At 60.2% G+C, this 113,317-nt stretch carries 112 protein-coding genes (2 of these 112 running past the window's edge); 66 read left to right on the forward strand and 46 right to left on the reverse strand.

What is annotated here, in order from left to right; genetic code table 11:
• Positions 1-57, reverse strand: the 5' end (the start) of a protein-coding gene (locus tag ACVDG9_RS18900) for an NAD-dependent epimerase/dehydratase family protein (protein ID WP_447238706.1). The gene continues 948 nt to the left of window position 1, outside the view; 57 of the gene's 1,005 nt are visible here — the first part of the coding sequence; its start codon is at positions 55-57; the stop codon falls past the left edge of the window.
• 283 nt (positions 58-340) lie between these two features.
• Positions 341-643, reverse strand: coding sequence for an ATP-dependent Clp protease adapter ClpS (clpS, locus tag ACVDG9_RS18905; RefSeq protein ID WP_022998009.1), 303 nt, complete (start codon positions 641-643; stop codon positions 341-343).
• Between the two features lie 430 nt (positions 644-1,073).
• Here clpS and ACVDG9_RS18910 point away from each other — a divergent pair, with 430 nt between their 5' ends.
• Together ACVDG9_RS18910 and ACVDG9_RS18915 are read left to right on the forward strand one after the other, a co-directional pair.
• The gene (locus ACVDG9_RS18910) at positions 1,074-1,637 is read left to right on the forward strand and encodes a chalcone isomerase family protein (protein ID WP_077292166.1); all 564 of its coding nucleotides are present in this window, start codon (positions 1,074-1,076) and stop codon (positions 1,635-1,637) included.
• Positions 1,634-2,959, forward strand: coding sequence for an MFS transporter (locus ACVDG9_RS18915; RefSeq protein WP_447238707.1), 1,326 nt, complete (start codon positions 1,634-1,636; stop codon positions 2,957-2,959). Before ACVDG9_RS18910 ends, ACVDG9_RS18915 begins: the two co-directional genes overlap by 4 nt.
• Before the next feature lie 59 nt (positions 2,960-3,018).
• On the opposite strand, the gene ACVDG9_RS18920 is transcribed toward ACVDG9_RS18915, so the two are convergent.
• The gene (locus tag ACVDG9_RS18920; RefSeq protein WP_447238708.1) at positions 3,019-5,166 is read right to left on the reverse strand and encodes a putative bifunctional diguanylate cyclase/phosphodiesterase; all 2,148 of its coding nucleotides are present in this window, start codon (positions 5,164-5,166) and stop codon (positions 3,019-3,021) included.
• 183 nt (positions 5,167-5,349) lie between these two features.
• Between ACVDG9_RS18920 and ACVDG9_RS18925 the strand changes: the two genes are divergently transcribed.
• Entirely contained in the window at positions 5,350-5,739 is a 390-nt protein-coding gene (locus ACVDG9_RS18925) for a DUF6665 family protein (protein WP_447238709.1), read from the forward strand.
• A 224-nt stretch (positions 5,740-5,963) separates the two neighbouring features.
• Positions 5,964-6,968, forward strand: coding sequence for a DUF1402 family protein (locus tag ACVDG9_RS18930; RefSeq protein ID WP_031268221.1), 1,005 nt, complete (start codon positions 5,964-5,966; stop codon positions 6,966-6,968).
• Positions 6,969-7,099: 131 nt separating this feature from the next.
• On the opposite strand, the gene ACVDG9_RS18935 is transcribed toward ACVDG9_RS18930, so the two are convergent.
• The gene (locus ACVDG9_RS18935; protein ID WP_447238710.1) at positions 7,100-7,789 is read right to left on the reverse strand and encodes an MBL fold metallo-hydrolase; all 690 of its coding nucleotides are present in this window, start codon (positions 7,787-7,789) and stop codon (positions 7,100-7,102) included.
• 169 nt (positions 7,790-7,958) lie between these two features.
• On the opposite strand from ACVDG9_RS18935, the gene ACVDG9_RS18940 reads away from it, so the two are divergent.
• The 8 genes from ACVDG9_RS18940 to ACVDG9_RS18975 all read left to right on the forward strand — a co-directional run bounded on the left by ACVDG9_RS18940 (position 7,959) and on the right by ACVDG9_RS18975 (position 14,256).
• Positions 7,959-9,056: a DUF1176 domain-containing protein gene (locus ACVDG9_RS18940; protein WP_022998016.1), complete on the forward strand. Its 1,098-nt coding sequence runs from the start codon at positions 7,959-7,961 to the stop codon at positions 9,054-9,056.
• 214 nt (positions 9,057-9,270) lie between these two features.
• Positions 9,271-10,110: a cold-shock protein gene (locus ACVDG9_RS18945; protein ID WP_022998017.1), complete on the forward strand. Its 840-nt coding sequence runs from the start codon at positions 9,271-9,273 to the stop codon at positions 10,108-10,110.
• A gap of 236 nt (positions 10,111-10,346) precedes the next feature.
• Positions 10,347-10,874 (forward strand): GNAT family N-acetyltransferase, encoded by a 528-nt coding sequence (locus ACVDG9_RS18950; protein WP_022998018.1) that lies wholly within the window; start codon positions 10,347-10,349, stop codon positions 10,872-10,874.
• Positions 10,871-11,719: a 23S rRNA (adenine(2030)-N(6))-methyltransferase RlmJ gene (locus tag ACVDG9_RS18955; RefSeq protein ID WP_062487725.1), complete on the forward strand. Its 849-nt coding sequence runs from the start codon at positions 10,871-10,873 to the stop codon at positions 11,717-11,719. The genes ACVDG9_RS18950 and ACVDG9_RS18955 overlap by 4 nt, the downstream gene beginning before the upstream one ends.
• 97 nt (positions 11,720-11,816) lie before the next feature.
• Positions 11,817-12,263, forward strand: a complete 447-nt coding sequence (locus ACVDG9_RS18960; protein ID WP_208984223.1) for a hypothetical protein — start codon at positions 11,817-11,819, stop codon at positions 12,261-12,263.
• 29 nt (positions 12,264-12,292) lie between these two features.
• A complete protein-coding gene (locus ACVDG9_RS18965; protein ID WP_055655794.1) occupies positions 12,293-12,949 on the forward strand; it encodes a ribonuclease T2 family protein in 657 nt (218 codons plus the stop codon).
• Between the two features lie 47 nt (positions 12,950-12,996).
• Positions 12,997-13,647, forward strand: coding sequence for a glutathione S-transferase family protein (locus tag ACVDG9_RS18970; protein ID WP_022998022.1), 651 nt, complete (start codon positions 12,997-12,999; stop codon positions 13,645-13,647).
• Positions 13,648-13,794: 147 nt separating this feature from the next.
• Entirely contained in the window at positions 13,795-14,256 is a 462-nt protein-coding gene (locus ACVDG9_RS18975) for a DUF6165 family protein (RefSeq protein WP_228871891.1), read from the forward strand.
• On the opposite strand, the gene ACVDG9_RS18980 is transcribed toward ACVDG9_RS18975, so the two are convergent.
• Positions 14,191-15,024 (reverse strand): FkbM family methyltransferase, encoded by an 834-nt coding sequence (locus ACVDG9_RS18980; protein ID WP_447238711.1) that lies wholly within the window; start codon positions 15,022-15,024, stop codon positions 14,191-14,193. The genes ACVDG9_RS18975 and ACVDG9_RS18980 overlap by 66 nt on opposite strands.
• Positions 15,025-15,197: 173 nt before the next feature.
• Between ACVDG9_RS18980 and ACVDG9_RS18985 the strand changes: the two genes are divergently transcribed.
• From ACVDG9_RS18985 to ACVDG9_RS19005, 5 genes are all read left to right on the forward strand, one after another.
• Positions 15,198-15,965: an FkbM family methyltransferase gene (locus ACVDG9_RS18985; protein WP_447238712.1), complete on the forward strand. Its 768-nt coding sequence runs from the start codon at positions 15,198-15,200 to the stop codon at positions 15,963-15,965.
• 22 nt (positions 15,966-15,987) lie between these two features.
• Complete coding sequence (locus ACVDG9_RS18990; protein ID WP_447238713.1) at positions 15,988-17,367, forward strand: tetratricopeptide repeat protein; 1,380 nt, start codon at positions 15,988-15,990, stop codon at positions 17,365-17,367.
• Between the two features lie 223 nt (positions 17,368-17,590).
• Positions 17,591-18,088: a hypothetical protein gene (locus ACVDG9_RS18995; protein ID WP_447238714.1), complete on the forward strand. Its 498-nt coding sequence runs from the start codon at positions 17,591-17,593 to the stop codon at positions 18,086-18,088.
• Positions 18,089-18,104: 16 nt separating this feature from the next.
• Complete coding sequence (locus ACVDG9_RS19000) at positions 18,105-18,905, forward strand: hypothetical protein (protein WP_447238715.1); 801 nt, start codon at positions 18,105-18,107, stop codon at positions 18,903-18,905.
• Between the two features lie 80 nt (positions 18,906-18,985).
• Entirely contained in the window at positions 18,986-19,807 is an 822-nt protein-coding gene (locus tag ACVDG9_RS19005) for a hypothetical protein (protein WP_447238716.1), read from the forward strand.
• 130 nt (positions 19,808-19,937) lie between these two features.
• On the opposite strand, the gene ACVDG9_RS19010 is transcribed toward ACVDG9_RS19005, so the two are convergent.
• Positions 19,938-20,162, reverse strand: a complete 225-nt coding sequence (locus ACVDG9_RS19010; protein WP_022998030.1) for a tautomerase family protein — start codon at positions 20,160-20,162, stop codon at positions 19,938-19,940.
• A 149-nt stretch (positions 20,163-20,311) separates the two neighbouring features.
• On the opposite strand from ACVDG9_RS19010, the gene ACVDG9_RS19015 reads away from it, so the two are divergent.
• From ACVDG9_RS19015 to ACVDG9_RS19025, 3 genes are all read left to right on the forward strand, one after another.
• Complete coding sequence (locus ACVDG9_RS19015; protein WP_447238717.1) at positions 20,312-21,919, forward strand: winged helix-turn-helix domain-containing tetratricopeptide repeat protein; 1,608 nt, start codon at positions 20,312-20,314, stop codon at positions 21,917-21,919.
• A gap of 372 nt (positions 21,920-22,291) precedes the next feature.
• Positions 22,292-23,725, forward strand: coding sequence for a glyceraldehyde-3-phosphate dehydrogenase (locus tag ACVDG9_RS19020; protein WP_055655809.1), 1,434 nt, complete (start codon positions 22,292-22,294; stop codon positions 23,723-23,725).
• A gap of 33 nt (positions 23,726-23,758) precedes the next feature.
• Entirely contained in the window at positions 23,759-24,055 is a 297-nt protein-coding gene (locus ACVDG9_RS19025) for a hypothetical protein (RefSeq protein ID WP_447238718.1), read from the forward strand.
• Between the two features lie 160 nt (positions 24,056-24,215).
• Here ACVDG9_RS19025 and ACVDG9_RS19030 read toward each other — a convergent pair whose 3' ends face one another.
• From ACVDG9_RS19030 to ACVDG9_RS19060, 7 genes are all read right to left on the reverse strand, one after another.
• A complete protein-coding gene (locus ACVDG9_RS19030; protein WP_062487708.1) occupies positions 24,216-24,437 on the reverse strand; it encodes a hypothetical protein in 222 nt (73 codons plus the stop codon).
• Between the two features lie 481 nt (positions 24,438-24,918).
• On the reverse strand, positions 24,919-25,635 hold the full coding sequence (locus ACVDG9_RS19035; protein ID WP_062487705.1) for a response regulator: 717 nt from the start codon (positions 25,633-25,635) through the stop codon (positions 24,919-24,921).
• The gene (locus ACVDG9_RS19040) at positions 25,632-28,673 is read right to left on the reverse strand and encodes a hybrid sensor histidine kinase/response regulator (protein WP_447238719.1); all 3,042 of its coding nucleotides are present in this window, start codon (positions 28,671-28,673) and stop codon (positions 25,632-25,634) included. The genes ACVDG9_RS19035 and ACVDG9_RS19040 overlap by 4 nt, the downstream gene beginning before the upstream one ends.
• Before the next feature lie 476 nt (positions 28,674-29,149).
• Positions 29,150-29,902, reverse strand: a complete 753-nt coding sequence (locus ACVDG9_RS19045) for a DeoR/GlpR family DNA-binding transcription regulator (RefSeq protein WP_075282524.1) — start codon at positions 29,900-29,902, stop codon at positions 29,150-29,152.
• Entirely contained in the window at positions 29,902-31,584 is a 1,683-nt protein-coding gene (locus ACVDG9_RS19050) for an ABC transporter permease subunit (RefSeq protein WP_022998040.1), read from the reverse strand. Before ACVDG9_RS19050 ends, ACVDG9_RS19045 begins: the two co-directional genes overlap by 1 nt.
• On the reverse strand, positions 31,581-32,621 hold the full coding sequence (locus tag ACVDG9_RS19055; RefSeq protein ID WP_206906868.1) for an ABC transporter ATP-binding protein: 1,041 nt from the start codon (positions 32,619-32,621) through the stop codon (positions 31,581-31,583). The genes ACVDG9_RS19050 and ACVDG9_RS19055 overlap by 4 nt, the downstream gene beginning before the upstream one ends.
• Before the next feature lie 87 nt (positions 32,622-32,708).
• Entirely contained in the window at positions 32,709-33,716 is a 1,008-nt protein-coding gene (locus ACVDG9_RS19060) for an ABC transporter substrate-binding protein (RefSeq protein ID WP_289808375.1), read from the reverse strand.
• A gap of 202 nt (positions 33,717-33,918) precedes the next feature.
• On the opposite strand from ACVDG9_RS19060, the gene hisN reads away from it, so the two are divergent.
• Complete coding sequence (gene hisN, locus ACVDG9_RS19065; RefSeq protein WP_062487694.1) at positions 33,919-34,707, forward strand: histidinol-phosphatase; 789 nt, start codon at positions 33,919-33,921, stop codon at positions 34,705-34,707.
• A 233-nt stretch (positions 34,708-34,940) separates the two neighbouring features.
• Here hisN and ACVDG9_RS19070 read toward each other — a convergent pair whose 3' ends face one another.
• The 8 genes from ACVDG9_RS19070 to ACVDG9_RS19105 form a co-directional block, all read right to left on the reverse strand.
• Positions 34,941-36,257 carry an SGNH/GDSL hydrolase family protein gene (locus ACVDG9_RS19070; protein WP_447238720.1) on the reverse strand — a complete coding sequence of 439 codons (1,317 nt, stop codon included), beginning with the start codon at positions 36,255-36,257 and terminating at the stop codon, positions 34,941-34,943.
• A gap of 12 nt (positions 36,258-36,269) precedes the next feature.
• Positions 36,270-38,105 carry a carbamoyltransferase family protein gene (locus ACVDG9_RS19075; RefSeq protein WP_447238721.1) on the reverse strand — a complete coding sequence of 612 codons (1,836 nt, stop codon included), beginning with the start codon at positions 38,103-38,105 and terminating at the stop codon, positions 36,270-36,272.
• A 4-nt stretch (positions 38,106-38,109) separates the two neighbouring features.
• The gene (locus ACVDG9_RS19080; RefSeq protein WP_447238722.1) at positions 38,110-38,259 is read right to left on the reverse strand and encodes a DUF5989 family protein; all 150 of its coding nucleotides are present in this window, start codon (positions 38,257-38,259) and stop codon (positions 38,110-38,112) included.
• Positions 38,260-38,306: 47 nt separating this feature from the next.
• On the reverse strand, positions 38,307-38,711 hold the full coding sequence (locus ACVDG9_RS19085; RefSeq protein WP_031268239.1) for an SxtJ family membrane protein: 405 nt from the start codon (positions 38,709-38,711) through the stop codon (positions 38,307-38,309).
• 518 nt (positions 38,712-39,229) lie between these two features.
• On the reverse strand, positions 39,230-40,234 hold the full coding sequence (locus ACVDG9_RS19090) for an aldo/keto reductase (protein WP_447238723.1): 1,005 nt from the start codon (positions 40,232-40,234) through the stop codon (positions 39,230-39,232).
• Positions 40,235-40,368: 134 nt separating this feature from the next.
• Positions 40,369-43,548, reverse strand: coding sequence for an efflux RND transporter permease subunit (locus ACVDG9_RS19095; protein ID WP_447238724.1), 3,180 nt, complete (start codon positions 43,546-43,548; stop codon positions 40,369-40,371).
• A gap of 56 nt (positions 43,549-43,604) precedes the next feature.
• Positions 43,605-45,116 carry an efflux RND transporter periplasmic adaptor subunit gene (locus ACVDG9_RS19100; RefSeq protein WP_022998051.1) on the reverse strand — a complete coding sequence of 504 codons (1,512 nt, stop codon included), beginning with the start codon at positions 45,114-45,116 and terminating at the stop codon, positions 43,605-43,607.
• Between the two features lie 269 nt (positions 45,117-45,385).
• Positions 45,386-46,057 (reverse strand): outer membrane protein, encoded by a 672-nt coding sequence (locus ACVDG9_RS19105; protein ID WP_168692372.1) that lies wholly within the window; start codon positions 46,055-46,057, stop codon positions 45,386-45,388.
• A gap of 370 nt (positions 46,058-46,427) precedes the next feature.
• Here ACVDG9_RS19105 and ACVDG9_RS19110 point away from each other — a divergent pair, with 370 nt between their 5' ends.
• The 7 genes from ACVDG9_RS19110 to mscL all read left to right on the forward strand — a co-directional run bounded on the left by ACVDG9_RS19110 (position 46,428) and on the right by mscL (position 55,358).
• Positions 46,428-47,441 (forward strand): calcium/sodium antiporter, encoded by a 1,014-nt coding sequence (locus ACVDG9_RS19110; RefSeq protein WP_022998053.1) that lies wholly within the window; start codon positions 46,428-46,430, stop codon positions 47,439-47,441.
• A gap of 89 nt (positions 47,442-47,530) precedes the next feature.
• Complete coding sequence (gene uvrC / locus ACVDG9_RS19115) at positions 47,531-49,510, forward strand: excinuclease ABC subunit UvrC (RefSeq protein ID WP_447238725.1); 1,980 nt, start codon at positions 47,531-47,533, stop codon at positions 49,508-49,510.
• Between the two features lie 60 nt (positions 49,511-49,570).
• The gene (locus tag ACVDG9_RS19120; RefSeq protein WP_447238726.1) at positions 49,571-51,127 is read left to right on the forward strand and encodes a tetratricopeptide repeat-containing sulfotransferase family protein; all 1,557 of its coding nucleotides are present in this window, start codon (positions 49,571-49,573) and stop codon (positions 51,125-51,127) included.
• 140 nt (positions 51,128-51,267) lie between these two features.
• Positions 51,268-52,827, forward strand: coding sequence for a tetratricopeptide repeat-containing sulfotransferase family protein (locus ACVDG9_RS19125; protein WP_447238727.1), 1,560 nt, complete (start codon positions 51,268-51,270; stop codon positions 52,825-52,827).
• Between the two features lie 82 nt (positions 52,828-52,909).
• Positions 52,910-54,013: an endonuclease/exonuclease/phosphatase family protein gene (locus ACVDG9_RS19130; protein WP_447238728.1), complete on the forward strand. Its 1,104-nt coding sequence runs from the start codon at positions 52,910-52,912 to the stop codon at positions 54,011-54,013.
• 129 nt (positions 54,014-54,142) lie between these two features.
• A complete protein-coding gene (locus tag ACVDG9_RS19135; RefSeq protein WP_022998058.1) occupies positions 54,143-54,721 on the forward strand; it encodes a thymidine kinase in 579 nt (192 codons plus the stop codon).
• A gap of 193 nt (positions 54,722-54,914) precedes the next feature.
• On the forward strand, positions 54,915-55,358 hold the full coding sequence (gene mscL / locus ACVDG9_RS19140; protein ID WP_031268245.1) for a large conductance mechanosensitive channel protein MscL: 444 nt from the start codon (positions 54,915-54,917) through the stop codon (positions 55,356-55,358).
• 29 nt (positions 55,359-55,387) lie between these two features.
• On the opposite strand, the gene ACVDG9_RS19145 is transcribed toward mscL, so the two are convergent.
• A complete protein-coding gene (locus tag ACVDG9_RS19145; RefSeq protein ID WP_447238729.1) occupies positions 55,388-56,341 on the reverse strand; it encodes an AraC-like ligand-binding domain-containing protein in 954 nt (317 codons plus the stop codon).
• Positions 56,342-56,465: 124 nt separating this feature from the next.
• On the opposite strand from ACVDG9_RS19145, the gene ACVDG9_RS19150 reads away from it, so the two are divergent.
• The 8 genes from ACVDG9_RS19150 (at position 56,466) to ACVDG9_RS19185 (ending at position 62,224) form a co-directional block, all read left to right on the forward strand.
• Positions 56,466-57,491, forward strand: coding sequence for a carbon-nitrogen hydrolase family protein (locus ACVDG9_RS19150; protein ID WP_447238730.1), 1,026 nt, complete (start codon positions 56,466-56,468; stop codon positions 57,489-57,491).
• A gap of 167 nt (positions 57,492-57,658) precedes the next feature.
• Positions 57,659-58,030, forward strand: a complete 372-nt coding sequence (locus tag ACVDG9_RS19155; RefSeq protein ID WP_022998062.1) for a winged helix-turn-helix domain-containing protein — start codon at positions 57,659-57,661, stop codon at positions 58,028-58,030.
• Between the two features lie 71 nt (positions 58,031-58,101).
• On the forward strand, positions 58,102-58,893 hold the full coding sequence (modA, locus tag ACVDG9_RS19160; protein ID WP_447238731.1) for a molybdate ABC transporter substrate-binding protein: 792 nt from the start codon (positions 58,102-58,104) through the stop codon (positions 58,891-58,893).
• A 185-nt stretch (positions 58,894-59,078) separates the two neighbouring features.
• Positions 59,079-59,369, forward strand: coding sequence for an HlyU family transcriptional regulator (locus tag ACVDG9_RS19165; RefSeq protein ID WP_022998064.1), 291 nt, complete (start codon positions 59,079-59,081; stop codon positions 59,367-59,369).
• A 102-nt stretch (positions 59,370-59,471) separates the two neighbouring features.
• On the forward strand, positions 59,472-60,044 hold the full coding sequence (pgsA, locus tag ACVDG9_RS19170; protein WP_022998065.1) for a CDP-diacylglycerol--glycerol-3-phosphate 3-phosphatidyltransferase: 573 nt from the start codon (positions 59,472-59,474) through the stop codon (positions 60,042-60,044).
• Between the two features lie 43 nt (positions 60,045-60,087).
• Positions 60,088-60,339 (forward strand): molybdopterin converting factor subunit 1, encoded by a 252-nt coding sequence (gene moaD, locus ACVDG9_RS19175; RefSeq protein ID WP_022998066.1) that lies wholly within the window; start codon positions 60,088-60,090, stop codon positions 60,337-60,339.
• A gap of 3 nt (positions 60,340-60,342) precedes the next feature.
• Positions 60,343-60,804 (forward strand): molybdenum cofactor biosynthesis protein MoaE, encoded by a 462-nt coding sequence (locus ACVDG9_RS19180; RefSeq protein ID WP_447238732.1) that lies wholly within the window; start codon positions 60,343-60,345, stop codon positions 60,802-60,804.
• Positions 60,805-61,000: 196 nt separating this feature from the next.
• On the forward strand, positions 61,001-62,224 hold the full coding sequence (locus ACVDG9_RS19185) for a multidrug effflux MFS transporter (RefSeq protein WP_228866656.1): 1,224 nt from the start codon (positions 61,001-61,003) through the stop codon (positions 62,222-62,224).
• A 24-nt stretch (positions 62,225-62,248) separates the two neighbouring features.
• On the opposite strand, the gene ACVDG9_RS19190 is transcribed toward ACVDG9_RS19185, so the two are convergent.
• Positions 62,249-63,325, reverse strand: a complete 1,077-nt coding sequence (locus tag ACVDG9_RS19190; protein ID WP_447238733.1) for an alcohol dehydrogenase family protein — start codon at positions 63,323-63,325, stop codon at positions 62,249-62,251.
• Between the two features lie 80 nt (positions 63,326-63,405).
• Between ACVDG9_RS19190 and ACVDG9_RS19195 the strand changes: the two genes are divergently transcribed.
• On the forward strand, positions 63,406-63,933 hold the full coding sequence (locus tag ACVDG9_RS19195) for a TetR/AcrR family transcriptional regulator (protein ID WP_447238734.1): 528 nt from the start codon (positions 63,406-63,408) through the stop codon (positions 63,931-63,933).
• Between the two features lie 49 nt (positions 63,934-63,982).
• On the opposite strand, the gene ACVDG9_RS19200 is transcribed toward ACVDG9_RS19195, so the two are convergent.
• Positions 63,983-64,885, reverse strand: a complete 903-nt coding sequence (locus ACVDG9_RS19200; RefSeq protein WP_228871837.1) for a branched-chain amino acid aminotransferase — start codon at positions 64,883-64,885, stop codon at positions 63,983-63,985.
• Positions 64,886-65,131: 246 nt separating this feature from the next.
• Here ACVDG9_RS19200 and ACVDG9_RS19205 point away from each other — a divergent pair, with 246 nt between their 5' ends.
• The 4 genes from ACVDG9_RS19205 (at position 65,132) to ACVDG9_RS19220 (ending at position 69,404) form a co-directional block, all read left to right on the forward strand.
• On the forward strand, positions 65,132-65,698 hold the full coding sequence (locus ACVDG9_RS19205) for a MarR family winged helix-turn-helix transcriptional regulator (protein ID WP_173017312.1): 567 nt from the start codon (positions 65,132-65,134) through the stop codon (positions 65,696-65,698).
• A gap of 34 nt (positions 65,699-65,732) precedes the next feature.
• A complete protein-coding gene (locus ACVDG9_RS19210) occupies positions 65,733-66,431 on the forward strand; it encodes a response regulator (RefSeq protein ID WP_289808358.1) in 699 nt (232 codons plus the stop codon).
• Between the two features lie 11 nt (positions 66,432-66,442).
• Positions 66,443-67,837, forward strand: coding sequence for an ATP-binding protein (locus ACVDG9_RS19215; protein ID WP_075282507.1), 1,395 nt, complete (start codon positions 66,443-66,445; stop codon positions 67,835-67,837).
• A 232-nt stretch (positions 67,838-68,069) separates the two neighbouring features.
• Positions 68,070-69,404 carry an 8-oxoguanine deaminase gene (locus ACVDG9_RS19220; RefSeq protein ID WP_447238735.1) on the forward strand — a complete coding sequence of 445 codons (1,335 nt, stop codon included), beginning with the start codon at positions 68,070-68,072 and terminating at the stop codon, positions 69,402-69,404.
• Between the two features lie 39 nt (positions 69,405-69,443).
• Here the strand turns inward: ACVDG9_RS19220 and ACVDG9_RS19225 are convergent, their stop codons facing one another.
• Positions 69,444-69,785, reverse strand: a complete 342-nt coding sequence (locus ACVDG9_RS19225) for a tRNA-binding protein (protein ID WP_022998077.1) — start codon at positions 69,783-69,785, stop codon at positions 69,444-69,446.
• Between the two features lie 70 nt (positions 69,786-69,855).
• Complete coding sequence (locus ACVDG9_RS19230; protein ID WP_055655868.1) at positions 69,856-70,554, reverse strand: TetR/AcrR family transcriptional regulator; 699 nt, start codon at positions 70,552-70,554, stop codon at positions 69,856-69,858.
• A 367-nt stretch (positions 70,555-70,921) separates the two neighbouring features.
• Here ACVDG9_RS19230 and ACVDG9_RS19235 point away from each other — a divergent pair, with 367 nt between their 5' ends.
• The gene (locus ACVDG9_RS19235; protein ID WP_055655871.1) at positions 70,922-71,395 is read left to right on the forward strand and encodes a YciE/YciF ferroxidase family protein; all 474 of its coding nucleotides are present in this window, start codon (positions 70,922-70,924) and stop codon (positions 71,393-71,395) included.
• 108 nt (positions 71,396-71,503) lie between these two features.
• Here ACVDG9_RS19235 and proC read toward each other — a convergent pair whose 3' ends face one another.
• The 3 genes from proC to ACVDG9_RS19250 form a co-directional block, all read right to left on the reverse strand.
• A complete protein-coding gene (gene proC, locus ACVDG9_RS19240) occupies positions 71,504-72,322 on the reverse strand; it encodes a pyrroline-5-carboxylate reductase (RefSeq protein ID WP_228871833.1) in 819 nt (272 codons plus the stop codon).
• A complete protein-coding gene (locus tag ACVDG9_RS19245; protein ID WP_022998082.1) occupies positions 72,319-72,819 on the reverse strand; it encodes a type III secretion system chaperone family protein in 501 nt (166 codons plus the stop codon). Before ACVDG9_RS19245 ends, proC begins: the two co-directional genes overlap by 4 nt.
• Before the next feature lie 348 nt (positions 72,820-73,167).
• Complete coding sequence (locus tag ACVDG9_RS19250) at positions 73,168-73,434, reverse strand: accessory factor UbiK family protein (protein WP_022998083.1); 267 nt, start codon at positions 73,432-73,434, stop codon at positions 73,168-73,170.
• Positions 73,435-73,687: 253 nt separating this feature from the next.
• Here ACVDG9_RS19250 and lgt point away from each other — a divergent pair, with 253 nt between their 5' ends.
• The 11 genes from lgt (at position 73,688) to ACVDG9_RS19305 (ending at position 85,725) form a co-directional block, all read left to right on the forward strand.
• On the forward strand, positions 73,688-74,503 hold the full coding sequence (lgt, locus tag ACVDG9_RS19255; RefSeq protein ID WP_022998084.1) for a prolipoprotein diacylglyceryl transferase: 816 nt from the start codon (positions 73,688-73,690) through the stop codon (positions 74,501-74,503).
• Complete coding sequence (locus ACVDG9_RS19260) at positions 74,500-75,588, forward strand: class I SAM-dependent methyltransferase (RefSeq protein ID WP_447238736.1); 1,089 nt, start codon at positions 74,500-74,502, stop codon at positions 75,586-75,588. The genes lgt and ACVDG9_RS19260 overlap by 4 nt, the downstream gene beginning before the upstream one ends.
• Before the next feature lie 56 nt (positions 75,589-75,644).
• Entirely contained in the window at positions 75,645-76,409 is a 765-nt protein-coding gene (gene pgeF / locus ACVDG9_RS19265) for a peptidoglycan editing factor PgeF (RefSeq protein WP_022998086.1), read from the forward strand.
• A gap of 9 nt (positions 76,410-76,418) precedes the next feature.
• Positions 76,419-77,576 carry a M24 family metallopeptidase gene (locus tag ACVDG9_RS19270; protein WP_022998087.1) on the forward strand — a complete coding sequence of 386 codons (1,158 nt, stop codon included), beginning with the start codon at positions 76,419-76,421 and terminating at the stop codon, positions 77,574-77,576.
• Between the two features lie 91 nt (positions 77,577-77,667).
• Positions 77,668-78,189: a hypothetical protein gene (locus ACVDG9_RS19275; protein ID WP_022998088.1), complete on the forward strand. Its 522-nt coding sequence runs from the start codon at positions 77,668-77,670 to the stop codon at positions 78,187-78,189.
• Between the two features lie 239 nt (positions 78,190-78,428).
• Complete coding sequence (locus ACVDG9_RS19280; RefSeq protein ID WP_031268253.1) at positions 78,429-79,361, forward strand: ribose-phosphate pyrophosphokinase; 933 nt, start codon at positions 78,429-78,431, stop codon at positions 79,359-79,361.
• Positions 79,362-79,751: 390 nt separating this feature from the next.
• Positions 79,752-80,759 (forward strand): BMP family protein, encoded by a 1,008-nt coding sequence (locus tag ACVDG9_RS19285; protein WP_031268255.1) that lies wholly within the window; start codon positions 79,752-79,754, stop codon positions 80,757-80,759.
• 96 nt (positions 80,760-80,855) lie between these two features.
• Positions 80,856-82,403 carry an ABC transporter ATP-binding protein gene (locus ACVDG9_RS19290; RefSeq protein WP_447238737.1) on the forward strand — a complete coding sequence of 516 codons (1,548 nt, stop codon included), beginning with the start codon at positions 80,856-80,858 and terminating at the stop codon, positions 82,401-82,403.
• Positions 82,400-83,482 carry an ABC transporter permease gene (locus ACVDG9_RS19295; protein WP_447238738.1) on the forward strand — a complete coding sequence of 361 codons (1,083 nt, stop codon included), beginning with the start codon at positions 82,400-82,402 and terminating at the stop codon, positions 83,480-83,482. Before ACVDG9_RS19290 ends, ACVDG9_RS19295 begins: the two co-directional genes overlap by 4 nt.
• A complete protein-coding gene (locus ACVDG9_RS19300; RefSeq protein ID WP_022998093.1) occupies positions 83,479-84,423 on the forward strand; it encodes an ABC transporter permease in 945 nt (314 codons plus the stop codon). The genes ACVDG9_RS19295 and ACVDG9_RS19300 overlap by 4 nt, the downstream gene beginning before the upstream one ends.
• Before the next feature lie 9 nt (positions 84,424-84,432).
• Positions 84,433-85,725, forward strand: a complete 1,293-nt coding sequence (locus ACVDG9_RS19305) for an amidohydrolase family protein (RefSeq protein ID WP_447238739.1) — start codon at positions 84,433-84,435, stop codon at positions 85,723-85,725.
• Positions 85,726-85,907: 182 nt separating this feature from the next.
• Here the strand turns inward: ACVDG9_RS19305 and ACVDG9_RS19310 are convergent, their stop codons facing one another.
• Entirely contained in the window at positions 85,908-86,639 is a 732-nt protein-coding gene (locus tag ACVDG9_RS19310) for a hypothetical protein (protein ID WP_447238740.1), read from the reverse strand.
• Positions 86,640-86,765: 126 nt separating this feature from the next.
• Here ACVDG9_RS19310 and ACVDG9_RS19315 point away from each other — a divergent pair, with 126 nt between their 5' ends.
• Entirely contained in the window at positions 86,766-87,332 is a 567-nt protein-coding gene (locus ACVDG9_RS19315; RefSeq protein ID WP_447238741.1) for a MarR family winged helix-turn-helix transcriptional regulator, read from the forward strand.
• Positions 87,329-88,015, forward strand: coding sequence for an MOSC domain-containing protein (locus ACVDG9_RS19320; RefSeq protein ID WP_447238742.1), 687 nt, complete (start codon positions 87,329-87,331; stop codon positions 88,013-88,015). The genes ACVDG9_RS19315 and ACVDG9_RS19320 overlap by 4 nt, the downstream gene beginning before the upstream one ends.
• 1 nt (position 88,016) lies before the next feature.
• On the opposite strand, the gene ACVDG9_RS19325 is transcribed toward ACVDG9_RS19320, so the two are convergent.
• Positions 88,017-88,364 (reverse strand): TfoX/Sxy family protein, encoded by a 348-nt coding sequence (locus tag ACVDG9_RS19325; RefSeq protein WP_370197661.1) that lies wholly within the window; start codon positions 88,362-88,364, stop codon positions 88,017-88,019.
• A gap of 344 nt (positions 88,365-88,708) precedes the next feature.
• Between ACVDG9_RS19325 and ACVDG9_RS19330 the strand changes: the two genes are divergently transcribed.
• Together ACVDG9_RS19330 and pth are read left to right on the forward strand one after the other, a co-directional pair.
• The gene (locus tag ACVDG9_RS19330) at positions 88,709-89,332 is read left to right on the forward strand and encodes a 50S ribosomal protein L25/general stress protein Ctc (protein WP_022998099.1); all 624 of its coding nucleotides are present in this window, start codon (positions 88,709-88,711) and stop codon (positions 89,330-89,332) included.
• 160 nt (positions 89,333-89,492) lie between these two features.
• Positions 89,493-90,281 carry an aminoacyl-tRNA hydrolase gene (gene pth, locus ACVDG9_RS19335; protein ID WP_370197662.1) on the forward strand — a complete coding sequence of 263 codons (789 nt, stop codon included), beginning with the start codon at positions 89,493-89,495 and terminating at the stop codon, positions 90,279-90,281.
• A gap of 51 nt (positions 90,282-90,332) precedes the next feature.
• On the opposite strand, the gene ACVDG9_RS19340 is transcribed toward pth, so the two are convergent.
• Positions 90,333-90,938 carry an OmpA family protein gene (locus ACVDG9_RS19340; RefSeq protein WP_055655899.1) on the reverse strand — a complete coding sequence of 202 codons (606 nt, stop codon included), beginning with the start codon at positions 90,936-90,938 and terminating at the stop codon, positions 90,333-90,335.
• The gene (locus ACVDG9_RS19345; protein WP_173013835.1) at positions 90,935-92,629 is read right to left on the reverse strand and encodes a C1 family peptidase; all 1,695 of its coding nucleotides are present in this window, start codon (positions 92,627-92,629) and stop codon (positions 90,935-90,937) included. Before ACVDG9_RS19345 ends, ACVDG9_RS19340 begins: the two co-directional genes overlap by 4 nt.
• A 232-nt stretch (positions 92,630-92,861) precedes the next feature.
• Between ACVDG9_RS19345 and ychF the strand changes: the two genes are divergently transcribed.
• From ychF to ACVDG9_RS19365, 4 genes are all read left to right on the forward strand, one after another.
• Positions 92,862-93,962: a redox-regulated ATPase YchF gene (gene ychF, locus ACVDG9_RS19350; protein ID WP_022998103.1), complete on the forward strand. Its 1,101-nt coding sequence runs from the start codon at positions 92,862-92,864 to the stop codon at positions 93,960-93,962.
• A 160-nt stretch (positions 93,963-94,122) separates the two neighbouring features.
• Entirely contained in the window at positions 94,123-95,421 is a 1,299-nt protein-coding gene (locus ACVDG9_RS19355; protein WP_022998104.1) for an MFS transporter, read from the forward strand.
• 165 nt (positions 95,422-95,586) lie between these two features.
• Positions 95,587-96,270: a fumarylacetoacetate hydrolase family protein gene (locus ACVDG9_RS19360; RefSeq protein WP_022998105.1), complete on the forward strand. Its 684-nt coding sequence runs from the start codon at positions 95,587-95,589 to the stop codon at positions 96,268-96,270.
• A gap of 309 nt (positions 96,271-96,579) precedes the next feature.
• Positions 96,580-98,355: an SLC13 family permease gene (locus tag ACVDG9_RS19365; RefSeq protein ID WP_022998106.1), complete on the forward strand. Its 1,776-nt coding sequence runs from the start codon at positions 96,580-96,582 to the stop codon at positions 98,353-98,355.
• 8 nt (positions 98,356-98,363) lie between these two features.
• Here ACVDG9_RS19365 and ACVDG9_RS19370 read toward each other — a convergent pair whose 3' ends face one another.
• Complete coding sequence (locus tag ACVDG9_RS19370; protein ID WP_447238743.1) at positions 98,364-99,263, reverse strand: AraC family transcriptional regulator; 900 nt, start codon at positions 99,261-99,263, stop codon at positions 98,364-98,366.
• A gap of 189 nt (positions 99,264-99,452) precedes the next feature.
• On the opposite strand from ACVDG9_RS19370, the gene ACVDG9_RS19375 reads away from it, so the two are divergent.
• From ACVDG9_RS19375 to ACVDG9_RS19390, 4 genes are all read left to right on the forward strand, one after another.
• On the forward strand, positions 99,453-100,352 hold the full coding sequence (locus ACVDG9_RS19375) for an NAD-dependent epimerase/dehydratase family protein (protein ID WP_447238744.1): 900 nt from the start codon (positions 99,453-99,455) through the stop codon (positions 100,350-100,352).
• Positions 100,353-100,470: 118 nt separating this feature from the next.
• Positions 100,471-100,833 (forward strand): hypothetical protein, encoded by a 363-nt coding sequence (locus tag ACVDG9_RS19380; protein WP_022998109.1) that lies wholly within the window; start codon positions 100,471-100,473, stop codon positions 100,831-100,833.
• A 72-nt stretch (positions 100,834-100,905) separates the two neighbouring features.
• Positions 100,906-101,364, forward strand: coding sequence for a MaoC family dehydratase (locus tag ACVDG9_RS19385; RefSeq protein ID WP_022998110.1), 459 nt, complete (start codon positions 100,906-100,908; stop codon positions 101,362-101,364).
• Positions 101,361-101,840 carry a MaoC family dehydratase gene (locus ACVDG9_RS19390; RefSeq protein ID WP_055655912.1) on the forward strand — a complete coding sequence of 160 codons (480 nt, stop codon included), beginning with the start codon at positions 101,361-101,363 and terminating at the stop codon, positions 101,838-101,840. Before ACVDG9_RS19385 ends, ACVDG9_RS19390 begins: the two co-directional genes overlap by 4 nt.
• A gap of 113 nt (positions 101,841-101,953) precedes the next feature.
• On the opposite strand, the gene ACVDG9_RS19395 is transcribed toward ACVDG9_RS19390, so the two are convergent.
• Together ACVDG9_RS19395 and ACVDG9_RS19400 are read right to left on the reverse strand one after the other, a co-directional pair.
• Entirely contained in the window at positions 101,954-102,196 is a 243-nt protein-coding gene (locus ACVDG9_RS19395) for a hypothetical protein (protein ID WP_075282487.1), read from the reverse strand.
• A gap of 114 nt (positions 102,197-102,310) precedes the next feature.
• Complete coding sequence (locus tag ACVDG9_RS19400) at positions 102,311-103,333, reverse strand: methyltransferase (protein WP_022998113.1); 1,023 nt, start codon at positions 103,331-103,333, stop codon at positions 102,311-102,313.
• A 288-nt stretch (positions 103,334-103,621) separates the two neighbouring features.
• On the opposite strand from ACVDG9_RS19400, the gene ACVDG9_RS19405 reads away from it, so the two are divergent.
• Positions 103,622-104,518 carry an agmatinase gene (locus ACVDG9_RS19405; protein ID WP_447238745.1) on the forward strand — a complete coding sequence of 299 codons (897 nt, stop codon included), beginning with the start codon at positions 103,622-103,624 and terminating at the stop codon, positions 104,516-104,518.
• Between the two features lie 78 nt (positions 104,519-104,596).
• Here ACVDG9_RS19405 and ACVDG9_RS19410 read toward each other — a convergent pair whose 3' ends face one another.
• The 10 genes from ACVDG9_RS19410 to ACVDG9_RS19455 form a co-directional block, all read right to left on the reverse strand.
• On the reverse strand, positions 104,597-105,076 hold the full coding sequence (locus ACVDG9_RS19410; RefSeq protein WP_022998115.1) for a GNAT family N-acetyltransferase: 480 nt from the start codon (positions 105,074-105,076) through the stop codon (positions 104,597-104,599).
• Between the two features lie 117 nt (positions 105,077-105,193).
• Entirely contained in the window at positions 105,194-105,856 is a 663-nt protein-coding gene (bluB, locus tag ACVDG9_RS19415) for a 5,6-dimethylbenzimidazole synthase (RefSeq protein WP_296601758.1), read from the reverse strand.
• A gap of 7 nt (positions 105,857-105,863) precedes the next feature.
• Positions 105,864-106,412 (reverse strand): adenine phosphoribosyltransferase, encoded by a 549-nt coding sequence (locus tag ACVDG9_RS19420; protein WP_022998117.1) that lies wholly within the window; start codon positions 106,410-106,412, stop codon positions 105,864-105,866.
• A gap of 135 nt (positions 106,413-106,547) precedes the next feature.
• Complete coding sequence (locus ACVDG9_RS19425; RefSeq protein WP_447238746.1) at positions 106,548-107,426, reverse strand: S-methyl-5'-thioadenosine phosphorylase; 879 nt, start codon at positions 107,424-107,426, stop codon at positions 106,548-106,550.
• Between the two features lie 61 nt (positions 107,427-107,487).
• The gene (locus tag ACVDG9_RS19430; RefSeq protein WP_022998119.1) at positions 107,488-107,979 is read right to left on the reverse strand and encodes a GlcG/HbpS family heme-binding protein; all 492 of its coding nucleotides are present in this window, start codon (positions 107,977-107,979) and stop codon (positions 107,488-107,490) included.
• 71 nt (positions 107,980-108,050) lie between these two features.
• Positions 108,051-108,935, reverse strand: coding sequence for a cytochrome c1 (locus tag ACVDG9_RS19435; RefSeq protein ID WP_022998120.1), 885 nt, complete (start codon positions 108,933-108,935; stop codon positions 108,051-108,053).
• A 30-nt stretch (positions 108,936-108,965) separates the two neighbouring features.
• On the reverse strand, positions 108,966-110,231 hold the full coding sequence (locus ACVDG9_RS19440; protein WP_022998121.1) for a cytochrome b: 1,266 nt from the start codon (positions 110,229-110,231) through the stop codon (positions 108,966-108,968).
• Positions 110,232-110,256: 25 nt separating this feature from the next.
• Entirely contained in the window at positions 110,257-110,817 is a 561-nt protein-coding gene (petA, locus tag ACVDG9_RS19445) for a ubiquinol-cytochrome c reductase iron-sulfur subunit (RefSeq protein WP_022998122.1), read from the reverse strand.
• Between the two features lie 306 nt (positions 110,818-111,123).
• Complete coding sequence (locus ACVDG9_RS19450) at positions 111,124-112,962, reverse strand: ABC transporter ATP-binding protein (protein WP_447238747.1); 1,839 nt, start codon at positions 112,960-112,962, stop codon at positions 111,124-111,126.
• 2 nt (positions 112,963-112,964) lie between these two features.
• Positions 112,965-113,317 carry the 3' portion of a hypothetical protein gene (locus tag ACVDG9_RS19455; protein ID WP_145903536.1) on the reverse strand. The gene runs 76 nt beyond the window's last position, so only the last 353 of its 429 coding nucleotides appear in the window; its start codon lies beyond the right edge, outside the window — the gene reads right to left on this strand; it ends in the stop codon at positions 112,965-112,967.

The following is a 113,317-nucleotide window of genomic DNA, read 5'->3' on the forward strand; positions in this document are numbered from 1 at the left end:
GATCTTGCGAAAGGAAATGTTCTGTTTCGGAGCAACTGTCTTTGCACAATGTTCCATATTGGCACAAATCCTGATATATGCAGCGTTTGATTGCATATTCAGCAGATTTCGTGCCAGTCACCTCCGGCATGAGGGTGTGCAAGGGTGAAACGCAGTCTCAGCAGCACAGCGTCCCGGGCCGGCATTTGCCGAGAACAAGTTGCCCCCGGCAGTCTCCCCAAGACAAATAGCTCTTTTTTGTCAGTTACCTGACACAAGAAGATCGTCTCTGCCAGCAGAGCACGCAGCTATGCCTGCATGGACGATGACAATTGACGAAGGAATTTAGCCGACCGTAGATTCACTCAGGCTCAACAGTGAACTGCAGCGGATAGCCAAGTTGAACCGCAGCATCGATAGCGCGCGTAGCCTTGGTTTCGGCGACGTCTCGCGGATAGACGGAGACGACACAGATCCCCTTCTGGTGCGCTGTCATCATCACGACCTCAGCCTGAGACTCGTCCAGGCGGAACTCCGCCTTCAGGATCAGGACGACGAATTCCCGCGGCGTATAGTCGTCGTTCAGCAGCATCACCTTGTAGAGCTTTGGCCGCTGCACCTTCGTCTTTTGCTTCAGTTTCGGTTTGAAATCGATCTCACTCATGACAATCGTCCAAGCTGACGCCTAAGGTTCCGCACGATGCGGTCTCACCTGAGAAATGGAAATTGTGCCGGAGAATTTCACCGGCTGCATGCTGCCAGACCCGATCCGCTGCCGATGCCGTCATCTTGAGTGACGCAGCGTCCGCAGCAGGCCCATGCTTTCCCTTACTATACTGCATCGCGAAATCGAAGAAAACATGACAGCTGGAAATCTTGCCACCGTTTCGAGAAAAAACGGCAGGCGAGACATGATGAGACCGTATCGCACATAGAGCCGTGGTTTTGACGCCAGACAGCCGCGAGATGAAAAGCAGGCCGTTTCCTCTGTGGCGGTTTTCCGAAAGAAGGTTGCTTTCACTAATCCGGCAACGCGGTTCCCCCGTAGATCCTTTCAGGCTGGGTACACGACAAGATCTGCGGAGGGTTGTTCGATGTTTCCTCATTTGAAGACACAAGGGTTCCGGTGGCGCAGGTTCGCTTTCGCGCTCGCCCTGGCATTCGCTGTTACAGCACCTGCCGGCGCGGCCTTCGCCGACCTGGGTTCAGCGGCCAGGCTGCTTCCGTCTGCCGAACTGGTTGGCAAGGGCCGGATGACCTTCCTCGGCTTCAAGGTGTTTGACGCGGAACTCTATGCCCCGCAAGGCACTTATAGCCCGTCCGCCCCTTTTGCCTTGAAGCTCACCTATCTGCGCACCTTCAAGGGCAAGCAGATCGCTGAAAGCTCGGTCAAGGAAATCCGCCGGCAGGGCGGCGTCTCGGATGCTCAGCTTGCCAAGTGGCAAACCCAGATGGAAGCCCTGTTTCCAAATGTCTCCCCTGGACAATCGATTACGGGTGTACGCACCAGCAGCGGCAAGGCCGAGTTCTATCTCGGCAACCAGAAGCTCGGCACGATCTCCGACCCGGCATTCACGAAAAAATTCTTCGCTATCTGGCTGGGCAACAACACGCGTGATCCTCAGTTGCGTGCGCAACTGGTCGGGTCCGGTTCGTGACGACACGATTGTCGGACGACGCTGCGGCTCTGCCAAAAAAGTCCGGTAATACTGGAAGCGTGACGCTTTCCGGCCTTGCGACCTATGGGGTCATGGCATTTCCCTTGGCATTTGCCGGTTTGCCGATCTACCTGCACGCCCCGGATTTTTATGCCGTTACATTGCAGCAACCCGTGGCGACGCTCGGCGCCATTCTTCTTGCCCTGCGCCTGTTCGACGCCATCCAGGATCCTTTTATTGGCAGCCTCAGCGACCGGTATCACCAGTGGCGCGGGACTGTTCTGGCACTTGGCGCAATCCTGCTTGGCGTGGGCTTCTGGATGCTGTTTCATCCCTGGAAGGAGGCACCGCTCGTCTGGTTTGCTGCCTCCGTGCTCATCTGCACCACGGGATATTCGGTCGTCACCATCAACTACCAGACACTGGGCGGTCTCTGGAAAACCAGAGCCTCCGACAGGACCCCGGTAACGGCAGCACGGGAAGGGTTCGGGCTTGCCGGCCTCCTCATTGCATCGGTCCTGCCCGCCGCACTGGCAACACGGACCGGCATCGAAACGGCATTTCTCTATGTGACGCTTGGCTATCTGCCACTTTTGGCGATCTCCTTGTGGCTGCTGCTACGATGGATGCGGTCGGCACCCCTTGAAAACCCGCAAACAGTTGGTCCGGTAATGGGTTGGTGGCCCCTGTTGCGGAGCCGCTGGAGGCGTCTGTTTTTCGGGCTGCTGTTTCTCAATATTTTCGCCAGCGCGATCCCCGCCGTCCTGGTGCTGTTCTTCATCCGCGACAGGCTGGGGGCCGAGAGCTACACAGGGCTGTTTCTGCTGGTCTATTTTCTGTCAGGCGTCATCTCGATGCCGCTCTGGACCCGGCTTGCCCGACATTTCGGCAAGGTGCGGGCGTGGCAAATGTCACTGGCCGGCGCCATCTTCACGTTCTGCTGGGCCGCTCTTCTGGGAGAGGGAGATCTGACAGCCTATGCGTTTGTCTGCGCCCTGTCCGGCCTGGCGCTAGGTGCTGACCTTGCCTTGCCACCCGCCATATTGGCCGACCATATCGACACGGACCGGCGACAGGGGGAAGCTTCCCGCCTTTTTGCGGTTATGGCGTTCTTGTCCAAGTCCGGTCTCGCCCTTGCCACCGGCCTCACGCTGCCTTTGTTGGGCCTGTTCGGGTATCAGCCGGGAACTGCCCTCACCGCACAACTCGGCTTTCTGCTCAGCCTCACTTATGCGGGCGTGCCCTGCCTCATCAAACTGTGCGCGCTCTTGTGCCTGATCGCGTTTGAAAAGGACCTGACACAGGAAAAAACCGCCAGGTAACCCGTCCCGGCATCTCGACACGCCGCTTGCAGCCCTGACGACAAGACCGCAGCCCTGCCTCAACTGCGTGCGGCAAGAGGCGAACGCAGGGAAGCCGGGCCACCATCTTTGTCGCCTCCAGTTTCACTCTTCGATGCTGCCATCTTGCGCGTTGGTTCCGCCGGTTTGCGCGCCTCGTTTTGCACGGGGCCGCCGTGCTGGATCAGGCGATCGACCTGCGATGGACGCCCCAGCAGAAAGCCCTGACCTTCGTCGCAGCCTTCCTGTTGCAGGATCTCCATCTGTTCTTCAGTCTCAATGCCCTCAGCCAGCACCGGAATGTCCAGGCTCTTTCCGAGAGCCAGAACGGCGCGCACGATCGCCTTGGACTGGCGGTCCTGCTCCATTTCGCCAACAAACGCCCTGTCGAGCTTGATCTTGTCGAAGGGAAAGGTCCGCAAGGTTTCAAGCGAAGAATAGCCTGTGCCGAAGTCATCCAGCGCAAGACCGACGCCCAGATCTTTGATCTGTCGCATGATGTGCAGCGAACGGGCCTTGTCTTTCACAAGGGCGGTTTCCGTCAGCTCCAGTTCCAGGCGGTGTGGTGAAAGTCCGGTCGTCACCAGGGCTTCATGCACCAGTCGTGGCAGGTTGGTGTCCATGAACTGTACGGCGGAAACGTTCACAGCAACCCGGTAGGCCGGTTCCCATCGCGAGGCGTCCTCGCAGGCCTTGTTGAGCACCCAAGCTCCAAGGGAAGCGATCAAACCGTTTTCCTCGGCAACGGGAATGAACTCGGACGGTGAAATCGGGCCGATTACGGGATGGGTCCAGCGAAGCAGGGCCTCATATCCCCGGATGCCCTGGCTGGAATTCAGCGACATCTGCACCTGATAATGGATCTCGAGCTCGCCGCGCTCCAGCGCCCGTCTCAAATCTTCTGCCAGTTGCCGCCTGTTTCGAACCGTTGCACCGATGTTGGCATCGTAAAAACAGATCGTTTCGAGAAACCCATGCTTGGCGTGATACATGGCAAGGTCGGCATTGTTGACCAGTTCGTCCGGCGTCTGGGCATCGTCAGGCCAGATCGCCGCCCCTAGGCTCGCGCCAACGATGCCGTCCATTGCCCCTATTTCGATCGGACGGGTGAAAACGCTCTCTATCCGTTTCGCAAAAGACAGGATTTCATCCTTGTCGCTGAAAGGCTTGATGGCTGCGAATTCGTCGCCGCCGAGGCGGGCGATGAATTCATCATCGCGCAGGATCTGCTCCATGCGCCGGGCCAGGATGCGCAGAACCTCGTCACCCGCAGCGTGGCCAAAGGTGTCGTTGATTTCCTTGAAGCGGTTCAGATCGATCCCGATCACCGCCAGCTTCTTGCCGGGGTTCAAATACCCATCGAGATTTCCGGCAAGCTGTCTCTGGAAGCTCGTGCGGTTCGGCAAGCCCGTGAGTGCGTCATGAGCGGCAACATGGTGCAGTTGCCGCCTGGATATAGCTCGTACATTGTTGTCGATCAGGAAGCTCGTCAGCCCGGTGCCGACAACCAGCAGGGCAACAACGGCAATTGCCAACGCAAGGGCAAGGGCAGCACCGTTATCGACCTCCGTGAAATTCTGCGACATCGGGATGATCCGCAACGCGGTCATGCCGGTGAAATGCAGGCTTACGATCCCGGTCACCATCAGGGCAACGGCAACCCAATACCGACGCGAGCCCAGGTAGGTGCGCCAGATCAAGGTGATCGCGGCAGCGGACAGGGCCACAGACAAAAGGACGGACGCGACGATGTAGCCGAAGTCCCACTCGACGAGCCCTGTGATCCGGTAGGCGAACATCCCGGTGTAATGCATGGCCGCAAATGAAATTCCGACGAGAGCCCCACCCATGCCGGTCAGGATCTTTCCGCTACCGAGGCCGCTGACCACGAAACTGACAAACAGCCCGACAATCGCGATCACCAGCGAAATGAGTGTCAGAGCCGGATCAAACGAGACCGGAGCGGTCGGCTCGTAGGCCAGCATTGCAACGAAATGCGTGGTCCAGACACCGCCTCCACCGGCAACGGCGGCCAGAAACTGCCACCCGAGACGCTGTGTGCCTTGCGCACGCACACAACGCCGCAACAGCCGCAGGGTAACGGCCGATCCAAACAGACAAACGAGAGCTGCGAGCCCCACAAGCGCGATGTTGTGCTGATAGAAGATGCAGCCAAGCACATTGAACATGGTCGGGAATGATCCGTATAAATGCGTAGATAATCGGGTAGGTAGCACCTAAAAGTTACGGTTGAATTGACTAATTCCCGAGAAACAGATCGACCTTCCGGCCCCTCCCGAGACCGAGCCTCACCGCGTTTCAATCGACGTCGGCTCTTGCGGAAAAAGGCTTGCCTTGAAAGGAGCCGTCGTGTGACCCTGCGTGAGATTGCCGCAACAGTTTCCGACGTCATGACCGTACGCCCACCTCAACTGACCAGACCTGCCGACAAGGATCCGCTCTCGGCAGCGCTCGAGAACGAGATTCTCAACGAGAAGGCATCCACGCTTTCGCGGCTTACCAAAAAGCTGGAGACGGCTCTCGCCGATCTGAAATCGGCGGAAGACGTTTCCGAAACAGATAGCGAAACCCTGCAAAACCGGCTTGCCGAAGCCGGTGAAGCGCTCTGGCATGTCACTATCCAGCGCGAGTTATGCGGCTTGCGTCAGCACCGGGCCTTTTACGATTTCCTGGACGTTCCAAAGGCTGTCCGCCTGCGCATGGGGCCTGCCGCGGCCTTTCGTTCGGCACCCGGCTCCTGACAATCCACCGGGCTGTGACCGGTATCACTTCTTTGTTGATGTCCCTGCCCTAGAGACAGGAACCGGTTGCATCTTCGCGGCTGCGGTGGTTTTTTCTGGGGGCTTTTTGCAAGATGAGTTATTTACAGTCGCATCCAGCGAGCTATGTGAACCAACTGGAGCTCGCCGGCACGACCGCATTTGGTCGGCGAGAAACACAAGATAAAGCCAGGCGCAGAAAAATTATGGTGTGCAGGAAGACCCGTCATCTCGGCCGAATTTCCAGACTGGTGACTGGATGTCTGGTTTTTGGCCTGCTCCTGGCTCCTTTGGCGCTGCCTCTCGCGACAAGTACGACCGTGCAAGCCCAATCCGTGCGGGTGGTGCCGGAAGGCAACCGATTCAAGAGCCAGCCGAAGATCCCCTTCGCCTCTTCGCGCCGTACCGCCGCCTCCAAATCATCCTACGATGCCAAGTTCGACAAGGTTCTGGCCGTATTGAAGCGTGATCGCCGCCTGATGGGGTCCATCAAGCGCGTGGCCGCCCGCTACGGCATCGACCCGATCCACATCATCGGCGCCATCGTCGGCGAACACACCTACAACTACGACACGCTCGACAGCGCCCAGTCCTACTACGTCAAGGCTCTCGCCTATGCCGGCATCCGCTTCGACTTCGAGCTGAACGGAGTGCACGTCGACAAGTTCGTCGAACGCCCGGAGTTCGAACGCTGCCGCAAGGACCATGTTCAGAAAAGCTCGGACCGCCGTTGGTCCTGTTACGAGAACGTCTGGAACGGCAAGTTTCGCGGCCGTTCGGTTGACGGCGTCCGTTACCCGAAAAAGAACTTCAACGAAGCGTTCTTCCAGCCGCTCTATTCCGGCCAGAGCTTCGGCCTTGGCCAGCTGAGCCCGCTCACGGTCCTCAAGATGACCGACCGGGTTGCCAAGCAAAGCAACTTCCGCAAGCTGACGGCAGCCGATTCAGAGGCGGTCTACAAGGCCACCATGGACCCGAACATCTCGCTGCACTACATGGCCGCGATCATCCAGGACTCCATTGCCGCCTATAAATCCGTCGGCAAGGTGGATATTTCGAAAAACCCTGGCCTGACCGCGACGCTCTACAATCTCGGCGATCCCTGGGGCCGGGCTGCGAAATACCGCCGCAGCGGCCAAAGCTGGCCGCAGGAAAACTACTACGGCTGGCTGGTCAATGATCGCATCGACGATCTGAGAGCCCTGCTCTGACAGGTAAAGTCACCAGCCTTCGCCCTACCGGCGCAGCAGGACCTCAGGCAGCATCAGATTTCTAGTCTTCCAACCCGCCGAGGGCTGCCCGAAGCGGGCAATCCCTCGCCGGATCAAGGCATCACCGCTCTTCAGGTCAGGAACGGATTGGTCTCACGCTCATGGCCGATCGTCGAGGCCTGGCCGTGACCTGGAAGAAAGGCGACATCGTCACCAAGCGGCAGCAGCTTTTCGCGGATCGACTTGATCAGGGTCGCATGATCGCCGCCCGGCAGATCCGTGCGGCCGATGGAGCCGGCGAACAGAACATCGCCGGAAATCGCGAAACGCAGTTCCTTGTCGAAGAACACCAGGTGGCCGGGTGAATGGCCCGGGCAATGCAGAACATCGAACATCCGCCCGGCGATTTCCACCTGGTCGCCTTCGACCATCCAGCGATCCGGCATCACGGGCTTGACGCCTTCCACGCCGAATTGCACCGCCTGGTCGGCCACCCTGTCGATCAGCATCTGATCGGCTTCGTGTGGCCCCTCCACCGGCACCTTCAGCGCTTCGGCCAGGTCAGCCGCACCACCAACGTGATCGATATGACCGTGCGTGAGAACGATCTTTTCGACATTCACGCCCTGCTTGGTCACCGCTGCCAGGATCTTGTCGACATCGCCGCCCGGATCAACCACCGTTCCGCGCATGGATGAAGGGTCCCAGATGAGCGAACAGTTCTGCTGAAACGGCGTAACGGCAATCACCATCACCTGGATTGGCGGCATGCCGTCTTCCGGATTTTCATCCCCACCGGAGTTCGTCGTGTCCTGCGCCATGGTAGCCTCCTTCAACAGCGGCCTCGCACGGCCCATTGTAACAAATACGGGACAACACCATCCGGTGTCGTGTTTCTGGTCAATCGCGGCTTCACCTGGCCGCGTGCATTTCGTACAAGATGTATGGACCTGTTGGAAGACGCCAAGCACATTCGGATAGCCGGAGCTGATGACGCCACGACTGTTGACATTGCTGATGACTGTTGCCGCAGCGCTTTTGGGCGCTTCGAGCACAATGGCGCAGCCTGGCCGGACGACGCCCAGCTTCGAAAGCTGGACGGTCGATTGCGGCAATACCGGCGTGTGCTTTGCCTCCTCTTTCACCCGCAGCCAGTCGGTCTGGGTCGATGTGCGCATCGTCCGCGACTGGCAGGCGGAGGCCCAGCCTCTTGTCCGTGTAACCACCAACACCGAGCTGCCCAAGGACGGCACCTTGAAGTTCGAGGTCGACGGCGCTCCGATCGAGGCGCTGCCGATCGAACAGCTGCGTGAGATGCAGCCGGCTGTCAATCCGCCAGCCGGCTTCCGTCCGCTCGGTGGAGAAGGCTTCTGGTATCCGACAGGCCCGGCGACAACGACGCTGCTTGACGCCATGCGCAAGGGCAAGGAACTCACCATCAGCGTACCTGCGACCACCGGAACCGACCCGGTCGCGGTACCCGTCCCCCTCCTCGGCCTCAAATCCAGTCTGTTGTGGCTCGACAATCGCCAGGACCGCACCGGCACCGTTGCAGCCATCGTCTCCCCCGGCACCGATCCTGCCAGGGACGCCCCGCACGCCATTCCGCTGATGAGCGCCGACCAGCTCCCGCCGGAAGTGGCTGCCGTCTGGTCTGCCAACCGCCTGTGCTCTGAAATCGACCCGACCATCTTCGCCAGCCTGAATGCCGTTCGGGTGCCGCTTGCCGACAGCGCCGCGCTCTACATCATCCCCTGCGGGGCTCCAACCGCTTACAACAGCCCCTATGTAGCTGTCCTTTCCGGCAAGGACGGTGCGGCCCGTCAGGTGCATGTCGCCCGCATGTCGGAAAAGGGTCCGGTCGCAACGGATCTCATCTACAACGCAAGATGGATTCCGGCCGATCAACAGCTCGTAAGTTACTTCAAGGGTTCAGGAGTTGGCGAATGCGGCCTGTGGAACCGATGGGTGTGGAACGGCACCGGCCTGGTGCTGCTGGAAGAAGCGGCCAGGAAAACATGTGACGGTACGGAACCTGACTTGTCCAATTGGTCAAGTACCTGGCCTCCGAAAAACGCTTCCAATTAGCGCCTGCACCAAGGATTTTCTTGCGATTTTCCCTGTCCCGCCCTTATGATGATAACGCAGCGGCTGGAGAGGGATGTGGCAAGATTGTTTCAACCCGATCCCAGAATGTTGATCAGACGCACGGAGTGCGCCTGAGTGTGGTGACTCGACTGTGAAGGCGGGTGAGGTTGGTCGTTATGTGCCGAAAGGGCGCAACAATTAAGGTGATTCGGTAATGCACGATGGTGATTCGGACCGGCGGTCGCGTGGTCGGCGCGGCGGCAAGCGCGAGTTTGGCGGTCCGCAAGACTTCGGCAGTGATTTTGGCGGAAGCGAGTTCGGTGGAGACTTCTATGGCGGCGGCCGGGATGGCGGCTACCGCGGCGGACGCGACAATGATTTTGGTGGCGGCTACGGCCGCGACGACAATAAAGAAGGCGGCTATGGCGGCGGCCGGGGCGGTTACGGCGGCGGTGGTGGCCGTGGTGGCTACGGCGGTGGCGGCGACCGCGAAGGCGGCGGCGGTTACGGCGGCGGCGGTGGCCGTGGTGGCTACGGCGGCGGCGGACGTGAAGGCGGCGGCTATGGCGGCGGCGGACGCGAAGGCGGCGGTTATGGCGGCGGTGGTCGCGATGGCGGCGGTTATGGCGGCGGCGGCGGTGGCCGTGGCGGATACGGTGGCGGCGGTGGCCGTGAAGGCGGTTACGGCGGTGGCGGACGCGGCGGATATGGCGGCGGCCCGCGCGAAGGCGGCGAAGGCGACGGCTTCCGTCAGCAGCGCCCGCGGCGCGACATGCCCCCGGTCGAGCGTGGCCCGCGTCAGTCTGGCACCGTGAAGTTCTTCAAGAACGACAAGGGTTTTGGCTTCATCACTCCGGACGAAGGCGATGCGGATGTGTTCGTGCACATTTCCGCGGTCGAGCGGTCCGGTTTTGCCGGCCTGGACAGCGGACAGCGGGTGTCCTTCGAGACCGAACCGGATCGTCGTGGCAAGGGCCCCAAAGCGGTCAACCTGCAGGCGCTTGAAGAAGGCGACGCACCGCAGGAAGACGACGGCGGACCTGCCGAAGAATAAGCTCCCCTAGCCCCTGCCACACAGAGGCTTGAGAGCATGAAGCAAGTGGGCGCAGCCTTGCTGCGCCCACATTCTTTTTACCGACAATGCCGGCACCGCCTCCCCCGACCTGACTTGGAGCCGTGCCGGTTTCCCTTGATCCCCTGCAGTAGCTGCAATCAACGGATCCAGCGGACATCTTTCCACTTCCTGCCGAAGCCCTTATAAGGCGGGTCCGAAATCCACCGTGGTGCCCCATGCTTGCCGTTTCATCCGATACCCTGACCATCCGACCGTTCCTGCCGGGCGACCTCGGCGCGTTGCTGCCGCTGAACAATGCTGCTGTTCCGGCCGTCAACGAACTGACGGCCGAAGAACTGCTTGATCTGGTCAATTCCGCCCTTGTCTGTCTTGTTGCAGTTGTGGACGACACGCCTGCCGGTTTCCTGCTGTGCCTGGGCGACGGCGCAGGCTATGACAGCCGCAATTATCAATGGCTGAGCGAACGCGTTTCAAATTTTGCCTACACCGACCGGATCTGCGTCGACGAGAGCCTTCGGGGCAAGAAGATCGGCGACGCCCTTTACGGCGCGCTGTTTGAACGTTTTGCCGGCAGTGGTCGTGTTTTCGTCTGCGAAGTCAACGAACGCCCCGCCAACCCGGGCTCGATACGGTTCCACAGCCGTCTCGGTTTCTCGGAAATCGGCAAGGCAGACCATGGCGACAAGGCAGTCATCTTCTTCAAGCGCGATGCTGAACCTGCCTCCGGGAACCAGTCCGAATGAACTACCGCCATGCCTATCATGCGGGAAACATCGGCGACGTCCTGAAGCACGTCGTCCTGGCCCGTCTGATCGCCTATTTCCAGCGCAAGGACAAAGCGTTCCGCATCCTCGACACCCACGCGGGCATCGGTCTGTACGATCTCAATTCGCAGGAGATGCAGAAGACAGGTGAATGGCAACTGGGCATCGGCAAGGTGCTTGAGGCCGATATTCCGCCTCAGATAGCCGAATTGCTTGCTCCGTGGCTTACGGCAGTGCGCGCGCTCAACGACGGCGACGCGCTGAAGGTTTATCCGGGCTCGCCCATGGTCGCACGGCAGTTGATGCGCAAGCAGGACCGCCTGACGCTGACGGAACTCCACCCGGCGGATTTCAAGACGCTCGCGGAGCGGTTCGCGGGAGACCATCAGGTCAAGACGATCCACCTGGACGGCTGGCTTGCCATGGGAAGCTTTCTGCCCCCCAAGGAGAAACGCGGTCTTGTGCTGATCGACCCCGCATTCGAGGTGACGGACGAATTCTCCCGTATGACCGATGCCGTGGTGAAGGCCTACAGAAAATGGCCAGGCGGCACCTATGCACTCTGGTATCCGATGAAGGATGTCAGAGCGATCCGGCGCATGCATGGCGACTTCGACGAAGCTGGCCTGCGCGACGTACTGAGCCTCGACCTCAACGTTGGCAAGAGCGGCCCGGACACCAGAATGCTCGGTTCGGGCATGACACTGATCAACGCCCCTTTCACGCTTGCGGAGGAAATGCGTCTGGTTCTGCCCTGGTTGTGCGACGTCCTGCACCAGGGACCCGGCACCAGCTGGAACGTAACGCAGCTGATCGGCGAATAAAGCCCCTACAGTGACACTTTTACCGGGATCGAACCTTGACCTTCCGACCCGGCTCCCCCATCGTCTCCTACACAGTTTGATTTCCGGAGTTTATGCCGTGAGTATTGCCCGATCCGTCTGCTTGACCCTGTCAGCCTTGGCCTTTTGCGCAAGCTTGGCTGCACCGGCTGCCGCGAATGACGACCGTGTCTACTTCTCGTTTGGCAGTGACAAGCGCTTGCCGGATTGCACGGCCGCATCCGTTCAAAGTGCCGTCGCAGGCACCGTCGCCCGGGCTCGCAAGGACTATTACGGCGGTCGCACGATCCTGAGCATCGACGGCATCAGTGAAGTCAACAACAGCGGCAATGACGTCAGCCCGATCGAGCGCCGCTACTGCAAGGGCACGGCCAGCCTGTCGGACGGCACCATTCAGTCCGTCCACTACATGGTGGAAGAGCACGCCGGTTTCGTCGGGCTCAGCTGGAATGTGGAGGCCTGCCTCGCTCCTCTGGACAAGTGGCGGGTCTACGGCGACCATTGCAGCACGGCGCGCCCGCACTAAGGCCACGGCTTCCCCAAGAAGGTTGATCCATGGCGCTGCTCGGCCATATCGGAAGACTATCCGCCTGCCTTCTGGCGGGACTTCTGAGCCTGCCAGCCTCAGCTGATCAGTCCGGAAAATTCGATTTCTATGTCCTCGCCCTGTCCTGGTCGCCGACCTACTGCAAGCAACAGGGCGCGGATGCCAATCCGCATCAATGTGATGTCTCCAAGCCATTTCGCTTCGTCGTGCATGGCCTGTGGCCCCAATACGAGCGTGGCTTCCCGGAAAGCTGCCCAGGCGCACCGAAGCGCATCGACCGGCAAATCGCCGTTTCGATGGAAGACATCATGCCGAGCCACAATCTCGTCTTCCACGAGTGGCGCAAGCATGGCACCTGCTCCGGCCTGACGCCGGAAGACTACTTCGATCTCACCCGCGAGGCTTTCGACAAGATCACAATCCCCGGGGCCTTCCGCACGCTCGACAAACGCGGCAAGGCCGCACCCGATACCGTTGAGAAAGCCTTCCGGCTTGCAAATCCGGGCCTCAAGGAGGACGGGCTTGCCGTCACCTGCGACCGGGGCGAACTTGAGGAAGTCCGCATCTGCCTCACGCGGGATCTGGAATTCCGTGCCTGCCGCGAGGTCGACAGATCCGGCTGCCGCGCCGGCAGCCTGTCCGTGCCTCCCCCCGGCGCACGCTAACCGTCTTATACACCCCAACCGCCTTCTTCTTTCAGGAGTTCGGACCCATGATGAAACTTCGCTCGTCTCCCCCGTCGCCTTTCGGCCGCAAGGTGAAGCTCGCCCTGTCCATTCTCGGCCTCAAGGGCAAGGTCGAGATCGAAGACGCCAATACCGCCGACCCCTCTGACAGCCTGCGCAGCCAGAACCCGCTCGGCAAGATCCCGGCGCTGGTCCTGGAAAACGGCGACGTTCTCTACGACAGCTCCGTCATTCTGGAATACCTCGACTTCCTGGCGGGCGGCGGCAAGCTGTTTCCGGAGGGCGAAGCCCGGTTTCCGGTCCTGCGCGACCAGACACTGGCGGACGGCATCATGGATGCGGCCATCCTTCGGGTCTACGAGAAGCGCTTCAAGGAACCGAAGTACCGCGACCCGGCCTGGGACGCCTATCAGGCAGCCAAGATGGATCGTGGCCTGAAGCACTTTGAAGACAACACGCCACCTGTTCCGGCAACCGCTGCAGACGTCAATGCCGGCTCCCTGACGCTCGCCTGCGCCCTCGGCTACCTGGATATCCGTTTTGCCGGCGAATGGCGGCAGACCCATCCGAAACTTGTGGCCTGGCTGGACGCCTTTGAAGCAGCCGTTCCCGCCTTCACCGACACCAAGGTGCCGCCTGCCCCCGTTCCGGACAACGCCCCGGCCCTGCTGCAGTAATCGCCTGCCTGCAGCAACATGCTATCAGCCGGCCCTGGTGATGCAGGGCCGGCTTTTTTTGTTCGACGGCTGGTTCTGTGCCCCTGCTCTGCAAGCACGCCAATTAACGGACCAGCGACTTGATGCTACAGTTCTGAAACCAGCGGGATGAACATAAAGGCATGTGTCTTGGTCGAGATGATCTACATACCAATTTCACCGGCTGAACTCCTCGACAAGATCACCATCCTTGAAATCAAGGCCGACCGCATATCCGCTCCGGAGAAACTGGAACACGTCCGCTTCGAATTGGCTTCGCTCAGCGAGATTTACGACCGGCACATGCCTGATACGGGCCAAGTCCACACCTGGAAGGCCCGGTTGAAAAGCCTCAATGAAAGTCTGTGGAGTTTCGAAGACGACATCCGCAACTACGACCGATCGCAGGATTGCAAGGACCGCTTCGTGGATCTGGCACGACGCATATACCAGACGAATGACAAACGCGCGGCACTGAAGCAGGAGATCAATACGGAACTCGGGTCTCGTATTGTCGAGATAAAATCATACGCCGCTGTCAGCAGTCTGCAGAAACTCCCCTTGTCCGTTCAAGACGAACACGAAGTTTGAAAACTGGTAGAAATTCGTCAATGGATCTCTCGGCTCCCGCCGCGTCCAACCGTTCGGCAGCAACTGATAGACGTCGTATTCTGGAAGCATTTCCGCGAAGTCGTTCAGCGTCCTGCTGCGGAACATCTGGTGCCAGTTGAACTCCATCTGGATGAACCGCGGCCTGATTTCGGAAAACACCCTGGCAGCCCCTTCGAACACTTCGGTCTCAAAGCCTTCCGTGTCGATCTTGATAAGATCTACCGATGTAATTCCGGCTACCCTGCAATAGGTATCAAGCGACGTCACCCGCGCCTTCACCGTTTGCCCGTTTGTGACATAACTCACCTTCTTCACCTCCTGCGAGAAGGAGGCAAGAACAGGGTTCGTTGCATCGAAATGCAGTATCCCCTCGCCGTCGAAGTTACCAACGCCGACGTTTTCGCAAACGATCCGGTCGCCGTACGCCTGCGTGTTTCGCACCAGCTCTCCATGCGTTGAGAGCAGCGGCTCAAAGGCAATGACGTCGGCGGACGTGTAGTTCAACAGATCAAGACTGTATCGGCCGACATTCGCACCGACGTCGATACAGAGCCTCGGTGCAGTGGCGGCCAGGATCTCTTTCACGAAGAAGGTCTCGCCGCTCTCCAGATTGTTGTAGCCCCGCGCCGACAAGGCGGCATTCAGCAGATAGTCATTCAGCTCGGCCAGATCCGGACTGTGCCGGTTGGCGATGTACCACTCCAGAAATGCCTCGGTCAGGCTGGATGCGGATGTCTGGTCTTTCATTCGCGGCGTCACCTTTCGCCATCTCCAGTGCGTGCTCCTTGCGAACCCTTACAGCGGGATCATCAAAGACTTTGAATTTGGGCAGTACCCTGAATTAACCTAAGGTAACTTTCGCATGGATTTGAACCATTCAATTCAAAGCAATTTCAAATCAGCCAGGACCTCACTGCCTCATGACCATGCCGGAATTCTACAGCGAGTATTCCCCGCAAGCCCTGACAGACCTCCGGGAAACGCTTGTCGATCAGCTGAAACATGTTTTCGGGCCGAGCCGGGGCGGCTTGCGGCACGAGATCTGGGTCGTGGAAAAGGCCCTGGGCATGCACCAGCAGTATTTCAGCCAATCCGGCCAGGACAAGTTCCTGAACGACGAGGTTCTGAAACACCGTACAGGCGGCGTTTTCCTGGAACTTGGCGGATATGACGGGCTCACTGGTTCAAATAGTCTTTTCTTCGAAAAGGAACTTGGCTGGACCGGGCTTTTGATTGAGCCGTCACCAGCAAACTTTGCAAAGGCGACGTCCGTTCGCGGCTGCAGCTGCCTCAACGCTGCGGTCGGCTCGCCGACACCTTTCGCGGAATTCCTGGAAATCCGAGCCGGCTACACCCAAAGCGGCGGTCTGCTCGCAAACATCGCTCCGGACCTTCTGGAGAGGATCCGGCAGCACCCCGAGCACGACGAGCGCATTGCAAAGATACCGGTCCGCTCGATCAGGGAGGTACTGGCAGACGCGGGAATTGAGCGTATCGATTATGTGTCTCTCGACGTTGAAGGCGGCGAGATGGCTGTCCTGGAAGAGTTTCCCTTCGAGACCATCCCGGTTGAAGTGTGGACCATCGAGAACATTACTGACAGTCCCGAGATCCCCTCCTTCATGGCCGGAAAGGGATACGAGGTGATCGAGTTTATCGGCATAGACGAAGTCTACAGAGCAACGTGAACGGGACAGCACAGCAGGCCAAATGACCAGAGACCCCGGCCCCCTGACGGCAGATGACTTGTACGAAATGGCGCTGCGAAGCTTCGGCCGGGAGCAATGTGCCACGGCGATTGCCTATGCCGATGCCTGCCTGAAGCTCGCTCCGGATCATTTGGACGCCTGGCTGTTGCAGGCGGAGGTTCATCTTCTGGAGGAACGGGATACGGCTGCACTCGCCTGTCTTACCCGGGCTGCTGCAATCACGCCGCAAAGCATCGTCGCCCTGCACCGCCTTGCTGCGCACTATCTGCGCCTCGGACGCCCGGAAAATGCCTTGGCCGTGGCAGAACAGCTGAAAAACCTGCAGCCCGACGATCCTGAGATAGACTATGTCCTGGCAGTCGCCCGCTCCAGATCAGGCAGGCACGGCGAGGCATTCAACATCTTTCAGAGGCTCTTGCGCGACGATCCGGACGATGCCGGTTCAGCTATCGAAGCCTCCTGGCTGGCTCTGGGGCAAAGGGACTATCGGCGTGGCTGGCCGCTTTGGGAGCATCGCTTCGGCGCCGGCATCACTCCGGCCGCCGTTCACCACCTGCCCTTCTGGGACGGATCTCCGCCAGCGGAGAGGAAATTCCTGGTTCTGCCCGAGGGTGGGCACGGCGACATCATCTGGGCAGCTCGGTTTCTGCCAGGTTTGAAGGCTGCCGGCGCAAGCGTCCATTTCCTGTGTCCCCCGGCCCTGTCGCACCTCTTGCAGAACCTTCAAGGTGTCGACATCTGGGTCGAGAATGCTGAAGAGCTCCCTGGGTATGGCTGCGAGTATCAGATCTCGCTTCTGTCACTGCCTTATCTGCTTGGTGTCGATGATCCGTCCCGTTACCCACCTCCGCGCCTGAAGTGCGATCCGGCGTTTGCAGGAAGGCGAGACGCCTTGCTTGCAAGGGCGAGAGCACCGCTTCGTGTCGGCATCCTCTGGTCGGGAAACGTGGACTACGGTGGCAACGCGGACCGGGCAGCGCAGCTCTCGGATTTTCTGCCACTTGCCGAACTGCCCTTCGTTCAACTCTACAGCCTGCAGAAAGGGCCGCCCCATCGCCAGCTTATCGAAGGCGGGTTGGGTGATCTTGTCATCGATTGCGACGATTTCGATTTTGCCGAAACCGCCGCCATGATCCAGTCGCTGGACGTCATCGTGATGACCGATAGTGCGGTGGGACATATTGCCGGGGCGATCGGCACACCGGTCTGGCTGCTGCTAGACACTTTTCCCCACTGGTATCACTGCTTTGAGGGAGATCGTTCGGACTGGTATCCGGGAATGCGTTTTTTCCGGCAACAGCATCCGCGTGACTGGAGCAATGTCGTCAGGAACGTAGGCGAAGCTCTGAAAGGAGTTGCGGAAAGCATAGGCATTTTGTAACTTTATGTCAGTTTAGCACTTAAATCTTTTATAGTATTTGGTTCTTGAGGGATAAGCTTTGGTTGACCGAAAGAAACCGGGGATCGATCAAGATCTCGTAAAACTGGGCGCAGGCAGAAGACCGTCAGCCGACAGCTCCATGGGCAGTCGGCCCGGACAGATGCATTCCGAAACCCTCACCGCCGGCCCTGCAGGATATACCCCGTTCAAAGGACGGCCTGCGATGGACACCATCTATGCAGGGCATCCGGGCGCGCGGCGACCGGTGATGGACACCATATATGCCGGTCATCCAGGCTATCGCCGACCGGTGATGGACACCATCTACGCTGGACATCCCGGCCATCGCCGACCTGCGATGAATACCATCTATGCCGGCCATCCCGGTTTCCGGCGGGCAGCTATGGAGACCGTCTATGCTGGTGGCGCAGGCTACCGCCGACCGGGAATGAACACCATTCACCCGGGACATCCCGGCTCACGGCGCGCGGTGATGAACACCGTCTACGGGGGGCGCGCGGGGTCACGGGTTCCAAACGCAAATACCGTCTTCTCACCGGGCTACGGCGTGTCTCAAATTCAGACGCGGCAAGTCACGGATCCCTTTACCCGCCAGCCCGTGACCGTTTCCTACAATACCGTCACCGGACTTTATCTCGACAAGAGCCTCAATCGCTGGCTCCCAGCTCCGCCCTGGATCAGTGCACAATTCCGGCGATAACAAGGGCGGTGCTCCCGTGCTGAGTTTCAACGTTACCGTCGATGCAAGCGGCGGAAACACTGAAGGTAGCGGGCCGGCAACGATCGGCTGGCTGCTGGCGGGCGACGAATCCCAACTGGTCTACAAGCCACCGCAAAGGCTGAAACAGCCCTCAGCCCCGCGCCAGCGAACCCATGCCAAATCCGTGACAGCCTGCCCTGCGGTCCTGGGGCTCGAAAGCCGGCTTTTCGAAGTACTATGCCCTTGCGACCTTTCCCTTCAGATGGCCGAAACCGACTTCGGTGAACCCGTGGTCGTGAACGCCGACGGGCCAATGTCCTCGGTTCGAGACGATGTCTTCGCTCACCTGATCATCCTTCATCCGCGCGAAGAATGGCGCTCGCCCGACCGCCCCATCCTGCAGATGCGCATGCCGTATATCTTCGTTGCGGACGAACCCACCTACATGTCGCAGTTGCCACCGTTTCAGCATGTCGGGAAATCTTCGCTTCCCGGCCTGATGATACCGGGAAGGTTCCCGATCAACGTCTGGCCGAGAACGCTGACATGGGCGTTCGAATGGCACGATATCTCCGCTCCCCTCATCCTGCGCCGCGGAGACCCGCTGTTTTATGTTCTTTTTGAAGTCTACCCCCAGTCCCGGGCCATCCAGCTGGTGGAAGCGGAACACACTCCGGAGCTGCAAGCCTATCTGCAGCAGATCAATGGCGTCGTCGGCTATGTGAACCAGACCTTTTCACTGTTCAAGGAAGCAGAAGAGCTGCGACCGGCGCAACTCGTAACTCCAAAGAAAGCAAGCACCATAGGAAACCGGTGAAACTCTGCCGAGGTCCTGACGCCTGACCCGAGACACCCGGAATCCATGCCCCGGCATCACCTTTAGAGAGGCAACAGGAAATGGCGAATGAGGCCGACGGAGCAACACCGCTCATCATCATGATTGCGATGCCGACCCGCGGCCAGGTCGAACTGCCGACGGTTCGCTCCCTCATCGCTTTGACGCAGGAGTTTCAGCACCACGGACTGCCGTTTGCGTTCGAAACCTATGGTGCTGCAAACCTCGTCATCAACCGCAACCACCTTATGAGCAAATTCCTCGCCCACAAGCAATTCAGCCACATGCTGATGCTCGACTCCGACATGGAGTTCACGCCTGAGGCCGTGTGGCGTCTGGTCGCCTTCGGCGGCGATTTCGTCAGCGCGTCCTACCCGCAGAAATATTACAACTGGGATCTGCTCCGGCAGCTGATTGAAGCGGAAACCGCCCTGCCGGAAGCCGAGCGCAGCCCGATGGAACAGCTCGTTTCCCGCAGCATGACCTACAATCACCAGCTTCGCGACTATGACAACACCGACTGGCACCCCGAGCACCAGGATGGTTTCATCTCCATTCCCGCTGGAGGTCAGGGCCTGACGCTCTTGAGCCGGAAGGTGCCGGAAACCATGGTGGAACGTGGTGTCGTCACCAACTACCCCGACATGTCGTTGATCCCCGCCCATGCCGACATGGAGTATTACGACTTCTTCGGCCACCTTCCGACGCCAAGCGGTCGGTTATTCCTGCATGAGGACCAGAGCTTCAGCCTGCGCTGGGTACGCGGTTGCGGCGGCACCATCTGGCTGGACTACCAAACCGAAATCCGTCACGCAGGCTTGCATACCTTCGAAGGCAGGTATTCCGACAAGCTGCAGGACGATTTTCCCTCGCTTAAGGTTTGACGGCAGGTGATGCGTTCAGCATGGAAGCAAGGGTCTCATTGCGCATGAGCGCCTACCGGCATCTTCCGTGCAAAACGCAAAAGGCCGCGCCACAAGGCACGGCCCTTCTTGCAACAGTCTTTTTGCAGCGTCAGGCGACTTTCTTGCCCGACATGGCATGAACGTCCGCTGCGCCCAGGCGCTGACCGCCAATGGCCCAATCACCCTGCTCGACTTCCATGATGCGGACCCAGGTGACCGGGCGCATGGCTTCGCCTTCCACGGCGACCATGGCTTCGGTCACCTTTTCGATCAGCTGGTGCTTCTGTTCGGGGGTGAAAACGTTCTTGATGACATCGATCGTAACCAGCGGCATTTCATATCTCCTAGTTCAAGTAACAGTGTTTCCAAGCAACATCGGACGTTCCCGATGAACAAGAGATACGCCTTACCCAGCGGCAATGCTTGACGGGGACATGAATATAACTGACCTTTTCATGAAGACTTTCGGGGAAAGGGGAACGTGTGCCGCAAGCCGACGCCCTGGTGTTTACCTTTGACGGATTTGAACTGGACGGTACACGTTTCGAATTGCGCCGTGATGGCGAACGCGTGGCGATCGAGCCGCAGGTCCTCTCCCTCCTCTTGCTGCTGGTCGAAAACCGCGACCGGATGGTCAGCAAGGACGAATTGATAGAGCATGTCTGGGATGGACGGATTGTCTCCGAAACCGCCGTGGCAGCGCGGATCAAGGCTGCGCGCAAGGCTGTCGGGGACAAGGGTAGCACACAGAAAGTCATTCGAACGATCCATGGCAAGGGGTTCCGGTTTGTCGCGGAAACCGAAGTTTCCAGTGTCCAGGCAAAGGCACCCCCGGCACATTCAGGCCTGATAACCGAGGAGCAAGCCGCCCCGGCAATTGAGGAAGCGCTGAAGACCGCGCGCGACGGGCGGCCCTCCATCGCCGTCCTGCCCTTCCAGTATTTTGGCGAACCGGGCCAGCACGAAATCGTGGCCGATGCCCTGCCTGCCGACATCATTGCGGATCTGTCGCGCCTGCACTGGCTGTTTGTTATCGCACGTGGATCGAGCTTCCGCTTTCGCGGACCCGATGTGGACCCGCTGTCCGCCGGTCGTCAACTCGGCGTTCGCTATGGGCTCACCGGCACGGTCGAACTTGCGGGTGAAAGCGTCACGATCGGCGTTTCGCTGATCGACATGACCAGCAGCGGCACGATCTGGGCGGAACACTATCGTGGCAGCCTGTCCGAATTGCAGCAGCTCAGACCGGAAATCGAAAGCCATGTCGTTGCCAGTCTGGCGGTTCAGATCCCGCAGAACGAAGTGCGCATCGCACGCAGACGCGCTCCGGGAGAACTGGATGCATGGGCCTGTTTTCACCTGGGGCTGGATCACATGTACCGGTTCAACCGGCAGGACAACGCCCGTGCGTCAGAACTGTTCACACGATCCCTGGAACGCGATCCCTATTTCTCCGGCGCCATGGGCGGGTTGTCCTTCACGCATTTTCAATCAGCCTTCATGCGCTTTGCGGAAGATCCCGAAGCCGAGGTCGAAAAGGCTCGCGCATTGGCGCAGCAGGCGGTGGAGACCGACAGGCTCGATCCTTTTGCTCACTTCAATGCCGGGCGGTGTTCCTGGCTCGATGGCCGGCTGGAAGATTCAATCGCCTGGTTTGACCGGGCAACCAGCCTCAGCCCCAGTTTCGCGCAGGGTGTCTATACACGCGGGCTGGTGAGCGTGATGGCAGGTCAGGCAGCGCAGGCCGATGCAGATCTTGCTCTGGCGCTGGACCTCAGCCCGCTCGACCCGCTCGCCTATGGCATGGTGTCGGCGCGTGCGCTGGTTCAATTGCAACTGGGCGACAGAGACAGGGCGGCGGAGCTTGCCGTGAAAGCAGCGCAGATGCCTGGTGCGCACAAGCATATCTCGCTGATCGCGGCCCTGACATCACACCTGGTCGGCAAGAATGCAGAAGCCCGGCAATGGCTGGCCCGGGCGAGACAGGCAGATCCTGAAATCAGTTCGGAAGTCTTCTTCGCGTCCTTCCCGTTTGCCGAAAACGGCGCTCGCGAAACGATAGAGAAAGGCCTGCGTGAACTCGGGGTGTGAAAAGGCTTCGGGACCCCATGACTTCGGGAAGCCGATACGTCATCAACACAGGACTTGCCTGACGCCCGATGTCTGCTTGAAACCGCAGTCCGAATTCAACAGCAAATGCCGTCGACGGGCGTGAATTACCAGGTTTTGCTCTGCACTTCTGCGTTCAAACCAAGTCTCTGCGAGTTGATTATCTGCACTTGCAAGGTTCCAGATGTAACGCTTCCAGCGGCCTGGATGCGACCAAAAGCACCCTCCCCAAATTTCAATCGATTAGTCTTCAAACTGCTTATGGACATTACGTTTCCACAAGAGCTAAAGACCGTGCGCAGGACAAAGACTTGCCACTCAGCGCGTTGGAAAGACCATAAGGGAGTTTTGTGTATGGCGGCCATGGATAACCACTTCGACAACTGGAAGGAACAACAGTCCGCTGCCGAGCAGATGATCCCGCTGGTTGGGCATCTCTACCGTGACTACGGCATCAACATCCGGATTTTCGGTCGGCGTCTTCTGAACAACTCCGCCATCGAGATCCTCAAGGCACACCGCTATGCCCTGCAGATCACCGGGCAGGAACTGGACGTCACCAAGAGCCTTGAAATCGTCAAGGCAATGCTGGAGATGGACCTGGCCGCCTCGCGCGTCGACCTCGGCAAGCTGTGCCACGGCTACATGGAAGAAGGCGGCGACGTTAAGAGCTTCCTCGAGAAGCAGCTCGCCAGCATCAACACCGGCAAGACATCAATCCTGCAGGAACCCCAGGATGTCGTTCTCTATGGCTTCGGGCGCATTGGACGCCTTCTTGCCCGCATGCTGATCGAACGCGTCGGTGCCGGCAACAAGATGCGCCTGCGCGCGATTGTCGTGCGCGGCGGCAAGGCCGGCGACCTGAAGAAACGCTCCAGCCTGCTGCGACGGGACTCCGTCCACGGCGCTTTCAGCGGATCCATCACCGTTGACGAAGAGCAGAATGCGATCATCGCCAACGGCAACTACATCCAGGTGATCTACGCCAACTCTCCTGCCGAGGTCGACTACACAAAATACGGCATCCGCAATGCGCTGGTGGTCGACAACACTGGCATCTGGCGCGACGAGGATGGTCTTGGCCAGCACCTGAAGTGCCCGGGCGCAGCGAAGGTGATCCTGACCGCGCCGGGCAAGGGAAGCATCAAGAATATCGTCTATGGCGTGAACCATGGCGACATCTCGGCGGACGACAGGATCCTGAGCGCCGCCTCCTGCACCACCAACGCCATCACGCCTGTGCTGAAGGTGATCAACGACGAGTTCGGGATCGAGAACGGCCACGTGGAAACCATCCACGCCTTCACCAACGACCAGAACCTGATCGACAACTACCACAGCGGGGATCGTCGTGGCCGGTCCGCGCCCCTGAACATGGTGTTGACGAGCACGGGTGCGGCCAGCGCGGTCGCAAAGTGCCTGCCGGAAATGAAGGGCAAGCTGACCGGCAACGCGGTGCGGGTGCCGATCCCCAACGTCTCCATGGCCATCCTCAACCTGAACCTCAAGCGCGAGACGACGGCCGAGGAAATGAACAATTACCTGCGCGGGATTTCGGTGCAGTCGCCGATGCAGGACCAGATCGACTACACAGCCTCGACCGAACTGGTTTCCTCCGACCTCGTCGGCTCCACCCATGCCGGTGTGGTCGACAGCCAGGCAACTATCGTCGACGGCGACCGGCTGGTCCTTTACGTCTGGTATGACAACGAGGCGGGCTACAGCACACAGGTGATCCGCCTGATGCAGGAAGTTGCGGGCATGAAGTACCCGTCTGTCCCTGCATAACACTACCGTTAAAGAACAGGAGGGGCCTAAGCCATGTCTTGGCCCCTTCCATTGACTTTTGCCGTGAAGCTGCGCGAAGCGCTTTTGCCCCATCAATGCTCAGGAAGAGGTGCCATTTCCTGGTTTGATGATCACTGCCGGCTGTTGCAGAGCGCCGGACCGAAAACCGAACAAGTCAGTCAGCGCCGCGCCTTGAAATCGGTTGCTCGACAGTTTGGGCTAGGTGGTAAAAGCAGGCATTCAAAAAAAGGCGTAGAAATTTCAAAACGCCTGGAGAAGAGAGCTTGCCTGAAGGGAGCCAACCGGCCGTTTCAGATGTCTTCTTCTTGAAAACCTGTCTGCGGGCAATTCAACGGATTGATGGGTAAAACCTGGCAAGCAAGCCAAAACACATCAATGCCAGTCGAATTGCACCGCAGGAGAGGTGACCCTTATGGCGTCTTGTTCACGCCGAGGGTTTCTGGTTGTCAGTTCCGGTCGAGGTTAGGCCTCAACGAGATTTCTGGCGGGAAGATTTCTTGATCTTCACTGTCTGCGTATCGGAATTGCTTTCGTGACCGATCTTGCCAAGTTCGTCGACAAGATTGTCGATGCAATCCTGAAGCGCCTGACCTTCAAGTCCCCAGCAGCTCTGGCCAGCGGAAGCAGGCGTTGCCTGGATCAGGAACGTGGACATGACAGCAGCCAGTGCGAAAGAAGTGGTTTTCATCATAGTAGTTCTCCATTTGGTTTTGGCGTCGGCGACCTTGCCGACACACCAAAGATGGGAACCTTTCTTTTCAGCCTCGTTTCACCGGGTGTTTCAATTGTATCCGGGCGTTCGCCCCACTGAAATATCCGACACATTGTTTCAAATGCGAGGTCTGAACGGGCATTGAGCTGGGCGACAACACCCCAGACAAGACCTGTGTAAACGACTGAAGAAAAACATCTTTTGAAAAAACTTGGAAAGCCGGACCACGCGCCGGGGAAAGCGTTTTCCCATATCCGCCCGGTATCAAAAATCCCGCCCCTGCACACACCAAAGGTACAATTGTTACCGTTCTCGAAGAGACAGCGCGGATCTGGGGCTGGACTGATGCGCCAAAAAGCCGGGATGCTGACCAACAGGACGCAAATTCCGGCTTCGACGAACTGGAATTTGCGGCAGGTATCACAGCTTAAGGGGTTTCCCGGGTCGCCGGGAAGAGCACTTAATCGAAGACGTAGCCCAACCCACGGACCGTTCTGATGGTCTCGGGTTTTGTGGGATTGAGTTCTATCTTGCGGCGCAGCCTTGAAATACGCAGATCGATCGAACGATCGAAAGGTTCCCAGCCCTTGTCGTGTGCCTGTTCCAGCAACTGGTCGCGGTTGAGCACGCGTCCACGGTTCTCAACGAACACCCTGAGCAGCTGATACTCCATGGACGTAATCGCAATTTCCTGACCGTCGCCACCGATCAGCCTCGCCCCGTCCAGATCCAGACGGCAGGTGCCAAAGGGAACTGTGCCTGCTTGCCGATCCTTCTGCTGCGCACTTGTCTCGTCAAAACTTCTGCGCCTCAGTGCGGCTTTGATCCGGGCCTCCAGTTCGCGCAGGTCGACAGGTTTGCCGACATAATCGTCGGCTCCCATTTCCAGCCCCACGACGCGGTCGATCACATCACTTGCTGCGGTCAGCATGATCACCGGCACGGTCGAGGTGGTTCGAAGGTCACGCAACGCGGTCAGACCATCCGTACCAGGCATGTTCACGTCCAGAATGATCAGCGCCGGTTCCAGGCTCTCCAGAAGCCGTTTCATGTCGTTGGCGTTCGGCGCTTCAACAACGTCATAGCCGCGCTCGGCGAGATACTCGGCAACCATTTCGCGAAGATGAGGTTCGTCGTCACAGACCAAAATTTGCTTCGCACCCGGAGCCCCGCTCATGATGTGTTTTTCCTGCTGTCCAGTTGATTTAACAAACAAGCCAGATCCTTCTTGGAAATGGGCTTTTCAATGTAGGGTCGCTCGCTTTCGATCAGAAATGTCTGAACGGACTTCCCCATGGCATCGCCCGTCATGAAGGCGATACGATCCTTGTAACCGGGCGATAACCCGATCAGGCTGTTGTAAAATGCGGCACCGTCCATGCCCGGCATCTTGTAGTCGCTGATAATCAGATCGACGGATGTGTGAGACAAGCGCGCAAGAGCCTTGCGTGCGCTGGTTTCCTGTATTGCCTGGCATCCGAGATCTGCAAGCAGGTCACAAACGAGTTCGCTGACCGCGACATCGTCATCAACGACCAACACCCGTTTGCGATGATGCGTTCCGCCTGGCTGGGCCTGCGAGGTGTCAGTTGAAGCCTCTGTTTCCATTGCGGGCAGCCGCACGAAGAAACTCGTCCCCTTGCCAACGGATGAACTGACTTCGAGAGTGCCTTCATGGGTGTCGACAACCCGGTGACAGAATGCCAGGCCGACACCCGTCCCCTCACCCACGTCTTTTGTCGTGAAAAACGGCTCGAAGATGCGGTCCCTGATTTCCTTCGTCATCCCCGGACCATTGTCCCGGACTTCAAGGACTGCCTGGCCGTCTCTTCCGTCGTGGAACGTCCGCAGCAGAAGCACCGCTTCCTCACCAAGCGGCGAAAGGGCGTGTTCCGCATTGATAATGAGGTTCGTAACGACCTGGACCAGCTGGTCCGTATCGCCGAGGATTGACGGAAGATCCTCATCAAACTCCGTCTCAATCCTGGCTCCGTTGGAGCGCAGCCCGTAGCCGGCAAGATCAAGGGCAACCGAGGCGATTTCGTTCAGCGTACACGGTTCCAGATTTGCCGGTCGCTGGCGCGCCATGGACAGGAAAGCCCTGACGATCCGCGCGCTTCTGTCGGCAGCCTCCGCGATGCGGTCGATGCGCTTTTCCAGAACCGGGTCCTTGAGCTTTCCCTGAAGCATCTGGGCGTAACCGGTAACGATGGAAAGGGGATTGTTGAGTTCGTGCGCGACACCGGCAAGCAGCTCACCCAGGGCGGACAGTTTTTCGTTCTGGTGGGCAATGTCACGCTGTTTCTGCAATTCCTCCTGCATGGCCAGAAGGTCCGAAATGTCCCTCGTGGAGGACACGATGACATTCTCGCCCTTGTAGTCGGTCACGCGGGCGGCGGTGATGCCTTCCATGATTGAGCCATCGGCCCTGCGGAACTGAACCCGGTAATCATCAAGTGTTCCCGTCGGCAAGAGCGCTTCCAGATACCGCTCCCGATCCTCCGGCTTCAAAAAGAAATTGAGGGTCGTGTCGATATCGCCGAACCGCTCTCGTGAAGCGGGCGGGCAGTAGATGATTTTTCCATCTTCGATGCGGGAGACGAGAAAGTTTGCCGGGCAGGCCTCCACGATCTTGTGCAGAAGCAGATCCGCCTCGCGCTGCTCCTCCTCGGCACGTCGCTGCTCGGTCACGTCGATAAAGGAGACGAGGTACCCGTCCAGTTCGGTTCTGTGGGCTGACGCCAGCAGAATACGTCCACCGGCAAGATGGATGGCCTGCTTCTTCTGGTAGGATTTCACCAGAAGCGTCAGCTCGCACATATAGGACGTCTTGTCTTCGCCCTCGGGAACAAGAACGATGCCGTTGTCGATCAACCGGCCCAGGATGGTGAGAATGTTCTCCCCGGCAACGGGCGGTGCCAGTTCACTGAAGTACATTTCGTACCAGAGCCGGTTTCCGAGCACGAAATTGAGGCTCTTGTCGAAGAGCACCAACCCCTCATCAAGAGATTGAATGGCATCATTCAGGGTGGCCAGGCTTCTGGCCTCGGTTTCTTTCAAGGCGGTGATGTCGGTGACCACGACAACGCGGCTGTTGTGTTCGGAGATGGCTCGCTCGACACGATAGTGCCGGCCATCCCAGAAGCGAACCTCCATGGGTTCCAGCGTCTCGCGCTGCTGCTTCACCGCAGCGGTGAATAGCTCAGCCGCGCGGTCACCTACTACCTGACCGGCAACCATCGATATCTGCGGTGCCAGCAAGTCGATCCGCTCAATATCCGACAGCTTTAGAATTTCGGCCGCGGTCAGGTGAAAGGGCGCTGCAAACGCATCATTGCAATGCGTGAACTGCCCGTCCGGCCCTTCAAAGGCGATGCCAACCGGCAACCGTTCAACCGCGGTCGTAAAGCGCCGCTCCGCCCTGACGCGATCCGTGACGTCTTCAATCGTGAGCAGCCGTCCTTTCAGATTTGTCTCGTAGGCGCTGCCGACCAGTTCCCTGTTCTGATTGTTGGGTATCGGATACCCCTTGATGGCAAGGCGTATAAGCCGATCCAGCTCATCGAGCATTTCGGCGGGTTTCATGCCCCCCGGAAGCGGGATCAGGCCACATGCTATGGCCTCGGCGTGGATGTCGCGCATCGCACGGCCAGGAACGAAAAGCGTCCCGTCCGGGTCGCCAATCTCCCGAAACTTCTTGTTGGCAAACACCAGCCGGTCATCATCATCGACGAGCGCGATACCAACGTCGACGGCATCAACCGCGCCGTAAAGGATCTCTCTTGCACGCGCCTCTGCGGTCCGCTGTTCCGTGATGTCGCGAACCTTCACGACAATGCTGCCGTCTTTCAGATGCTTGAGATAGATCTTGTGCTGGCTGCCGTCGGCAACCTTGATCTCGATCTTCAGTTTTCCCCTGGCCGCCAAGGTATCCAGGACACCAGGCAAACCGCCTTCAGGGCTGCGAACGAAGGAAATGTGCCCACTGCCGACAGCACTGCCGACGATGTCGTCGAGCCGCGCGCCGGGAACAAGCAGATCCTTGTGCGGACCCAGCATCTCCGCATAGCGTTTGTTTGCGAAAACGAGCCTTCTGTCACTGTCGTAGAGCACGAAGCCATCGCTCAGCGCCTCGACAGCTTCTTCCATGAGCAGCTGGATCCGGTTTCTATCGGCTTCACTTTCAGAAGCACTCGCTCCGTCTTGAAGCAACATTGGATCTCACTTTGTATCAACGCCTCGGCAAGAGCGGCAGGCCGGACCTCATTTCTACGTAAGCTTCTTTTCAGTTTGGCCTTGCCGTTTGTATCAATTGTATCATGTCGCAAGCGTCGAGGGCCCGCAAACCGGGATGGAACATTGCCCGTTGTCCGGCCTGGCCGACCCATTTGGAACTTTCCCCCCTCCATTGAGGGCCTGAAAACGGATGGAGCCGGAAAGCTGAAACCATGGGCTTTCGATATCAAGGCTGTCGATATCTGGTCGGGAGTAACGCAGGCTGGGGATGAATGGGGCGGAGCGGCAACGTGATGCGGGTGCCGATCCCCCATGTCGCTATGGCCGTTCCCTCCATCAGAGCTGAACAAAGACGACATTGAATAGACGCTTCAGTTTGCCCAACCAGGCGCGAGTGCAGAAAATCTGTACCGCGTTGTGCAATCGGGTCCTGTCTATCGAGCGGTTTTCGCGTCTCAAGCCATTACGTCTATGGCCGCTTGGCGGAAGGCCGCTACCTGCTCTTCAGTTGCTGCCCTGTTTGTCACAAGCCTGCCGATCTCTCCGGTCTCCAAGGCCTGAACCCTGCTGGTTTTTCCAAGCTTGCTCTGGTCGGCCAGAATAACCGTCTGCTGCGCCTGTGCCGCCATGGCTTTGGAGATTTCGGCCTCCTGCAGGTCGTAGAAGAACGCACCCTTGACCGGATGCACCCCAACCGGAGCCGAAAAGCACAGGTCGACACGGAAACGGCGGATTTCAGACAGGGTGAGTTCGCCGACCGTCGAAGGGACGTCGGCCGCCATCCGTCCACCGAGCAGCAGCACATCCTTGCCAGCCCCTTGCAGCGTGGTGGCAATATCAATCGAGTTGGTGATCACCGACAGATCCGACAGCTTGGCCAGTTCGCGGGCAAACAGGGCCGTAGTGGTGCCCGCGTCCACAAGGATCGTCTGTCCGGGCTGGATCAGTCCGGCAGCCTTGCGGGCAATCTCCGACTTTGCCCGGATCTGCGTCGTCATCCGTTGGCGGAAGGGCTCCTCGGAACGCGGCTCGGGCAAGACCGCGCCGCCATGGACGCGGCTGACCTGTCCAGACTCTTCGAGGTCCAGCAAATCGCGTCGCACCGTCTCGCGAGAGACGTTCAGCATCTGCGCAAGATCGTTGGCGCTCACCTGCTGGCTCGCACTCAGCATGGACAGAATGAGCCGGTGACGTTCTTTCGCCCACATCAGGTCCGCACCTTGCTCCGGTTGCCTCGTCCCATCAGCACCAGCGTTCCCTTCATGCTCAAAAGCGCAATACACACGACCGCCATCACGCAGGTGGAAAAGGCTGCCGCCTGCGAAGTCAGACCGGCATCGTCCAGCCGCATGATGGTGACAGCCGCCACGCTCAGGTCAGGAGTGGTGAGGAAGACGACTGCCGACAGGGTTACCATGGACCGCATGAACAGGAAAAAGAACACCGAAACGAGCATTGGGGCGATGAACGGCGCGACGATATCAACGGCCGTCCTTGCCATTCCAGCTCCAAGACTGTCTGCAGCTTCCTCGAGCGCCCGGGGCAACTGGCGAAAACCGGTCATCACCGTCAGAAAACCCTGCGTGTGGTAGTGGTAGAAGTTGATGATCGCGATGAGGGCCGCCGTCCCATAGAGAAGGTAGAGCGGCGTCGCGGTTGAATTGAAAGTCAGGATATAGGCAAGCCCCAGGACCATCCCGGGCACTGCGGCCGGCATGGCGGCCAGCATCTGGATGGGTTGGGCCACGCTGCGCGGAAGGCGGCGCAGCCCAAGGCACAGGAGGAAGACCGCAAGCGTGCCACCCGACGCCGCCATGAGCGATATCACGATGGTCATCCAGAGCGAGGAATACCCCCCGGCCAATGTGATGTCGTAGTGCTTGAACGACAGCGCCATGTTGTAGGGCCACAGGGTGACAAAGCTTGCGTAGACGACAATGCCGATAACCGCGACGATGCCGGTGCAGACCAGAAGCGACAGGAACGCCATGACCGGGTCGCGCACGGGTGCGAAGGAGGGCCGATACGGCACCTGGCCGGCCATCTGTCCGACCTGTTGCCGCTTCATTGCCTGACGCTCGATGGCATAGGAAACCACCGTCGGCAACAACAGCATGATGCCGACGACAGCTCCCATGTTGAAATTCCGCTGGCCGACCACTTGAGAGTAGATTTCGGTCGCCAGAACCGAGTAGTCCCCGCCGATCACCGCCGCGTTGCCGAAATCGGTGATCGTGATTGTGAAGCAGACGAAAGCCGCGTTGAGGATCCCGAAGCGCGCCGCGGGCAAGGTCAGGTCGCGAAACTGGCGTGACGGCGAAGCGCCCATGACTTCCGCAGCTTCGTAAACACGCGCGTCCAGCAGGACCAGGGCCGCGCCGATAATCATCACCGCCTGCGGCAAGGCATAAAGAGTGTTGGCGATCAACAGCCCCCAGAAGCCGTAGATTTCGATCTCGACACCCAGAGCACGGCTGATGACGCCGTTGCGTCCCAGAAGGAAGATCAGCCCGAGCGCCTGCACGAGCGAGGGGGCGAGCAGCGGCAGGACGATCACGCCGCGGATCAGCCACTTGCCCCGGAAAGCGCAGCGATAGAGCCCATGCGCGATGATGAAACCAAGGAAGACGCTGAGAACTGTGGTGGCAGCCCCCATGATCAGGGAATGTTCGGTCGCACGCCAGAACCCCGTCGACCCCAGAACCCTCGTGTAGTTGGCAAACCCGTAACCATCGTCAACCGTCAGGGAACGCAGGAACACGATCACCATCGGGTAGAGAAAGAAGAGGACGAGCCCAATCAGCGGCAGCCCAACGCAAACAAGTGTGAGCAGCCGGTCCGCATCCAGTTGTTTGCGCGCTGGCGTGGTCATCGTTTCCACACCGCTCATGCGGCGGTCTCGGCAGGCTGGTGGGCCATGTCGTCAGCCACCCAGGTGCAGGCTTCCGGTGGAATGCTCAGGTTCACGCGTTCGCCCTCGTGACAGGAATTATACCCATGGGTCTCGACAACCAGCGGGCCGATTGCGCTATCGACCTCAAGCCGTCTGAGATTGCCAAGGAAACTGATGCTGCGCACCGTGGCGTTGCCGTCCCGCGCCGGGGTCAGACTGATCTGTTCAGGGCGAATGCAGGCAACATGCTCCGTCCCCGATCCCCCCGGCCACTTTGCCATCAGATCCGGGTATTCACGCCGGATCGGGGCAGCAGAAACGAGATTGCTGATCCCCATGAAGTCCGCCACAAAGCGCGTCGCCGGTCGATGGTAGAGGTCTTCCGGCGTCCCGGCCTGCACCACGACACCATGGTTCATGCAGATGATCTTGTCCGCCAGCGCCAGCGCCTCTTCCTGGTCATGTGTCACCATCAGGGTTGGAATGCCGAGCGAACGCTGAACATGGCGGATTTCGTCTCGCAGTTCAGCCCGGACCTTCGCGTCAAGCGCCGAAAGCGGTTCGTCCAGCAGCAAGACGCGCGGGTCGACGGCGATTGCCCGTGCCAACGCGATCCTCTGCTGCTGTCCGCCGGACAGCTGACCGGGAAACTTGCCGGCGACCTGCGGCAGTTTCACCAGCTCCAGAAGTTCCGCCACACGCCGTGAAATCTCCGACCGCGGGGTGCCACGGATCTTCTGCCCGTAACCGATGTTTTCGGCCACTGTCATGTTGGGAAAGAGCGAGTAGGACTGGAAGACGATCCCGAAGCCTCGCTTGCGTGCGGGAAGGTTCGAAAGCGCAGTCCCCTCCAGAAGGATTTCGCCGCTGTTCAGCTCCGTCAGGCCGGCGATCAGCCGCAGGAGTGTCGTCTTGCCACAGCCGGACGGACCCAGCAGGCAAACGAATTCCCGTCGATCGATCTCGATCGAGACATTGTCGAGCGCTTTGAAGGCCCCGAAGGTCTTGGTGGCGTTACGGACGGTCAAGTACACGGCGGATCGGTCTCCTGTCAAAGGTGCGCGGGCCTCCAGTGAAGCCCCGCGCGCTTCTGGCGGCAGCCGGAGCTGCCGCGGGCACGATCAGCGGCCCAGCTTTTCTTTCCAGGTTTCCTTCACGGCCGTCTGGTTCTTGGCCGCGGTGACGAAATCGATTTTCGCCAGGACGGTCGAAATATCAGCCGGCAGGCCCGCTTTTTCAGCCGCTTGCGAAGCATCGACACCCGGAACCGTGATCAGCGCCTTGTACTGCTGGTAGAGACCGATTGCCTCGTCAGACATCGTCCAGTCGAGGAAGGCTTTTGCCGCATCCTTGTTGTCGGAGCTTTCCATCAGGCCGGATGCTTCCAGTTCATATCCAACGCCTTCCTCGGGGAAGACCATTGCCAGAGGATAACCTTCCTCGATGGACTGCATCGCGGTGAATGCCAGAGAGATACCAACGGTGTATTCGCCGACGCGTGCGGACTTGCAGGGTTTGGAACCGGATGAAGTATATTGTGCCATGTTCGGATCGACGGCTTCGAGCTGTGCCCAGCCGGCCTCGTCACCCATGGTTTGCAGAACCGCATTGACGTGCAGGTATCCGGTCCCGGAAGAATTCGGGTCCGGCATCAGGATCTCGCCCTTGAAGTCCGGGTTCTCGAGATCCTTCCAGCTCTTGGGCATCGGCAGGCCTTTTTCCTCCAGCCGTGCCGTGTTCACGCAAAACGCGCCCATGTAGCCGATCGGAGCAAACCATTTGCCATCTTCACCACGGAAGGAGGCAGGCAGAACATCGACGCCCTTGGCTGAGTAGGGTTCCAGCATCTCCAGGATCTGGGGATCCATCATGGCGCTGACGGCCCAGCCCCAGATCACGTCGGCCTGCGGGTTGCCCGCTTCTGCCAGAAGACGCGCGCCCAGCTTGCCCGTGGACAGGCGCAGCACATTGATCTCGGTATCGGGCATCGCCTTCTGGGCGGCCTCGATATAGGCCGCGATCTCTTCTTCCTCAAGCGCAGTGTAGACGGTGATTTCGTCGGCAGAGGCTGTTGCCGTCATGCCGACGGCAAACAGCGAAGCCAAGGTGAATTTCGTCCAGGTCTTCATTGTCGTCTCTCCTTGTTGATCCACGTGTTCGTGTGCCAGTGCCTGCCCCGGATCGGATCCTCCCGAGACCCTTTGTTATTGCCGCGTCCTCTGTTCGCGGTTCTGGGGATATTTGTGTAGTCTTGCATTTTTGTGGATTTTGTCTAGAGTTAATTTGCCGGCTGACCATCGTTGCCAGCTTCCCCGCAGACAAGGAAAACCCATGCAAAGCTCCACGACGCCGCCCGAAACGGAGATGCTGGCGCGTTTTGCCGACGGGCTCGCCAACGTGGCTGACGCCATGGCGATGACCTACTTCCGCAAGCCATTGGACGTGGAACAAAAGGCCGACCTTTCCCCGGTCACGCAGGCTGACCGCGCCATCGAGGCCGCGATGCGTGAAAGCATCCTCAAAGAGTTCCCGGCCCATGGCATTCTTGGCGAAGAGCACGAGGACGCACGTCTGGATGCCCAATACCTCTGGGTGCTCGACCCGATTGACGGGACGAAGAGTTTTGTTTCCGGGATGCCGACCTTCGGCACGCTCATTGCCTGCCTTTTCAACGGGACACCTGAACTCGGCATCATCTCGATACCGCCGACCGGCGAACGCTGGACGGGGCGGCGTGGTGAACCGTCAACATTCAATGGTGAACCTTGCCGCACCAGTGGCAGGCACCGACTGGCCGACGCGATCCTTTACACGACCACGCCCGACACGTTCGACACCGAGGGACGCGCGCAGTTCGAGGCACTCTCAAGCAAGGTCGCCATGCGCCGCTTCGGGGGCGACTGCTACGGATACGGACTGCTGGCTTCAGGCCACATTGATCTGGTGTTCGAAATGAATCTGCATCCCTACGATTACATGGCCCTCATTCCGGTTATCGAGGGTGCGGGAGGCGTGATCACCGACTGGAAAGGTGAAAGGCTGGGCCTGCACTCCGAAGGTCAGGTTCTCGCTGCGGCCAACGCCACACTGCACGCAGAAGCCCTCGCCGCCTTGTCCTGACCCGCCTTCGACAGTGCCCTGGGCTGTCGCCCCCGCGCCGCCCCAATTCAGATCCTGTGCCCGTGCCGGCGTCGTCAGCCCGGGAGACATGACGAGGCTGCCTGTCAACGCCGTTGCCAGAAACAGGGCATCCGACGCTGGCGGGATGGTGCACGGCCATGTGCAAAATTCGGCAAACAGAGCGTGGAAAACGACGGCATTGCGGCACCAAGCATCCACTCGGCAAGGCTGGGTCAGGGAAGGGTCATCAGCGGATCGGCCATGATCGTGCCGGCGGCAAGCGCCGCGCCTTCGGCATTCAGATGCGCATCCGGCGCGTAAAGGCCCAGCGGCGAGGGATAGTCGCGAAAGGTCGGGGTCAGGTCGATCATGCCCAGGCCTGCGCTCTCGGCTGCGCGCGCCACGTTCTCGCGTAGCGGAGCGCTGAGAAAGCCATGCGGAAACACCCCTCCGAACTGGTCGAGAGCGGGGATGTAGACCACCACCACCCGCCCCTGCCAGCCATCTGCGATCTGCTTCATGCGATGCAGGATCTGCTCGAAAACCGGGTTGTCGCTGGCCGCCTTGGGGTAGTGCAGCCCCAGGATGCTGGCGGTTTCCTGAAGGGCAAGGAAATTGCGCAAATAGGCCCGGCGGCTCAGATATTCCTCCAAAGTGGCAGCAGTGCCCTGCCACCAGCCGGCAATGATCCGGGACGCGTCCGCGCGCCGCGCCGCGTCCAACTCGATCGGGCCGAAATCGGCCTCCGGCGCCAGGGCCTCGTGCAGCCACGGCTGTTCTGTTTCAACGGACAGGTTTTCCCAGTCGTTCCCCTCGAAAAAGGCCAGAACGGTGATGCGGGGGCGAAAATGCGGGCCATAGCGGCCAAGGACCGCCAGTTCATACAAGGGGCCTGCGCCCCGACTGGCAGTGTTCAGGATCGAAGCCCCGCCCGCACGCATCTGGTCGACGAAATGCTGGCCATCGTCGAGGCAAATCCCCTCGGCAAAGGAATCGCCGAGGATCATCAGATCGACCGGTGCGGCGGTTTCCGGTTGCGGATTGCGAAAACCGTAACTGTCGATCCGTGTCGTGACCGGCACGCCCATACGGCTGCACAGCAGCATCTCGGCTCCGGGTGTCCCGGCCAGCACCGCATCGGCAAGAGTTTCGGTCTCCAACTTGGCATTCAGGGCCTTGATCGTATAGGCCGGAGGCATGGCGCCGCCATAGCGTTCCAGATCGGCTCCGCCATCGACGATCCCGGCCAGCCCCATCCGCTGCGGCAGGTTATGCCAGCGCATGTACCCCTCGAACATGAACATCCCGGCCAGGATCGAGCAGGCTGTAATCCCCACCGTCAGCGCATTGTTGGGCGACAGAAGCCAGGCGCAGCCAACCAGCAGCGCGGCAATCGCCAGCGGCCCCAGTACATAACGCAGCAGCCTGGGCAGGTCTGAGGCGAAATCGTCAAAATGCACCAGCGCAAAGATCGCGGTCAGCAGGAAGTAACCCGCCGGGATCAGGCACAAGATGGTAGCGATCCGGCGATGGCGGCCGAAGATGTGCAAGGGCTCCTCCGGTCAGTCCAGTTCGTACATGTTTTCGTAATTCTCGTGCAGCGAGGCGTCCTGCGCCTCCTTCTCCAGCAGGCAATTGCCGGCGACCAGCATCTCGATCCCGGTGCCCATGAAGCAGCGGAAGGCGTCGGTCGGAGTGCAGACGATCGGTTCTCCGCGCACGTTGAACGAGGTATTGACCAGCAGCGGGCAGCCGGTCAGGTCGTGAAAGGCGGAGATCAGCGCGTGATATTTCGGGTTGGTGTCGCGATGCACGGTCTGCACGCGGGCCGAATAATCGACATGGGTCACGGCGGGGATGTCCGAGCGGCGGATGTTCAGCTTGTCGATGCCGAAAAGAGCCTGCTCCTCGGACGTCATCTGGCGCCGGATACGTTCGGCAACATCGGCGACCAGCAGCATGTAAGGGCTGTCCCCGTCCAGATCGAACCACTCGCTGACATGCTCGCGCAGGACAGAGGGCGCGAAGGGCCGGAAGCTCTCGCGGTATTTCACCTTGAGGTTCAGCAACTTCTGCATGGAGCCCGACCGCGGGTCGCCAAGAATAGACCGGTTGCCAAGGGCGCGCGGCCCGAATTCCATCCGTCCCTGAAACCAGCCCACGGCCTTGCCATCCGCCAGCGCCTGTGCGCTGCGGGCCAGGATCTCACCCTCGTGCAGCCGGGTAAAGCTGGCCCCCGCCGCTGTCAGATCCGCCGCGATCCGGTCGTCGTCGAAGGCTGGACCCAGATAGGCACCCCGCATGGCATCGCCGGGCTGCGCCCGTCGGGGCTGGCCCAGTTCCATATGCCACGCGGCCTGCGCCGCCCCGAGCGCCCCCCCCGCATCGCCCGCCGCCGGCTGCACCCAGATGTCGCGAAAGGCGCCGTCGCGCAAGATCTTGCCATTGGCCACGCAGTTCAGCGCCACCCCGCCGGCAAGGCACAGCGAGGGAATACCGTATTCCTGCGCCAGCGCGCGGGTCATGCGCAGCAGGATCTCCTCGGTCACGGCCTGGACCGAGGCGGCGATATCCATGTGGAACTGTGTCAGCGGTTCCGTCTCGGGCTGGCGCACGGGGTGGCCGAACAGGTCCTCCATGGCCTTGCTGGTCATGGTCAGACCCGCCGCATAGTTGAAATAACGCTGATCCAGCCGGAACGAGCCGTCCGGCTTTACATCAACGATCCGATCCAGCATCAGGTCGCGAAATCGCGGTTGCCCATAGGGGGCCAGCCCCATCACCTTGTATTCGCCGGAATTCACCTTGAAGCCGGTGTAATAGGTGAAGGCGGAATAGAGCAGGCCCAGCGAATGTGGAAAATGCAGTTCGCGCTGAATTTCCAGATCCTTGCCGCGTCCGATCGCGACTGTGGTCGTCGCCCATTCCCCCACCCCGTCGATGGTCAGCACCACCGCTTCTTCGAAGGGTGACGAGTAGAAGGCACTGGCGGCATGGCTGATGTGATGTTCGGCGAACAGCAGCTTGTCCACGGAGAAACCCGGGTCGAAAAGGCTCAGTTCTCGCTTCAGCAGGTCCTTCAGGAACAGTTTCTCGCGCAGCCAGACCGGCATCGCCATCCGAAACGAATTGAAACCGCGCGGGGCATAGGCCAGATAGGACTCAAGCAAGCGCTCGAACTTCAGGAAGGGCTTGTCGTAGAACGCAACGTGATCGACGCTGGCAAGGTCCAGCCCGCCCTCGTCCAGCACATAGGCGATGGCATGGGCGGGAAAGCCCGCATCGTGCTTGCGCCGGGTAAAGCGCTCCTCCTGCGCGGCGGCCACGATCCGGCCATCGACCAGCAGTGCAGCGGCGCTGTCGTGATACAGCGCCGAGATCCCCAGGATCGCGGTCACTGGTCTAGAACAGCGCATAGATGAAGGGGGCGACCGCCGAGCCCTGGCTGAGCACGATCAGCGCTCCGAAAATCGCCAGTACAATGAAAACTGGCAAAAGCCAGAATTTCCGCCTTTCACGCAGAAAACCCCACAATTCGGCGATCATCGACATAGAGGCAATTCCTTGCTTTGTCTGGGAACCGTGCCGGTATTTTTGTCCTAATATTGCAGTTTCATGGACTTCGGCTGGTCGGTTCTGGGAATCCAATAAGATTTTTCATTCGGATCCACTTTCCTTGAAAGCGGATCCTTCCCGCTGGCTCGCATCGCAAGACCGATGGGAATGAAGATTAAAAGAAAGACAACCGCCATCGCCACCGGCGCCATCACGGCACCAAGCAGCAGACCCAGTTTGAACCACAACCTGTTGGGTAGGCGCAGGCTCTGCGGCGCAAACATGGCAAGGGCAATAAAAACAGCCGCAAGGGATAGCAAAATCCATCGCGGCGCGGCGCCACCAGTGACCGGCCACAGCCCGATCAGCAAAAAGACCACGGCGAAGACCAGCCCGAAATTCCGTTCGGAGCCCATCCTGACCGAGGTATTGAACTGATGATCACTCATTTGGAACCACACAGGTAAACAACCTGTACTATATATATCAAAATCGACGGGGTTAGTCCCCAGTTAATATTCGCGTAAAAATTAAGCACATGATGCGGTTTTGCACAAATCGAAAGAGGGATCCACTGCGTAAACCCGGATTGATAACCTGGGAGGCATGAGCCATAGGGCTCAAGCGAAGTACAAAGCCGCGAACCGGGCTGCTTGCAAGGAGACCTTGAAGCAACCTAGGCCGGGGACTGTGCGGGTCATTCCCGAGACGCTGTGGATGTTGCCGCCGACCAGTTTCCTGTTCTGAGTGTCGGGCATCAGATACCCCTTGATTGCAAGGTGCATAGACCGATCCAGCTCATCGAGCATCTCGGCAGGTTTCATGCCCTTGGCTGCGGGATCAGGCCGTATGGCATGGCCTCTGCATGCTCCCGCAAACAGGCATGTGACATTGGCCGCAATCTGACCCTTCTGATCCAGTTAGGACGTTACCTCCCCCGCCGTTTGGGCATGGGATGGAACGATGATCAGACCGGTTGCGGATTGCGTTCCGGGAATGCGCGTTGGTGCCAATACGGATAGGGAACGGGGGTGGTGCTGGCTTCGTCAAGCAAGCGCATATGTTCGGCATCCAGCTCCCAGCCGGTGGCCTCCATGTTGTTGCGCAACTGAGCTTCGCTGCTAACGCCGATGATGAGGCTTGCCACGGTCGGCCGCTGCAGAAGCCAGTTCAGTGCGACCTGGGCTTCGCTTTTGCCTGTGTCACGAGCCACCTCCCCCAATGCTGCAAGTACGCGCTCAAGAAGGGTCTCGTCGTAAAGAGGCGGTGCATAGTTCGGGGTTGCGTCCTTGTGTCGGCCTGCTGAAGCATGCTTCCCACCCCCCTTCAGGCGCCCCCACCCAAGCGGGCTCCACACCAGGGCTGAAACGCCCTGGTCCAGGCCCAGTGGCATCAATTCGAATTCGTAATCGCGGCCGATGAGCGAGTAATACACCTGGTGCGCCACCAGCGGCTGCCAACCATTGTATCGTGCCGCAGCCTGAGACTTCATCAACTGCCAGCCGGCATAGTTCGAGACACCCAGGTGCCGAACCTTCCCCGCTTTCACCAGGTCATCCAGCACCTCCATGGTCTCTTCGACCGGTGTCATTGCGTCAAACGCATGGAGCTGGAACAGGTCAATATAGTCGGTGCGCAGTCGGCTCAGCATTCCGTCGACAGCAGTCAGCAGGTGGCTGCGTGAACTGCCCACGTCATGTTCGCCCGGCCCGGTCCGCAAACCCGCCTTCGTGGAGATGATCACCTTGTCCCGGCGCCCGTTGATTGCCTGCCCGAGCACCATCTCTGCATTTCCGCCGGAATAGACGTCCGCGGTGTCGAACATGTTCAGCCCCTCGTCGAGACAGATGTCGACAAGACGCCGGGCTGCACCCGCATCATTGCCAGACCATGGCCCGGACGTGAAACTCGCCGTCCCCAAGCTGAGAACGGGCACAGACAGGGCACGATCGCCCAGCCAACGACGGTCCAATGCGTGTCTCCTTCCACGATTGATTGAACTGACCTTGATCAGATACTTTTCTGGTAAGACGTCGGGATTGGATCAGGTGTTCCGATCCGGTTTCAGGCTTTGCTCCAGTCCATCACTGCACCCTCCCCCTGCGGTCACGCCTGTCCGCCGGAAAGCGGTGCCCTGCCCCGAAGCTTGAGCAGGCGCCTGCCGCTGGTGATCGCCTGACCGAAATCCTTCTGCACCGCCAGCAGAGCCGGCACCAGAAGGATGACAAGGAACAGCCCGACGCCCAGCCCGTAGGCCAGCGTGATGACTGTCGGCAGCAGGAACTGGGCCTGGCGACTGGTCTCGAACAGCAGCGGCGCCAGGCCGAACACTGTCGTTGCAGTCGTCAGCACGACCGCCCGCAACCGGTCGCAAACACCGTTGACCACTGCCTGCCGGAAGGGGTGGTCCTTGGCGTATTCGTCGATAGTGGTCACCAGCACGATGCTGTCGTTGATGATGATGCCCGCCATGCCGATGAAACCGACCACGGAGAACATCGACAGCGGAATACCGTGCAGGTAGTGGCCCCAGATCATGCCGACGCAGCCGAAGGGAATGATGATCATGATCATCAGCGGCCGGGTCCAGGATTCGAAGATCCAGCACAGCACCAGGTAGATGCCGGCCAGACACATGGCAAAGCCGATCAGTGCATCGGAGAGGAACGAACGTTCCTGCTCCGCCAGCCCGCTCATCTCGCTTTCGACGTCATAGTCGGCGGCAAGCTGTGGCAGAAGCTCGTTCTGCAGCATGTCGGTCACACGGGCAGCGGCTGCCGGATTGTCCTCCGATACATCCCCGAAGACCCGCAGCGTGCGCAGCCCGTCGCTGCGGCGAACCGAGGCAAAGCCGTAGCTGCTGTCGATGCTCACAATCTCGCTCAGGGAAACATAGGTGCCGGCATCGGTACGCACCCGCGTTGAATAGAGAAACGCGGCATCCGTTTCCTCATCCGGCAACAGCACTTTCACCGTTGCCGTTCGCCTGCCGATCGGAAACTCGGCAACCTCGATGCCCTCCAGCCGGTTGCGCAGAATGCGGGCGATTTCCTCCGTGGTGAAGCCAAGGGCTTCGCCGCGCGGTGTCAGCGTCAGGTTCAGCTCCGGCTTGTCATAGGCCAGCGTATCCTCGAGCGCGCTGACGCCTTCCATAGGCGCCAGGGACTGCTTCAGGCTTTCGGCAGCAGCTTTCAGGTTTTCCGTGGAGTTGCCGTAGAGCTTGATGTCGATCGCGTCGCCCCCCGGGCCTGAGCGCTCGCCGCGCAGGGCCAGCGTTTCCAGAAGCGGCGGATTTATGATCTCCTCGCGCCAGTCGCCGATGAACTGAAAGGCCGAATAGGGCCGAAGGTCGGGGTCGAGCAGTTCTATGGAAATGCCGCCAAGCTGGTCGGCATCCTTGGTATCTGCCCCCATGAGGCCGCGCCCCGCCGTCGCACCGACGGTGGAGAGCGCGAAGACCACCGGTTCGGCACCATATTGCTCGCCGTACCGCTGGTTGACCACGTCAAGCGCGCGTTCCATCTCCGCAATCATCGCCTTGGTGTCATCGCGTTTTGCCCCGGGCATCATGGCAATGCTGGCGGAAACCACCGCCTGTTCCGGCGCATTGAAGAACCGCCAGCGAACCGACTTGTCGAAAACCAAGGTGAGCGACAGCGCCAGGACCATCAGCGCAAAGCCGATGGCCGGATACCGCACGGCGAGAACCCAGCCGACGAACCGGCGAAACAGCTTTTCCCGGAACCAGACGAAGCCCCGGTTGAACAGGCGGTTGGGCAGGTCGAACCAGTGTTTCTTCTTGCTGGCCTTCAGCGCATGGTTCATGTGGGCCGGCAGGATGAGGAAGGATTCCACCAGGCTGGCAATCAGCACCACCGACACCGTAAAGGGAATATCGGCGACAAGACTGCCGAAACGCCCACCGATGGCAACCAGCCCGACAAAGGCAATCAACGTGGTTATGGAGGCGCAGAAGACCGGTGCCGTCATGCGCCTTGCCGCAAGACTGGCGGCTTCCGCTGGCGAATAGCCGCGCCTGTGCAGGAAGTCGGCATGCTCGCCGACCACGATGGCGTCATCCACGACGATGCCGAGACAGATGATCAGCGCGAACACGGAGATCATGTTCAGCGTGATCCCGAAGACATACATCAGGCCGATCGTGGCGGCCATCGCCACCGGAATTCCGGCAGCCACCCAGAAGGCCGTTCTGGCTGAAAGAAACAGGAACAGGAACAACAGCACCAGGGCCAGCCCGAAGATGCCGTTTTCGACCAGGATGTCCAGCCGGTCGATGATCGCCTGCGAGCGGGTGTTGGTCAGTTGAACGACAACACCCTCTGGAAGGGTGTGCTGGAAGTCCGCCGTGATCCGCTCCACGGCCCGCTGGATCTCGATGGTGTCTCCCTGGGCGCTGCGGCTGACCCGCAGAACCACCGCCGGCATGCCCTTGTGATAATAGGCCCGGCCGCTTTCCACCCCTTCGGTGACAATGTCGGCAACGGACCGCAGCTCAAGCTTTTCCCCTTGCGAGGGCGCTTTCAGAACGATCTCTCCCAGCTCCTGCTCGCTGCGCCGGGTCTGGCCGGTACGCAGCCGGGCGGAACTGCCGGCGACATCGCCCGCGGGCGTCGTTTCCATCTCCGCCGAAACAACGTCAGCGATTTCGGCAAGCGTCAGACCATGCCGCACCAGCATGTTCTCGCCGACATTCACCCGGATGATCGGGTCTTCCAGTCCTCGAATGGTGACCCGCGTGACGCCCTGGCGGAAAAAGACGGTCTGGAGATCTTCGGCAAAGCGGGCAAGCTGGTCGATATCGACCGGCCCATACATGACGACATCTGTCACCCGGTCGGAATAGACGCTGCGGGTGACCACCGGTTCGTCGATGCCTTCGGGAAGACTGGAGCGGGCCTGATCGACGGCGGCCTTCACCTCGTCGGTTGCCTGGCCCATGTCCCAGCCGTCCTCGAACTCCAGTTCGATGCTGGCCCGGCCCTCGCGCGCAACGGATGTGGCTTCGTCGACACCGTTGATGGCAAGCAGCTGCGGCCCCAGGATTTCGACAACGGCCCGGTCGAGATCCTCGGGCCCCGCGCCCGACCAATTGACGACGACGTCCACTTCCTCGCGGACAAAATCGGGAAAGAACTGCGTCCGGATCTGCGTCGAGGCCGCGAACCCGCTGATCAGCATCATGGCCAACAGCAGGTTCGCCGCTGTGCGGTGCCGGACCATGTAGTCCAGCAGCGAGGCAAATTGCGATCCGCCAGGAGAACGCATGTGGGGACACTCCAATCAGAATATCAGGTCGGATGTGACAGGGTTTACAGCGGTGTTCAGCCGCTGTTACCGCCGCCATGCTCCAGCCGTTCGATCAGCTCTTTCGGCACCATCGGCTTGTTCAGAAGGGCAAGCAGTCTGGCCTTGCGATTTTCCGGCATGTCGGACCTGTTCAACTGATCGATCAGCGCCGCGCGCCGTTCAGGTTCCAGCGCCACCAGGTCGCCGGAGAGACGCGCTTCGCCCGCCTCCAGCGCCTGCGCCGTCGCTGGCTCGTCAGGTTGCGGGTCATCCTGCCCCCCGGTGTTGCGCCGGGGAGTAACCTTCAAACCGGTGCCAAGCTGCGGCAAGCGCTCACGCACGTAATCAGCGCCAAAGGGGACATTGGCCACGATGACTTCATTGCCCATCCGGCGCAGGATCGTCGCCTTGATTTCCTCGATCCGATCCCCTTCGCCAACGATCAGCATGCGACCGTCTTCCGTGAGCGCCGCCGAAGGCACCTTCGCGACACGGGTCAGCTCCGGTTCAAGCACATTCACCTTCACGAAGTCGCCCGGCCGCAGCACCGTCCCCGGCTCCAGATCCAGCGTCGCAAACAGCGTCCGCCCCGCTTCGCCTTCAGAGACAACGGCCGCGGCCCTGTCAATGGTACCTGGAACCTCGATCGACCGGCCTCCCAGCTGCAGAACTGCAGTGACGGGTGCCTTCACCAGACTTCCGCTGGTATCCAGCAGCCGGGAAAATTCGTCGGTCGACAGCGAGAAACGAACTTCCAGCGCCGCCGGATCGATCAACAGGGCCAGCGTCTCCGAAGAGCTGACGCGGCGGCCCAGCGTGGCGTTGACCTCAGACAGGTAGCCGGTGAAGGGGGCCGTCAGAGTGACTTCCTCCAGGGTACGCCTGGCATCGTCCAGAGCGAGCCGGGCTCGCTTGACCGTCAGATCCATCCGCTCGATGCGCTTGCGTGCAGTGATGACCGATTGCAGGCGATTGCTGAGCGATTGTTCGAGGGAGGCGACGGCCAGTTCTTCGGTCTCGACCTGTACGGCCGTGGAATAACCCTTGTCCCTCAGCTGCTGCTGACGCTCCAGCGCCTGCTTGCGCAAGTCCAGCTGGCGCCGGGCTGCTTCCAGTTCCTGCTCGGCACCGACAATGGCTTCCGCGGCTTCCGCCTTCTGGGCCTCGGCATCGGCAAGGGCCGCTTCCGCGTCCAGCACCTGGAATTCCGCATTGGCCGGATCGATCCTCAGCAGCAGTTCGCCCTTTGCGACGGCGGCACCGTCGCGAAACTTGGAGGCAACCTCCACAAGCCTGCCTTCCGAGCTGGCCCTGAGTTCCAGCGTCCGCCAGCTTTCCACCTGGCCGTAGGCGGTCGTGACAGGCGCAACGGTTTGCGATGTCAGCTCCGCGACATTGACCGAATAGCTGCGTTCGCGGGCAGGACGTCGCTGCGCGGTCTCTTCTGCCGTCATGGCAGTATACAGACGGTAGCCGCCAAAACCGGCAAACCCGATCATGATCGCCATCAATGCCAGACCGACAAGTCCGCGCATCAGAAACCGCATTCGCCTCTCCACCTGAAGGGCCGGACTAGCGGGTAGTAAGGAAGTCACCCGGGTACCAGCACTTAACGTCAGGTTCCTTAAGTAACATGGTACTGGGGCGAAATTCTGAAAAGCTTGTAACGACTTGTATCGTCTTGTATACGCCGGCCGCCTGCTCGCCCGTCAGCCGCTTCTCTTTGCCGCAGCCGGCCGAAGACACCCGGAAAGCGGACAAGAAAAAACCCGGCACCTTGCGGTACCGGGTTTTCCGTATCGGCCGGGAGGCTGGCTTAGAACTTGTAGCCAATACCCATGCGAACCTGCGAATTGTTGAAATCCGAGCTCACGCCGGTTCCGTTCAGGTTGAAATCCTGTTCGCCGAAATCCTGGTAGACGTATTCCAGCTTGGCGCTGATGTTGTTGGTGATGGCTGCTTCGCCACCCGCGCCAAGGGTCCAGCCCAGGGCGGTCTTGCTGTCCGTGTCGCCATTGCCGGAAACTTCCAGGTCGGCAATCGCCAGACCGCCGGCACCATAGACCATGTAACGGTCGAAGGCGTAACCGACACGGCCACGGAAGTTGGAATTCCAGTCAGACTTGGACCGCAGGGTCAGGCCACCGTTGGACTTGGACTTTTCCAGGTCGGTCAGGCTGAAGTCGGCTTCCGCGCCGACCACGATGTTCGGCGTCACCTGGTAATTGTAACCGGTGTAAAGACCGCCGGCGATGCCGTTGGCATCCACTCCAAGCCCGGTGTTGTTGCCGGCCTTGTTGTCGAACTGGCCGAAAGCCCATCCGAGATTGCCACCGACATAAAGGCCGGTCCAGTCGATGCTCTGTTGCGGAGCCGGAACCGCCTCATAGGCCGGTGCCGGCGACTGCGGCAAATCCGCAGCCAGGACAGGCGCCGATGCGACCGTCGCGGCTGTCAGGGCCATGCCAGCAAGTGCAAGACGTTTCATTTGAGTACTCCAGATCCACTTTATCCATTAGTGCGTTGGCCGGAAATTGCCGGCCAGTTGCGAGTTGGACGGGTATAAAGCCGCGTCCTCACTCTCCCCCATTGACAAGATATGGAGATCGTTTGTGGCGGATCAGGATTGAGAATGGGGAGTTTTGATGACAAATGGAGGCAACATTCTGACAGGATGAAAGACCCGTAAAGACAATTGCAATTTGCATTCAGGAACCCCATTTGGCCGGTAGAAAGATCCTTGTCCGCGGCTTTCCCCTCACCGATCTATTGCGTATAAGGCGCCAAGTTGAACTTTGGCGCTGCCACATTGAAGCCGCCTTCGAAGATTGAAACTGACCCGAACCGGAAATTCGTAAATGCTCTTTGACTACATCAGCCTCGCAGGCGGACTTGTTGTTCTGATTATCGCAGGCGATGTCTTGGTCAGGGGTTCGGTCGGTATTGCGCAGCGTCTGGGCATTCCCAATCTGGTCATCGGTCTGACCATCGTCGCCTTCGGCACTTCTGCCCCCGAGTTGGTCATTTCCCTTAAAGCCGCGCTGGAAGGCGCCGGCGGCATCGCCATCGGCAATGTGGTCGGTTCCAACATCGCCAACGTGCTTCTGGTCCTGGGCATGCCCGCGCTGATCGCGGCAACCCCGTGTGGTGAAACCGGCGCGACGCGCAACGCACTGTTCATGGTCGCAGTCACCATTGTTTTCATGGCGCTCTGTTTCTTCACGCCCATCGGCCTGACCGCCGGCCTCATTCTCCTGGCACTGCTCGGTGTCTTCCTTGCAGCCTCCACCATGATGGCGCAGAAGCACAGGAAAGAGCAGAAAGCCATCGCCGCGGCATCCGCAGGCGCCGCCGCTGCCGATATCCCGATGGAAGACGATGATGGCCTGGACGAGGTTGAGGACGTTCCCGATTCCGTCTGGATCGCGCTCGCCTATATTCTTCTCGGCCTGGTCGGCCTGCCGCTCGGTGCGCATTTCACCATCAGTGGAGCAACGTCGATCGCAACCTCCTGGGGCGTCAGCGAAGCCGTCATCGGCCTGACCGTCATCGCCCTCGGCACCTCCTTGCCGGAACTTGCCACAACGGTCATGGCCGCCATTCGCCAGCATGGTGCCGTCGCCATTGGCAACGTCATCGGCTCCAACGTCTTCAATCTGCTCGCCATCATCGGCATCACCGCCGTCATCGTGCCGATCGACGTGCCGCAGGAAGTCCTCAAGCTGGATATCTGGGTGATGCTGGCCTGTGCGATCCTGCTGACAATCCTGGCTGGAATGCGCATCTGTCTCGGCCGTATATCCGGCGCTGTCATGACGGCGGCCTATTGCGCCTATATCGCCACCGTCTATGTGCTGGGTCACACCTCCTGAAGACACTTTTGGCCACCGGTTGGCAGCAGAGCACCGCTTCGCCGCACCCGCCTCTTTCCCTATTGCCTTGCGCGGCTTAAATGTCTGGCATGCAGGACGATACTGATTCTGAAAAAAGCGCCGTATCCGCGCCGGAGACCGGCAATGCCCCCGCACGCAAGGGCGTCGAGGTCATTGCCGACGAGGTCAAGCGCCTGCCCAACGGGCCGGGCGTCTACCGGATGCTGGACGAAAACGGCGAGGTTCTCTACGTCGGCAAGGCCCGCAGCCTCAAGAAACGGGTCACCAGCTACACGCGCCTGCAGGGCCAGTCCAACCGGATCATGCGCATGATCCTGGCGACGGCGTCGATGGAATTCGTCGTCACCCAGACAGAGCCGGAAGCCCTGCTGCTGGAAGCCAACCTGATCAAGCGCCTTCGGCCACGGTTCAACGTGCTGCTGCGCGACGACAAGTCCTTTCCCTATATCCTGGTGACCGGTGACCATGAATCCCCCGCGATCGTCAAGCATCGCGGTGCCCGCAAGCGCAAGGGCGAGTACTTCGGCCCCTTTGCCTCGGCAGGCGCAGTCGACCGCACCATCAATGCGCTCCAGAAAGCCTTTCTGATCCGGACCTGTTCGGACAGCTATTACGAAAACCGCTCCCGTCCCTGCCTGCAGTATCAGATCAAGCGCTGTGCAGGCCCCTGCACCGGGGAAATCGATCCGGCGGATTATGCCGGCCTGGTATCGGAGGCCAAGGCCTTCCTCTCCGGCCGCAGCCAGTTGATCAAGACCCAGCTTGCTAAGCAGATGGAAGCCGCGTCCGCCGATCTGGAGTTCGAGCGCGCCGCCATCTACCGCGACCGCCTGTCGGCATTGTCGCACATTCAGGCGCATCAGGGCATCAATCCGCAGTCGGTCGAGGAAGCCGACGTTTTCGCCATCCACCAGGAAGGCGGCCAGACCTGCGTGCAGGTGTTCTTTTTCCGCACTGGACAGAACTGGGGCAACCGAGCCTACTTCCCCAAGGCCGACAAGTCCTTCGAGGAAGCCGATATTCTGGAAAGCTTCCTGGCACAGTTCTATGACGACAAACCCGCTCCACGTCAGATCCTGCTCTCCCACGAACTAAGCGAACAGGACCTTCTCGCGCAGGCGCTCTCCGAACGCACAGGCCGAAAAGTCGACGTCGCCTGCCCCAAACGCGGGGAAAAGAAGGAACTGGTCGACCACGCACTGACCAATGCACGCGAAGCGCTCGGCCGCAGACTTGCGGAAACCTCCAGCCAGGCCCGTTTGCTGAAAGGCGTCGCGGAAGCTTTCGACCTGCCCCAACCGCCGCGCCGGATCGAGGTCTACGACAACTCCCACATCATGGGCACCAATGCGGTGGGCGGCATGATCGTTGCCGGCCTGGAAGGCTTCGCCAAGGGTCAGTACCGCAAGTTCAACATCAAGTCGGAGGATCTCGTCCCCGGCGACGACTACGGCATGATGCGCGAAGTGCTGACGCGGCGCTTCTCCCGCTTGTTGAAGGAACACGCCCGCGAAGACAGCAAACCGGAGGCGGTCGACCCAGCCCTCCAGGATACCGATGAGGGCGAACTGGAAACGGCCCCTGCCGATACCGGCGTACCGGCCTGGCCGGAACTGGTGCTCATCGACGGTGGCCAGGGCCAGCTGACAGCGGCCCGCGAGACTCTGGAAAGCCTCGGCATCACCGGTGTCCCGCTCGTCGGCATCGCCAAGGGGCCCGACCGGGATGCCGGACGGGAGAAATTTTTCATCCCCGGCCGGCAGTCCTTCATGCTGCCCGAGCGCGACCCCGTCCTCTATTTCGTCCAGCGTCTGCGCGACGAAGCGCACCGCTTTGCCATCGGCAGCCACCGGGCTCGCCGCAAGAAGGACATTACCAGGAACCCGCTGGATGAGATCGCGGGTGTTGGTCCGACGCGGAAGAAGGCCCTGCTGCGCCACTTCGGCACGGCCAAGGCCGTCTCCAAGGCGGGGGTCGACGACCTGGCCGCCGTGCCCGGCATTTCCGAAGCGATTGCCAAACTGGTCTACGACCATTTTCATGAATAGGACGTCGAGCCGGCGTTTCCTCCCGGCCAATGATTTTGCCAAAGCCAAGGAATTCTGAGAGTGTCAAACCCGTTGGAAGCCGCGCTTCGGTGCATCGACGCAAAGGATTACGGCATGGCGCTGGAGATCCTGACCGATCTCAATGCAGCCAATCCGCGCGATCCTCAGGTCAATCACTGGCTTGGTGTCATCTATCTGACCCACGGTCACGCATCCCGGGCAATCGAACATCTACAAGCTGCCGCGAAGGTCGCGAAGAAGGAAGCCGTCATCTTCGCTACACTTGCGGATGCCCTCACCCTCGACAACCGTTTCGAGGAGGCCCTGCCATATGCGCGCAAGGCAGTCGCCCTCGACGCCAAGTCCGAATTCGCCCACCGCACCCTTGGCGAGATCTACGCAAGGCTGCGGCGGCCCGTCATGGCCGAACATGCCTTTCAAAACGCGCTTGCCATCAACGAGGCTTCGGCGATCGCACATCTGGCGCTCTCGCGGCTGAAAGTCTCGCTCGGCAAGATGGACGAGGCCGAAACCCATTTCCGGCGCGCGCTGGAACTGGCTCCCGAGGAACCCTCGGTTCTCATCAGTGCAAGGGACCTCTCCGACCTTTCACTGAAGAAAGAGGCGCTGGAAAAGATCGGGACCCTGCTGAACGATGCGGACCGGCCGATGGCAAAGGTCGAGCGGGCAAGGCTTGCCTTCACAGCCGGCAAGATCTGCGACGACACCGGCGACATTCCCAAGGCCTTCCATTACCTCGGCCTGCATCGAAACGACCTTTACGGCCACTATGATGCCGACCGGCAGGAACGCCGCGTCGAAACCTGCCGGGAAGTCTTCTCGAAACAGTTTTTCGAAGACCGCAAGGATTTTGCCCTCACCAGCGACAGACCCGTCTTCGTCTTCGGCATGCCGCGATCAGGCACCTCGCTGGTGGAGGCCATCCTGTCTGCCCACCCGAAAGCAACGGCTGCGGGCGAACTCAGCTTCTTTGACGAGCAGATCGACGGTCTGACGGCAGGCCACACCGGTGACAATGCCTTCTTCGACGCCGCCCTGGCCCTTGACCGCAAGAGCGCCCAGCGCATCGGCCGCAAGTACCTGACCCTGCTCGACGGTTTCAGCAAGAAAAGTGCCCGCGTGATCGACAAGATGCCGCAGAATTTCGAGCACCTCTGGCTGATCGCCCTCCTGTTCCCCAATGCACATTTCTGCCATGTCAGCCGCAACCCGGCCGACACCTGCGTCTCCATCTACATGACGCCCCTGCCCGGCAAGCACGGTTACTGTGAAAGCCAGCAATCGCTCGCCCATTATTATGGCCAGTACAGAAAGCTGATGACGCACTGGAGCACGGTGCTGCCGGTTGAGATCCGCAATCAGTCCTACGAGACCCTTGTAAGCGATCCGGATACGGAGCGCCCACTACTGATTAGTCATGCCGGGTTGGCCTGGGACGATGCTTGCCGCCATCACGAAAGCAATGAGGCGCAGGTCTTCACCTTCTCCATGGCCCAGGTCAGGCAGCCCATTCATACAGGGGCCATGAACCGCTTCGAAAAGTACCGGGATCACATTGGCCCGCTGCTCGAAGGACTTGCAGGGATCAAAACCTGACACCGGAGGGTTGCATCTTCAGGCTGGTTTATCACAAGCTGTAGCGACAAACCGGCACCCGGCGCGTCTTCCGCGCCTTTTTTGGAAACGGGTGTGTTCGCGAGACCAGCCGCTTGTGCGGTGCAGACCACCGGACAAAGATGCACCCAGATCCGACCGAACAAGCTTTTGCTCTTCTTCAAGCCGGGCAATTCGACCGCGCTCAGGCGCTTCTGGAGGCATTGCTCCAGAACGATCCGCGCAATGCCCGGGCACGGTATGGCATGGGCATCGCCTGCCTCTCCTTCGGCCGAACCGCGCAGGCGATCCCGCATCTGGAAGAGGCCGCAAAAGTCGCGAAAAAGGAGGCAGTGGTTCACACCACACTTGCAAGCGCGCTCAACATCGAGAGGCGCAGCGAAGACGCACTGCCTCATGCGCGCAAAGGAGCGTCGCTCGCCCCGGGGTCTGAATACGCGCAACGCGTCCTGGGTGAAGTCTACGCCGATCTCCGGCGCTCCGGACTTGCCCGGCAGGCCTTCGAGCAGGCTCTGAAGGCCGATCCGCGGTCGCCACGCGCTCATCTGGGTCTCTTCGAACTGGAAATGACGCTCGGCAATCGGGAGCTTGCTGAAAATCATATTCGCACCGCCTTCACCGAGGCGCCTTCCGATCCCGCAATCCTGACCGCGGCTGCCGAAGCTCAGGACGAAACTCTCAAGGCGAGTGTCCTTGACGGGATTGAACGGCATCTTGCGAAACTGCCTCAGGGTGCCGCGACCGCCGAAGTCACCCGTCTTGCGTTTGCCGCAGGCAAGATCTGCGACGCTGCAGGCGACACCGGCAAGGCATTTTCCTTTTTCGACGGATACCGGACGGGCCTTTACCCCGCCCACGACCCGGACGTCCAGAAAACCTTCGTGGAAACCTGCAAAGTCGTGTTTGACCGGGAGTTTTTCGAACAGCGGAAGGACTGGGCGCTTTCAAGTGACAGGCCGGTTTTCGTTTTCGGCATGCCTCGCTCCGGCACGACCCTGGTCGAGCGGATCATCGGCCGGCACCCCGCCGCACGGGCCGCGGGGGAGCTTCAGTTCATTCCCGATCGGATTCATAATCTGGCGTCCGGCCAGATACACGGCCCGCGCCTTTTCGAGGCAGCCCGTCAGATAACACGGCAGGACGCTCAGCGCATCGGCCGCCGCTATCTCTCCCATCTGGAGGATATCGACAAGAGAGCGCACCGTGTAATCGACAAGATGCCTCACAATTTCGAAAGCCTCTGGCTTCTCGCCCTTCTTTTTCCCAACGCCAGTTTCGTGCATGTGACGCGGAGCGCGGAAGACACCTGTCTTTCGATCTACATGACGCCGCTACCCCCGCATCATTCCTACAATGAGAGCCAGGCTTCACTCGGCCGTTATTTCAATCTCTACCGTGATCTGATGGCCCACTGGTCAGAGGTTCTGCCGGTTGCCTTGAGGCATCAGTCCTATGAAAGCCTTGTCAGCGACAATGAGACGGAAAGTCGGGCCCTGCTCGCCCACACCGGCCTGGACTGGGACGACGATTGTCTGAAGCCCCCTGATGAGACCACCCAGATCTTCACCTTCAGCCGCGAGCAGGCACGCCGACCTGTCTATGGCTCGTCCGTCGGGCGCTGGAAGGTTTATCAAGTGCATATTCAGCCGCTTCTGACAGCGCTCGAGGCAAAGGCGAACTGACTTTGCGGCAAAACAGGTCGCACCTTCCGCGCAGTCCGTGCTAAGCACAGCCGCCTTCTCATGAAATCGGACCCAGGCTGCCATGTTTCGAAAGCCCCAGGCTAAACCGCGTTCCCTGATCCATAGCGTAATATCCCTGATCGGCTGGTGTGGCAGCCTTGGTGCCATTGCAGTCAGTGTGCTCGGCCTGCTTGCCTTTCTGGCGCCGGACGTCTGGCTTGCGGACAACATGAGCTTCTTCCTGCGACAGTTTCTGGCCGCAGGCCTGGCAGGGTGTCTTGGCGGTGCGGCCGGTTTCCTCGTTCGCCACCGGCTTCGTCTGCTGTACCGGTTGACCTGGTTCGTGGCCGTGATCGCCTTTCTCAGCCTGGCCGGGTTCACCGGAGCTCGCACGCTTGCCAACACCAAGCCTCTCGGTCCCGCCGCGCCAGGAGATCGTCCGCTCAAGATCGTCTCCATCAACCTTGAACACCTGTTTCTGGGTGACAAGGTCTTGCAGGCCTTTCTGGAAAAGGAGCAGCCTGATGTCGTGGTGTTTCAGGAAGTGCTGTGGTGGCTTCAGGAACGCCGCTGGCAACGCTTGGGGCTGCCGACCGGCGGTGCCGGCAAGAACGGATTTCCCGAATACCTGAAGATCGGAGACCTGGGGGGCCTGGCGGTCTATTCCCGCTTTCCGCTGACGTCGGAAGAAACCCGTGTCATCTCTGGCGATGTCCCTCCCGGGGCAAATGTCTATTACGATGGCGACAGAGAACTGCTGTCTCTCTCCGTCGACACCGGTTCGGCTCCGCTGCATCTCCTGGTCATTCATCCCGACAGCCCGCGTTCGAAGATCCGCTGGGAGAACAAGCGCCGATATTTCGACGAGGCTGATAACGTCATCGATACCTTGAAGGCCGACAACGGCAGCAACATTCTGGCAATCGGCGACTGGAACAGTTCACCCTGGTCTGCCCGGTTCCAGCAGACACTCACACGAAACGGGTTGAAGACGGCCTATCCGGACGGATGGCCGCAGACGACGCGCTTCTTCTTCGATTACAGCCTGCACTGGATCCTCGGCGCGCCTGTCGACCAGTTCGCCGTCTCCAGGGACATCCAGATCGTCAACGTTTCGCTTGGCCCCGATATCGGTTCCGATCATTTGCCGCTGATCGTTGAGATCGCCCAGACGCCGACCAACTGACTTCGGCGATCTGCGCCCGGCACCTGAAAATTGCGACATTGGCTGTGACTTCAACCGGAAAGTGTTTGAGGCTTCGGGTGGTTTCCTGAAAACTGCCCGCAACTTCAAGACCGATTCCCAAAGTTCCGCATGGCCAAACTCTATTTCAACTACTCCTCGATGAACGCCGGCAAGTCGACTGTGCTGTTGCAGGCCGCCTATAACTACGAGGAGCGGGGGATGAACACGCTGCTCCTGATCGCCGCCTTCGACGACCGGGGCGGCAAGGGCCGGATCGCATCGCGTATCGGGTTGGGAGCGGATGCCGATGTCTTCAACTCGGCTGACAACGTCTTTGATCACATACTGCGCGCCGACGAAGCGAAGAAGGTCGACGCGGTCTTCGTCGACGAAGCCCAGTTTCTGACGGAAGACCAGGTCTGGCAGCTCGCCCGGGTGGCCGACACGCTGCGCATTCCTGTGATGTGCTTCGGCCTCAGAACGGATTTCCAGGGAAAGCTCTTCCCCGGCAGCGCCGCCTTGCTGGCGCTTGCGGATAATCTGAAGGAAATCAAGACCATCTGCTGGTGCGGACGCAAGGCAACCATGGTTGCCCGGTTGGATGCGGACGGCAAGATCGTCGAGGAAGGCGACCAGGTCGTAATTGGTGGCAATGACAAGTATGTCTCGCTCTGCCGCCGTCACTGGAGCGAGCGGAAGCTGGGCTGATCGCCGCTTTCCATTCGGAACCTTGCAGAACCGCAGCTCGGACTGGTCGCAGTTTCCTCACTTTGTGATGGACAAAGCCCCCCAGAGCAGGATTATCGGTTTTTCTGACAAGACGCCCTGCCGCAGCCCAATTCGATTAAGGTGCTACCGCGCGCACTCTGGTCAGCGATACGAAGACTTTTGGGGTATGCATATGATCAAGGAATTTCGCGACTTTATCGCCAAGGGCAACGTCATGGACCTTGCCGTCGGCATCATCATCGGCGCAGCATTCACCGCCATCGTCACCAGCCTGGTCAATGACCTGATCAACCCGATTATCGGGCTCATCATCGGCGGCATCGATTTCACCTCCATGTATGTCGTTCTGTCCGGGGAGGTTCCTGCCGGCACCGGTCTTGCCGCTGCTCGTGAGAGCGGGGCCGCCGTTTTCGCCTATGGCGCCTTTCTGACGTCCTGCATCAACTTCATGATCATCGCGTTTGTCGTCTTCATGCTTGTGAAGTCGGTCAACCGGATCAAGTCCATGGCTGAAAAACCGGACGACGTCGAGCCTGAGGTCAAGACCGGCCCGTCGGAAATCGACGTCCTGATCGAAATCCGCGACGAGCTTAAGTCAGCCAAGGCCTCTGCCTGATTTCACCCTCGCGGGACACTTTACCGCGATTACTCTTCCTCGCCCCGGTACTGCCGGGGCGAACGGCCCAAAGCCTTGCGAAACAGTGTCGAGAAATGCTGCAGATTGTTGTACCCGCAGCGCATCGCGATTTCACTGATCGACATCGCTGCAAATCTCGGGTCATGCAGTGCCGCTGCAACGACCTCCAGCCGTTTCTGCCGGATTTCGCCTGCGATCGAAGACCCTTCGCACTGGAAGATCGCGTTGAGACGCCGTACCGACAGTCCGGTGGCCGACGCCACCTGGTTCCGGTCCAGCTCCGGATCGTGAATGCGGCGCGCAATGCAGCTGCGTGCCCTGAGCAGGATCTGACGATCGAACGACGAAAGCGCCAGCTCGCTCTTGCGGCTGCCCGCCAGCCCGGTCGCCACAAGGTCCAGAAGCGTTTCCTGAAGCGTTGAGGCGAACGCCGGAGAGCCGCTGTTCAGGTGGGCTGAAAACGCCAGGATGCTCTCTCGCACAAGACGGCCGATGTCGCTTTGCCCGTCGATCCAGGTTCCGCCGAGCGTCTCGGCAAATGGCAGTCGGGAGAGCAGACTTGCCTTCGAAAACTGCAGGACCGTTTGCGAGAAGGGTTCCGTCAAATCCAGACAATAGGGCTGGGTGCTGTCATAGACCACCATGTCGCCGGGACGCAGCACCGATGTTTTTCCGAATTGGGTCAGACGCGAGGAGTTTGCGGTCTGCAGGCTGACGAGGAAATCGGCTTCCGACGCCGACCGGATGTCGCTGGGACGCCGCACCACCCTGTGGGCTGTCCCGGACACTCTGGAAACGGACAGGGCCGAATGGCGCTCGATATCCAGACTGCCGACGAAACCGGGGCCCTCGCCCGCTTCACAGCCCAGCTGGACATAAGAGTCACAAACCGCTTCCCGCCAATAGGCGAAGCGATCGCGCGGGGCGATGTCCACTGTGCTGTATGAGGCCTGGCCGCTCATATCCGTTTCCGTGTTCGACTGGTCGATTTTCGGCAGTCTGCCCAAAAACGCAAGTTTTTTGGCTCAGGGGCAAAAGTAATCTCTTCGTCACTCCGGCAGGCTGGGAGGCCTAGGAGGACATCACATGACCAAGCAATTCAAAGTCGCAGCCGTCCAGGCTGCCCCCTGTTTTCTCGATCTTGATGCCGGCATCGACAAGGCCGTCCGCCTGATCGAGGAAGCTGCATCAGCCGGAGCCAGACTGGTCGCCTTCAGCGAAACCTGGCTGCCCGGTTATCCAAACTACATCTGGCTCGGCCCCGTCGCCTGGCAGATGCAGTTTGCCGGACGCTATTTCGAAAATTCCATCGTCGCCGGTTCGGACCATGAAAAGCGCCTGGCCGACGCCTGCCGGAAAAACAACATCCAGCTTTCCATGGGCTGCTCGGAACGTGACGGCGGCTCGCTTTATATAGCCCAATGGCATTTCGACGAGACTGGCACGGTCGTGAACCGCCGGCGCAAGCTGAAACCCACCCACGTGGAACGCACGGTCTATGGCGAAGGCGACGGCTCTGATCTTGCCGTGGTCGAAACCTCCCTCGGCCGCATCGGCCAGTTGGCCTGCTGGGAACACCTGCAACCGCTGTCGAAATACGCCATGTATGCCCAGAACGAACAGATCCATTGTGCCGCCTGGCCCAATCTCCACCTCTACAAGGGCACGGCCTACGCCCTTGGCCACGAAGTCAACAACGCGGCGTCGATGATCTACGCGGTTGAAGGCGGTTGTTTCGTGCTTGCACCCTGCTCGCTGGTCACCAGGGACATCCAGGACGAGCTCTGCCAGGGCGATCCGGAAAAGGAAGCACTATGCCCGCTCGGCGGCGGCTATACCCGCATCTACGCCCCGGACGGACAGGAAATCGGCACTCAGATCGCTCAGGACGAAGAAGGCCTCGTCTTTGCGGACATCGACCTCGGCATGATCGCCTTCGCCAAGGCAGCTGCCGATCCGGCGGGTCATTATGCCAAGCGGGACGCCACCAGACTGCTGCTCAACCGGAAGAAACAGCGCCCCGTCGTCGCCTTCGACGATGCCCCCGGCTGGGAAGATGCAAGCGAGCTTGCCACAGCGCGGCAGAGCCCAATGGAAGAGGCTGCCGAGTAGACCAAACGAGCCGGTGCGCGGTACCTGCGCACCGGTCCGGGATTGCCCGGGTCTACCGTACGCTGTGCCAATCCGTTGGCGACGACCTCGCCGGCACACTTGGACAAACCCGCGGAACCGAAAATTGCGCCTTGTCCAGGCGTGGCCGACAAGGTCAATATCGGCGCATGAGAGACGAAGACAGCAGTCCCCGGTTCCGCATCCGCCTCGTGTTCGGCCCGGACGAAATGATGGGCCCCGGCAAGGCCGAGTTGCTGGAACGCATTCAGCGCACCGGATCGATAGCGGCCGCGGGCCGTGAGATGGGCATGAGCTACAAGCGGGCCTGGCAACTAGTGGAAACACTCAATGCCATGTTCCGCTCTCCCCTCGTGGAACGCAGCCGCGGCGGCGCAAAAGGCGGTGGGGCGCAGATTACCGAGACCGGCCTCGCCGTTCTCGAGGAGTATCGCGCGATTGAACTGAAGGCGCGTGCCGCCGGAGACCCGCACATCGAAAAACTGAAAACCCTGCTGAGCGATATTCCCGACGGAATATAACGCTTGCCTTTTGGCAGCTTCGCCTGCGATATTCCCGAAAAAACATATCGCAATTTTGAGGAACCAGCAGCATGTCCAATTCCAGTCTCTTCGCCTGCTTGCGCTCTCTGGCTGGTGCGGCCTTTCTTGCAGGCCTTGCGGCTCAACCAACCACTGCGGCAGCAGGGGAAGTCACCGTTTTTGCCGCAGCAAGCCTGGCGGACGCCCTGGAAGAGATCGAACAGCGTTTCGAAGCGGCGACCGGACATGATCTGGTGATATCACTTGCGGGCTCTTCGGCGCTGGCGCGGCAGATCCAGCAGGGAGCACCGGCGGACATCTTCATCTCGGCGAATCCGGACTGGATGGATGTTCTGGAAAAGGACGGGCTGCTGGAGGCCGGCACCCGGTTCGACCTGTTGAACAATTCCCTCGTCCTGATTGCACATGGCCGTGAAGCAAAGCCGCTCGATATTTCGGCGGATCTGAACCTCCCCGAAATCCTGGGCGACAACCGTCTTGCCATGGCTTTGGTCGACGCGGTTCCCGCAGGCATCTACGGCAAGGCAGCCCTGCAAAGCCTGGGGCTGTGGGACGATGCGGAACCACGTGTAGCGCAGTCGGACAATGTTCGTTCCGCGCTTGCGCTGGTGGCAACGGGTGAAGCGCCCTACGGCATTGTCTATGCCACGGACGCCGTGGCAGAGGACAATGTGACTGTCGTTGGAACCTTTCCGGCAGAAAGCCATCCGTCGATTGTGTATCCGGTGGCGGATCTGGCCAATCGGGACACACCCGCGGAAGAAGAGTTCCTAGCTTATCTCCAGGGCCCCGACGCGCGCGAAGCCTTCGAACGTCAGGGTTTCGTCGTGCTCGACCGCTAGGTCTTCAAGCCGGTCAACGCAGGAACCTCAAATCGCCGAACACGTGAGCAGGCCGGACGAAACGCCTCTGCGCCATCACCTTGCGCTGAAGAATGCAAATTCCCGCAAGCTTCTCCGGCCTCTCCCCTTGAAGCCCTTCCCCGCCCCTCGTAAAAGGGGGCAAATGAAACGGATTGAGGCCTCAGATGCTCGGCAAGATGTTCAAATCCCTTTTCGGCTCTTCCGGAGACGGCAACAAAGGCGCCTCGAAGGCAACGACGGTGGACTATGACGGTTACCTGATCGTCGCTCAGCCCCAGCTGTCGAACGGCCAATGGCAGGTCAGCGGCCGGATTGAAAAGCAGGTTGGCGAGACAACCAAGGTGCATACCTTCATTCGTGCAGACACGCTGCCGGACGAGGAAGCTGCGGCCAACGAGATGATCCGCAAGGCCAAATTGATGATTGACCAGGTCGGCGATAGCATATTCGATTGAGCAAGGACCGGATCTTCACCGGAAATGAATAGTCAGGGTGCTGCCGGGAACCCGTATCCCGGGCCGAAAGCGCCGGGTTCAGCCCGAAATCCGAAAGCCGACATGAAACGAAATATTGTCCTGAGCCTGCCCAATCTCCTCACCTATGGGCGCATTTTGGCGGTTCCTGCAGTTGCGGTCTGTTTTTATTTCGAAGGCAACACAGCCCGCTGGGTCGCGCTTGCGCTGTTCGTTCTGGCAGCGATCACCGATTTCTTCGATGGCTACCTGGCGCGTGCCTGGCAACAGCAGTCCGCGCTCGGGCGCATGCTCGACCCGATTGCCGACAAGCTGCTGGTGTCCGTCAGCCTGCTGATGCTGGCCGGTGACGGAACCATCTACGGCTGGACCATGATCGCGGCAATCATCATCCTGTGCCGGGAAATCCTGGTCTCGGGACTGCGCGAATTTCTGGCCGAACTGCAGGTCAGCGTTCCCGTTACCAAGCTTGCCAAGTGGAAGACCACCGTCCAGTTGATCGCTGTCGCCTTTCTGCTTGCTGGGCCGGCGGGCGACACCGTATTCGCCTATACGACGCAAACAGGCCTCGTGGCACTTTGGCTCGCCGCCCTGCTTACCCTATATACGGGGTACGATTATTTCCGGGCCGGCATCGGCCATCTGATAACGGAATAGGCGCCTTCAAACCGGCCCTGACCGCACACCACCTGGAGGTTTCATGAACATCCGCTATTTCGCTTGGGTCCGTGAACGGGTCGGCGTCGAAGAGGAAACCATCGAGGTTCCGGCATCGGTTGCGACAGTTGCTGATCTGATCTCGCATCTGAAGACACTCGACGACAATCACGCCGCCGCGTTCGAGGAAGAAGACGCCATTCGCGTTGCACTTGACCAGATGCATGTGGAAACCGACGCTGCTCTTGGCGATGCCCGGGAAGTTGCTTTCTTTCCGCCCATGACAGGCGGCTGAACGATGGCCACAACCCCGCTTGTCCGCGTCCAGGCAGAAGACTTCGACCTGCAGGCTGAAAGCCTTCGTCTTACAGAAGGACGCAAGGACGTCGGTGCGCTGGTTACCTTCACAGGTCTGTGCCGGGATGAAGCCGGAACCCTGGCGGCACTGGAACTGGAACACTATCCCGGCATGGCCGAAGCCCAATTGACCCGGATTGCCGGCGAAGCGGCAGAGCGCTGGCCGCTGACGGGCCTTACCGTGATCCACCGCTTCGGCAAGATCGCACCAGGGCATAACATCGTTCTGGTGATCGCTGCCTCTTCCCACCGCCGGGCCGCGTTCGAGGCTGCCGACTTCCTGATGGACTACCTGAAAACCCGCGCCCCCTTCTGGAAGAAGGAACACCCTGCGGAAGGCGGCAGCGGAGCCTGGGTGGAAGCGAAAACCGAAGACGACACGGACGCCGCACGCTGGACCTGAGCTGCACAAGCGAATAGTCTGCTATTGATTCAAGGCCGCTCTGCCGCTTCTTTCCCATTCTCAAGCTTTGCGGCTGCCCCGGCAGCCCACCCATTTGAATTGGTCCGACCCCGTGAAACACGACAGTGAACCCTCCGGCACAGCCGCCGCAACGCCGGCGGCAGAAAAGGGTGCTTCAGGCTCTTCTTCAGAAGTTCTGCGCGAGCCAGGCATTCCCTTTGCCGAGTTTGTCGCCATCATCGCCATGATCATGGCGCTGAATGCCATGGCCATCGACGTCATGCTGCCGGCCCTACCCGCGATTGGCGATGCACTCAACATCGTTGAGGAGAACAACCGCCAGCTTGTGCTCCTGTCCTATCTGGTGGGTTTTGGCGGCGCGCAGCTCTTCTTCGGCCCGGTAACAGATGCACTGGGGCGGCGCGGCATCCTGGTCGGCGGCCTTGCGCTTTACAGCCTTGCCAGTATCGGCGCCATCTTCGCGATGGATCTCGACACGCTTTTGATCGCGCGCGTCCTTCAGGGCATCGGCTGTGCGGCTGCCCGCGTCACGGCGCTTTCCGTCGTGCGCGATTGCTACACCGGCAGGCGCATGGGCAAGGTCATGTCACTGGTGATGATGGTCTTCATGGCCGTTCCCGTGGTCGCGCCGTCCATCGGCCAGGCAGTTCTCCTGATTGCCGGCTGGCACTGGATCTTCGCGCTTCTGCTCATTTACGGCGTCGCGATGATGATCTGGTCCGCCCTCAGGATGCCGGAAACCCTGGCGGTCGAAAACCGCCGCCCGATGGAAGTCTCCACCATCGTCAGCGCCTATATGACGGCTCTGACCACCCGCGTGAGCCTTGGATACACGGTCGGCACCGCATTCATTTTTGGCGGCCTGTTCTCGTTCCTGGCCATGTCGCAGCAGATCTTTGTCGACATTTTCGGCCTTGGGACGCTGTTCCCGATCGTCTTCGCTGCCATTGCCATCACCATGGCCGGTGCGTCCTTCACCAACGCGCAGCTGGTGGAAGCCATCGGCATGCGGCGGCTCTCCCATGGGGCTGCGGTCGTCTACACCGCGCTCGGATTTATCGTGTGGCTTCTGGCGTTTCTAGGTTTGGAGAACTTCTGGGCGTTCATGATACTGGCAACGCTGATCATGACCAGCTTTGGCTTCCTGGGCGCGAATTTCAATGCCATGGCCATGGAACCGCTCGGCGCCATCGCCGGAACCGCTTCCTCCGTCATCGGCACCATTTCGACGCTTGGCGGCGCGATCCTGGGGTACATCATGGGGCAGCTTTTCGATGGCACGACCCAGCCCCTTGGCCTCGCCTACACAGTCTATGGACTTTGCGCCATCGGCTGCATTCTCTACGCCGAGCGTGGCCGCATGTTCCACGCCATGCACGACAAGCAGTCCCAGGACTGAGAATGAGATGTTGATGTCGGCGCCTCACGCGCCGACATCAATCGCGATTTTTCCGATGAAGGCTTTTTCCAGGAACTTTTCCTGCGCGGCACGCAGCTCGCGCAAGGGATAGGTTTCAGCAACCACCGGCCGGATCTCGCCCGCTTCGATGTAGCTCACAAGGTCCTGAAAGACGTTGTCCGGCTGATAGGTGCTTCCAAGAAGCGCCAGATCACGCAGGTAGAGCGTCCTAAGATCCAGTTCGACAATCGGCCCGGCTATCGCACCCGACGTGACGTAGCGCCCTCTGTTGCAAAGCGCATCGATCAGCTTGCCCCAGGAAGGGCCGCCAACGAGATCCAGCACAACGTCAAAGGACTGTTCGGGCGGAACGGCGTCCCGATCCAGTGTGTCGTCGGCTCCAAGAAGCCGCAAGTCGGCTGCTTTTTCCCGGCTGGTAACCGCCGTGACATGCGCCCCCCGGCGCTTGGCAAGCTGGATCGCCGCAGAGCCGACCCCGCCGGACGCCCCTGTGATCAGCACACGCTCAGCCTTGACGCCAGCACGTTGCATCATTCCTTCAGCCGTCGAAAAGGCGCAGGGAAACGAAGCCAGTTCGACTTCGCTCAGACGGGAGTTTGTCGCAAGCGCATCGTGAGATCTTGCCGTTGCGTATTGTGCAAATCCACCGTTGCTCTCTGACCCGAAGGTCCAGATTGCAGGTTCCGGGCCATCTGCTTCGACGGATTGAAGCGCCCGCACCAGAACCCGTTCGCCAATCCGGCTCACCGGGACGCCGTCGCCAACCGCAACGATTTCACCACAACAATCAGCGCCCTGAATATGCGGGAAGGTCAAAGGCTTGCCGGACCAACTGCCATCCGCTCCGGTGTCGGCCAAATATCCGTCAGCCGCGCCGGAGGCGGTGTCGCCACGCACGGCCTTGGAGTACCACCCTGTTCGGGTGTTCACATCGGTATTGTTGACCGACGACGCACCGACACGGATCAGAACCTCGTTCTTTCCGGGCACGGGAACCGGCAGGTCTGTCCTCCAGACCAGCTTCTCAAGTCCGCCGTGCCCCGTCAGCACGACACCGCTCATCTTTTCGGGGACCGCCATACGCTTTCCTTTGGTAGAATGATCCTTCTACTTGCCACGTGTAGAACGATCATTCTACATAGTCAAGCATGACCGACACCATGACCAGGATCGCTTCGGGACTTGAGCGGGCATTTGCCGAAAACGGCTTTGCCTCACCAAGCGTGGGAGATTTGAGAGATGCGGCGGGCGTAAGCCTTCGCACGCTGTACAAATACGTGCCGTCGCGGGAAGACATGGTCTACGCGGCCCTGAAGCATCGGCACCGGCGCTACCTGAAACTGGTGTTTGGCGACTTGCCGGCCAACCCGGAACAAGCTCTTGGAGAAATCCTCGACCGGGTCGCCAGCTGGATGGAAACCGAAACCACGAGGGGCTGCCTGTTCCATGCCGCTGTGGCATCTGCTCCCCATGACGAGAAGCTGTTTGATCTCCTGAAGGAACACAAGACACAGGTGGCCGGCCTCGCCGCCAGCGCAACGGGACTTGCGGGCTGTGAAATCGAACTCTCGCTTCTTCTGGAAGGTCTGACGCAGACCTGGCCGCTTCATGGCGACCGGTCGGTGGAACGCGCCAAGTTACTTGGCAAGCTCCTTTTGACTGCGCATTCCGACATAGCCGCAAAATAAAAGGCGGGCCAATGCCCGCCTTTCTGGTCCTTGCCGTGCGGCTGTTCTATCAGCCTGCTGCGGCCTGCAGGGCCGGGGATTGCGGACGCACAGCGGCATCATAGTCCTGCATCAGGGTCTTGATGATATCGCCGACCTGATAGGTATTTCCGGCAATCTCGGAAACCGGCGTCACTTCAGCGGCCGTTCCGGTAACGAAGCACTGTTCGAATTCCGGCAGCTCTTCCGGCATGATCACACGCTCGACAACCTCGATACCGCGGTCGCGTGCCAGTCCGATCACCGTCTGGCGGGTAATGCCGTTCAGGAAGCAGTCGGGCGTCGGCGTATGGATCTTGCCGTCCTTGACGAAGAACACGTTGGCGCCGGTCGCCTCGGCCACCTGACCGCGCCAGTCCAGCATCAGCGCATCGGTGTAGCCCTTGGCTTCCGCGGCATGCTTGGAGATGGTGCAGATCATGTAGAGACCGGCGGCCTTCGCCTTGAACGGTGCCGTTGCAGGCGCCGGACGGCGATATTCGGCCATATCCAGGCGAATGCCCTTCAGGCGCTCTTCCGGCTTGAAATAGCTCGGCCATTCCCAGGTGGCGATCGCCAGGTGAATGGTGTTGTGCTGAGCCGAAATACCCATCATCTCGCTGCCGCGCCAGGCGACGGGGCGGATATAGGCATCGGTCAGGTTCATGCGCGCCAGGGTTTCTTCCTTGGCGGCGTTGATCTGTTCAGCAGTGTACGGGATCTCGAAACCGAGCATGCGCGCCGATGCAAGCAGGCGCTCCGTATGCTCTTCGGACTTGAAGATCCGGCCGCCATAAGCACGCTCACCTTCGAACACGCTGCTGCCGTAGTGCAGTCCGTGGCTGAGAACATGCAGTTTGGCTTCCGACCAAGGCACGAAAGTGCCGTCGTACCAGATATCACCACTGAGCTGATCAAAAGGCGTTCCAGCCATTTTTCATCTCCCGCTCGCTCTATGAGCGTTGTTTTGTTTTCTCTTTAACAGAGGCAAATGACGCCAAAGACTTGCGCCTTTTTTACCGCTGTATTTTTTGCACAGCACGCCAACTATCGGTATCCTGATGGCCGCGGCGACGATGATAGGATTCGTTTATCATCTGATGCGTGAAAATGCATCAAAAAGACCGATCATTTCGTTCGCGACCGGATAGAAGTAACAATCGACCAGAATTAAGTCAATATGACTGACGTAAATTTCAAACCGGACCAACCGCCCCTCAGACGGGAAACGGACGAGGTTCGGCCCAGGCAGCCCGAAGGGGACGATACGGATGGTGCCAACGCGCTGTCCTACGACCTTATCGAGCTTCTTTTTTTCGCATATCGCGACTTCACCGGTGACCCGGATGACGTACTGGCCAAGTACGAGTTCGGCCGCGCACACCACCGTGTTCTGCATTTTGTGGATCGCAATCCGGGGATCATGGTCACTGACCTGCTCGGCATTCTCCGGATCACGAAGCAGAGCCTTGGCCGGGTGCTCAAGCAACTGGTGGACGCCGGCATCATCGAGCAGCGCGAAGGCCATCACGACAGGCGGCAGAGACTGCTCTATACCACCGAACGCGGACACGCCCTTGCTGTGGACCTTACCAGCCTGCAGCAAAAGCGCCTTGAACGCGCCCTAATTGGATTGCCAGATGGCAGCGACGAAATTATCCGCAGGTTTCTGCTCCGAATGATCGACCCCGAAGCGCGGCCTCAGATCCTGCAGCTAATACGCAGTCTCTACGATCTGAAGGATTGACCGGCAGAGGTCACAAAAGGACGACAAAGCCGACATGAATGCCCAGGTGCCTGACGACAACGCCAACCACATTCTCCTGGTCGACGACGACAAGCGCATCAGGGACCTTCTGTCCAGGTTGCTCAAGGAGAACGGCTATCGTGTGACCGCCGCCGCCCATGCGGCCGAAGCCCGCACGTGCCTGTCCGGGCTGGAGTTCGACCTGATCATCCTCGATGTCATGATGCCGGGTGAGACCGGTCTGGAACTTGCCGTTTCCCTGCGCCAGGACTCTTCCGTCCCGATCCTGATGCTCACCGCGCGCTCCGAGGCCCCGGACCGGATCGCCGGACTGGAAGCCGGTGTCGATGATTACCTTTCCAAGCCGTTCGAACCGCGGGAACTGATGCTGCGCATTGCCGCGATCCTGCGCCGTGGCAACCAGCAGCCGGTCATTGTCAGCGAAGAGATCCGCTTCGGCCCGTTTTCGTTCAATTCTGCCCGGGGTGAGCTCAAGAATGGCGAGGCCATGGTGCGCCTGACGGACAGGGAAAAGCAGATCCTGTCGATTTTCGCCGAGCAACCGGGCGCGACCGTTCCTCGCCACAAGATCGTCGGTGATGATAGCGGCCTGGGCGAACGGACGGTCGACGTCCAGATCAACCGGCTGCGCCGCAAGATCGAAACGGATCCGGGAAACCCGATCTACCTGCAGACGGTGCGCGGCATCGGATACAGGCTCGCGTGCGACTGAGCCGGAAACAAATGGCGAGACTCGACAGCTTCTTCCGGCGCGTTCCCCTGACGGTTCCCCTGAAACCGCTGATGGCGGTCTATCGTCAGGTCGCCAGGCTCATGTACCGGGTCATGCCGAAGGGCCTGTTCACCCGGACCTTCCTGATTATTGTCGCCCCCATCGTGATCCTGCAGTCGGTGCTCGTCTTCGTGTTCATGGAGCGGCACTACCAGTTGGTTTCGCGCAGAATGTCGGAAGCCGTGGTGCGCGAAATTGCGGCCGTGGTCTATGTTCTGGAGAACTATCCGCAGGATCCGGACTACGCCAACATCGAGGAACTCGCCTCGCGGGCGCTCGGCATGTCCATGACGGTGACACCGCTTGAGCCTTTGCCCCCTCCGACGCCCAAACCGTTTTTCGACGTCATCGACCAGGAACTGAGCCAGGCGATCGGGCAGCGCATTGGCAAGCCGTTCTGGATCGATACGGTCGGCAGGTCCCGCTTCGTCGAAATCCGCATCCAGTTGAAGGATTCCATCCTGCGCGTCTTCACAAGGCGCAGCCAGACCTACGCCTCAAATTCGCACATCTTCCTGGTCTGGATGTTCTCCACGTCGCTGGTTCTGGTGATCATCGCCCTGTTGTTCCTGCGCAATCAGATCCGCCCGATCGTGCGCCTTGCCAATGCGGCGGAGGCCTTCGGCAGGGGCCGGCCGGTGGAAAACTTTCGGGCCAGCGGCGCACGCGAAGTTCGCCAGGCAAGCCTTGCCTTCATCGACATGCGACGACGCATCGAACGGCAGATCGAGCAGCGTACCACCATGCTTGCAGGCGTCAGCCACGATCTGAGGACCATTCTGACGCGTCTCAGACTGCAGCTCGCGTTCCTCGGCGGCTCGCCGGAAAGCGAGGCGATGCGCAAGGATGTCGACGAGATGAGCCACATGCTCGAGGATTATCTGGCCTTTGCCAGCGGCGATGGCGACGAGGACATCCAGAAGACCGACCTGTCGCTGCTTCTGGAGGAACTCGAAGAAGAAGCGGAGATCTCGGGCCACGATGTAAGGACCCGGTTCGAAGGCTCCCCGGAAGTCGAGATCCGGCGCCTGTCGATGAAGCGCTGCCTCTCCAACCTGGTCACCAACGGCTGCAAATACGGCAACCGGGTGGAAGTACTCGGCCGGGTCGACAGAGGCTGGATCACCATCACCGTCGACGACGACGGCCCGGGCATTCCCGAAGACCAGCGCGAGATTGCCTTCAGGGCCTTCCACCGGCTGGATCTTGCCCGCAACATGGATGAAACCGGTAGCGGTCTCGGCCTTGCCATCGCCCGTGATATTGCCCGTGCCCATGGCGGCGACCTCTATCTCGAAGACAGTCCAATGGGCGGCTTGCGGGCACGGCTGCGTATCCCGGCATAGGAAAACTTTACTTTCCAGGCAGGAATTCGCTGCATACTGGCCGAGAGACTTGCCTTTTCAGCCACCAGTTTGTTTCATTTGAAAGTCTTTCAAGGTGATTGAACACAATCGCCACCCAATTTCCGGTTGACTGGGCAAACATCAATTTTCTACCAAATGGCTTGCTGGTTCTTGCCCCCGTTTTCCACCAGCCGAGCGCATTCCGATGAGACGGGGACTTGAGGAATGCATCATGCCTGAAATTCTGCTGAAAAATGCCGATACCGTCCTCACGATGGATGATGACCGTCGGGAACTGTCGGCCGTCGACATTCGTCTGCGTGATGGCGTGATTGCGGAAATCGGTAAAGATCTGGAGACCACCGGCGAAACGCTGTCCGCTCGTGGCTGCGTCGTGACACCCGGCCTTGTGAACACGCACCATCATCTCTACCAGAGCTTGACCAGAGCCGTTCCCGGTGGCCAGGACGCCCTGCTTTTCGGCTGGCTGCAGACCCTTTACCCGATCTGGTCCCGCTTCGGCCCGGAGGAAATGTTCGTTTCCGCGCAGACCGGACTTGCCGAACTGGCACTTTCCGGATGCACGCTCAGCTCCGATCACCTCTACCTCTATCCCAACGGGTCGCGGCTTGATGACACCATCGCCGCCGCAAGAGAGATCGGCCTTCGCTTTCACCCGACCCGTGGCGCCATGAGTATTGGCGAAAGCGACGGCGGCCTTCCGCCCGACAGCCTTGTTGAACGGGAAGCCGGCATTCTGGAAGATTCCATTCGCGTCGTAGACGCCTTTCACGACCCGTCAGAAGGCGCGATGGTTCGTGTCGGCCTTGCCCCTTGCTCACCCTTCTCGGTCAGCCGGGACCTGATGCGCGATGCGGCTCTGTTAGCTCGCGACAAGAAGGTTATGCTTCATACCCATCTTGCGGAAAACGATGAGGACATTTCCTACTCGCAGGAAAAATTCGGCTGCCGACCGGGTCAATACGCCGAGGATCTCGGCTGGACCGGGCCGGATGTCTGGCACGCCCATTGCGTCAAACTGGATGATCGGGAAATCCGATTGTTCGCCGGCAGCGGCACCGGCGTTGCCCATTGCCCCTGCTCCAACTGCCGGCTTGGCAGCGGCATTGCCCCTGTTCGCGCAATGCGCGACGCCCGGGTGAAGGTTGGCCTTGGTGTTGACGGTTCGGCCAGCAACGATGCCGGCAACCTGGTCCTGGAAGCGCGCCAGTCGATGCTGCTGCAACGGGTGGCCAACGGTGCGGATGCCATGTCTGCCCGCGAAGCCCTGGAAATCGCGACGCGTGGCGGAGCCGATGTGCTCAACCGGCCGGATTGCGGCCGGCTCGCCCTCGGCAAACGTGCCGATATCGCACTGTGGGATGTTTCCGGCATAGAAAGCGCGGGCAGCTGGGATCCGGCGGCCCTGCTGCTCGCCGGTCCGACACGCGTCAAACACCTGTTCGTGGAGGGCCGTCAGGTCGTCAACGACGGTCAGATCACCACGATCGACCTGCCGAGGGTGATCGAACGCCAGAACCGGCTTGCGCGAAATCTGCAACCCTGAAACGGGCTTGTCCCTGGAGACGGGGCCAGGTGCGCAGGATCAGTAAAGCCGACCGCCGATCGGAACGTCCTTGGTCGGCGACAAAAGCACCACTTCGCCATCAGCATCCGGAACGCCGAGCGTCAGCACTTCGGACATGACGGGGCCAATCTGGCGCGGCGGGAAGTTGACCACCGCCATCACCAGCTTTCCGACCAGGGTTTCCGGCGTGTAGTGTTTGGTGATCTGTGCAGAGGTTTTCTTGATGCCGATTTCCGGACCGAAATCGATCTGCATCTTGTAGGCAGGCTTGCGTGCTTCGGGAAATTCCTCGGCCTTGATAACGCGGCCGACACGCACATCCACTTTCAGGAAATCGTCAAAACTGATCTGATCGCTCACGAAAACATTCCTTTTGTTCCGCGAGCGACCATGGACGGTCAGATGACTGTTCGCAAGGCCCGGGCAACGCTCAGGCGCCTGCCGGGGCCTCTCCGCCGAGGTCTGTGTCTTCCCGGCCACTTTCCGCCCTGTCACCGCGGCGGCCAGAGCGTTCAGATGCCTTGCGGAAGAACGACCGGATGCCTTTTGCGACGCCGTCCAGCTTGTTCAGCCGCTTCATGAAGGACGTGCCCTTGTCCAGTTCCTTGTCGAGGCGCGCCATGGTGCGCGGCATGCCTTCGTCTTCCTCGTCCAGCCAAACGCCGATGACACGGGCAAAGGCAACGGAGAGACCCTGGGCAACGACGGTTGCCTTGACCCCGGAAACATCGATCCCGGCAGCGATCAGCATCCATTTCTGCGAGCGCACTTCAAGGGCGTTGAAGTCAAGCGCAAGGGCGGGATCCTTTCGCGCCGCCTTGTGGAGCGCACGCACGGCTTCCTTGTGTTCGGCCATGGCGTCTATGCGGCTCATCAGGATGTCGAACAGGCGATCGCGCGGGGGTTGGTCGCCCATATCCTCGTCGCGTTCGTCCAGAACAGCGGTGTCGATCTGTTCCAGGAAGGCGGCAACCAGCTTCAGCTTGGAGGCATAGGCGCTGCGCATTTCGGAAAGCTTGACCTTGGCCGTCTCGGCGATCAACGGCAGCGAGACGTCTTCATAAGGATGTTCCGACAACAGATCGAGAAAGGTCTTCAGGATCTTCTGCTTGGTCTTCGCGGTCGCCATTGCTGGCCCTCCTGTGTGTTTTCTGCCCTCAACATAGGATCGCAGATGCTTTCAGAAAAGGGTGGCCCGCTGCCGCAGGCTGTCGGAGTGCCCCTCCAGGAACGCGGGTCTCAGGCAAATGCAGGCACCGAACAGGAACCAAACCGACTGGCACGGCGTTTCCTGAACTGACGGGCCTGAGACCGGGTACGGAGTGTCCGAAAGGACTCCCGGACACCTTTCTCATGACCTGTTCCGCCCGAGCGATCGGTTCCCCCACGCGAAGCCCCGTTGAAACGGAGCATCGCGCCGATCGTCTCCGGGTGGCTTTGACAGACCTTTGCCGAGCCCCGCCCCGGGCCAAGCGCATCTTGTGAAAGGACGCCCCATGAAAACGCTTGCCGATGCTTTCGAGCATACGCTTCAGGACATCTACTACGCCGAGAAAACCATGACCAAGACCATGCCGAAACTGCAGGAAGCTGCAAACGGCAAGAAACTGAAGGATGCGATCGGTGAGCATCTGGAAGAAACGAAATCCCAGGTCAAGGTTCTGGAACAGGTCTTCAAGTCGCTCGGAAAGAAGCCGGAAGGCGAGAAGTGCGATGCCATTGAAGGCCTTATCAAGGAAACCGACGGCATCATCAGCGAGGCGAGCGGCGCGGCCAAGAACGCAGCATTGCTGGCCGCCTGCCAGGCGGTCGAGCATTATGAGATCGCCCGCTACGGAACACTGCGCGAATGGGCCAAGGTCCTCGGCCACGATGAGGCCCACGACCTGCTGACCGGCATTCTCGACCAGGAAAAGGCGGCAAACAGCAAGCTGACCAATCTTGCCGTTTCGACCATCAACGCGCAGTAACCACGCCATGCTGCTCGAAGGCCCTTCGGCTTTCGGGTCAGAGAACCAAAAGGCCGCCGGAGTTCCGGCGGCCTTTTGTCTGATAAAACCCGTGTTGCCGGGACGACCTCAGCCGGCCAGCTCCCGAGCGCGTTTGACGGCGGCGGCAACCGCCTTGCTCATAACCGGCTGCAATCCTTCGGCGTGCATCAGCACGTCAAGCGCAGCAGCCGTCGTGCCGTTCGGGCTGGTAACGTTCTGGCGCAGGATGGAGGGATGTTCACCGGACTGGTGCATCAACTCCCCTGCCCCGCACACCGTGGCAACGGCCAGCTCATGAGCTATCTCTTCGGGAAGCCCGGCCTGCTTGCCCGCTTCGCTCAAGGCTTCTGCGAGGAAGAAAACATAGGCTGGGCCCGATCCACTGACACCGGTCACCAGATCGATCTGGTCTTCGCTGTCGAGCCAGACCACCTTACCGACCGCCGACAGAAGCTTGGTGACATCTTCGCGGGAAGAAGCGGAAACTGCCTCAGTCGGATACACCGCCGTGATGCCGCGCTTGACCATGGCCGGTGTGTTCGGCATGCAGCGGCAGATCGGCACCTTGCCGAAGTATTCCTCGAATTTGGCAACCGGAGTACCCGCCGCAATCGACAGCACGAGCGTGTCGGCAGCAACGGCAGACTTCAGCCCGGGCAGGACCTGGTCCATGAGCTGTGGCTTGATCGCCACCAGCACGATGCCAGCCGTAAGGTCATCCGGGACCGAAGTCACATGGCGGATGCCGTGTTTCTTGAGGAGGGCGTCCATCTCTTCGGAAAGACGCGGGTCGCTGACCACGATGGCGGCGGGATCGATCCCTTCCGCCATCCAGCCTGATAACATTGCCCCGCCCATCTTGCCGGCTCCGACAAGAAGGAAAGGCCGTTCCTTTGAAAAGCTCATGCTTCTCCTGCGGTTTCAAACAAGGCCGTATTCAACGCCTCGGCTGCCGAATGACCGGCCCAGACGACGAATTGAAAGGCTTGATAGAAACGTTCGCAGTTTTCAAGGGCATTTGTCAGCATTCCCTCGATCTGTGCCGAGGAGGCCTCCGCACCGCCCGCAAGAAGCAGCGACTGCCGGAACATCACCACGTTCTCCTTGTTCCAGAGATCGAAGTGGCCCATCCAGAGCTGTTCATTGACCAGTGCGAGCAGACGGACAACTTCCGTCTTGCGCAATTCGGTGACCTTGAGGTCAAAAGCGCAGGCAAGATGAAGGGCTTCGACTTCCTCCATCCACGAGAAGGAGACGTGGTAATCACACCAGCTCCCCTCCAGGGATATGGTGATCTCGTCTTCGTCCGACCTTTCGAACGTCCAGTCGTTCAAGGCGGCGAACGTCTCGATGGTGTCAACGGGATTACCAGGTCGCTCGAGTTCAAGCTCGATGAGGCTCATGTGCCTACTCCCCTTCTGAGCCGGGGGCCTGGAACCCGATCACGATAACCGGGCGGGCCGCCGGGAAAAGTCCCATGCCGGAGGAGCAAAACGCGTCCTGTTACGGCCCTTTTAGAAGGGAACCGGTTCCGTCTTGCTCCGACGAATCCCTGTTATCTTTCAGTATAGGAGCAGGATTGACTTAAGCGATACATACCAATTGAGCGAAAAAAGCCGAAACTTGTGGACGACTCAGCGGTATTTTTCATCACACTGCCCAAAATCAACGCAAACCCGCCATGTTCACGCGTCGTAATTCTGTCATCAACTATTAACAGAAAACGCTCACATCGACGTCAACAAATCGGGTTAAGCGTCTCCAGCAGCGCCGGATTCCGGATTTTCGAGTTTGGCGATCCGCGATTCGAGCTCGTCGATCCGGTCCAGAGCGCGCACTGCCATCTCTTTGACCGCTTCATGCTCTTCGCGCGAAACCACGTCCATGTCGGACAGGAAACGCTCGGCCTGCGCACGGAAGGCAGTCTCCACCTCGCGGCGGGCACCCTGGGCAACACCGGCGGCGTCGGTCATCAGCTTGGCAAAATCATCGAGAAGACGGTTCGGGCCTTGGGTCATTGGACCCTCCTTGATCGGAAAAACATGCGATGGGAGAGAGGTATGAGGGAATGGCGGGAACTTCAAGGACCAATTCCGCCGCAGCCGAATTCACTATCAACAGGAGCAATCTCCCGAGCCCTCTTGCGGGTAGCGCCCCACCGGCCTGACAAACCCATGTCGGCTTGACGAGGCGGACAAGATCGCGCAAGCGTTCAGCCCGAAACCCGCCCGCGCACCATCGGAAGGTTCTGCCGTGCCGCCTGTTCTGGTTATGCCCTTTCCCGCAATCGATCCTGTACTCGTCGAATTCGGGCCCTTTGCCCTGCGCTGGTACGCGCTTGCCTATATCGTCGGCATTCTGCTGGCCTGGCGCTACATGCGTCTGCTGGTGGCCAACGACCGGCTGTGGGGTGGCATTGCCCGTCCCACACAGCTCGAGATCGACGACTTCGTGCTGTGGGGAACGCTCGGTATCATCATCGGTGGCCGCCTCGGCTACGTGCTGTTCTACAATCCAGGCTATTATATCGCCCACCCGGCCGAAGCGCTCGAGATCTGGACCGGTGGCATGTCCTTCCACGGCGGCTTTGCCGGCACCGTCATCGCGATGATCCTGTTTGCCTGGAAACGCGGCCTGTCGATCTGGACCCTGTTCGACCTTGCCGGCTGCGCGGCTCCCATCGGCCTGTTCTTCGGCCGTATCGCCAATTTCATCAATTCCGAGCTCTGGGGCCGGCCGACGGATGTACCCTGGGCCGTGGTTTTTCCGAACGGCGGACCGGATCCCCGTCATCCAAGCCAGCTCTATGAAGCCGCGCTCGAAGGCATCGTGCTGTTTCTGGTTCTGATGGTGCTCAGCCGGCGCTTCAAGCTTTTGCAAAAGCCCGGCTTTCTTGCCGGTGCCTTTGCCTTCGGCTACGGCATCGCCCGGTCGATAGCAGAACTCTACAGGGTTCCGGATGCCCATATCGGCTATCTGAGCGGCTTTCTCACCATGGGCATACTGCTGTCCGTTCCGATGATCTTGGCGGGCCTCGCAACCATGATATGGGCCGCCCGGCGCCGGACCGGAGCAACCGCGGCGTGACGGGTCTGAAAGACAGGATCAAGGCACGGATAGAAACCGAGGGTCCGCTTTCGGTCGCACAATACATGACCGTTTGCCTTGGGGACCCGGACGCCGGCTACTACATGACACGCGAACCGTTCGGCACCGCGGGCGATTTCGTCACAGCACCCGAAGTCAGCCAGATGTTCGGCGAACTCGTCGGGGCAGCCTGCCTGTCCGCCTGGCAGGCACTTGGAGAGCCCGCAGAATTTCAGCTGGTCGAACTTGGGCCTGGTCGCGGCACACTGATGTCCGACCTCTTGCGGATGGCAGCCCTGCGTCCTGCCTTCGTGAAGGCGGCTCGCCTGAACCTGGTTGAGACCAGCCAGCGACTGAGGGACATGCAGTCAGCGACGCTGAAGCGCGGTCCGTTGAAACCGCAGTTTCGCGACCGGTTACAGGACGTTCCGGACGGCCCGCTGATCCTGGTTGCCAACGAGTTTTTCGACGCCCTGCCGATCCATCAGTTCGTCAAGACCGAACACGGCTGGCAGGAACGCCAGATCGGGCTTTCGCAGCACGAAGAGCTGATCTTCGGTGTCGGCACCGCCCGTTTGCCCGATGACGCTGTACCCGCTGGCCTTTCCACTGCACCGGACGGCACGATCTTCGAAACCCAGCCCGCAGCCAATGCGATCGCCGAAGAAATCGGCCAAAGGATTGCAGACAATGGCGGTGCAGCACTCGTCATTGACTACGGGTATCTGAAGACTGCTGCTGGCGACACGCTCCAAGCACTTTACAGGCACGCCTATGACGACGTCCTGGCTCATCCGGGAGAAGCGGATCTGACCGCCCATGTGAATTTCGAGGCATTGGCGGCGGCGGCAGTGCGGGCGGGCGCCCGCGCTCTTGCGCCGCTGACCCAGGGCGAATTCCTGCTTCGCACCGGTCTTCTGGAACGGGCAGGTGCCCTTGGTGCGGGCAAAACCCACAGCGAACAGGAGGCGATCCGCGATGCCGTCGAACGGCTGGCCGCGCCTGACCAGATGGGGGATCTTTTCAAGGTGCTCGCAGTGACGAATTCCGGAAATTCGTTTCCCCCGTTTGACAGCGCGTCCTGAACACCCCAAGGATCAGTCGCTGGCGTGGCGAATCCCCTCCCCCTCAGGAGCCCTGAATGAAAATTGAAGCAGACGTCTTGAAGCTGGATGGCATCCGGCACGGCTTCTTCACCCGCCAGGGCGGCGTTTCCGGCGGCATTTATACCAGCCTCAATATCGGTCTCGGTTCTGACGATGAGCGCAGCAGCGTTCTTGAAAACCGCGACCGGGTTGCCGGCCAGCTCGGCATTGGCGCCGATCGCCTGGTGTCCCCCTATCAGATCCACTCCGCCGACGTGATCACTGTCAGCGCACCGTTCGCACAGGATGCTGACCGCAAGGCCGATGCCCTGGTCACCGCCACACCGGGCCTTGCCATCGGCATCGCGACGGCCGATTGCGGCCCGCTTCTGTTTGCGGATACCAAGGCGGGTGTCATCGGCGCTGCCCATTCAGGCTGGAAAGGCGCCGTTACCGGCATCTTGCAGAATACGGTTGCCGCCATGGAGGCTCTCGGCGCGACCAGAACCAACATCACGGCGGTGCTGGGTCCGACGATTTCGCAGGGCGCCTATGAGGTCGGCCCCGAATTCAAGGAACGTTTCCTTCAGGAGCACCCGGACAACACCCGCTACTTCAAGCCTTCTGAACGGGCAGAGCACTTCATGTTCGACCTACCCGCCTTCATTACGGACAAGCTTCAGGCTCTTGGACTGGGGGCTGTTGCCGACCTGGCACTGTGCACCTATGCCGATGAAGATCGCTTCTTCTCCTACCGCCGGACGACCCATCGCAAGGAACCGGATTACGGCCGCCAGATCAGCGCGATTGCACTTTTGTGAGGACCACCCATGGCACTTCATTTTTCCGATGCCGAGTTTGAAAGCCGCTTTGACAAGCTGAAAGCCGCCATGGAGGCGCAGAAGCTGGATGCCATGCTGCTCTTCGCCCAGGAGAGCATGTACTGGCTGACCGGCTACGACACCTTCGGTTTCTGCTTCTTCCAGTGCCTCGTGGTGACGAAGGAAGGACGCCGGGTGCTCCTCACCCGATCTGCCGACGAACGCCAGGCCAAGCACACCTCGAACATCGAGGACATCCGCATCTGGATCGACCGCGGCTCCGCCAGCCCGGTGCTGCAGCTGAAGGAACTGCTGTTCGACATGGACCTGCTCGGCTGCAAGCTGGGCGTTGAATACGACACACAGGGCATGACCGGCAAAATAGCGCTGAAGCTGAACGAGGAACTTACCAGTTTCGCCGATGTCAGCGATGCCTCGCCCCTGATCCCCGAACTTCGTGCGGTGAAAAGCGCCGAGGAAATCGTTTATGTGCGCAAGGCCGCGGAGCTGGCGGACAAGGCCTTTTATGCGGCAATGGATGAAATCCACCCCGGAGCCGACGAGGGTCGCATCCTGGCTGCGATGCAGGGAGCCATTTTTGAAGGTGGCGGCGATTACCCCGGCAACGAGTTCATCATCGGCTCCGACCGCGACGCTCTCCTGTGCCGTTACAAGGCAGGTCGCCGGAACCTGTCCGAACAGGACCAGCTGACACTGGAATGGGCAGGCGCCTACCGCCACTACCATGCCGCACTGATGCGCACGGTGGTGATCGGCACGCCGACGGACCGGCATCTGGAGATGTACACCGCCGCACGCGAAGCACTGGCCGCCGTTGAAACACAGCTCGTTCCCGGCAAGACATTCGGCGATGTTTTCGACGCTCATGCGGAACGGGTGGACGCTCATGGCCTGATGCCGCACCGGCTGAACGCCTGCGGTTATTCCCTGGGTGCCAGGTTCACACCAAGCTGGATGGACATGCCGATGGCGTACCGGGCCAATCCGGCCGAGGTAAAGCCCGACATGGTCATCTTCATGCATATGATCCTGATGGATTCCAACTCCGGAACCGCCATGACGCTCGGCCAGACCTATCTGACCACGACCGGAACGCCAGAGTGCTTGTCCAAGCTGCCTCTCGACCTGCCGGTCAAGTCAGGCTAAACCAGTTTCAACCTTGCGGCCCGGTTCGCGTTTCGCGTTTCCGGCAGGGCCGCTGCCACGACGATATCGACCGCGAGAGCCAAGCGTCTCCATGACAGACAAGACCACCCAACAATCCATTTCTTCCCGGCGCCTGTTGGCGGTTCTACTGCTTGGAGCAGGGCTTGCAGCCTGTCAGGCTGCTCCACAGCCCCCTACTCCGATCTCGACCACTGTCACCGCGCCGACGATCGCCGGACAGGTCGACCCGGAAGAAGGCATCACCTTCGCGTTCGAACCGTTTACCGGTGCACCGGGCAACATTGCCGACGAGCTGTCCGAAATGATCGGCTCCGAAGCCCGCAAACAAGGCATCACGCTGGTACGCCGCATCGGCGCGGCCGCCACCTACCGGGTCAATGGCTATCTGTCGGCCACCGGGCAGCCTTCCAACGGCACGGTCTTCTACGTTTTCGACATCGTCGACAGCTCAGGTCGCCGCGTGAAGCGAATCTCCGGAACGGAAGATACCGGCGGAGCCTCGGGCGACCCATGGCAGGCTGTCAGCTCCGGCACGCTGTCGCGCATTGCCAATCGCTCGATGGTGGAAATCAAGGCCTGGCTCAACCGATAATGAATTGCTTTGCCGGGTAATTCCGGCGTGGCGTCACAAAAAATAAAAAAAAGCGGGCGTCAGGCACGAACGCCTGTTGTGGTCCGGTTGCTTGGTTGTTACAACGCCGCCGCCTGCCGAGGGTTTCCGAGCGAGGCTCCCGGCACCCGGCACATGACTTAAGACCTAGGCCTTTCCGCGTGTTTGCAAGGCACAACCTGTCTGCAAAACCGCCGTCGCACCAGAAGGACTTGCGGCTCATGAAGATCGTCGCGGGCAATTCCAACCGAGCCCTGGCTGAGGAAATATCCAAATACCTGGATGCACCTCTCGCCAAATGCCAGGTCCGGCGGTTTGCCGACCAGGAAATCTTCGTAGAAATCCAGGAAAACGTACGCGGCGAAGATGTATTCGTCGTCCAGCCGACCAGCTACCCGGCAAACGACCACCTTATGGAGCTGCTCATCATCATCGATGCGCTCCGCCGGTCCTCTGCCCGCCGCATCACCGCGGTCATTCCGTATTTCGGCTACGCCCGGCAGGATCGCCGCGCCTCCGGCCGAACCCCGATCTCGGCAAAGCTGGTGGCCAATCTCATTACCGAAGCCGGTGCCGACCGCATTCTAACCCTGGATCTCCACGCCGGTCAGATCCAGGGTTTTTTCGATATCCCGACAGACAACCTGTTCGCAGCGCCCGTCATGACGCGCGACATAAAGGAACGCTACGCGACCGACAATGTCATGGTCGTGTCTCCGGATGTCGGCGGCGTGGTGCGCGCCCGTGCACTTGCCAAGCGCATCGAAGCTCCGCTCTCCATCGTCGACAAGCGTCGCGACAAGCCCGGGGAATCGGAAGTCATGAACATCATCGGTGATGTCAAAGGCTATGACTGCATCCTGGTCGATGACATCGTCGACAGTGGCGGCACGCTCTGCAACGCTGCCGAAGCCCTGTTGTCCAAGGGCGCACAGTCGGTAACGGCCTATATCACTCACGGCGTTCTGTCCGGTGGTGCCGTTGCCCGCGTGACCTCTTCCAAGCTGAAGGAGCTGGTTATCACCAACTCCATCGAACCGACTGCCGCCATCACGGCTGCAGCCAACATCCGTGCAATCTCGATTGCCCCGCTGATCGGCGAAGCAATCAACCGCACGGCACTGGAAAAGTCGGTTTCCAGTCTCTTCAGCTGATCGCCGAAACGTCGACCGCTCAAGACGCCCGGCCCGTGCCGGGCGTTTTTGCGTTCAGCCCACATTTTTCTGCAAGACTTGCCTTTTCCGCGATTGCCGTATTGCTCGCTGCCGTAAAGTTGCGGCCACGCCCGAGCCGGCGGGAGGGAATCGGAGCCGGATGCCGGCCCCCACAGGTTTTGCAGCCGGGACCTTGTAACCGCTCCTTCGGGCTGCATTCACGCCGACACCGGACGGGTAGTTTCCACCCCTCACAACCAGTCCGCGCCAAGCTTCACAAATTTTCCCAATTGTTCAAAAAATTTGCCGCCGAAGCTCCTGCCCAGCTTGTGAGCACGCATATTTTGTGGTCATCTAAGTCTGCACAAGGTCTTTTCCAGGGGATTTCAGATGCTCACTTCCAAACCATTTTCCAGGGCCCGCAGGGCCATGTTGACGGCCGCTCTGGCTGTCACAGTATCGGCAGGACTGTCCGTTCCTTCCGCCAATGCCGCCGACCCGGTCAAGGTCGCAGCGATCTACACCGTTCCGGTCGAACAGCAGTGGGTCAGCCGCATCGACAAGGCGCTGAAAGCCGCCCAGGAACGCGGCGAAATCACCTACACCTTCTCCGAAAACGTTGCCAACACCGACTATGAGCGCGTCATGCGTGAATACGCCGAACAGGGCATGGATCTGGTGGTTGGCGAAGCATTCGCCGTCGAGCGCGCCGCCCGCAAGGTGGCTGCGGAATATCCGGACACGGCTTTCCTGATGGGGTCGTCCTTCGGACCGGCTCAGCCGAACTTTGCCGTCTTCGACAACTGGATCCATGAGCCGAGCTATCTCTCCGGCATGATCGCCGGCGCCACCACCAAGTCGAATGTCATCGGCATGGTTGGCGGCTACGCCATTCCCGAAGTGAACCGCCTGATGAACGCCTTCATGGAAGGCGCAACCTCCGTGAACCCGGACGTGAAGTTCCTCGTGACCTTCATCAACTCCTGGTACGACCCGCCCAAGGCCAAGGAAGCTGCCTTCGCGATGATCGACAAGGGTGCGGACATTCTCTACGCAGAGCGCTTCGGCGTTTCCGATGCGGCCAAGGAAAAGGGCATTCTGGCGATCGGCAACGTGATCGACACGGCAAGCGACTATCCGGGCACCATCCTGTCCTCCGCGCTGTGGCACATGGAACCGACCATCGACAAGGCGATCGGCCTTGTCGCCAGCGACACCTTTGAACCTGCCGATTTCGGCCCCTACAGCTTCATGTCCTACGGCGGCGGCAGCTTCGTTGTGGACGAAAGCCTTGCTCCTGCCGACGCGGTTTCCGCGGCAAAGGCCAAGGAGCAGGAAATCCTCGACGGCCTGTTCCGCGTCAATGTGAACGACAGCGAACCGAAATCCACCATGTAGGCTTTCGCCTGCCACGTCCGGCGGTCACAATGACCGCCGGCGATTCCCGGCCGCGGGGTTCAAGCGCGGCACTCATTCTTTTCCCGGGGGGATCATATGGCAGGTCCGGCACAGGACGCTGGTGTCGTGCTGCGATTGGACGGCATCACCAAGCGCTTCGGCGCTCTGACGGCCAATGGCGACGTATCGCTCGATTTGAAACAGGGCGAGATCCTTGCCCTTCTCGGCGAGAACGGCGCCGGCAAGACCACCTTGATGAACATCCTTTTCGGGCACTACGTGGCCGACGAAGGCCGGGTCATGGTTTCGCCGGACGGCTCCGGCTTGAGCGAACTGGAACCAGGGTCGCCGCATGCCGCGCTCCAGGCCGGCATCGGCATGGTGCACCAGCACTTCACCCTTGCCGAAAACCTGAGCGCGCTCGACAACATCCTTCTGGGCACGGAACGGCTTGCCGCGCTTTCCTCTTCCCGGGCGCCTGCCCGCCGCAAACTGGAAGAGCTGATGGCCCGCTCCGGCGTGACGGTTTCCCTCGATGCCCGTATTTCCCAGCTTTCCGTCGGCGAAAAACAGCGGGTAGAAATCCTGAAGGCGCTCTACCGCGATGCCCGCGTGCTGGTTCTGGACGAACCGACCGCTGTGCTGACACCCCAGGAATCCGACACTCTGTTCGCGACCTTGAAAAAGCTGGCCGACGACGGGCTCGGCATCATCTTCATCTCGCACAAGCTGGCGGAAGTCCTTGCCTCTTCGCACCGGGTTGCCGTGCTGCGCGGTGGCCGCAAGGTCGCCGACCTGCCGACAGCGGAATGCGACCGGCGCAAGCTGGCCGAGTTGATGGTCGGCCATGCCATTGTCGAGACAATGCGGTCCCCCGGCACACCGGGCGCACCGCTTTTCGTCTTGAACAAGGCCTCCGCCGGACATGGCCGCGATGCCTTGCACGCGGTCGAACTCACGCTGAAATCCGGTGAAATCCTCGGCATTGCCGGAGTTTCGGGTAACGGCCAGACGACGCTTGCTCGGGTCATTTCCGGTCTGGAACCGCTCACCCAAGGATCCATGACGCTGGAAGGCACGGTGATCGGCCACGCGAGTGCCCGAACCATGATCGACAACGGCCTTGCCCGCATTCCCGAAGACCGTCACCACGACGGCATTGTCGGAGCGATGAGCGTTTCGGAAAACCTTGCCATCGAAGCCATCCGCAAACCGGAAAACCAGCGCCTCGGTCTGCTGCGGTTCTCCGCCATGCGGGAGCGGGCGCGCAACCTGATCAAGGCCTACGATATCCGCTGCCAGAGCGAGGACAGCCCGGCGCGGCTGCTGTCGGGTGGCAATATCCAGAAGATCGTACTGGCCAGAACCCTTGAAACCGTTCCAAAGGTGGTGCTGGCCGCCCAACCCTCGCGCGGGCTGGATGTCGGTGCCACGTCCGATGTTCACAAGCGCCTGCTGGCGGCTCGCGACCGCGGGGCCGGTGTCATCCTGATCTCGGAGGATCTCGACGAACTCATGCGCCTTTCCGACAGGATCGCCGTGATCCACCGCGGGCATCTTTCCGAAGCCGAACCCAGTGAGACACTGGACCGCGGCTCTCTCGGCCTCAGGATGGCCGGACACAATGCGGAGGACGCAGCATGATCCGCTTCGAACCGCGTGGCCCCTCCTCCGTTTCCCGAATGCTGGGTGTATCGATTGCCGCGGCTGTTGCCGCCCTGGTGCTTGCAGCCATCCCCATGGCCTTTGCCGGCTTGTCGGTGTTCGAGGCCTACAGCCTCATGGCCAAGGGCGCCTTCGGCTCACTCTTTGCCTTCACCGAAATGCTGACAAGGGCGACACCGCTGATCCTCACCGGCCTGGCGGCAGCCGTCGCCTTCCGAGCCAAGCTCTGGAACATCGGCGCGGAAGGCCAGCTTTATGCCGGCGCCCTTGCGGCGGTTGCCGTCGGCACTGGCGTCATTTCCGCACCGCCCTACCTTCTCATTCCCATGGTGATTGTTGCCGGTGCGCTCGCCGGCGGGCTGGTCATGCTTGGTCCAACCCTTTTGAAAACACGACTTGGCGTCGATGAAGTCGTCACCACCTTGCTGCTGAACTTCATCATCCTGCTTTTCGTGCAGATGATGCTGGAAGGCCCGATGAAGGACCCCATGGGCATGGGCTGGCCACAGTCGGAACCCATCCTCGATGAAGCAGCCTTGCCCAAGCTGATGGACCGGATGCGCATTCACTGGGGTTTTGTCATCGCCCTCGTTTCATCGCTCGGCGTCTATTTCCTCTTGAAACGCACCGTCTGGGGTTTCGAAATCCGCGCGGTTGGCGAGAACGCCGCTGCCGCCCGTCACGCCGGCATTCCGGTCACCGCAACCTTCATTCGCGTCGGTCTTCTGTCCGGCGCGCTGGCAGGGCTCGCCGGCGTTGGTGAAGTTGCCGGTCTGAAAGGCTATCTGACCGCTGACCTTTCGCCCGGTTTCGGCTATTCCGGCATCGTTGTCGCCATGCTTGCCGGGCTATCCCCGGCCGGTGTCGTTCTGGCGGCTCTTTTCATCGCGAGCATCTTTGTAGGGGCCGATTCCATGTCCCGTGCCACTGGTGTCTCCAACTATCTGGCAGACCTGATCGTCGCCATGGCGCTGTTGTGCGTCCTGGTCTCCGGTCTGTTCCTGCGCTTCAAGATCCGCTTTGTCGGCAGCCAGGCAAACCCGGAGGCGGCAGAATGACCGAGATCCTCGACATTCTCATCTCCGCCAACTTCTGGGCGGCCGCGCTCCGCATCGCGACCCCGCTGATCTTCGGTGTCATCGGAGCGCTTGTTTGCGAACGTGCCGGCGTCCTCAACCTCGGCATCGAAGGCATCTTCACCGCCGGTGCCATGGCCGGCTGGATGGCGGTCTGGCTTGGCGCAGGCCTGTGGGGCGGCGTTCTGGTCGCGGCGATGGCCGGCGCCTTCTTCGGACTGATCCACGCCATTCTGACCGTGCCTCTCGGGCTATCTCAGCACGTCTCGGGCATTGGTGTGACGCTGTTTGCCACTTCGCTCAGTTATTTCATCTACCGGACGGCCCTGCCGGACGTCTCGTCCCCGCCCCGGATCGAGGCTTTCAAGCCGCTCGACATTCCGGGCCTGAGCGACCTGCCGTTCCTCGGGCCTGCCCTGTTCCAGCAGACGCCCCTGACCTTCCTTGCCCTGCTGTTGGTCGCGGTTACGGCCTATGTGCTCTACCGAACCCCGCTCGGCCTGGCCATTCAGGCGGTCGGCGACAATCCGGCTGCCGTGGAATCGCAGGGCCTCTCGGTCTATGCGATCCGCATCGGTACGGTGGTTGCGGGCTCCGCGATCATGGCGCTTGGCGGCGCCTTCCTGACCATGTCGGCCTTCGACGCGTTTTTCTTCGGCATGGTCAACGGCCGTGGCTGGATCTGCATCGCCCTGACGGTGTTCGCCTCCTGGCGACCCGGCAAGGCCCTGATCGGCGCCCTGCTCTTCGGGGCTTTTGATGCCTTCCAGGTGCGTCTTCAGACCGAGGTCGGCAGTTTCATTCCCGGCCAGGTGTTCCTGATGATGCCGTATCTGCTTTCCATCGCCGCGCTGATTGTCGTTGCCCGCCGGGCAGACTATCCAAGGGCTCTTCTTGTGCCCTACTTCCGTGGTCAACGCTGAGACAGTCCCATGAGTTTCGATCTCCTCGTCAAGAACGCCAACCTGCCCGACGGCCGCCACGGCATCGACATTGCCTGCCGGAACGGCCGTATCGAGGCTGTGGAAACCGGGATCACGGCGGACGCCGGCCAGGTGATCGATGCTGGTGGACACCTCGTGTCGCCGCCGTTTGTTGACAGCCACTTCCACATGGATGCGACGCTGTCGCTCGGCCTGCCGCGCATGAACCGCAGCGGCACGCTGCTGGAAGGCATCGCGCTTTGGGGAGAACTGAAGGAGATCCTGACCGTCGATACCGTTGTTGAGCGGGCCCTGAGATATTGCGATCTGGCCGTCTCGCAGGGACTGCTGGCAATCCGCACCCATGTGGATGTGTGCGACGACAGGCTGACCGGCGTCAAAGGCCTGCTGGAAGTGCGAGAGAAGGTGAAGGACTACATCGACCTGCAACTGGTCGCCTTCCCCCAGGACGGGCTCTACCGCTCTGCCACCGCCGAGAAGAACCTTCTGACGGCACTCGACATGGGCGTCGACATCGTCGGTGGCATTCCGCATTTCGAACGCACCATGGACGACGGTGCCCGGTCGGTCGCGCGGCTGTGCGAAATCGCGGCAGAACGCGGGCTGATGGTCGACATGCACTGCGACGAGACCGACGATCCAATGTCGCGCCATATCGAGACGCTCGCCTATCAGACCCAGCGCCTCGGGCTGCAGGGCCGCGTTGCCGGATCGCATCTGACGTCCATGCATTCCATGGACAATTACTACGTCTCCAAGCTGTTGCCGCTGATCGCCGAAGCGGAAGTACATGCCATTGCGAACCCGCTGATCAACATCACGTTGCAGGGTCGGCACGACACGTATCCAAAGCGCCGCGGCCAGACCCGTGTTCCGGAGATGCGATCCTACGGCATCAACGTCGCCTTCGGCCACGACTGTGTGATGGACCCTTGGTACTCGATGGGCTCCGGCGACATGCTGGAGGTCGCCTCCATGGGGCTTCACGTTGCCCAGATGACCAGCCGCGACGCCATCCGCTACTGCTACGACTGCGTCACCGCGCATCCGGCCAAGGCGATGAACCTGGACGGGTACGGCCTGGACAAAGGCTGCAAGGCGGATTTCGTGTTGCTGCAGGCCCGCGACACGATCGAGGCCATTCGCCTGAAGGCAACGCGTCTTGCGGTCGTCAAGTCCGGCAAGGTGATCGCAACAACCCCGGCCCGGCAGGCGCAACTCACCCTCCCCGGACGTCCGGCCCAGGTCGACCCGGCCTCCTACGCTCCGCACGAGGGCTGACCGTTTTTCCAAGTTCGCCCCCTGCGCCTCAGAGCCCCCTTCTCCCGTCATGCCATGGCTCGACCATGGCATCCACGCCGTTTCCCTGCCCCAGATAAGACCTTGGAACCCAGCCCGGTCATGGCATGGATTGCCGGGACGAGCCCGGCAATGACGCGGTGAGTGGTTGGTGCTGATGCGGTTCAGTTCCCGGTCAATTTTCCCGGCAGGCTGAGATCGCCGGAGGCAACGTCGAAGACGTCGACGACGCACAGCAGTGGGGCGTGGACGTTCTGGTTCACCCGCAGGGCCGACGTGACGCCGTCATACGACAGGGTCTCAACAGTGCTTTCATCGGCAAAGGCCACGTTGAGGGTAATTTCCTCTGCCTCCAACACGGGTGAAAATCCAGGGCTGTCGATGTAGATCGGCAGGCCCGGCCAGGTGGCCGGCATCTTCGGGTTGGTACCATCGGGAATATCCTGCACGGAGAGTGCGCCGGCACCGCAGGCCTCGTTCGGTGTCAGCACCACCCAGTGCGAGTGCCATTTCGCGCCATCGTTCAGAAGGTCGCCGTCGCCATCTTCATCAAAAAGCGGTGTGTCGTCGAAATCCGGATGGCTGGTAGCCACCAGCGCAAGGATGCCGTTCCCCCCTTCAAACCCGACCGTTTCCGGCTTCAGTGACGTTGGCCAGACATAGGACTGCACCGGCGCCCCTGCGAGCGCACCGTTTGCCTCCGGCACGCTCGCACCGGCCGTTCCCTTCAGTGTCATGTGGAAGGTTACGACACGCCCCTTGCGGTGCACATGGGCGGCCAGGATGTCGTAGTTCGGGTCGATCTCCGGGTTTTCCTGCGACAGGATTGCTCCCGTCTGGTGGAGCGCGTGATTGCCGCCTGCAGATGCCACAGTCGGCAGGACGATCGTTGACATACCTGCGATCAAAACAGCTTGGGAAATGGATTTGTACATCGGCTTTCTCCTTGATTGAGGACGCAGCCTTATTAGTAGCGAGTCGAAACTATTGCAAGTTTAATTTCGACTCGCTACATAGAGAGCATGTTTGCTCCAACCGACACACAGACCATTCGCGACCTGATCGACCGGTTGACGCGTCTTGCCGCTGCCGAGGAGTGGAACGGGCCTTTGAACCCGTCACAGTTTGCTGCGCTCAACTATCTTGCCCGGGCAAACCGCTTTTCACGCGCGCCCTCGCACGTGGCCGATTTTCTGGCAACGACACGCGGCACGGCTTCGCAAACCCTCAAGGCACTTTCCCGCAAGGAGCTGATTGCCGAAACGCGTTCGGACGAAGACAAGCGCAGCATTCGTTATGACGTCACCCAGGCAGGCCGGGACCTGTTGCAGGACCCTTCGTCTCTGGAGAATGTCATCGACGCCTTGCCGCCGGACGTCGCCGCGTCGCTGGCCTCGTCCCTGAAAGCACTCGTCCTGACGATGCTGCACCAGCGGGGTGGCCGCTCGTTCGGTCTCTGCAGCACCTGCTGCCATCACGAGGCAAGGGAAACGGGGGGCTATTGCAAGCTGCTCAACGTGCCGCTCTCGCCTGTCGATGCCGCACAGCTCTGCCACGAACACACACCAGCCGAAAGCCATCAGCCATGACCGCCAAAGCCCGCATCGTCTCCCTCTTCACCGGAGAACCAGAACACCGTTGGGAGGGCAAGGAGCCGTCTGCCATCCGCAAGACCCGCGCAGATGGCATCCTCCAGGTCAGCTCCACCGGCATCACCACCGACCGTCAGGCGGATCTTTCCGTGCATGGTGGACCGGAAAAGGCACTGCATATCTATCCGTCGGAGCATTATGCCCACTGGCGGGACGCCTTTCCGGAAAAGGCGGAAATCTATCAGCCCGGCGGTTTCGGCGAGAACATCGCTTCAGAAGGCTTTACCGAGGAAGACCTGTGCATCGGCGACATCCTGTCGGCGGGCACGGTCCGCATGCAGATTTCCCAGGGCCGCCAGCCCTGCTGGAAGCTGAACATGCATACAGACAACCCCATGCAGGCAGCCCATTTCCAGAAGACAGGCCGAACCGGCTGGTATTTCCGGGTGCTGCAGGAAGGGTCGTTTCAGGCAGGCGACGAGTTGACCGTCGTTGAACGCCCCTGTCCTGACTGGAACCTGCGCGAGGTCATCCACGCCCGGTTCAACCCTCGGCTGGATCCGGCGGTGGCAAAGGCCCTGTCAGAACTTGAAGAGCTGGCTGAACCCTGGCGTGTCTCCTTCGCCAAAAAAGCCGACCCGGCCTTTCAGGCAGACACATCGAAAAGGCTCAACGGATAGGTCAGGCGCCTTTGGGCGGCAGTGTCAAAGCATTGGCGATGGCAAGATCCAGCCAGTTTTGCAGAACTTCGTCGGTGCAATCGTCCTCACCGACGAAGAACATGCCACTCAACCTGCGCCCGCCCTGTACGATCGGTTCAGCACCCGGCAGTGCCAGCCCGGCAGCATGGCTGGACTTGCCAAGACGGAAGATGAAACGCCGTTCGCCCTCCCTGGTGCGGTCGGCACCCGCGATCATGTGGCCATGCAGCAAAAAGCACATCGCGCCCATCATCCTTTTTTCGCTGATGCCTGCCCTGTTTCCAAGCGCCTCGCGCAAACGGTCGTTGAGGTCTTCATCGATGGCCATGGGGTCGATTCTTTCAGACAGGGAAGGTCAGGAAAACGATTTCGGACAGCGGGAGACACACCCGCACAGAGGACCGCAGCCTCTTCCGGACGAGCCATTCGGTCAACCGGAAGGTTCAGCAAATCTGTGTTACAGACCGGTTTGCAGGTGACCAGCTTGAAATTTCCGCAGTTCCCTGCGACAAACGAGCGACTGCGGACTTGCACTTTCCTTGCGCTTTGGGTATATCCGCGCTCGCGCCTGCACCCCTGGAGGAGGCGCTTCTGGACCGATCCCGGACAACATGAGTCTTCTGGCACGGTGGTTCGCCGGTCCGTTACCTATACACTCGAAGGAGTTTTGCCATGGCTGCCAGCTATGAGCTGAAGGCGTCGGCACGGGACCGGGTGGGCAAGGGGGCCGCACGGGCACTGCGTCGCGAAGGCCTTCTCCCTGCCGTGATCTACGGCGACAAGAAACAGGCACTGCCGATCACCATTCCGGTGAAAGAAACCACCATTACCCTGCACAAGGGTGGTTTCCTTACACACATCGGTATCATCGATGTGGACGGCGAAAAGCATCAGGTTATTGCCAAGGATTTCCAGCTGCACCCGGTACGCGACGACGTCATGCACGTCGACTTCCTGCGCGTTGCCAAGGGCTCCACGCTGACGGTTGAAGTTCCGGTTCACTTCCTGAACGAAGAAACCTGCCCGGGCATCAAGAAGGGCGGCGTCCTGAACATTGTTCGCCACACCGTCGAAATGACCGTTCCGGCCGACAACATTCCGGAAGCTCTCGAAATCGACCTGGCCAAGGCACAGCCGGGCGACAGCCTGCACATTTCCGCAGTTAAGCTGCCGGAAGGCTGCCAGCCGACCATCACCGATCGCGATTTCACCATCGCCACGATCGCTGCTCCGGCCGGTATGAAAGAGACCGACGACGAAGCTGAAGCAGAAGAAGGTGAAGGCGAAGCTGAATAAGCTGCAGCCTTGCTTCAAAAATCGGGAGGCGGCCTCCGCCTCCCTTCCCCTTGCGGGAAAACTTGCAGAGCAGCCGCCATCGGCTGCTTTTTTGTTTCAGGATTAGCCAGCCTGTCTGCATTGCGCTAAATGCAGCACGCTCTACCTTGAAAGGCACACCATGAAATTGATCGTCGGCCTGGGAAATCCGGGCGCCAAATACGAAGGCAATCGGCACAATATCGGTTTCATGGCCGTTGATGAGATCCATCGCCGCCACTCCGGCTTCCAGCCCTGGAAAGCCCGTTTTCAAGGTCAGGTTTCCGAAGGCCGCCTCGGCTCGGAAAAGGTCCTGCTGCTGAAACCCAGCACCTACATGAACGAATCCGGCCGCTCTGTCGGCGAAGCCATGCGTTTCTACAAGATCGAACCGGCAGACATTGTCGTCATCTACGACGAACTCGACCTGCCGCCCGCGAAATTCCGCATGAAAATCGGCGGCGGCCACGGCGGCCACAACGGCCTGAGATCAATCACGGCGCATATTGGCGAAAGCTACCGCCGGCTGCGCCTCGGCATCGGTCATCCGGGCGACAAGAAGCTGGTGTCGAACTACGTGCTGGGTGATTTCGCAAAGGCCGATCGGGACTGGTTGGAGCCGCTCCTGATGGAAGTCGCCGATCAGGCCGGACTGCTGGCCGAAGGCAAGGACAGCCAGTTTGCCAACAAGTTGACCCTGGCCCTGGAGCCGGAAAAGGCACAGCGCAAGGGCAAGAGCCAGGACGGCAAGGCAAAGGATGGCACGACCGGAGCCGCCAAGGCCGTTGCTCCCGGACAGGGCACCCCCGCACCAGCCAAACCCAAGGGCCAGAGCCATATCCGCCAGGCCCGGCAAGGCAAGTCAGTCAATTTACCCAAGTCAGGGCCCATGGCTGACATGCTGAAGAAGCTGCTCGGCGGCGGCGACTGAGGCCGGTCCCTCCAAGAACACCAGCACAACCGGGCTGCCTGCCTTTGGCGGTCAGGACAGCGGCTGAACGTTGATGATCTCCACACGCCTGTTGCGGCCGCTGGCCGGATCGCCCGGATCGACAGGACGGCTTTCGCCGTACCCCACCGGCACAAGCCGTTCACGGGGGATCGTATAGAACGCAGCCAGAAACTCCGCGACCATGAAGGCCCTTCGTTTCGACAGGTCCAGATTATAGGCCGACGTGCCGCGCAGGTCCGTGTGCCCGGCGATCTGGAAACGCATGTTCCTGAGCCGTGGATCCTGCAAGGCCTGTCCGAGCGCCTGCAACGTCAGAATGCCGTCGTTGGTCAGTGAGGCGGAATCGAACTCGAAATTGACCGTCAGATTGATGCGCGGCAGCTCCACTTCCGGCGGCAACTGGCCCTCGATGCTGATCCCGCGAAACGGGTGCGGTTCCTGCTTTCGCATGGACCGGGATTTCGGCGCGCCGGCGTCTGGCAACAACGCGTTGATGATCTGATCCGGCGTGACGGACTGAGCGGAGACGCCGGCTGGCAGCATCAAGGGGACCAGCAGCGCCAGAACGGGTGCCAATGCCAGGCGGGCGGTCGCAAATTCGATAAGAAAGCGCATGTCGAAACCTTTGAGTGTCACTCTTCCCGGATCGTCAAATGAAGGACGGCTGCAGAAATCTCACGTGGCAGGCTCATTTCGTCCGGCCGGTCCGCCATCCCTGCCCGCAATGCCGTCAGGAAATATCTATCGTCCGCGGTACCGGCGCCGCCTTCAGCGCTCACAGGCATGGAGAATTGCCCGGATCCGCCGTTTTCCAGTTCTTCCAGTTGGATGACGGGGCTATGAGCTGCAATCACGATAATGGCTTCCGATCCGGCAGGGGGCTGCACGGTGAACTTCTGACGCCCCTGCCGGCCATCGCCATAGACGAAACGGTCGCCGAATTGCACCTGCTGGCGTACCGGACCGCGACGCGGCAAGAGGTTCACCACAGTGCCGTCGGCCTGCAGATAGACGATGTAGAGAAACGAGGCGAAATCCGGTGCAGTCACCTCGAATGCCAGCGAATCTCCGTAGCGTAGATCCGCACTGCCTCCCAGGAGCCGAATGCGCGGTCGCGAAGGTTCCGCCAGTGGCCGGGCAAGGGTCTTCAGGGCTTCACACACGGGCCAGGGCCTGACATCGATTTTCTGAAGCTGCTCGGGCGGAAACTCCGCTTCCAGTTTCCGGAGCGCTTCCTGAGTACTCACGAAACCGGCGAGCAGCGGCATGCCGTCCGGCGTATCTTCGCTCACGTAAAGGCTGCTGCAGCTATCCCCCGCAAAGGCCACCTCATTGTCCCGGTCGGTTCTGGTCAGCCCTGGCACCGGACGCGGCGGCACGATGGACGTGCGCATGATCGACGCGTTGTGCATGTCGGCCTTCGTTGCCTCGTAGCTGATCCAGCCATACCCGTCTCCGGACCAGTATGGCCCCCAGGAGTTCTGGACGAGGAATGCCTGACGCCGTTCATCGTACCCGACGAACACCATCTGGTGTCCTCCGGCGGCCCCGCTGTGACGCCCGAGCGATCCCTGGTAGATCTCTCCCGATTTCAAATATTGCAGCGTCACCCCGTCCGGCGTCTGGGAGGACGGCACCACGCCGACCATCAGGAACCCGGTGGCCACGGGGTTACCCGCCGCCAGCTGCTGCTTGATCGCATCCAGATCCCGGTCCGTCGCGTTGCGGCGCTGGCGCCCCTTGTCGAACACGAACAGGAAGTCTCGAATGCGGAACCTGTCGGGGGCCATCGTTGCGGTTTCCACCCGTTCCGAGCACATGGCGGCGTCCGGAATGTCGTCCTGGTCGGGAGAGCCGTTGCCCTTGAAATAGGCCATCGCCAGAAGCGCATGACTTCCGGCGGTTTCACACGCCTCCTGCCGGTTGCGGATCTGCGAATGGAGAAACGCCGGACTTGGCGTGAAGGTGCGGTTGCCGGGCTCCACGTTGTTTTCAAGCGCAGCGTAATAGCCGCGCATGGCATACCCGATGGCATAGGAAACACAGCTGCCGTATGTCTGCAGCAGGGGTGGTGGCATCATTGGCGACAGGTCGATCGCGTCGGGGATATAGGCCCGTGTGACATTTACCTGTCCGACGCCTTCCAGCAGCGCAGGATCGATCGGCGCATCGCCCAGAAGGCCCGTAAGATCACGCGGATTGAAGCTTTGAGCCGATGCCGGACTTGCCGAGAAGACAGTGGCACAAGTGGTGACGGCAGCCAGGGTGGCAAACAGGCTGCCGGAAAATGCACACAGAAACCCGTGTTTCTTGCGACTGAAAATCATCGCGTCCCAATTCCCAAAACAATCGCCCAAAACACCCACACGACTATAACCGATAAACAACCGGAGGGAAGCTTTCAGCCGGATCACATCGCCGAACGCCTTTCCTTTTGCCGCTTCATCCTGACATGCTCTTGACAAACACCCGCCCGCAGTCCGCCAAAGCCTTGACCTCTTGACCCGGCTCGGGCATTTAGCGCTGCAAAGTCTCAAGACCAACCGAAAGCGAACTCCCATGGGTTTCCAGTGCGGCATTGTCGGACTGCCGAATGTCGGCAAGTCCACACTCTTCAACGCGCTCACCAAGACGGCAGCTGCACAGGCTGCCAACTATCCGTTCTGCACCATCGAGCCGAATACGGGCGAAGTTGCCGTTCCGGATCCGCGCCTCTACGCGATCCGTCAAGTTGCAGGGTCCAAGGAAGTCATTCCGACGCGCATCACCTTTGTCGACATCGCCGGCCTCGTGCGCGGCGCCTCCAAGGGCGAAGGCCTCGGCAACCAGTTCCTGGCCAACATTCGCGAAGTCGATGCCATCGCACACGTGCTGCGCTGTTTTGAAGACGACGACATCACCCATGTGGAAGGAACCGTCGACCCGATCGCCGATGCCGAAACGGTCGAGACCGAACTCATGGTCGCCGACATGGAAAGCCTTGAGCGCCGCATTGCGCCGCTGAAGAAAAAGGCCTCCGGCGGCGACAAGGAAGCCAAGGCTGTGCTGCCCGTCATGGAAGCCGCGCTGGCCCTGCTGCAGGACGGCAAGCCGGCACGCGTTCTAGAAGTGTCCGGTCCGGATGAAGAGAAGATCCTGAAGGGTCTGAACCTCCTGACTGCAAAGCCGGTTCTCTACGTCTGCAACGTCGACGAAGCATCCGCAGGCGAAGGCAATGCCCTCTCCGCCAAGGTCGCCGAAAAGGCGAAGGCAGAAGGCGCTGCCGCCGTCGTGATTTCCGCGGCCATCGAGGCGGAAATCTCCCAGCTCGACAAGGAAGAACAGGAAGAGTTCCTGGAGACCATCGGGCTTGAAGAGCCGGGCCTCGACCGGCTGATCCGCGCGGGCTACGGCCTGCTGGGCCTGATCACCTATTTCACGGCAGGCCCGAAGGAAACCCGCGCCTGGACCATCACCGAAGGCACCAAGGCCCCGGGCGCAGCCGGCGTCATCCATACGGATTTCGAACGCGGCTTCATCCGCGCGCAGACCATTGCCTACGACGATTACGTCGGCCTCGGCGGCGAAACCGCAGCCAAGGAAGCGGGCAAGGCTCGCGACGAAGGCAAGGAATATGTCGTCAAGGACGGCGACGTCCTGCTCTTCAAGTTCAACACCTGACGAAATCCCGCGCAGGCAGCCAAGCGCCGCCTGCGCGTTTCCAGTCCGCTTCCACCTCCCGGTCAGCCGCCTTCCTCAGAAGGCACGGAAACGGAAGATAAAGACATCCCCTCTAGGGTTACCCGGACATACGGGAATTCGACCTGCAGGAGGGGCCAATATGGCGGGACGAAGCGACACCAGGATCCGCAAGATCATTGCGGGAACGGTGGGAAACACGCTGGAATGGTACGATTTCGCCGTCTACGGCTATCTTGCCCCCATCCTTGCGCAACAGTTTTTCCCGAGTGACGATCCGACCGTCAGCCTGATCAGCACCTTCGGTGTCTTTGCGGCAGGCTTCCTCATGCGTCCCATCGGCAGTCTGCTGCTCGGCCATATTGCCGACAAGACCGGCCGCAGCCGGGCCCTTCTGTTGTCCGTCGCCCTGATGGCCATTCCGACGACGCTGATCGCCTTCTTGCCGACCTACGACCAGATTGGCATTGCCGCACCCGTGCTGCTGACGCTGCTGCGGTTGCTGCAGGGGCTTTCCGTCGGCGGCGAATACACCGGCTCGACCGTCTATCTTTACGAGATAGCCCCGCCCAAGCGTCGGTGTTTCACGGTTTCCTGGGCCCTGGTCGGGGCAACATTCGGCATTCTGCTCGGTTCCGGCGTGGCGGCACTGGCAACCGGCCTCCTGCCGGCGGACGATCTGGGAAGTTGGGGATGGCGCATTCCCTTCGCCTTCGGTCTGCTGGTCGGCCTGACCGGTTTCATGATCCGAAGCGGCACCAAGGCAGAAGAAAGGGATCAACCGCCCTCCTCGCACGATCCTGTCAGTGCTCCGGTTGGCGAGGTCCTGCGCAACCACCGACCCGCCCTGCTGCGGACGATAGCGTGCAACATCCTCAACGGTGTCGGCTTCTATCTGACGTTCGTCTATCTCACGTCCTACCTGGTCGACTACGTCAAGTTCACGGAAAGCCGGGCCCTGACGATCAACACCAGCGTGATGGTCGTCTTCATGCTGCTGTTGCCTATTGTCGGCTATCTCGCCGACAGGATCGACCGAAGAACCATACTGCTGTTCGGATCGGGCGGTGTCGCCCTCTTCGCCCTGCCGATGTTCTGGCTGGTGCATCATCCGGATCCGGTCATGGTCATTCTGGGCCAGCTCGGCATGGCCGTTATTCTCACCGCCTTCTTTGCCCCGCTCATGGCCGCCATGGTCGGCCAGTTCCCTGTGTCCGTGCGCGTGACAGGCTATTCCATCGGCTATAACATCCCGCTGGCGCTCTTTGGCGGCACGGCACCGCTGTTTGCCACCTATCTGATCGACAAGACTCACCTGCAGCTCGCGCCGGCGTTCTACATGATCGCTGCCGGCCTGCTGGCCTTCGTGGTCATCTGGTTCATGCCTTCGGAGGACGGTAGTATCAGCCAGGACGAAGAAGCGGAGCCGGCTCCAACGTAGTGCAGGGCAACAGGACCACCTGCGTTCCGGTCTGAACGCCTCTGGTGTGCCCAACAAATCGCACGGCAAAGGCTGGCTCCACCGGGGCGAACATAACTCCCGCTCGACAGGATGCTGCCGAACCCGGTACAAGCAGGCTTTCGTCAATTCTCGAAAGTGTCTGCGATGTCGACCGTCATTCCGGCTCCCTTCCCCACGATCCTCCCCGTCAGTGAAAGCCAGAAGGGTTTTCCAGTCCGCCGGGTCTATTGCGTCGGTCGAAACTATGCCGCTCATGCCGTGGAGATGGGCCACGATCCTAACAGGGAAGCGCCGTTCTTCTTCCAGAAGAACCCGGATAACCTCGATCCTTCCGGCGAATTTCCCTATCCGCCCCTGTCCAGCGACGTGCATCACGAGGTCGAACTCGCGGTCGTTCTGAAGTCCGGCAAGCGCAGCATCCCGGCAGCCAGTGCACTTGAACATGTTTACGGCTACGCCGTTGCCCTCGACATGACCCGCCGCGACCTGCAGGCGGAGGCCAAGAAGGCGGGGCGCCCGTGGGAAGCCGCCAAGGCTTTTGAACGCTCTGCCCCTATCGGCCGGATCATGCCGGCGGCAGACAGCGGCTTCCTCGACCAGGGCCGGATTGCTCTCAGCGTGAACGGAGAGCTTCGCCAGGAAGGCGACCTCAACCAGTTGATCTGGAAAATACCGGAAATCATCGCCAAGCTGTCCGAGCTGTTCCAGCTTGGTGCGGGCGACGTCATCCTGACCGGAACCCCCGCTGGTGTCGGCTCCGTCCAGCGCGGCGACCTCATGCTGGCGACCATCGACGGCTTGCCGGAGCTGACCGTCAGGGTCATTTGACAGGCCCGGGTGGGCCTTCGCGCGCGCTTTGAGATCCCCGGTATTGCCGCATTGCAAGGGCCCGGAAAGCAGCCGCTTTCCGGGCCTGGTCTTATTGGCCTTCTCACGCCCTTGAAAGCTGCGGAACCTTTTGGTGGCAATCCGTGTTTAGAAGTCGTGGTCCCGGTTTCTCCGGCAACGGCGCTGTCCAGCTCCGTTCGGCCGGAAATGCAAAGGAAGACGGACCAAGTCCTTTAAGTGGTCTTGAGATTGCGGGTCGGCCATGTTCAGGTCGAACCCGGATTTTGAAGTCTTTGCCGGAGCCTGTTCGTGACCTTTGACCAGATTGCCCTGTTCGTCCTCTTCGGCACTGTCTTCGCACTGCTGGTCTGGGGCCGTATCCGCTTCGATCTCATTGCCTTTGGCGCGTTGATCCTGGGTGCGTTCCTGGGTCTCGTCCCTTCCGAGGAAATCTTCTCCGGCTTCGGCCATTCCGCCGTCATGATCATTGCCCTCGTGCTGATCGTCTCGCGCGGGCTGATGAACTCAGGTGCCGTGGAACTGATTGCGGGCGTGGTGATTTCCGCTTCCAGAGGCCTGTCGCGGCATATCGGTCTGATGGCCATCGTCGGCGCCAGCCTGTCGGCAATCATCAATAACGTGGCCGCGCTGGCATTGCTCATGCCGCTCGATATGGAGGCGGCCAAGAAGGCGGAACGTTCGCCCGGCCTCTCCCTGATGCCCCTGTCTTTCGCAACCATCCTCGGCGGCATGATCACCCTGATCGGAACACCGCCAAACATCGTCATCGCGCAGTATCGTTCGGATGCCTTTGGTGCGCCCTTTTCCATGTTCGATTTTGCCCCTGTCGGCCTCGTGGTCGCAGTGACAGGCATTGCCTTTGTTGCCCTGTTCGGCTGGCGCCTGCTGCCCCGCCATTTCCGGGACAAGCCGAAACAGGAGGGCTTTGCCGAAAGCCTTTATGCGGCCGAACTGAAGGTCGGGGAAATCTCGGAAGAAAAGCCGCTTACCGTCGGCGATCTTTACCCAGTTGCCGACGAGAAGGATGTCGCCATCATCGGCCTCATCCGCAATGGCCGGCGTGTACGCGGGTTTGCCCGCCGCGAGGCGATCAAGTCCGGAGATTACCTGTTCGTGGAAGGCGACCCCAAGGCTATCGAGGCCTTCATGGGCGCGGCCAAGCTGGAATTCGCCGGCTCAGAACAACACAAGGGCGGCCTGAACAACGACGCCCTGTCACTGATCGAGGCAATCGCGCCGGACAATGCCAGGATCATCGGCCGGTCGAGTTTCGACATGCGTCTCCTTTACGGCCACAGCGTTACCTTGCTCGGCATTTCCAGGCAGGGTCGCCGTGTACAGAAACGCGTTCGCCACGAAGAGATACGCCCGGGGGATGTGCTCCTACTGCTGGGCACCCCGGAGCGGCTGGAAAGCGCCTGCGCCTGGCTTGGTGTCCTGCCTCTGGAAGGACGCAAGACGGGCGTTATGCAGCGCAACAAGGCCTGGCTGGCCATCGCAGGCTTTGCCGTTGCGATTGCAGCAGCCGTTGCTGGCCTTGCCTATCTCCCGGTTGCCCTGGCTGCCTGTGTGATTTTTTATGCCGCCGCCGGCCTGATCAGCGGGTCGGAGGTTTATCAGTCCGTGGAGTGGAAGGTGATCGTGCTGCTCGGCTCGTTGATCCCCCTTGGACAAGCATTTGAGGAAGCAGGCAACGCTCAGCTGATCGCCGACGGTATTCTCGCCCTCACCTCGACGGCTCCGGCCTGGGTCACCCTCGCCATCCTGATGGTGGTGACGATGACCCTTTCCGATTTCCTGAACAACGTTGCCACCTGCCTGATCGCAGCGCCCATCTCGGTCCAGATCGCCAATTCCCTTCAGGTGAACTCCGATCCGTTCCTGATGGCGGTGGCGGTTGCATCGTCCTGTGCGTTCCTGACGCCGATCGGCCACAAGAACAACACCATCATCATGGGCCCGGGCGGCTATCGCTTTGGCGACTACTGGCGTATGGGCCTGCCGCTCGAGATCCTCGTCCTGGCCGTCAGCATCCCGGCCATCCTGCTGTTCTGGCCGCTCTGAAGCAGAGCTCAGGCAGCAGGCTTCAGAGGCAGGCAGATGTCGGTCAGAAGGTCCGCCGGCGCCGTGTCGCGCGGGTTGTTGAGATAGACTTCGAGACAGGGCGCATCGTCCGGTTCACGGCCGGACTGCGTCAGCCACTCGCCGTAAAGCCACTCGTAGGCCCATTTCATGTCGGCGTAGGGTCCCTTGTAACGCAGCACCGCGTAGTCACCGGCACGCGTTTCCCGCTTTTCGAGCGGAGCATCGACCGGGAAGCTATCGTTTATGACCGCTCCGGCAGCCGACTGCAGATCATCTTCGGCAACATGGGTCGGGTCGGAATAATAGAGCGCCTTCATCGCACCGATCCGGTCGACCAGCTGACGGCTCACCAGAATGCCGAAAAGTGTCTCAAACGCCTTGCCGATCTCCATGTAGGCGCCTCGGTGAGGCAGCACGGCCAGGGTTTCGGACGGAAGGGTTTTGACGGAAACGTCATGCATTGGAGCTGGTCCTTTCTGTTTGGGAAGTGGTGCACCGCCGTTGGCCGGCTGAACCCGGCGCGAGGAAACGGAGGAGCGGTAGGTGGTGGGGGTCTGGCCGTAAGCCTGTTTGAAGCTGCGTGAAAAAGCCTCCAGGCTGCCGTAACCGGCCCGTTTTGCGACGACGGGCAAGGCCAGGTCCGTATAGGCAAGGTCTCCCGCGGCACGATGAAGGCGCAGACGCTTGACCGTCGCGAAGATGGATTCGCCGTAGGTCGACTGCCAGACCCTGTGCCAGTGTGAGGGAGAAAGGGCTGCCACCTCGGCAAGCCTCGCCAGATCAGGATCCTCGTCGAGGTTGGCGTAGATATATTCGATCACCCTTGTGAAACGGCGGACATAGCCGTTGTCTCGCGGTGAGAGTGTGAGCTTTTCGTGATTGGTCATGGACTTGGCCCCGTTCGATTGATGGGACCCTAGCACTATGCTTTTTGATAAATCTTGCTGACTTCCAGCCCCTCACACCGGCACATTCCGGAAGAACAAGGTCTTTCTTCCAGAAAGACAAAACAGGCACTGGCTTCCGGCGTCGGAATGGCCATGATGTACGCAACTCAAAAACAGGGGAGTTGAACCATGACCACCCAGAAACGCATTCTGTTCACCGGCGGTTCCGGCAAGGCCGGACGGCACGTCATTCCCTATCTGCTGGCGCAGGGACATCGCGTCGTCAATGTCGACCTGAAACCGCTTGATCATCCAGGTGTCGACAACCTCATTGCCGACATCACCTCATCGGGTGAAATGTTCAACGTCATGACCAGCTACGCCAATTTCGATGAACTGGAACCGGGCAACGGGGTGCCAACTTTCGATGCGGTGGTCCATTTCGCGGCCGTGCCGCGCATTCTCATTCATCCGGACAACAGAACCTTCGAAGTCAATACGATCGGCACATACAACGTCATTGAAGCCGCCGTGAAGCTCGGCATCCGCAAGATCGTGATCGCCTCTTCGGAAACCACCTACGGCGTCTGTTTCGCCGATGGCGTGGTCGACCCGAAGGTGCTACCCGTCGAAGAAGATTATGACGTCGACCCGATGGACAGTTACGGGCTTTCCAAGGTGGTCAACGAACAGACCGCCCGCGCCTTCCAGCGCCGGTCCGGCTTCGATATCTATGCGCTGCGGATCGGCAATGTCATCGAGCCGCACGAATACGACCGGTTCCCGGATTTCTTTGCCAATCCTGCGCAACGCCGCAGAAACATCTTCTGCTATATCGATGCGCGCGACCTCGGTCAGATCGTCGACCGCTGCCTCGAAAAGGACGGGCTCGGCTACCAGGTCTTCAACGCCGGCAACGACACGAATTCCGTCGATATTCCGAATGCGGAAATCCTCAAGCGCTTCTTCCCCGACGTGCCGCTGAGGCGGGAACTCGGCGAGCACGAGGCCCTGTTTTCGAACCGCAAGATCCGCGAGGTTCTGGGCTTCCAAGAAGAGCACAACTGGCGCAAATACGTGACCGTATAACCGGCGATCCAGGCAAGAACGAAGGCTGGCGGATTTAGTTTTACTTCCGATACGGCTGGGACTAGCTTCTGAACGCAACACTGTCGGGCAGCAAGGCTGCCCACCTGGGAAACGTGCCATGAAGCTACTGAAATCTGCCACTCTCGGCCTTGCCCTCCTGGCGTCTGCGACTGCAGCCGTCGCACAGGGAACCGGCTCGCAAGGGTACTTCCAGATCTACAACAACACCGAAGACAACGTCGTCGTCGGCTTCTACACCAATGACGGCGACGGCTGGTCGGACAACTGGCTGTCCGGACCGCTTTCGCCGGGTGAAAGCGCGAAAGCCGAGTTCGCCGCCGACACCGGCAATTGCGCGCAGACCTTCCAGGTCGGCTGGCTGGCCGACGACGATACCGAAGTTCTCGACGATCCGATCGACATCGATATCTGCGAAGCCAGCAACGTCTACATGGATGATAACGAGATCTATTACGACTGATCTTTTCTTCCAATCTCAAGGCGGGAACGCGAACCATCGCGTTTCCGCGGACTGCCAACACCACCGGAATTCATGACCGATCTCCTTTATTTTGAAGACTTCGAACCTGGTCAGGTCTTCGAGCTGGGCTCCCTCACCGTCAGCAGGGACGAAATCATCGATTTCGCTGCCGAGTTCGATCCGCAGCCTTTCCACCTCGACGAAGAGGCCGGCAAGGCATCCATCCTCGGTGGGCTCGCTGCCTCCGGATGGCATACAGGTTCGATGGTGATGCGCCTGCTTGCCGAAAATTTCCTGACCAGAACAAGCGGCCGTGGTTCGCCGGGTATCACCAAGCTGCAGTGGAAGCGTCCCGTTCATCCAGGTGACTGTCTAACGGCCCGGGTCGAAATACTCGACACAAGAGACTTGCGGTCGAAACCGGACCTTGGCCTTGTCAACATTCGCGTGACGGCCAAGAACCAGAAGGGCATCGAAGTGCTCGTCTGGGAAAACCCGAACCTGTTCGCAAGACGGGAGGTCGCCCGGTGAGTGCCTTTTTCGAAGATATTGAAGTCGGTGACACGCTTGACCTTGGGGAACACACCTTCACCCGGGAAGACATCGTGCGCTTTGCGGAAAAATACGATCCGCAGGCTTTTCATCTCAGCGAGGAGGCTGCCGCGCAGACCCATTTCGGTCGCCTGTGCGCTTCCGGTTGGCACACGGCAGCGGTATTCATGAAGCTCTGGGTAGCCAGGCACAAGGCTCTTCAGGAAGAAGCGCTGGCGGCAGGGCAAACACCAGCCAATATCGGCCCCTCGCCCGGGTTCGAGGATCTCAAGTGGATCAGGCCGGTCTTTGTTGGTGACACGCTGCGCTACCGGCGTGTGGTCACCGGCAAGACCGAAAGCCGGACCCGCCCGGACTGGGGTCTCGTTCATTCCGACATGCAGGCCTTCAATCAGGACGGTACGCTGGTGTTCTCCTTCAAGGGCACGGTGTTCGTCGAACGCCGCAAGCGCTAACCGGACAATTAGTCGGCCCTGTTAAGACGCAAAAGCGTGCTGCGTCCTCAAGACGGCAACACGCTTTGCGGTTGGCGATCCTGTCTTGCCATGCCTCGCATGCGAGCTGTGCCTCAGCGGCAGACGTCCAGGATCCACAAGAAGGCCATCGGCACCATGGTCAGCGCCGGCAGGATGATCGCCGGGTATCCGAAGGCATAGATCGACACCGCCCAGATCATCGCGAGATTGGCGATGAACCAGTATTTGGCATCTTCCGCGCCATAAAGCGCTTCCTTGAGAAACAGGTTCAAGATGGGCACGGCCAGAAGCAGCCGTAGCACCAGGACTTCCTTGGGGGCAGATGAAGCAGACATCTCTTCTCCGGATCTTAGGGAAAACACGTAGAGTTTGTCCCTAATCCGTTTGCCTGTTCCAGGCACTGCGGCAAACGGACATCATGCCCATTTGCCGCAGTTTGCCGCGTGATGTTATTCCGGCTTGCGGCCGTGCACCAGCATCGTCATGCCCGGGATCATCACTTCAACCGCGATATCCGTGAAGCCGGCGGCTTCCATCAAGCCGGCAACGTAGGAACTCGTGATCGAACGGGCTTCCGGGTTGAAGGCGGTGTGCTGAAGCTGCCAGAGCGCGGCCAGCTTCGGCCCGTCGCGGTTTTCGTCGACCATGAAATCATGCACCATGAAGTCACTGCCCGGTGTCAGAACCTCGAAGGCCTTGCGCACAAGCCCGGGAATGGCCGTGCCCGGGACACCGGAAAAGAGATAGGACATCAGCACTGCGTCCGCGCTGTCCGGCCATGTGTCCTTCAGGGCATTGCCCGGCGCGTAGCGGATGCGGTCCTGCAGGCCTTCTTCGGCAATGAACTCTTCGCCCACCTTGGCGACATTCGGAAAATCCAGAACGGTTGATCGCAGTCCCGGATACGCCTTGCAAAGCGAAATCGAGAAGGCCCCGGTGCCACCGCCAACGTCCAGCAACTGCTTGGCAGCGGACAGATCCACGAGCTTGGCAAGTCCCCGCCCGGGCCCAAGCGAGCCTGCATGCTGGGACCGGGAATAAAGCCGTGCTTCTTCCGGGTCGCTGAACCAGGTCTCGTAGGAAGCAACCTGGTCGTCCTCCAGACTGTCCGTCAGGGCGTCATTGAGCTGCGTCATGAAGGGGTACATCTGCTTGTCGATCTGAAACCGCAGATAGTCGCCGAAATCATACTTCCGTCCTTTCACCAGAAACGCCTCCGCTGCGGGCGAATTGGTGAAGCCTGCTCCCTCCCGGCGCACCAGCCCGAGGCTCGTAAGCGCGGTCAACAGTGTTGTGGCGCGATCAAGATCAAGCTCGCTTTCTTCAGCAACTTGCTGTGGCGTCAAGGTCTTTTCGGAAAGCAGTGAAAACAAATCTACATGAAGTGCAGAAAAAAGAGCCTTGGAGCCCATAAATCCGAAAGCAATATCTGAAATTTCCTCAGCCGTTTCCAAGGACCTGGCGACGGGCATAAATTATCCTCCTCAGGAATTCTGAGCACAAATGTGCGGAATTTTTCCGTTCAGGAAAAATGAACTTGGGAATGAGCAAGTATAACTATTGTGCGCCGCAATGCAAATTCCGCTCCCCAGCCGGCAAGAGCTGACGCGGGAGCCGGTTTTTGTCCTTGAACTTTGGCAGACCCCGGCCTTCGATTAAGCTGAGGCCGATGCTGTCAGGCATCGAAAGCATTCTCAAACGCCTGGGAATTTGCCTTTCTGCAGTATACCGCCCGCAAGAAACCGAACAGGACCGACCGAGTGCCTTTTCTCGACTTTCCCGCACAGCTTCCGGAAAACCGGACACCACGTGCTGTGATCTTCGGTGCCGGACACGGCAGCACTTACCCTGGCAAGGACAGCAGCGGGTACACCGGAGCCGCCGATGCCATTCGCGCAGCCAGTCAGGAAGATGCCGGCCTCGTCGGCCACTGGGACTTCGATCTCGGCGGACCGCTATTCGAGGGTCAGCCGGTTTGCTGCACCGACATCGGCAATATCGACACCCGGCTGCACGACAACGCAGGCAACCGGGCACGGATCGAGGCACAAACACGCTCGATCCTGGCACTGCCAGCCATTCCGATCCTGCTTGGCGGTGATGATTCCCTACCGATCCCCTTCCTCGCCGCCTTCGCTGATCAGGGACCCCTATGGGTGCTGCAGATAGATGCCCATATCGACTGGCGCGATGAGGTCGACGGCGAGCGCTACGGCTACTCCAGCCCGATGCGCCGCATCAGCGAGATGCCACATGTTGCGGGCCTCGTTCAGGTTGGCCTGCGTTCCGTCGGCAGCGCCGGCATAAACGAAATCGAGGCTGCACAATCCTATGGCAGCCGCTTTGTCACAGCGCGCGAGGTCCACGCAGAAGGTATCTCGGCCGCATTGAGGCATATTCCGCAAGGCGCGCGCTGCGTCGTCACGCTGGACTGTGACGGCCTCGACCCGGCCATCATGCCCGGCGTTGCCGCGCGCACGCCCGGCGGGCTCACCTACACGCAGGTGATCGATCTGATTGCGGGGCTGGGCAGACGCGCAAGGATCGTTGGGTTTGACCTGGTCGAATTCTACCCGCCAAACGATATCGACGGCCTCAGTGCGCTGACCGCCTCAAGACTTTTGGTCAACGCCGTCGGTGCGATCGTCCGGCAATAACAGGATGCTCGGACACGTGTTCGGGCTGGCAAGACCGATGCAGAAAAGGTTGGAAAGAAAGGGGATGTCGCCAGCACCTCAAAGGCTGCGGGCAAACAGGACTTCGTCGCGGATTTCGATACCGTAGTCGCCACGCAGCGGGATTTCCGGCTTCTTCTCGCGCTCGGCGTCGATGACACCTTGCGCGATCCGCTCCAGACGGAAGCCGCGCCGTTGATAGAAGCGGAAGGCGTCGAGGTTGTCGTTGGACGTACGGACGGTCAGCCGGTTGATGCCGGACGCCTTTGCTTCATCGACCACCGCGTTCAGCAGCAGTGTTCCGGTGCCACCCCAGCGGCTGAGCGAGTCCAGCGTGAGGATTTCCCATTCGCTTTCCCGCTTGATCAGCGTCACGAGCCCCACAAGATCGTCGCCTGCGTAGGCAACATAACCCGGCAGGCTCGACGCATCGACGATCTCGCCGTCCAATAGCATTTCGGGGCCTGCCCATCGGTCTGCCAGAAGCTGGAACACAGCTTCCTTGTCTTCCTCGTTGATCCGTCGGATGATCACGCTCATGGTCTGCCCTGCCTCCAGATCAGCGGCCCTTCAATCGTCGCCAATTGAACAAGCATTTGCCGATCGCTTCCATAATTTGCGAGCATCCTTTCTGCGGTCGTCTGGCCGCAGGATGCCCTATCGGTGAATGACGCGGGATGCCAGAGGCGTGCGCGCCTGCCAACGCGCTCGCTCCAGCTCCGGGTCGATATGCTCTTCTTCCGGATAACCGACGCATAGATAAGCCACGAGGCGCCAACCGGCGTCAACCTGCAGCGCCTCTGTCACCGCGTCCGGATCAAGGATCGACACCCAGCCAACCCCGACACCTTCGGCACGAGCCGCCAGCCAGAATGTGTGGATCATGCTTACCGTGGAATAGGCCAGCGTTTCCGGCATGGTCAGCCGGCCCAGTCCGTGGCCCTGTTCCGGGTCGTCGTCGCAGAAAATCGCCAGATGCACGGGGGCTTCCTTCAGCCCCGCCAGCTTGAGCTGGCGATAGGCGAGCGCCTTGTCGTCACTGTAGGTCCTGGCGGCTTCTTCATTTTCCGCTTCGAAGCTCGCGATGATCCGCCCACGCGCCTCGGCGCTGTCGACAACAACAATTCGCCAGGGTTGACTGTTGCCAACAGAGGGGGCGAGGTCTGCCAGTTGCAGAAGATGGTCGAGAGCGCCTGCCGGCAACGGCTCCTGCTTGAAACGGCGCACGTCCCGTCGCCATTTCAGAAGGGTCTCGAAATCCTTCTGAAATTTCTCTGAAAAGTCCGGTATCACGTCTCTGCCCTCGGCTCCTCCCGCCATGACAGACCTAGTGACCCGGAAATTCCACGAGGGTGCGCACTGGAACGTTCATCGCTTCCAGTTTCTTGCGCCCGCCGAGATCTGGCAGATCGACGATAAAGCACGCCGACTCGATGTTGGCGCCCATGGACCGCAACAATTTGCAGGCAGCCTCTGCCGTTCCACCGGTAGCAATCAGGTCGTCAACCAGGATGACACGGTCGCCCGGCTTGATCGCATCCTTGTGCATCTCCATCTCATCCAGACCATATTCCAGGGAATAGGCGATCCGGACGGTTTCGTGCGGAAGCTTGCCCTTCTTCCTGATCGGCACGAAGCCAGCGGACAGCTGGTGCGCGACCGCGCCCCCGAGAATGAAACCGCGCGCCTCGATGCCCGCAATCTGATCGACCTTGGAGCCGGCCCAGGGCTGCACCAGGGCATCGACCGCCCGGCGGAAGGCACGGGCATCGCCGAGCAGCGTCGTGATATCCCGGAACAGGATGCCCTCTTTCGGATAGTCCTTGATCGTGCGGATTGCACTGACAAGTTCATCCTGAATGGTCTGTGCGGTCATCGGGATATCTCTCTGTTAAAATAGTTCCAGGCATCTGCCCCGGCCGGTGGTTATAACAAGTTTGACCTGCCGGTCGAAGCAATTTCGCTTTGTCTCAAGGGGTTATGCCGGCCACACTTTCGGCCGGCAATCCGGTCAGGTCCGGTTCAGGATCCGTCCTGCGACAGCGTCGAGCTTCGCCACCAGCGCCGGGTCGCGTTTGTCCGGTGCGGTCATCATGGCAAACTCCAGCGCAGTATCGGACCCGGCCGGGCAGGACTGATGTTCGCGCGGCAGATCCCTAGCGACACGGGCAACAAGCCTCTGGGCGTTTTCCGCGTTCTCGTGAAGAACCTTGATGATGGCCTGAATATCGACTTCGCCGTGGTCCGGGTGCCAGCTGTCATAATCGGTGACCATCGCAATGGTGGCGTAGGAAATCTCCGCCTCGCGGGCAAGCTTTGCTTCCGGCATGTTGGTCATGCCGATGACGTCGCAGCCCCAGGACCGGTAGAGCTGGCTTTCCGCAAGAGAAGAGAACTGCGGGCCTTCCATGGCCAGATAGGTGCCGCCCTTGGCATAGGCGAGGCCTTCCGCTTTCGCGGCTGCCGCCACTGCATCGACCAGCTTCGGGCTGACCGGTGTCGCCATGGACACATGCGCGACACAGCCGGTACCGAAGAAACTCTTCTCCCGCGCAAACGTCCTGTCGATGAACTGGTCCACCAGCACGAAGGTGCCCGGAGCATGTTCTTCCTTGAGCGATCCGCAGGCAGAGACAGACAGAAGATCGGTGACATCGCAGCGCTTCATCACGTCGATGTTGGCGCGGTAGTTGATGGTTGTCGGCGAATAGACGTGTCCGCGCCCATGACGGGGCAGGAAAACCACCTTGAGACCATCAATGGTGCCGATACGCACTTCATCGGACGGCGTGCCCCAGGGGCTGTTGACGGCGATCCATTCGGAGTTTTCCAGACCCGGAAGGTCGTAGATTCCAGACCCGCCGATAATGCCCAATACTGCGTCTGCCATAACCACTCCAAACAGATTCAAAATCAATTCCTGCGGGACACAGGCCCGCATCAGCGATGGTTTATTTCAATTGATCCGCGATGGCGTCAAGCCCGGCCTTGGCGCATTTCGCCTCGTTCTCGCCGCCACCGCCTCCGGCAACGCCAATCGCTCCGAGAAGCATTCCGGTCGCCGAGACGATGGGCAGCCCCCCAGCCAGAGGCAACGCCCCTGGAATAGCTGCAAGACTGGCCTCTCCGCCCGGTCCGGCGAGCGAACCAAGATCCGAACTGGGAAGATTGAATGAAGCGGCGGTCCAGGCCTTGCGACGGGCGGTTTCGGCAACATGCGCACCGCCCATGTTGCTGCGCAGTGTCACTTGCTCGACGCCGAAACGGTCCACCACGGAAGCTCCGGCCTGAAAACCTGCCTCGTTGCAGACCTCGACGGCTCGCAGCGCAGCGCGCATGGCAAGATGCATGTCCAGAACCTCGACCATGTGGGTTGCGGCCGATTGCGAATTTGCGGGGACAGGAAGCAGGAGAATTGCCAGAAACATCAATGCGCGGCGCATTGCATTACCCCTCAAAGAAAAAGCCGCCGGAAGGTCCGGCGGCTTTCATCATGCACTTAGGCGGCAATCAATCAATGCTCAACGTTGCGCCACAGTTTCTTCTTCGTGAAGTAGAGCATGCCGGCGAAGACGATCAGGAAGATCATGACCCGGAAGCCGATCTTCTTGCGCTCTTCCAGATGCGGCTCGGCGGCCCACATCATGAATGCAGCGACGTCATGCGCATACTGGTCGACCGTCATCGGTGTGCCGTCGGTGTATTCGACCAGCTCGTCGGACAGCGGTGCGGCCATGCCGATCGGACCACCTGTCAGATGCTCGTGCGCACAAGCTTCAGCGGTAACGGAACCACCCAGGAATGCCGGGTTGTAGTTGCCGGTGAAGTCCTCACCCAGACATGCCGGGTTTTCTTCCGGATAGCTGGTGAGAAGCGCGTAGATGTAATCCGGGCCCTGCTCCTGATACTGGGTGAAGGCATCGAAGACGAACCACGGGAAACCGCGGTGCGCCGCACGGGCCTTTGCCAGCAGCGAGAAGTCCGGCGGGTAAGCGCCGCCGTTGGAAGCGCGGGCAGCCTGCTCGTTCGGGAACGGAGACGGGAACTTGTCCGCCAGAATACCCGGACGCTCATACATGTCGCCGTCGTCGTTCGGACCGTCGATGACGGTGTACTCGGACGCGATCTGCTTGGCCTGGTCTTCGGTGAAGCTCGGGCCACCGTCTTCAGCAAGGTTACGGAAAGAAACCTGCTTCAGGCCGTGGCACGAAGCACAGACTTCCCGGTAGACCTTGAAGCCACGCTGCAGCTGGCCACGGTCGTAGAAACCGAACGGACCCGAGAAGGACCACTGCTCCCGCTCGATGTGCGGGGCGTTGCCTGCTGCGAAGACCGGGGTCGCGATGGCGACAGCCGCCACCGCAGCGAAGGAACGAACCATTTTGATCATGGTGCTCATTGTCTCAATTAACTCCTGATCCGGGCCGCGTTACTTCGTTTCCGGTGCTGAAGTCGCACCAGCCGGTTTGCCGGCTCCGCCCTTCAGAACCGCTTCGGAAATCGAGGCCGGCAAGGGCCGCGGTTTTTCCAGGAACCCGAGCATCGGCAGGATGATCAGGAAGTGGGCGAAGTAGTAGGCGGTGCAGACCCGGGCGAGCAGAACGTAGGTGCCTTCGGCCGGCATGGCGCCGAGATAGCCAAGCGCAACGGCGTTGGCAGCGAAGATCCAGAAGAACTGCTTGAACAGCGGGCGGTAGGTGCCGGAGCGAACCTTGGACGTGTCAAGCCAGGGCAGAACGAACAGAACTGCAATGGCACCGAACATGGCGACAACACCGCCGAGCTTGTCCGGGATGGCGCGCAGGATCGCGTAGAACGGCAGGAAGTACCATTCCGGAACGATGTGCGCCGGGGTCACGAGCGGGTTTGCTTCGATGTAGTTGTCCGGGTGACCCATGTAGTTGGGCACGTAGAAGACGAACCATGCGAACAGGATCATGAACACAATGATCGCGAACAGATCCTTGATCGTGTAGTACGGGTGGAACGGAACCGTGTCCTGCTTGGTCTTCGGCTGAACGCCTGTCGGGTTGTTGTTACCCGTGGTGTGGAACGCCCACACGTGCAGGATAACGACACCGAAGATCATGAACGGCAGCAGGTAGTGCAGCGAGAAGAAGCGGTTCAGAGTCGGGTTGTCGACCGCGAAACCACCCCACAGCCAGGTGCGGATTTCTTCGCCGACCAGCGGAATGGCCGAGAACAGGTTGGTGATAACCGTTGCGCCCCAGAAGGACATCTGGCCCCACGGCAGCACGTAGCCCATGAAGGCGGTGCCCATCATGATCAGGAAGATGATCACGCCGAGAATCCAGGAGATCTCGCGCGGCGCCTTGTAGGAACCGTAATAAAGACCACGGAAGATGTGGATGTACACGGCGATGAAGAACATCGACGCGCCGTTTGCATGCAGGTAACGCAGCATCCAGCCGAAGTTCACGTCGCGCATGATGTGCTCGACGCTGTTGAAGGCTGCATCGGTGCTTGGCGTGTAGTGCATCACCAGCACGATACCGGTGATGATCTGCGCGATCAGCACGAAGAACAGGATGCCACCGAAGGTCCACCAGTAGTTCAGGTTCTTCGGCGTCGGGAAATCAACAAAAGAGCCGCGAACGAGCGAGATGACCGGCAGGCGGCTTTCCAGCCACTTTGCCGGAGCGCTCTGCGGTACATAGTTTGAATGTCCAGCCATGGCTGTCTCCTAAAAATCTATGCCGTTAGCCGATCTTGATCGTCGAGTCGCTGACGAACTCGAGCGGCGGAATCAGCAAATTCTCGGGAGCCGGGCCCTTACGGATACGGCCGGCGGTGTCGTAGTGAGACCCATGGCACGGGCAGAACCAGCCGCCGAAGTCGCCGGAGCTGCCGATCGGCACGCAGCCGAGGTGGGTACAGATACCGACCTGGACGAGCCATTTCTCGTTGCCTTCGACGCCACGGTTGGCGTCAGACGCTTCCGCGTCCGCCGGCAGGTTAGAATTTCGTGCAAGCGGGTCGGGAAGATCAGCCAGGGGAACAGCCTTGGCTTCTTCCACTTCCGTTTCGGTACGGTTGCGGATGAATACCGGCTTACCGCGCCATTTGACTGTAATCGACTGCCCCTCTTCCACGGCAGAGATATCCACCTCGATGGAAGCCAGAGCCAATGCGGAGGCATCCGGGTTCATCTGATCGATGAACGGCCATGCCAGCGCGCCAGCGCCAACGACGCCCATGGCGCCGGTCGCAATATAGAGGAAATCGCGGCGGGTCGGTTCCGCCTGATCCGTATGTGCCAAGGTCGCGTCCTCTCGAAACCTGTTCAACCTGTACCGAAAGCCCGCATCACGTCCGGGACCCCTTCTTTGCCCAAGAAGGGAACGGAACCATGCCGGGCTCATCGGGGGCCGGATACGGGCTATTCCGCACCGGCCAAGCGGCTTGTCTTTTTGCACCCTTCGAAACGCTTGTCCAGTTCAACAAACGCCTCGAAACGCATATGTCGCAGGCAAAACAATCGCCGCGCCGCTTTTCTGCCCTTTTTTGGGGAATGAGTGCAAGAGCGGAATCCGATTGAATCCCGCTCTTGCCATTGGTCTTTGGATTTAGGCGGCCTGAACCGAGGACAGAAAGCCCCCCGACTGGTGCTCCCAGAGCTGTGCGTAAAGTCCGCCCCGCTCCAGAAGTTCCTGATGGGACCCCTCCTCGATGATTCGACCCTTGTCCATCACGATCAGCCGGTCCATGGCCGCGATCGTGGACAGACGGTGGGCAATCGCAATCACCGTCTTGCCCTGCATCAGATCGAACAGGCTCTCCTGAATGGCCAACTCCACTTCACTGTCGAGAGCGGATGTCGCCTCATCGAGCGCCAGGATCGGCGCATCCTTCAGCAGGGTTCGGGCAATGGCCACCCGCTGGCGCTGGCCACCGGACAGCTTGACGCCCCGCTCGCCGACATGGGCATCGAGACCCTTGCGGCCCTCCATGTCCTCCAGCTCGTCGACGAAGGACAGTGCATGTGCTTTTTCAAGCGCTGCCAGCACCTCTTCCCGCGTCGCATCCGGACGGCCATAGGCCACGTTGTCGAAGATCGACCGATGCAGGAGCGAGGTATCCTGCGTCACCACACCAACCTCGGCCCGGATGTCGTCCTGACGGACATTGGCGATGTCCTGGCCATCGATCAGGATCCGGCCGCCTTCCAGGTCGTAGAAGCGCAGGATCAGGTTGACCAGCGTCGACTTGCCTGCGCCCGACCGGCCGATCAGACCGATCTTCTCACCCGGATGGATCGTCAGGCTGAGGTCCTCGATCACCCCGGCTTCCTTGCCATAATGGAACCGGATGCGATCGAAACGGATCTCGCCCTGCCCGACCTCGAGCGCCTTGGCGTTCTTGACGTCCATCACCTCGCGTTCCCGCGAAATGGTGGAGATGCCATCCTGCACGGTGCCGATGTTCTCGAACAATCCTGCAAGCTCCCAAAGAATCCAGTGGGACATCCCCTGAAGACGCAGCACGAAGGCAACCGCAATGGTGACTTCGCCGATGGTCACAGTGCCGGCCTGCCACAGAATGATCGAAAGACCACCGACGGAGGTCAGCAGCAGCATGTTGATGAACACCAGTACGATATTCAGTCCCGTCACCAGCCGCATCTGCAGGAAGACCGTCTTCAGGAAGCCAAGCATCGACGTGCGCGCATAGGCTTCTTCGCGCTCCGCATGGGAGAACAGCTTCACCGTGGTGATGTTGGTATAGGCATCAACCACGTGACCGGTCATCAGGGAGCGCGCATCAGCCTGCTCCTTCGACACGTCCCGCAACTTCGGAATGAAGAAGCGGATCGTGAGCAGATAGGCACAGATCCACACCAGGAACGGCAGGCTGAGCCAGATATTGGCTCCCGCAACCACGATCACGGCCGCGGTGAAGTAGACTGCGACATAGACCATGATATCGGCCATGCGCGAGACGACTTCACGCACGCCAAGCGCTGTCTGCATCAGTTTCGTTGCGATCCGGCCCGCGAAATCGTTCTGATAGAACGACACGCTCTGGCGCAGCAGGTATCGATGCACCCGCCAGCGGATGGACATGGGATAGTTGCCCATCAGCCCCTGGTGAAACAGCAGCTGCCAGATAACCTCCAGCAGCGGGCGCAGCACCAGCAGGATCACCAGCATGAAGAGGAGCGTGCGCCAGTTCTGACTGACGAACGTATCCGGATCGGATTTTTCAAGCCAGGTGACCAGGTCGCCCAGGAACGTGAAGATATAGACTTCCACGATCGCAACCAGCGTGCCGAGAAGCGACACACCGGCCAGGATCGGCCAGACAGGTTTGGTGTAGTACCAACAGAAGGCCCAGAATCCCTTCGGGGGCACTTCGAGAACAGTCTTCTCGAAGGGGTCCACGAGTTTTTCGAAACGCTCGAACATGATTACCTCTCGGCCCCGCTCAACCGTAACACATTGAGATGCACCAGGGCATCGTCAGTGCGCACAGGTTTTCTATGCGGGCGAATTATGCGGCCAGTCGCAAACAGCAGGAGACTGGCGATGAAACTTGTAAAGGCGAGAGCCACGATGAAGGTGCCCCAGAAAAGCGCGCCGAGTTCATCGGCAAACTGCGTTACCGGTATGTGTCGGCCGGCAATTTCCAGAGCCTCGATCCGGCTCAGATTGAAGACGATGACCGGAATGAAGAACACGACGGCGATCGCAAAAGTGGTTCCCAGAAAGACGCCGGCGGCGACAGCGGCACGCATCGCACGGCGGGGAAAAGCCTGTCGTG

This window comes from Roseibium sp. RP-7 (assembly GCF_053005225.1).

Coding starts and splice junctions, on each gene's coding strand:
- clpS (WP_022998009.1), bottom strand. CDS start 643: ATGAGTGAGATCGATTTCAAACCGAAACTGAAGCAAAAGACGAAGGTG.
- ACVDG9_RS18910 (WP_077292166.1), top strand. CDS start 1,074: ATGTTTCCTCATTTGAAGACACAAGGGTTCCGGTGGCGCAGGTTCGCT.
- ACVDG9_RS18920 (WP_447238708.1), bottom strand. CDS start 5,166: ATGTTCAATGTGCTTGGCTGCATCTTCTATCAGCACAACATCGCGCTT.
- ACVDG9_RS18930 (WP_031268221.1), top strand. CDS start 5,964: ATGGTGTGCAGGAAGACCCGTCATCTCGGCCGAATTTCCAGACTGGTG.
- ACVDG9_RS18935 (WP_447238710.1), bottom strand. CDS start 7,789: ATGGCGCAGGACACGACGAACTCCGGTGGGGATGAAAATCCGGAAGAC.
- ACVDG9_RS18940 (WP_022998016.1), top strand. CDS start 7,959: ATGACGCCACGACTGTTGACATTGCTGATGACTGTTGCCGCAGCGCTT.
- ACVDG9_RS18945 (WP_022998017.1), top strand. CDS start 9,271: ATGCACGATGGTGATTCGGACCGGCGGTCGCGTGGTCGGCGCGGCGGC.
- ACVDG9_RS18950 (WP_022998018.1), top strand. CDS start 10,347: ATGCTTGCCGTTTCATCCGATACCCTGACCATCCGACCGTTCCTGCCG.
- ACVDG9_RS18955 (WP_062487725.1), top strand. CDS start 10,871: ATGAACTACCGCCATGCCTATCATGCGGGAAACATCGGCGACGTCCTG.
- ACVDG9_RS18965 (WP_055655794.1), top strand. CDS start 12,293: ATGGCGCTGCTCGGCCATATCGGAAGACTATCCGCCTGCCTTCTGGCG.
- ACVDG9_RS18970 (WP_022998022.1), top strand. CDS start 12,997: ATGATGAAACTTCGCTCGTCTCCCCCGTCGCCTTTCGGCCGCAAGGTG.
- ACVDG9_RS18975 (WP_228871891.1), top strand. CDS start 13,795: ATGAACATAAAGGCATGTGTCTTGGTCGAGATGATCTACATACCAATT.
- ACVDG9_RS18980 (WP_447238711.1), bottom strand. CDS start 15,024: ATGAAAGACCAGACATCCGCATCCAGCCTGACCGAGGCATTTCTGGAG.
- ACVDG9_RS18985 (WP_447238712.1), top strand. CDS start 15,198: ATGACCATGCCGGAATTCTACAGCGAGTATTCCCCGCAAGCCCTGACA.
- ACVDG9_RS18990 (WP_447238713.1), top strand. CDS start 15,988: ATGACCAGAGACCCCGGCCCCCTGACGGCAGATGACTTGTACGAAATG.
- ACVDG9_RS18995 (WP_447238714.1), top strand. CDS start 17,591: ATGGACACCATCTATGCAGGGCATCCGGGCGCGCGGCGACCGGTGATG.
- ACVDG9_RS19005 (WP_447238716.1), top strand. CDS start 18,986: ATGGCGAATGAGGCCGACGGAGCAACACCGCTCATCATCATGATTGCG.
- ACVDG9_RS19010 (WP_022998030.1), bottom strand. CDS start 20,162: ATGCCGCTGGTTACGATCGATGTCATCAAGAACGTTTTCACCCCCGAA.
- ACVDG9_RS19020 (WP_055655809.1), top strand. CDS start 22,292: ATGGCGGCCATGGATAACCACTTCGACAACTGGAAGGAACAACAGTCC.
- ACVDG9_RS19025 (WP_447238718.1), top strand. CDS start 23,759: ATGTCTTGGCCCCTTCCATTGACTTTTGCCGTGAAGCTGCGCGAAGCG.
- ACVDG9_RS19030 (WP_062487708.1), bottom strand. CDS start 24,437: ATGATGAAAACCACTTCTTTCGCACTGGCTGCTGTCATGTCCACGTTC.
- ACVDG9_RS19035 (WP_062487705.1), bottom strand. CDS start 25,635: ATGAGCGGGGCTCCGGGTGCGAAGCAAATTTTGGTCTGTGACGACGAA.
- ACVDG9_RS19040 (WP_447238719.1), bottom strand. CDS start 28,673: ATGTTGCTTCAAGACGGAGCGAGTGCTTCTGAAAGTGAAGCCGATAGA.
- ACVDG9_RS19045 (WP_075282524.1), bottom strand. CDS start 29,902: ATGTGGGCGAAAGAACGTCACCGGCTCATTCTGTCCATGCTGAGTGCG.
- ACVDG9_RS19050 (WP_022998040.1), bottom strand. CDS start 31,584: ATGAGCGGTGTGGAAACGATGACCACGCCAGCGCGCAAACAACTGGAT.
- ACVDG9_RS19060 (WP_289808375.1), bottom strand. CDS start 33,716: ATGAAGACCTGGACGAAATTCACCTTGGCTTCGCTGTTTGCCGTCGGC.
- hisN (WP_062487694.1), top strand. CDS start 33,919: ATGCAAAGCTCCACGACGCCGCCCGAAACGGAGATGCTGGCGCGTTTT.
- ACVDG9_RS19080 (WP_447238722.1), bottom strand. CDS start 38,259: ATGTCGATGATCGCCGAATTGTGGGGTTTTCTGCGTGAAAGGCGGAAA.
- ACVDG9_RS19085 (WP_031268239.1), bottom strand. CDS start 38,711: ATGAGTGATCATCAGTTCAATACCTCGGTCAGGATGGGCTCCGAACGG.
- ACVDG9_RS19095 (WP_447238724.1), bottom strand. CDS start 43,548: ATGCGTTCTCCTGGCGGATCGCAATTTGCCTCGCTGCTGGACTACATG.
- ACVDG9_RS19100 (WP_022998051.1), bottom strand. CDS start 45,116: ATGCGGTTTCTGATGCGCGGACTTGTCGGTCTGGCATTGATGGCGATC.
- ACVDG9_RS19105 (WP_168692372.1), bottom strand. CDS start 46,057: ATGAAACGTCTTGCACTTGCTGGCATGGCCCTGACAGCCGCGACGGTC.
- ACVDG9_RS19110 (WP_022998053.1), top strand. CDS start 46,428: ATGCTCTTTGACTACATCAGCCTCGCAGGCGGACTTGTTGTTCTGATT.
- uvrC (WP_447238725.1), top strand. CDS start 47,531: ATGCAGGACGATACTGATTCTGAAAAAAGCGCCGTATCCGCGCCGGAG.
- ACVDG9_RS19125 (WP_447238727.1), top strand. CDS start 51,268: ATGCACCCAGATCCGACCGAACAAGCTTTTGCTCTTCTTCAAGCCGGG.
- ACVDG9_RS19130 (WP_447238728.1), top strand. CDS start 52,910: ATGTTTCGAAAGCCCCAGGCTAAACCGCGTTCCCTGATCCATAGCGTA.
- ACVDG9_RS19135 (WP_022998058.1), top strand. CDS start 54,143: ATGGCCAAACTCTATTTCAACTACTCCTCGATGAACGCCGGCAAGTCG.
- mscL (WP_031268245.1), top strand. CDS start 54,915: ATGATCAAGGAATTTCGCGACTTTATCGCCAAGGGCAACGTCATGGAC.
- ACVDG9_RS19145 (WP_447238729.1), bottom strand. CDS start 56,341: ATGAGCGGCCAGGCCTCATACAGCACAGTGGACATCGCCCCGCGCGAT.
- ACVDG9_RS19150 (WP_447238730.1), top strand. CDS start 56,466: ATGACCAAGCAATTCAAAGTCGCAGCCGTCCAGGCTGCCCCCTGTTTT.
- ACVDG9_RS19155 (WP_022998062.1), top strand. CDS start 57,659: ATGAGAGACGAAGACAGCAGTCCCCGGTTCCGCATCCGCCTCGTGTTC.
- modA (WP_447238731.1), top strand. CDS start 58,102: ATGTCCAATTCCAGTCTCTTCGCCTGCTTGCGCTCTCTGGCTGGTGCG.
- ACVDG9_RS19165 (WP_022998064.1), top strand. CDS start 59,079: ATGCTCGGCAAGATGTTCAAATCCCTTTTCGGCTCTTCCGGAGACGGC.
- pgsA (WP_022998065.1), top strand. CDS start 59,472: ATGAAACGAAATATTGTCCTGAGCCTGCCCAATCTCCTCACCTATGGG.
- moaD (WP_022998066.1), top strand. CDS start 60,088: ATGAACATCCGCTATTTCGCTTGGGTCCGTGAACGGGTCGGCGTCGAA.
- ACVDG9_RS19180 (WP_447238732.1), top strand. CDS start 60,343: ATGGCCACAACCCCGCTTGTCCGCGTCCAGGCAGAAGACTTCGACCTG.
- ACVDG9_RS19190 (WP_447238733.1), bottom strand. CDS start 63,325: ATGGCGGTCCCCGAAAAGATGAGCGGTGTCGTGCTGACGGGGCACGGC.
- ACVDG9_RS19195 (WP_447238734.1), top strand. CDS start 63,406: ATGACCAGGATCGCTTCGGGACTTGAGCGGGCATTTGCCGAAAACGGC.
- ACVDG9_RS19200 (WP_228871837.1), bottom strand. CDS start 64,885: ATGGCTGGAACGCCTTTTGATCAGCTCAGTGGTGATATCTGGTACGAC.
- ACVDG9_RS19205 (WP_173017312.1), top strand. CDS start 65,132: ATGACTGACGTAAATTTCAAACCGGACCAACCGCCCCTCAGACGGGAA.
- ACVDG9_RS19210 (WP_289808358.1), top strand. CDS start 65,733: ATGAATGCCCAGGTGCCTGACGACAACGCCAACCACATTCTCCTGGTC.
- ACVDG9_RS19215 (WP_075282507.1), top strand. CDS start 66,443: ATGGCGAGACTCGACAGCTTCTTCCGGCGCGTTCCCCTGACGGTTCCC.
- ACVDG9_RS19220 (WP_447238735.1), top strand. CDS start 68,070: ATGCCTGAAATTCTGCTGAAAAATGCCGATACCGTCCTCACGATGGAT.
- ACVDG9_RS19230 (WP_055655868.1), bottom strand. CDS start 70,554: ATGGCGACCGCGAAGACCAAGCAGAAGATCCTGAAGACCTTTCTCGAT.
- ACVDG9_RS19235 (WP_055655871.1), top strand. CDS start 70,922: ATGAAAACGCTTGCCGATGCTTTCGAGCATACGCTTCAGGACATCTAC.
- proC (WP_228871833.1), bottom strand. CDS start 72,322: ATGAGCTTTTCAAAGGAACGGCCTTTCCTTCTTGTCGGAGCCGGCAAG.
- ACVDG9_RS19245 (WP_022998082.1), bottom strand. CDS start 72,819: ATGAGCCTCATCGAGCTTGAACTCGAGCGACCTGGTAATCCCGTTGAC.
- ACVDG9_RS19250 (WP_022998083.1), bottom strand. CDS start 73,434: ATGACCCAAGGCCCGAACCGTCTTCTCGATGATTTTGCCAAGCTGATG.
- lgt (WP_022998084.1), top strand. CDS start 73,688: ATGCCCTTTCCCGCAATCGATCCTGTACTCGTCGAATTCGGGCCCTTT.
- pgeF (WP_022998086.1), top strand. CDS start 75,645: ATGAAAATTGAAGCAGACGTCTTGAAGCTGGATGGCATCCGGCACGGC.
- ACVDG9_RS19270 (WP_022998087.1), top strand. CDS start 76,419: ATGGCACTTCATTTTTCCGATGCCGAGTTTGAAAGCCGCTTTGACAAG.
- ACVDG9_RS19275 (WP_022998088.1), top strand. CDS start 77,668: ATGACAGACAAGACCACCCAACAATCCATTTCTTCCCGGCGCCTGTTG.
- ACVDG9_RS19280 (WP_031268253.1), top strand. CDS start 78,429: ATGAAGATCGTCGCGGGCAATTCCAACCGAGCCCTGGCTGAGGAAATA.
- ACVDG9_RS19285 (WP_031268255.1), top strand. CDS start 79,752: ATGCTCACTTCCAAACCATTTTCCAGGGCCCGCAGGGCCATGTTGACG.
- ACVDG9_RS19290 (WP_447238737.1), top strand. CDS start 80,856: ATGGCAGGTCCGGCACAGGACGCTGGTGTCGTGCTGCGATTGGACGGC.
- ACVDG9_RS19295 (WP_447238738.1), top strand. CDS start 82,400: ATGATCCGCTTCGAACCGCGTGGCCCCTCCTCCGTTTCCCGAATGCTG.
- ACVDG9_RS19300 (WP_022998093.1), top strand. CDS start 83,479: ATGACCGAGATCCTCGACATTCTCATCTCCGCCAACTTCTGGGCGGCC.
- ACVDG9_RS19305 (WP_447238739.1), top strand. CDS start 84,433: ATGAGTTTCGATCTCCTCGTCAAGAACGCCAACCTGCCCGACGGCCGC.
- ACVDG9_RS19310 (WP_447238740.1), bottom strand. CDS start 86,639: ATGTCAACGATCGTCCTGCCGACTGTGGCATCTGCAGGCGGCAATCAC.
- ACVDG9_RS19315 (WP_447238741.1), top strand. CDS start 86,766: ATGTTTGCTCCAACCGACACACAGACCATTCGCGACCTGATCGACCGG.
- ACVDG9_RS19320 (WP_447238742.1), top strand. CDS start 87,329: ATGACCGCCAAAGCCCGCATCGTCTCCCTCTTCACCGGAGAACCAGAA.
- ACVDG9_RS19325 (WP_370197661.1), bottom strand. CDS start 88,364: ATGGCCATCGATGAAGACCTCAACGACCGTTTGCGCGAGGCGCTTGGA.
- ACVDG9_RS19330 (WP_022998099.1), top strand. CDS start 88,709: ATGGCTGCCAGCTATGAGCTGAAGGCGTCGGCACGGGACCGGGTGGGC.
- pth (WP_370197662.1), top strand. CDS start 89,493: ATGAAATTGATCGTCGGCCTGGGAAATCCGGGCGCCAAATACGAAGGC.
- ACVDG9_RS19345 (WP_173013835.1), bottom strand. CDS start 92,629: ATGATTTTCAGTCGCAAGAAACACGGGTTTCTGTGTGCATTTTCCGGC.
- ychF (WP_022998103.1), top strand. CDS start 92,862: ATGGGTTTCCAGTGCGGCATTGTCGGACTGCCGAATGTCGGCAAGTCC.
- ACVDG9_RS19355 (WP_022998104.1), top strand. CDS start 94,123: ATGGCGGGACGAAGCGACACCAGGATCCGCAAGATCATTGCGGGAACG.
- ACVDG9_RS19360 (WP_022998105.1), top strand. CDS start 95,587: ATGTCGACCGTCATTCCGGCTCCCTTCCCCACGATCCTCCCCGTCAGT.
- ACVDG9_RS19370 (WP_447238743.1), bottom strand. CDS start 99,263: ATGACCAATCACGAAAAGCTCACACTCTCACCGCGAGACAACGGCTAT.
- ACVDG9_RS19375 (WP_447238744.1), top strand. CDS start 99,453: ATGACCACCCAGAAACGCATTCTGTTCACCGGCGGTTCCGGCAAGGCC.
- ACVDG9_RS19380 (WP_022998109.1), top strand. CDS start 100,471: ATGAAGCTACTGAAATCTGCCACTCTCGGCCTTGCCCTCCTGGCGTCT.
- ACVDG9_RS19385 (WP_022998110.1), top strand. CDS start 100,906: ATGACCGATCTCCTTTATTTTGAAGACTTCGAACCTGGTCAGGTCTTC.
- ACVDG9_RS19395 (WP_075282487.1), bottom strand. CDS start 102,196: ATGTCTGCTTCATCTGCCCCCAAGGAAGTCCTGGTGCTACGGCTGCTT.
- ACVDG9_RS19400 (WP_022998113.1), bottom strand. CDS start 103,333: ATGCCCGTCGCCAGGTCCTTGGAAACGGCTGAGGAAATTTCAGATATT.
- ACVDG9_RS19410 (WP_022998115.1), bottom strand. CDS start 105,076: ATGAGCGTGATCATCCGACGGATCAACGAGGAAGACAAGGAAGCTGTG.
- bluB (WP_296601758.1), bottom strand. CDS start 105,856: ATGGCGGGAGGAGCCGAGGGCAGAGACGTGATACCGGACTTTTCAGAG.
- ACVDG9_RS19420 (WP_022998117.1), bottom strand. CDS start 106,412: ATGACCGCACAGACCATTCAGGATGAACTTGTCAGTGCAATCCGCACG.
- ACVDG9_RS19425 (WP_447238746.1), bottom strand. CDS start 107,426: ATGGCAGACGCAGTATTGGGCATTATCGGCGGGTCTGGAATCTACGAC.
- ACVDG9_RS19430 (WP_022998119.1), bottom strand. CDS start 107,979: ATGCGCCGCGCATTGATGTTTCTGGCAATTCTCCTGCTTCCTGTCCCC.
- ACVDG9_RS19435 (WP_022998120.1), bottom strand. CDS start 108,935: ATGAGCACCATGATCAAAATGGTTCGTTCCTTCGCTGCGGTGGCGGCT.
- ACVDG9_RS19440 (WP_022998121.1), bottom strand. CDS start 110,231: ATGGCTGGACATTCAAACTATGTACCGCAGAGCGCTCCGGCAAAGTGG.
- ACVDG9_RS19450 (WP_447238747.1), bottom strand. CDS start 112,962: ATGTTCGAGCGTTTCGAAAAACTCGTGGACCCCTTCGAGAAGACTGTT.